Here is an 81911-nt window from a genome sequence, read left to right as displayed (position 1 = left end):
ACCTAAAAAAGATGACCCCTGTTCAATACAGAGATCATCTTTTAAAAATTGCTTAGGCTTTTTTAAAATGTCCTTTACACAGGGTACACTTTATCGCGCTTCAGCTTGTTTTTTTGCTTTTTCATGAATGAGGGGTAGCGAAATCAATAGCTAAAGGTAATTCGAAAAAATTTCTTAATAACGGCAGAGAGTAGGTTGTAGGGCTGATCGTCATGTTTGGTATTTGTAAAAGGAGCATATTCTGTAAATGTTAACGTATATGATTTCATTCTTGATGGGTTTGTATGGGAATGTAACAGGGACGCTAAAGAGGGTGACACCAGGCCTGAATTTAAGGTCCGGCAAAAATGCCCTCAGTCTATACTTATTGTATTGCCTTGCCATACTACGGAGGAGGGGACCATGTTCTATCATTTATTAATTCGTCAATAGATTCCTAATCTATCAATTGGTGGAATTGAAAAATCCAGTTTCCGTCTAAGGACAGAAACTGGATTTTTCTCAGCGTCTACTTATTTACAAATGATTAAGTTCAGTGTTGAACTTAATAGACCAAATTGTAAAGCGCTTTGATATGAGTAAGATAACGGATGTTACTAGCTTCCTTCATTAAAGTGGCAGGTAAGCCTTTAAGTTCAGTGTTGTTAGCCCCAACTGTTGCTACACCATCTTTACGACCTAAGCTGGCAAGTGTTCCAGAATTGATAGGTGCGAATTTTTCTAGTGTTTTACCTTCAAATGCTGCATATAGGTTGTAACCGACTAGTTCGCCCATTTGCCAAGCGTTTTGTGCGGTTGGTGCGTATGGACGTCCACCTTCTGGAGGGAAGGCAACGGCACTATCGCCAACAACGAATACGTCATTATGAGACTTGGATTGAAGATATTCATTGACAGTTGCTTTACCACGGTCCACTTCAAGACCTGATTCCCCAACGATAGGAAGAGCAGCGACCCCACCAGTCCAAACAAGTGTATTAGCCGTGATGGTTTGTCCATCTTTCAATTCGATAACATTGCCTTTGACACCTGTTACAGGAAGGCTAGTTAAGAATTCGACCCCACGTTTTTGTAGACTTGTCATTGCGCGTTCAATTAATGAATCCGGTAATACAGGAAGAATCTTTGGACCAGCCTCGATAAGCTTGATTTTCAAGTCTTTGTAGTCTACGCCAAATTGTTTTGCAATTTTAGGGAAATGATCTACGATTTCACCGATTAATTCAACGCCAGTTAATCCACCGCCGCCGATTACAATCGTTGCGTCCGCTTCATTTTTCGTAATGGAATATTCACGAATGCGATCTTCGATATGTTTGTAAACTTTGTTTGCATCATGTACAGATTTTAATACCATGCTGTTTTCTTCAAGTCCTGGAATGCCGAAGAATCCTGTTTGGCTTCCTAAAGCAACAACTAAAGCATCATAAGTTAGAGTAGAACCATTAGCAAGTTTAACTTGTTTTTTATCCACTGAGAAAGATTCAGCTTTGGAAATGACAAGGTCGATGTCTTTTCCTTTGAAAAGTTTTTCTAACGGAATGGCAACAGCTTGTTCAGAAACTGATCCTCCTGCTAGACGATGAAGTTCTGTGATAATTTGGTGTGTTGGGTATTGGTTAACCACTGTAACTTGTGCTTCATCTTTATTTAAGTATTTTCGAACAGTTAATGCAGATAGTAATCCGCCGTATCCTGCACCTAAGATGACGATATGTTTTGACATTTGTTAATCCCCCGTCCTAACTGGTTGAATGATAATAATAGAATTAGTTTTGGTTCTTACGTTCTGCAGAGATTTCAAGGAACGCACTTGCGAAACGGAAAAGTTTTTGCGCTTGTGGATCTTTCATCATACGTAGTAAACCGAAAAGACCAATGACTTCCGTACTTTCTTCAGCGCGGTCCTTTGCTTCGATTGCATTGGCAGCTAGGCCCTTTACAGAAGATACAACCGGTGTTGCCATTTCTGAAATAGCACTGACTGTATCATTTTTCAATACTTCATCAGTTGCAACAGATTGAGCAAAATCATATGACTTTGTCAAAATATTAACCAATTCCGTTAATTTTGGTAATTGTTCTACTAAATTATTCAGTGATTGTTGAACCTCAGGGTTTAAAAGTTGATCTAGGATATCTCTTTGTTCCTGGCTTGCAGAGATATTAAGTGTTTCGTTTTCAGGTTTTGATTTTGAGACTACATCTGCCATATCTATTTCCCCTTTGCGTTGAACTTAATTTGCTAATTAGGATGCAAAGTCACATTACTATCGAAGTCAGAAACTATAACTTTGAAAATCTCTTTAAAAAGTTATCGCTACTAGAGGCCCATACTGATATGTAGTTCCTTTGATAGAACCTATTAACTTACTGAACTCACGTGTCTCTATCCTAACACTCCTAATCATACGTCTACCGACTGTTAATTTCAAATAGTTTTTTACAATATGAATATAACTTAAAGTTATTATTTATGTTCGTGTAAGCCAGGGGACATTTTTCGTGGTATCATCGGGAAACTTGAATATCTTCTATATTCTCCATTTTTATGGTTTTTTTGAGAATTCACCTTAGAAATAGGCTTCATTCCTATAAAATACCTATAATTTTCTTACTTTTTTGTATTTCTTGTAGTTTTTACGAATAAACTCTCTAAAATCAGGGTATAAGATATTACTTGTATTGGAGATGATGCCTTTGATCAAACGTCGATTATTAAAAGTTCATGGAGAAATGATTCAGATTTCCTCCAGATATTCTAAAAAGCATAACAAATGGAATTGTACGGCCAAACTTCCCAATAGTTCGCTTATCGCATATTGTCGAGATAAAAACAGGATACGTGCAGAAACTGTGTCCATGAGTAGGTTAATAATTACTTATGATGATTATAAAATCATATAATCAGGATGAACGTACTTTATAAATAGTAAAAGGGCACTCAATCATTTTTGATTGGGTGCCCTGGCCTGCCCTTTTTAATTAACGCTTTATCTTGTAATTCCTTAAATGTTCATTTCCATCATGAAATGATGTTGTTTTTCCATACATAATACAAGCGGGGATCACTGGATAAAAAATACATGGCTATCTTTCGTATATCCTCAATATTAATTATTTCATGCATTATCAGTATCCTTTTTTTAAAAAATATTTTGTATGTTGCTATAGTGATATACGTAATAGAAAGATGATGAGAAATCCATACAAGTATAAAAGCTATCTGTTAATGCTCAGATGGCTTTTTTGATAGAACTAACTATAAAAAAAATAAAATTCAATACATTTGTTTAAAAGAAAGGAGATTAGTGTAAAAAATAATAGGATAAATTAACGCAAGTAATAAAAACGAGAGGGTTGAAGGATTTTGGAGCATTCTAAGAATACAGTTGCCGAGTTAATCATTCAACAATTACAACTCATGAATGTGAAAAGAATTTATGGAGTGGTGGGAGATACGATAATTGGACTGATTGATGCACTGTCGAATCAAGAAAATATTAAATTCATTGCTGTTAAGCATGAATCGGTAGCCGCTTTAATGGCTTCGGCGGAGGCCAAGTTAACAGGGGGATTGGGTGTGTGTACCGCGACCATGGGACCTGGGGTCACTAATTTGCTTAATGGACTTGGTGATGCCTATTCCGATAAAGCACCGGTGTTGGCCATAACAGGGCAGGCTCCGAGTGATAAAATAGGAACGGATTTTCAACAATATGTGAATCAACAGGAACTTGTGAAGCCGTTTGCTTCTTATAGTGTGAATTTGACCAGCCCGGATGCCATTATTGAAGTGATGCACAAAGCGGCCCAAAAATCGCTTGGCCAGAGAGGGGTTACTCACCTTTCCATACCCAAGGATTTTTTCGATAAAAAAACGGAAGTGCGACCAAGGCGTTTACCTTTACTTGTTAAAAGTACTTCCTCGCTGGAAGAAGAAAGCAAGAATCGGATTCTTGAGGTAATGAAAACAGCGAGACAACCTATGATACTGGCTGGAGCCGGTGCCCGTGGTGCTTCAGAAGCGATTGAGATGCTTGCGGATACGTGGGGTGCTGCCATTCTTACTAGCCTTGGGGGTAAGGGCGCTTTCGAGGCAAACTCTCCAAATCTTTTACAAGGCATCGGGGAAGGCGGCAATCCATATGCGAAGAGCGCCTTCCTGGAGGCTGACGTCGTATTGCTTGCCGGTGTTACTTGGTGGCCCGAAGGATATGTGCCAACCGATGCGAAGATTATACAGATAGACAGTAATTTTGACAAGATCGAAAAAAGCATACCCGTAGAAATCGGTATTAAAGGTAATACTGAAGAGGTTATTCCTCAATTGAATCTTGGATTAAAAGGGCACAACAAGAATGATGAGTGGGTCGGTCGTTGCCGGGAAGTGAAAGAATTATGGTCAGCGCAATTGGAACAGGAAGGCAATAGCGAAGGTTCTCCTATACACCCAGCAAGGATTATTCGAGCGATTGAAAGGACGATAGATCCAGATGCGATCCTGGCAATCGATACTGGGGATGTAACTGTTTGGACGAATAGAATCTTGCGCCAACAAAACCAAAGGGTTCTATTTTCAGGATATTGGAGAACGATGGGGTTTGGTCTTCCAGCTGCAATGGCTGCCAAATTAGCCGAACCGGAAAAACAAGTAGTAGCCGTTGTCGGTGACGGAGGCCTTCAGATGACACTTGCTGACTTACTGACAGCCAAACGATACGGCATTAAGATTACCATCTTCGTACTCAATAATGAATCACTACAAATGGAACGGGATAAAATTAAAGCTGAGGGAGGGGATGAAGTGGGCGTGGGTCTGACAAATCCTGATTTCGTAAAGGTAGCAGAAGCCTGTGGATGGAAGGGTGTGCATGTCGAAGAGGATAACTCCTTGGAAGCATCCATCACAGAAGCTTTGCAGTCAGAGTTACCCGCTTTAGTCGATATCCGTACAGCTCAAATCTTTTTCCCTGAAACAGAATGAAAGGACAATTACGTACAGGGAAAATATATAGTGGAAGGAAGTTAGTAAAAAGAGGCATTTGACCAATGGGTTAAGTGCTTCTTTTTTTGCCAAATATATATAGAAAGGACCCATTAAAAGGTACTGTATCAAAAATAAATGATTCACGCTTCCTACTGAATTACCCCCTTCTTTAAAATGACCTTTGACAAAAAGAAGAGAAAGGGTTAAATTCTAATAATCGTATATTCAAATAATCAGATATACAAAAATAAAAAAAGGAAGTGCTTTTTTATGAAGCGAAATTGGCTTATTGATGGAAGATACAAAGATTATTCTTTTCAATCTTTACAAAAAGATTTTATAGCTGGACTCGTAGTCGGTGTAATTGCCATTCCATTAGGCATGGCATTTGCTATAGCTTCAGGTGTAAAACCTGAATATGGGATATACACGACAATCATTGCCGGAGTATTGATTTCCCTATTAGGGGGTTCGAAATTTCAAATAGGTGGGCCAACAGGTGCGTTTATCCCGATTTTATTTGGGATTGTAATGACATATGGGTTTGAAAACTTATTAATTGCTGGATTTTTAGCAGGAATCATCCTAACCTTAATGGGGATTTTTAAATTAGGCTCATTAATTAAGTTTATTCCCAAACCTGTAACGATTGGGTTTACCGCTGGGATTGCTGTCATCATATTTGTGGGCCAGGTTCCGAACTTTCTGGGATTGTCTGGTGTGGAGAAACACGAAGAATTCATTAATAATGTAAAGGAAATATTCATGCATATTCAAAGCATGAACATGTACAGCGTATTAACCGCAGGTATTTGTTTAATGGCTGTTTTAGGCACACCTAGGTTCTTTCCAAAGATTCCAGGGCCACTAATCGGCATTATCTGTTCGACATTGGTTGCCACTTTCTTATTTCCGGGTCAAGTAGCAACGATTGGTTCAACATATGGGGAAATTCCAAATAATTTGCCACAGTTCAAATTTCCTGAGATTACTTTAGATCGCATTCAACTTTTAATTCGACCCGCGCTTGTCATAGCCATGCTAGGAGCAATAGAATCATTATTATCAGCAGTCGTGGCAGACGGGATGTCCGGTAGTAAGCATAATAGTAATAAGGAATTGATTGGTCAAGGCGTTGCTAATATAATTACGCCTCTATTCGGTGGAATCCCAGCGACAGGTGCAATCGCAAGAACGGCTACCAATATTAAAAACGGGGCTGTTTCCCCGGTATCCGGTGTGGTTCATGGCATAGTCGTCCTCTTGGTTTTAGTGCTGTTTGCACCGTACGCCTCAAAGGTGCCGTTGGCAAGTATGGCTCCGATATTGATGGTGGTTGCTTGGAATATGAGTGAGAGGCATCTTTTCTTTAATATGGTCAAAATCAAAACGACAGATTCACTCATTCTAGTTATAACATTCTTATTGACGGTATTTGAAAATTTAACCAGCGCCGTAGAAGTGGGGCTTATTTTAGCCGTCCTTTTATTTATAAAACGAATGAGTGATACAATAGTAACTGAAAAAGTATTGCCTAATCCCAATAATAAACATCAACAGGTTGATAGCCGAGTAGTTACATCTACGCATGATTGTCCACAGATTAGTATATATAATGTGGAAGGGCCACTCTTTTTCGGTGCAGCCCAAACTTTTGAACAGTCTATTATTGGGACAACCCATTCCAAACCAAAGGTACTGCTTTTAAGAATGGGACAAGTCCCATTGTTGGATACCACTGGTGAGTCTTATCTTTCTAACATCGTTCATCATTTTTCTAAACACGGTCTCGTTTTGATTTCTGGAATCAAACCACAACCTAAAACGCTTCTGATCAAAACTGGCTTATATGAAGTAATTGGGAAAGATCATTTTTTTGATCATACAGGAGTAGCGATTGATTACGCTCTTGAACAGTTAAATAGGAATAAGTGTCTTGGCTGCAAGCACTTTGCCTTTAGAGAATGTTCGGCTTTATCAGGGGATCTCACCAAAGGTATTGAGGAAAGAAGACGGGCCTTTTCCAGTTAATTAAATTGAAGAGGAGAATTATCATTGAATCTTGAGATGCAACAATTTAAAGCGGAGTTTTTTAAGGCACTTGCACATCCCTTGAGAATAAAAATTCTCGAGTTATTGTCAGAAGGAGATAAAAACGTAAATGAAATCCAAAATCTCATTGGTAGTGAAGGATCCGCAGTTTCCCAGCAGCTAACCGTTTTACGAGCGAAAAATATTGTCGTAGGAACGAAAGATGGAAATCGCGTGGTCTATTCACTAAGAGACCCCATGATTGTGGAACTTCTTTCAATAGCACGTCAAATATTTAATAATCACTTGGTAGATACGATTTCAATGCTAGATAAAATAAGTGAAAATGAGGAAAAGAATAGAAATAAGTTGTAACTGAGGCTGGGGGATGTTGACATAGCAACGTAAAGATGAACTATGTCAACACCTTTATTTTTCCTTTTTATTTGCAGAAAATACTAAAAAAAACAAACGAAATTATGTTAATATATTTTAAGAAAGTGGTATAGGATAAATATGGGGAATAATAGTTATAGTGAAGTTTTCTTTTACAAGCAACGAGTGGGAAATTTGATGAAAACGTACTATTTCCCCAAGAATTATGAAAATCTACATGGTATAGTACAATTATAATTAGAAATTGTTATTTATTGTAAAAAGAGATATTAAAGGGGCTATTGAAAGACAACTGCAATCAACATATATCTTCGGAGTTATCCCCTGGTTACATTTAAGTTTAGGCATATAGGTGGCTAATGTAGTTTTTTATTAAAACGAACTGGAGTTGATAGGATGAGGAAAATCACTGGATACGGCAAAGCAACACAGGAAGCGGTCAATAACTTTGAGAGGTATGTCGGTTTCGAGATTCCGGCTGATTATAAACATTTCCTCCTTGAATATAACGGAGGGACCACTACCGTTCAAAATGGTAAGTTTTATGTAGAGGCATTGGACACACTTGTATCGTTAGACGTGTTATATGGGTTGGATATCGATAGTGAACAGCTTGATTTACAAAAGTTGCATGAAAATAATAAAGATGGTTTACATACAAATTGCATTATAATCGGCAACGATACCTGTGCAGGAAAAATCCTGTTGATAAACAATGATGAAGAACAAGGAATCTTCTTTTGGGATCAGGGGTGGTACGCAGATCCCTCCAGTCAGGATGAAAATATTTATAAAGTGGCAGAAAGTTTCAAATCCTTTATCGAGGGACTAAAAATCCCTGAGGAAATTTAAATGAAATCAATTAATAAAGGATGATAGCCGAAAAAAGGACCCTGGACCATTAAAGATTAATGGTCCAGGGTCCTTTCACACTTGTTGAAGTCCAGAAAAAGGAATATTTAGAACGTTGTGTCATTATCTTATTTATTCATTTTGTGATTAAATATACCTATGATAATCGATATAAAATAAGTTTACTATATTTCTTTCTCTGTAATTATAGTAAAATTATAGTATAATATCCGATTTTCAACTTCAAGAGATGGGGTATATAGAATTTTATGAAAAATAAAAAGGTAAAAGCATTCATTATAATGATATTCCTATTGTTACTTGGATTTGTCCTACTTAATATGTTTACTTCTTATTTAAATATCAAAAATACTGTTCAAAGGTCTGTGGCCAATCAAAATCTCTTGGTTGCTAAGTCTGTTGCTAGTACGTTGGATATAGAAGCCTATAAACGCTTTCTTAAAAACCCAGTAAAGAGCCAAGAATATGAGGATATTAAAGCCTATTTAGAGAATGTCCGTGAAAATGTTGGCGTTGTACACATCTATACTTTAAAAGTGGAAAACCCCCAAGAGTCAAGGACCATGATTGCAGGTCTCCCAGAAAACGTTAAAAGAGAACCTGAAATTGGGGAACTATGCACGGTCCCCGAACGCCAGGTCAGACAGGCCTATAAGGGAGAAAACTTCATCACGGATATTCTGGATGACCCCATATATGGGAAGTATATGACTGTAGGAGTTCCCATAAAGGATAAGGAAGGCTCCGTAATAGGTTTTTTAGGAGTGGATGCGAGTGCTGAAGATATTCACGCAATAAGCGATGAGGTTATCAATAGCAGCATTTTTAATCTGATTTATTCGGGCGCTTTTGTCATTATCCTGGCCATTGCTTTTACAATCATGCAAAGATGGTATCGAAAAGAGTTGATACGAGAAGTAGGGGATACTGAGGATACGTACAGGGCGGAGTTTCAATCTCTTATGGCATCTGTTCGTTCCCTAAGGCATGACTTCTCCAATCACATTCAGGTCGTACACGGTCTTTTAAAACTTGGAGAAAAAGATAAAGCATTAGAATACTTAACAGGTCTCTCTAAGGAGATCCATACCATAGAATCCATGGAAATGAACGTTACACACCCTGGGTTATCGGTGCTGTTGGAAACGAAAAGGCTGTCTGCCCAAAACTATAATATTGATATAAGCCTTGATATTTCTCCAGATTCTTTCGATACGATTAAGACGATAGATTTAATTAAATTGTTATCAAATATAATAGATAATGCCATAGAAGCTACGATTGAAATACCTGAGCAAGAGCGGCGTATGAATATCATTTGTAAAAAGGATAAAGGAAAATATACATTCACCGTTACGAATTCAGGACAGATGATTAGTAGGGGGGACCTGAAAAAGATTTATATAAGTGGATTTTCCACTAAAAAGAAAGAAAAAGGAAAAGAGCGTGGTCAAGGTCTGTTTATCGTTAAGGATCTAGTAAGGAGATATAACGGTGAGATATCAGTAGATTCGAATGAAGTAGAAACGACTGTAACGGTCTTGATACCTGTGGAATGAAGTTTTTACAAATAGACCGCCCAAAAAGTGAGATGCTTTATTTTGTTAGGGATGTTTAGGGGCATGAACCCGTTTATGGGATCATGCCTTTAGTCATGTGGATTTACAGACAGTACTCCAAGCGTTGAACCAGAACCTTCGCTAACTTGTTAAGGAGATATATTCGCCGATGTGAATAAATGAGTGAGGAATGGATATAATGGTTAGATGTTTAACTGCTTTTGTGGCGTTTTGTGATAAGATAAAAAAAAATCATATAAGGCAGTGAATAAAGTTGACACAACAAAAAGGAAAACTTCTAGTCATTATTGGACCGACGGCAGTAGGCAAGACGAAACTGAGCATTGAGTTGGCCAAGCGATTTAATGGAGAAATAATCAGTGGGGATTCCATGCAGGTTTATAAGGGAATGGATATTGGAACTGCAAAGATCACAAGAGAAGAGATGGAAGGCATTCCCCATTATCTACTTGATATAAAGGGGCCGGATGAACCATTCAGTGCAGCTGAGTTTCAGAAGCGGGCAAATGCTTGCATTGAGGATATTCAGGGCAGGGGCAAACTCCCTATCATAGTAGGAGGCACGGGTTTATATATTCAATCGGTAATCTATGATTATCATTTCTCTGAAGCGCCATCCGATCCTCTATATAGGGAACAGCTCGAAAAACAAGTCAACGAAGCAGGAATCGATCCTGTTTTTGACCAATTGCGGAGTGTGGACCCAGAAAGTGCTAAAAGAATACACCCTAATAATGTAAGAAGGGTGATTCGTGCACTTGAGATTTACCACTGTACAGGAAAAACAATGAGTGAGCAGATGAATCAACAACCCACGGAAATGAAATATGATACATGCATAATAGGACTGACAATGGATCGGGACAAGTTATATGAACGTATTGACCAACGAGTTGATGGAATGGTGGAAGCCGGATTGATTGAAGAGGTACAATCTTTTTATGATCAAGGATTGAGGGATTGCCAATCGATACAGGCAATTGGTTACAAAGAGATATACGACTACTTTGAAGACCGGGCTTCGGTGGAAGAAGCGATCGATTCTTTGAAGCAAAACTCACGCCGATATGCAAAACGTCAATTGACCTGGTTCCGAAATAAAATGGATGTAATCTGGTTTAATATGACGGACATCGAAGGGTTTACAAAAAAAATAAATGAAATATCTGGATTTGTAGCAGGAAAGCTTTTCAAAGAAGGCGAATACATAAATTTAGAGAGAAAAGAGGAGGACTAAATCATGAAGCAATCCGTAAATATTCAAGACCAATTTCTTAATCAATTACGAAAAGATGGGACGTATGTGACGGTTTTCTTATTAAATGGTTTCCAAATCAGGGGCCAGGTTAAAGGGTTTGATAATTTCACTGTGTTATTCGAATCCGAAGGTAAGCAGCAATTGGTATACAAACATGCTATATCCACATTCGCTCCACAGCGTAATGTTCAAATTGATTACGAAGTGAAGGAATAACCATATACATGATAGCAAAATGACAGGCGGCCCACAGGGCGGCCTGTTTTTTTGTGCTAAGAGCTTGTATCTTTTTCAAGGATTCGATTATTTTACTTGTTCGTTTTGAATATATATATGGAAGGAAGAATCATTTCTCGGGAAAGCGCAGGAAATGACATGAATGAAAGAAATGATGAATAGGAGATAAATTGTCGAAAGCCCCTTTATAGATAAGAAAGCTAACTGAAAAACCCAATATTTACAAAAGTAAATTAGACGGAGATATTGGCGAAGGGAAAACATAAAATGACCCGAAAGGTCCGTGTGTGTTTCATGTTAAATGAATGGTTTAAAAGTTTAGGGTCCAAGATGGAGAGGTGAAGACATTGGAACAACCGATCCGTATGAAAAATAACGGGCAAATCAATATCGTTTTTAATGCGGAAAATAGAAAATCACTACAGAAAGATTTGCCGGTCAAAGAAGTGTTGGTCCAAGAAATTCCCCAACAACATGTGGCTTTGAAGGAAATAGAAGACGAACTGAAGGCACTGGTTGGAATGGATGAGATGAAACGCATGATAAAGGAAATATACGCTTGGATTTACATAAACAAACAACGTGAGACCAGAGGGCTGAAGACTGGTCAGCAAGCACTTCACATGATGTTTAAAGGGAATCCAGGAACAGGTAAGACTACCGTTGCCCGATTGATTGGTAAGTTGTTTCAAAAGATGAATGTCCTTTCTAAAGGGCATTTGATTGAAGCGGAACGCGCCGATTTGGTCGGTGAATATATTGGTCATACAGCCCAAAAAACACGTGATCTGATTAAAAAGGCAATAGGTGGCATATTATTTATCGATGAGGCCTACTCTTTGGGAAGAGGTGGAGAGAAGGATTTTGGCAAAGAAGCGATAGATACGCTTGTCAAGCATATGGAAGATCGCCAACACGAATTCATCTTAATCTTAGCAGGTTATTCTCGTGAAATGGACTATTTCCTAAGTCTCAATCCAGGGCTTTATTCGAGGTTTCCACTAGTCGTCGATTTTCCGGACTATACAATCGATCAGTTAATGGAGATAGCTGGCCTCATGTTGCAAGAGCGTGAATATATTATGAGCCGGGATGCCGAAAGGAAGTTAAAGGAACATTTGATTGTATTACGTTCCGATCGTGGAGTGGTATCGTTTTCTAATGGACGTTATATTCGGAATGTACTTGAAAAATCGATAAGGGCGCAGGCCATGCGCCTATTAATAGAAGATACGTTTGAAAAGGTCGACCTGCTTACCCTGACAAGTCAAGACCTCGTTTTCGAGGATGATGAGAAGGAGTGACAACAGAAAGGCCCGCCATTAAACGTGGCTGGCCTTTCGCATTTATATTTTCGGGACCCATTTTTTATTAGGAAGGTGCCAATTATAGGTGTAAGATAGCACGCGGAATAAAGTGACAAAAATAAAGAGTGTGTATAAATGCCATGCTTGCGAGAAAAGTCCACTGCCTAGAGCCAAACCTGCGATGATTGCCCAAACGGCATAGATTTCTTTTCTAAAGACTAACGGTTTTCTCCCGGCAAGTACATCCCTGATTATTCCCCCACCACAACCGGTTAGTGCCGCGGACACGATAATGGCGCTAATTGGATGATTCAGTTCCACTGCATACATGGCACCTTGGATAGCAAACGCAGAGAGCCCAATGGCATCACTGAAGTTTCCCCATCTGTCCCAATGCCTTGATAGATTGGTAGGGAAAAGAAAAACGATGGTGATTGAGACCAGGGCGACGGTGAAATAGAGGCTTTGATCCCAAAGCGCAGATACAGGCACGCCGATTAAAAGGTTTCGAATCGCTCCGCCCCCGAACGCCGTAACAATTCCTAAAATATATACTCCTAAAATATCATACTCTTCTTCCATTGCAATGATGGTTCCACTTATGGCAAATGCAATTGTACCAATGAAGGTTAATACTTCCCACGTCATATCCTTTTCCCTCTATGTCATTTCAGATTTATGGTAAAGCCAAACTTGATTTTAGCATGTTACGGGTGATATTAATATGGTTACTGGCCTTGTTTTCAGGAAATTTTTATAAGTGACCATTTATTTGGTATGATGGATGAAAATTGTTTAGGTGGTGTATGAATTGGAACAGGCAATAAGAGAAACCGCTATATTGATTGGTTGTCAAACGACAGAGGATGAGGAACATTTCCGCTATTCACTGGAGGAGCTGGCTTCGTTAGCTAAGACAGCAAATGGCGAGGTATTGATGACCATTACACAAAAAAGAGAACGGATTCATCCGTCGACATATATAGGTAAAGGGAAAATAGAAGAACTACAAAACCTAGAAGCAGAATTGGAGCCTGATTTATTCATTTTCAATGATGAATTATCACCGAGTCAAATCCGGAACCTTTCTAAATTCCTGGAGGCTAGGGTGATTGACAGGACTCAGCTTATACTGGACATTTTTGCTCAGCGAGCCAGGTCGAGGGAAGGTAAGCTCCAGGTGGAACTTGCCCAGCTCCAATATTTAATGCCCCGTTTAGCCGGGCAGGGTACAGCCATGTCCAGATTAGGAGGCGGAATCGGTACGCGGGGACCGGGAGAGACGAAGCTCGAAAGTGACCGCCGTCACATTCGTGGGAAAATTGACGAAATCAAGCAACAACTAAGGGGAATCGTGAAGCATCGTGAGAGATATCGTGAAAGGAGAAACCGAAATAAGGCGTTTCAGGTTGCTCTTGTTGGTTACACGAACGCTGGTAAATCAACCTTGTTCAACCGTTTGACAGAAGCAGATTCCTTTGAAGAAAATCTGTTGTTCGCCACTCTCGATCCAATGACACGAAAAGCGATTCTTCCTAGCGGCTTTACTGTACTAATGACCGATACGGTCGGTTTCATTCAGGATTTGCCGACTTCCCTGATTGCAGCCTTTCGCTCGACATTAGAGGAAGTGAAGGAAGCGGACTTGTTGCTCCACGTTGTCGATTCGTCTAGCTCGGATTATTTTAATCATGAGAAAACGGTTCACAACCTATTAAATGACTTAGATGTCTCTTCCATTCCCCAGCTAACGTTGTATAATAAGAAGGATAGGGTTCACGTCGACTTTTTAAGATCTTCCAGTAATGATTCGTTATTAATCAGTGCCTATGACCAAAAAGACCTGGAAACAATCATGGAAGAAATTGAAAAGTACGTCATTGAGAAAATGATACCGTATAATGTTTTCTTACCTTCCAGTGAGGGTAAACTACTATCACAGCTAAAAAATGAAACCATTTTGCGCACTCTCTCCTTTAATGAAGAATCGGAAAGATATGAATGCAAAGGTTTTTGTCTAGCTGATCATTCAATAATTGGACAGCTAGAGAAATATTCATTATAAAAGGGGAATTTGGATGTATCAGCAGTTAAAGCATGGAGAAGTCTTAAAAACAATCGCCCAAGAAGTCGAAGCGATGATTTTTCCATTACATAAGCAAGTAGATGAAAGAATCGAGACCAATCAATTTCGCGTATTGCAAAGCTATCAGAAGCACCGTGTGAGTGATTCGCATTTTAACCCAACAACAGGATATGGATATGATGATATCGGACGTGATACGCTCGAATTAATATATGCCGATGTTTTTGGTGCGGAAGCAGGACTGGTTCGTGCTCAAATCATTTCCGGTACACACGCCATATCCACTGCCTTATTTGGGATTTTACGTCCAGGCGATGAATTGCTATACATAACTGGAAAACCATACGATACATTAGAAGAAATTGTTGGGATCAGGGGTTCTGGAATTGGGTCCTTACGCGATTTTCAAATAGGTTATGATGCGGTACCGTTAATGGAATCGGGAAGTGTGGATTTTGAAGCCGTCAGACAAGCGATCAATCCGAAAACGAAAATGATAGGCATCCAACGCTCAAAGGGCTATGCGACTCGTCCTTCCTTTACAATCGATGAAATAAAGGAAATGATTTCTTTCGTCAAGGAAATCAATCCAGAAATCGTTGTTTTCGTGGATAATTGCTACGGCGAATTTGTGGAAACGGAAGAGCCTTGTCATGTCGGGGCAGATCTTATGGCGGGTTCTCTCATTAAAAATCCAGGTGGCGGAATTGTGAAGACTGGCGGATACATTGTCGGTAAAAAAGATTTAGTTGAAGCGTGTTCCTATCGTTTGACGTCCCCAGGTATTGGAGCGGAGGCAGGGGCTTCACTATATAGCCTACAGGAAATGTACCAAGGATTCTTCCTTGCGCCACATGTCGTCGGGCAAGCGATAAAAGGTGCGATGTTCACAGCAGCCTTTTTAGAAAAAATCGGGATGAATACATACCCTCGTTGGGATGCAAAACGTACCGATTTAATTCAGTCTGTCCAATTCGATGATAAAGATAAAATGGTGGCTTTTTGCCAGGCAATTCAATATGCATCCCCAATTAATTCACATGTTACTCCATACCCTGCTTATATGCCAGGGTATGAAGATGATGTAATCATGGCTGCAGGAACATTCATCCAAGGAGCTAGCATTGAACTGACGGCAGATGGACCGACAAGGCCTCCTTATGTTGCCTATGTTCAAGGTGGCTTAACATATGCCCATGTCAAAATGGCTGTATTGACCGCGGTGAACTCGTTAATGGAGAAAGAATTGATACATTTGTAACATGAGATGGTAGCCGTTAGTTAACAGATACACTTCGTGAGAACCCAGCATGTCTGGATTCTCATGAAGAAAAATAGTCATAATATTCAATGGGTTACAAATCATTCAATTCTTTTGAATAATTTATGTCATAAAAGGTAACATCACCTTGACATATTAAATACCATATACTATGATTATATCAAGATAAACAAAGGAGGATGCAAAGAATGAGCGGCAACAACATTCGGCGTTCTATGCCTCTTTTTTCCATCGGAATTGTGATGCAGCTGACTGATTTGTCTGCACGTCAAATTCGATATTACGAAGAGCATCAATTAATTACTCCTATGAGAACAGACGGAAACCGGCGCGTTTTTTCTTTAAACGATATTGATAGACTCCTTGAGATTAAAGACTTGATCGAACAAGGCGTCAATCTCGCTGGCATTAAGAAGATATTTACTGTAAAAGAACAAAATTTACCGAAATCACAAGATCTTGAACAGGCGGAGAAAATAAGACGTGACTTAAGTGATGACGAACTGCGTAAGCTTTTACGAGCAGAGCTTCTCCAAGGCACTAGAAATCGCACATCTCTCCGACAAGGTGATATGTCGCGTTTTTTCAAATGAAATATCAATATGAACTATTATTTAGGGGGAATTGAAAATGGCAAAGTTTACACGTGAAGATATTACTCGTTTAGCAAAAGAAGAAAATGTAAAGTACATTCGTTTACAATTCACTGATATCCTAGGAACAATCAAAAATGTAGAAATTCCAGTTAGTCAATTGGAAAAAGCACTTGATAATAAAATGATGTTTGACGGATCTTCCATTGAAGGTTTCGTACGCATCGAAGAATCAGATATGTATTTGTACCCTGATTTAGATACATGGGTGGTTTTCCCTTGGACATCAGAAAAAGGTAAAGTTGCTCGTCTGATTTGCGATATCTACAATACAGATGGAACACCTTTTGATGGGGACCCTCGTGCTAACCTAAAACGAATTCTCGCTGAAGCAAGAGAAATGGGCTTCACGAACTTTAACTTAGGACCTGAACCTGAATTCTTCTTATTCAAACTAGATGCTCAAGGCGAACCAACTCTAGAATTAAATGATAAAGGTGGATACTTTGACCTTGCACCTACTGACTTAGGGGAAAACTGCCGTCGCGATATCGTTCTTGAACTGGAAGAAATGGGCTTTGAAATTGAAGCATCGCATCACGAAGTTGCCCCAGGACAACACGAAATCGATTGGAAATATGCAGACGCTGTATCAGCTTGTGATAACATCCAAACATTCAAATTGGTCGTTAAAACGATTGCCCGTAAACATGGTTTACATGCAACGTTCATGCCAAAACCACTATTCGGTGTGAATGGTTCAGGTATGCACTGTAACGTATCTCTATTTAAGGGAAGCGAAAATGCTTTCTACGATAAAGAAGGTAAATTAGAATTAAGCAAAACAGCTGAACAATTTATCGCGGGTATTATCAAACATGCACCAAACTTTACAGCGGTAACTAACCCAACTGTTAACTCATACAAACGTTTAGTACCTGGTTATGAAGCACCTTGCTATGTTGCTTGGTCCGCTAAAAACCGTAGCCCATTAATCCGTATCCCGGCTTCACGTGGAGTAAGTACTCGTGTTGAGGTACGTAGTGTCGATCCAGCAGCAAACCCATACCTTGCACTTGCGGTCATCCTAAAAGCGGGTCTAGACGGAATCGCAAATAACCTGACTCCTCCAGCTCCAGTGGACCGTAACATCTATGTCATGAACAAAGAAGAACGTGAAGCGGAAGGCATCATCGATCTTCCATCTACTTTATATGCGGCTTTAGAAACATTAAAAGCGGATAAAGTCATCAAGGATGCTCTAGGTGACCATTTACTTGAACACTTCATCGAAGCAAAAGAAATCGAGTGGGATATGTTCCGTACACAAGTTCACCCTTGGGAACGCGAACAATATATGTCTACTTATTAATAACACAAACCCTTGGCGCCTCTGGTGTCAGGGGTTTTTATTTTATGGGCATTTTATTGAAATATTTTGATTGATAATTACTGCCCTTGAAATGCCCATAAATAATTTTATAATTATTTGAGGACATTCTTCATGCGCTCTTCGAATTTGTTCATTCCATCCTTTTCAAGCTTTTTACTTATGTGCGAATATACATCAGAAGTGACCTGCATACTACCGTGACCTAGTCGTTCTTGTACATATTTCATACTCGCTCCTGCTTCCAATTGTAAAACAGCATGTGTGCGTCGCAATGAATGTATGGGTAACGATGGAAGGTTAGCTTGTTTTAATATGCGGGCAAAAGAATTAAAGAGGCTTGATTTCGGTAAATAACTTCCGTCGTTTCTAGAAAAGACCAAATTAAGATCATGCTGATACATTTGGTTTAATTTAATTTCATTTTTATTTTTTGTATTTTTTGTGGAAACTTAAATCAATAGCGAATCCATGACTTATAGTGATGATGTGCTTCGAACTGAAATTTTTTGTATCTCCAAATATCTTACTTTTATCTTTACTTGCTTCTTTGAAACCAAGTGATTTATTAATGTTTATTGTTTTCTCTTTCAAGTTTATATCTGTCCACTGGAGCGCAGCTGCTTCACCTTTTCTTAAACCCGTTTCAATTAGTGCTTTATAAAATAGCCAATAAGTATAATCATACTTATAAGCAATCTGTAAAAATTCAGCTATATGTTCTGATTCGATAAATTGTATTTCCCTCTTTTTTTTCTCTCCTCTTATTTCAACCCCAGCACATGGATTTTTTTTAACTTTTTCTAGAACAATAGCTTTTTCAAAAGAATTAAACATAGTCTGGTGTATAATCTCAATTGTCCGTCTGCTATAATCTTTTTCTGCAAGTTGATTGATGAACTTCTGATACAAAATAGGTCTAACGTCTTTTAAAAGTACGTTTTTGAAATAAGGAATGATATGATTTTTAATGTTTTGCTCATGCAATTCAAGTGTGTTTTTAGCTACCAAACCTTTTTTATATTCTTCTAACCATGTGTGTAAGTATAACTTCAAAGATTCATCTGTTTGATTATAACCCTCACGAATCAATCTTTCTGCTTCTTCTGCAGCTAATTTTGCCTCAGACTTACCAGTAAATCCTTTCTTTGACTTTTCTTTGAACTTTTGAGTTATCGAATCTTTATATACGATTCGATATTCCCAAAAATTTTTATTAGAACCTTTCTTTTTATATTTATGAAAACTAGCCAATATAAAACCTCCTTTTATAAAGAGGCGGGCCGTCGCCCACCTTTGTGTGTTTAAAGAATAGATACACTTCTTGGTCACAACAAGAACACTTTTGGGTATTTACATTGGAAACAAAGTCGTAATCTCCTGCTTCATCTAGCGTCGAATTAAAATAATCCATAAAATCCTCCCAAATTTATGGTTCGAAGAAGACGGACATTACCTGGTATGACTTAGGTGGAGGTAAATGGTGCAGCGCTAACAGCAAGGGATACAAAAGAGGATGTTCTTTATTCATACGGCAATGCGAAGACAAACGCTGAATATATCCCTGCAGGCGGAGGCTCCGATATTGTTGAGAAAACTATTGATATTATGACCCTGATTGGAAATACCTCTAATATCTCTGCAACCATCAATCAGAGTTTAATATTTGAAACTCCTGAAGGGGCCCAGGAAAAGGTCGATGCTGCAAAAGAGGCGGCCATGGTAACCATTAACGATTTGAAAACAAATTTGGAGAAATCCCTTGCTACACATCAGGCGGATACTATGCCACATCAATTCGTTACATCTGATAAAAAGAAATATAGGTATGGATTTAAGACCAATACTGCTAAAGATGGTCTTACTTTTGTTTATGAGGAGGTCTTATAATGCCAGAGATTAGTTTACCTACAAAAGCTATTCAGGATACTATCAAGCTCCAAACAGATAAAATAACAGATATTAAAACCAAGACAGATTTGATAGGTGTGCCTAATCCCACTACGGCAGACTCTAGCAATGTCATGAATTTTTTGAAGAAAGTTTATGATAAACCTACTCCTCCTGGTGGTACCAATTTTAAAGATTTTAGTATTTTATCACAACAATGGTCGGGTTACGGAAGATCAAATCTAAATTATGGAGAGTCGCTTACATTATTCTCTATAAGTGGTGGTGGGTTGATAGCTGGATTAATGATTGCGGGTGGAAATCAATTTACAGAGTTTGTTGTTACTATTTACTATCGACGGTGTGAAACTTACACTAGGGTCTATAGTTAATTACGCTTCACCTACTTACGCATGGCATAGTCCACATACACCTACACTTAACTTAAATGGTTTATTTCTCAGATATAATTCAAGTATAGTTGTTGAAATAAAAAACTTAAGAGGATCGAACACCTCTCCATCTTATTTCTCTACATCGGGTGCTAGAGCAAGTATTATTTGTTTAATTTAAGGGAGGGATAAATTTTATGTTGAGTATACTACGTGAAACAATCAGAGGGGACATGAAGGTGATTGAATATACTAAAGACGGAGAAACGGTAATTCAGACCGTCAAAGTACCTACAGATGTAGAGGGTATTCAAAATCCAGAATTAGGAGTATTTGAGTCATTAGAACAAAAAGTTGACCGTCTTGAAAAACAAGTTACGGAAGACAATCTCGTCCAATTCGAAGTATTAGCAACAATTTACGAAGAATTACTTTCGAAGGAAGTGTGTAAGGATGGTTGATATGTATGTACGATTGGTACAAGCAAATAGGAGGACGATTGAGTCAGTTCCAGATGAATTTCGTACAGAAGTTAAAACTATTATTGAAGGAGGAAATACAAATGGTTGATATGTATGTAGCATTAATAATTGCGGAGCGAAGAACTTTATCACAGGTTCCAGTGACATTTAGAAATGCTGTCGGTAAGGATTTAGAAGCATTAGGGCTAGACGGAATTGGTAAACCAATATTATCAGTATAAGCATCATGTTATAACAAGACTCTTAATCTTTAGAAAATTTATTTTTGTTTTATAATAAAGAAAATAAGGGGGATTGCAAATGCAAATACAAATCACAAAAGTAAATGTAAAAAAGGGGAATAGAACGCTTCTTTTAGAAGGATATATTGGACAAAATAGATTTAATGCGGAGCTTTTAAGTGTGAATTTAGAGATTACTTCTCCTCATAGGTTAGGTGAGAAGGATGAGAAAAGGATGGAAGAAATATTAACAGAAGAAATTTTCCCACTACCTTATAACGGACTGTTTGATCAAGAAGAAATTGATAGGATTATGGAAGATTCACCTTTAGTATTTAAGATTTGAAAATAAAAGTACGGAGCATCTCACGATTTGAGATGCTTTTTTTTAGTTAGTCTTAAACTGACTTTTTTGTTATCACCAGCATTATTTTGCCGATATATATATATATACCAAAGAAAATGAGGGGATGTAGAATGATAAATAAAGATTTAATTAGTGATTTTAAATCGGAGCTTGAGGCTATATCAGAAACAATATATTGGGCCAGGGAAAATATAGATTTATCTGTTGTTAAAAAGAGGTTGTCTCGAGTAATGGATGAAATAACAACATTAAAGAATGAATTAATTGATTTAGAGCAAACAGAACATGATATGCTTAGCAAAAAAGCTATAATTAACTATCAAATTTCACCAAAACCGAATTCAAAAGCACCAGTAGATGAGCAAAATAGAGGTCGAAATGCATATAGAAAAGGGAAGTTATTTACAAGCTCAGGGAAGTTCTTACCACCAGGTGATATATAAGATTGAAAAAAGCCTATTGAGACTTTTTTTTGCGTATTGGGAAGATAACACTCAACAAAGCAAACACCTATAGAGGTGTATTTTTAATAGTTTAAAATAAATAAATACTTTTTAGGTATTATTTGCTAGTATAGAGTAGTTAATTATACCTAAAAAGGGGAGAGAAAATTGAAAAACATATTTAAGATTATCATTGCATTTGCTCTTATTTTGAGCATAATAACACCTTTTTTAACATCATTTGCAGAGGCAGCAACTAAGACTTATTCTGCAACTGTAAAGGCAGATAAACTATATGTTAGAGAAAAAGCCTCAACTAAGTCAAAAAAATTAGGGACTTTGAATAAAGGTAAAAAAGTAACTGTATATGTAAAAAACAATAATGGTTGGTCCACAATAAAATACAAATACAAAAATAAAGATAGAAAAGCCTATGTTTCAGCAAAGTATTTGAAATACCCAACTACTCAAGCAGAATATTATGAAATTGCTAAGGTTAAAGGAGAGAATCTTAAAAAGAGTACTAATACATTTATCGCTTCATTAGATGCAGGAGATTTCGAAACCATTGCAGATAAATCTTATGAAAAGTTAGAAAAAGATATGACAAGAGTCTCTACTGAAAATATTAAAAAGGTGAAAAATAAAAAAAAGCGTGAGGGATTAATGAAATCTTATATAAGTCCAGCACAAGTACAACTGGATCGTGTGTATTATGAACGAGAAATTTTTTTTGCATTACGAGACACAGAAAGTTTGATAAATAATTTGAATTTTGAACAAGCTAGCATAAGATTTGAGGATGTAGCAGAATATAAATGGAGAGGTGAGGCACAACGTAATACTAAAAAAATAGATCATCTTCCAGCTAAGACTGTTTCATACCTTGAGGAAGAAACAAATGAAGTAGAAAAGCGTTTTTCATTTTCCTATATTGAGCAAATGCCAGAAGGAGAAAATTGGTTAATTGAAGATAATCCCAGTTTATTGCCAGCTTTAAAATTTAAAAGTAATCGAAATGAGTTGTATAATCACGGAATTTATATGAAAAACAAGGGTTCTCTTGCTAGCCCAAATTTTCACTTGACTAATGGTAATTACAATCGTTTTACAGCTTTTTTTGCACTTAATGAATACTGGAAAACGCATAAAGTAGGAAGTAGTAAACAAATCTCGACTTTGACGATTTACTGCAAAGACCGTTATTCTTGGAAAGAAAGTAAGTATTATCTTCAAGATGGAGAGGCTCCTATTCCAATAGATATAGATATTTCAGACAAAGATATATTTGGTATTAATATTACAGGGGAAGGAATGGTTGGTTTGGTAGATGCAAAATTTTATCGTAAATGAAAGAAATAAAACAATTTGTTAATTTACCGAAAAAAGTCAATAATGGTTTGTTGGATTTTTTTTGTGTAACTTGGAAGATTATGCGCAACAAAGCAAACACCCAAAGAAGTGTATATTTTATCTCTTTTATAAATAAATAAATACTTTTTAGGTATTATTTGCTAATATAAGATAGTAAATAATACCTAAGGGGAGATAGAATTGAAAAACATATTTAAGATAATCATTGCAATTGCTCTTATTTTGAGCATAATAACACCTTTTTTAACATCAACTGCAGAGGCAGCAACTAATAGCCCGAAGTCAAATTATAAAGTCCTAATTGATGGAGATTCTATAGCTCTTTATAAGAAGCCTAATGGTAAGAAAATCGCTACAATTAAAAGTGGTTATGAAGACAATGAAGGAATGTATACACCAAATGAGTTGAAAGTGAAGAAATTTTTAGTGAAGAAAAAAGAGAATTGGGTACAAGTGACCCATAAAAAACCGAATGGTAAGATTATTAAAGGATATGTTAAAACAAAATATATAAATGCAAATTTTAATGCAGCAGATTATGCAATCATCAATAGCTCGAATGGTTTGAACCTACGGAAGTCACCTAGCATAAAGTCAAAAATTATTACTGCTATTCCTTATGGTATTAGAGTTGATATTAAAGATGTATCTAAAGATTTTAAATGGTATAAGGTTAGATATGTTTCTAATAATGAGTCTAAACAAGGATTTATTAAGTGCTCGAATACGAGATAATACAACTAAGAAGTTAAAGCCACGGTACTTTTTTAGATTTTATACAAGTAACAAACTATGCACCTCTTAGGGGGTGTATTTTTTATGGATAAATAGAGAGGGGTATAGGGAAATGAGGGAATTGGAGGGGATGGAATTGGAAAGTAAGGTTCAGGAACATGATGAAAAATTTAAAGCAGTAGATCAAGAACTCGAAAGTCACCGTGAACAACTTTTGCAGTTGAAGTAAAATGATGAAAAGTTTCAGCAAGATGTATCTCTACTTAAAACTGACCTTGCTAAATTACAATCAGGACAAAGCAGTTTAGAACTAACCGTCATGAAGGGGAATGAATCAACCAGGGACCTAGTCAACGAGAATAAAATGATAACAAATAAATTGCTTGATCATGTTATTGGGAAGGATACACAAGAGCAACAGCCAAATATTGAAACGAGAAAACAGAAGTGGGAAATCATGGGGAAGGGTTACTGTCGCTGTATTCGGCGGCAGTGGCGTTCTTTATTTAATTGTACAAGCTTTTTTACCATAAGGAGGAATGGTTGTGGAAAACGAAGTCATGCAGCAAGTAATAATCTTTACAACTATCTTAGCACCTATAGTCACGGCATTTGTTCAAGTTATTAAAAGGACAGTTAAATTACCAAACAATGCATTACCTATTGTAAGTTTGGTTGCAGGATTAGGAATAGGATCCGTGGCATTTCCATTTACAGATATGGATATCACTTTAAGATTGTGGGCCGAAGCTTATGCAGGGCTTGGAGGTACTGGTCTTTATGAAGTATTAAAGAATCGTATAGAAAGTACAAAATAAGCTGCCTTCGGGTGCTATTTACTTTTTTTAAAAACAAAAGGAGATGATTTAGATGAGTGCAAAAACTGAAAATTTTATTAGGAAAGTAAAAGATGAGGCTCTCTCACTATGGGAGGTTTATAAAGTATTACCGTCTGTCGCAATTGCACAAGCAGCACTTGAATCATCATGGGGTACATCTGGACTTTCCAAAAAGTATAACAACCTATTTGGCATTAAAGGTAACTACAGTGGTAATTCATCAGCCATGCGCACATGGGAAGTATACGGTGGAGTAACCTATAAAATTACAGCAAACTTTCGTTCCTATCCGAATTGGTCCACTTCGATTAAAGATTACGGGTCTTTCCTTAATGTAAACGGCCGTTATAAAAAAGCCCTTGGCTTTACCAATTATAAGGCTCAAATTAAGGCAATCCACGAAGCAGGATATGCGACTGATCCAGACTATCAAGCCAAGATTATTTCCATTATTGAAGCGAATAATCTTGTTAAATATGATAATGAGGTACTTGATAGAAAAAGTACTTCCGTAAAGAATACAGCTGGGAGTGTAAAATCCATCTCTTATATAGTTTAATCAGGCGATACTCTTACTGCTATTTCTAATAGATATAATACAACTGTTAAAGCGATACAAAGCCTGAATGGGGTAATGAATCCTGATAAAATCGCTGTAGGTCAAAAACTTAAAGTGCCATACACAGCTGAATTTACCTATCACAAAGTTACAAAAGGCGATACTGTATCTGATCTTGCGAAGAAATATGGTAGCACAATTAAACAGATTAAAGTTTGGAATGACCTTGATAGAAAATACAACATTATCATTGGTCAAAAAATACGAGTGAAATAATCAAAAGCGTGACTTTTATATTTAAATCTATTAATGACTTCTAGATTAGCTTTTAAATATCCAATAAAGCAGGGGTGAAATAGACACAAAAAAAACACCCCCCCACAGGGGGAGCATGGTATGAGGTTGGTTGGGGGGGGGGGGGTAAAAATATAGCTAATGAAAAATACTCGCATTGTAATTTATTTTCACCCGCTGAAAATCGTATAAACAGTCCCCACTATTGTAACTATTGTACCTATAGCAGCCCAAATTAGTCCCCAGTCTTTTTTATCTTTAGTAGTAAATTTAAGCTTTACTGGTGGGAAAATTTTTCTCTTATAGATCAGATAGAATAACACCAACATCAAGCAAAATAAGAGACCAGATAAAAAAGAAGAAAGTATCTGTTCTTCTTTTATTGAACTAACAATAGAAATCGCACAGAGTGTTAATATTCCCCCTGCTACAAAAGAGGTATAACTTGCTATCTGTAAAACAATAGATTTTTTTCTTTAAAAAATGTATTAATAACCTGAGCCATGCCATTTACCCATACCTCATCTACACCTTCTATTGATACAATAATTCCAAAATTATAGATAGAAACGCTAAGATACTTTACTGAAGAAAAACCTTGTGCTTGTGCAGATTCTGTGTATTTCATTCTAATGGAATCTAGATTTTTGGGTACTTGTTCATCAAAAAATCCATACATAGACATAGGCTCTAAAGACCTGTTTGGAGTTTCTACATTAAAATTTTTTCTAGTATTACCTATGGCAAAATTATCTTCCAATATACTTTCTAACTCTAAAATATCCTCTTTGGTTAAATTAATTGAATGATAGTTTTTTTGTGATTTATACATAAAAACCCCTCTTTAATTTCCATTTTATTCTTTATTAGAAATTATAGCATTGTGATTTATAGAAACATACATCTTTCTTATTGAGAGGGGTTTTTAACGTTGTTCTAAATAAAACTTCAACAATTCTGCACATCTATTCTTAATCTAGGATTAAAATAATTATGAAATACCTCGTAACCGTTGTAAATGAATGAATACATCGTAAAATCACTATCCCGTTTAACCTCACTAACCTAGTTATTTTTAGGTCCTTTTGAACGGATCTGATTGCATTTTCAACTAACTCCAAGTAAGGTCTATTTAATTTAAGTGGAGCCTTTTCAATAATCAGCCGATCCCGTTCAAGCAATTTTATTAACATAGGTAAATAGATTTCTTACTCGATTATATCCCTATCGTGGGTGGGTATTCTGGTCATAACTAAACCCTCTCCACTGATACGAGGGAATCAAGGGTAACGGTAATCATATCATCTTGTAGTTCCAGTTTCAGTTGCCGGGATACCAGATTTACTTTGGCGACAATACATGAGAATATAGTGTATAGACCGTTTTCCCATATAGTTAAATGAATAGGGAGGGTGTAGTTTAAAGAATCCATGACGACAATTTCTATCTGTTCAAATGCTTGTTCATCTAGTTCAGGCTTCTTTTCTAGCTTATCTTCTACTGCCCAATCCCTCAGAGCCTTTACATGCTCAGGAAGCATTAAAGATGTCCACTTAATTGTGCCTCTATCCTTTATCATAAACCCATCTCCTTTTTTTATTATTATATACAAACGTTTGTTCGTAAACAACTCGAATAAGAGTAATGGTTCGTATGAAATTTAGGATATAAAAGGGAGCTTGTATGAATGGTTAATTCCAATGAAGAAATTTCTTGTTAGATATATTGCATAAAGAAAGAGCCCTTCTCTTACCGAGAGGGACTTATATCTAATTTAAAAAGTAAGTACATAGGACTGAACTTATGGCTAAAATTATCAATAATTTTTACATTGAATCATCCAAAGTGTATCCAGTGATTTCTTTAAATTTCATTCGTATATAGCTAGAATTATCCCAATCTTCGTCAGTCCTTTCATTAGCTATACTTCAATTTTATAGAAAATACATTCCATAATTTAGAGGGATTTTGTTATTTGGTTTTCAATATACTTAATTAACTCTTCACAAAATCTAGTGATTTTGATATTATGCTCAATTTTGTAGTTAAAATTACCTATATGATACTCAGGTATATTATCAGTTATGGATAAGATTATAAATGGAAGTTTCGAATTTTTTCTCTGAAATATCAAATTTATATATTTTAGCTTTATCAATATGTAATCGTTTCTGTACATAGTTATCCAGCAAAAAATTCTTCATCAAAATAAAGCTTTGTCATCAATTTGTTCACAATTCCGTTGAAGTAAGCGAACTGGCCCTTAATCATTTTAGTTCCTGCTTTAACTTTCATCATAAATTCTTTAAATGCTTTTACGCCAATACTTAATTCTTCCGCTGTGCTCTTTTGTTTTTATTATTAATATGTGCCCATAAAATTGCCCATAAAAGTTAGATGGATTTTGATTTATTATGATTATATTCATTTGGGAAATCACGATAATTAAGCATATTTAATATGTTTTTATCCGTTTTACTTCTATAGAATATATTCCGCACGCAAGTTCACCCTTGGGAACGCGAACAATATATGAGCACGTATTAATTCAAAAACGTTGATATAACAAGGTTTTATGGATGAAAAATGGTGGTCAATATAAAAGTGAGTCAGAAGAATTAACGTTTGACCACTTTTTGACCACCAAATAATCCTAAAAAATTAGCTTAATAAGTTTTTCATGTAACTATCATAATCATCCACTGATCTGTTTTCTATCTTGTCCGAGATATGAAAATAAACATCAGATGTGATGGTTATGTTTTTATGTCCAAGTCTTTCTTGAACAAACTTCATACTAGCTCCAGACTCTAATAATAATACTGCATGAGTATGGCGCAATGCATGGACTGGTAATTTTTCTATTCCTGCTTTTTGAATTACTCTGTTGAATGCGTTGAATAGGTAGGCTTAGGTAGAAAGTTGCCATCTTCTCTGCAGAATACCAAGTCCAACTCATGATGGTATATGTCGTTATAAACTATTCTCTGAGTGTTTAAATAATCCATATGCTTGGACAATTCCTTCGATAAAGAATCACTCATTTTCACTTTGCGATTTGATCCATACGTTTGAGCTTCCCCAAATCTACTTTCTCCAGCACGAGTTTGAAAATCCAACGTTTTATTAACAGTAATATATCCTTCTTTGAAATCAAAATCCTTACTTTGCAATGCAGCAGTTTCACCTTTTCTCAGGCCAGTTTCTAATAGAGTTTTAAAGAACATGTAATATACATAGCTATCTCTTCTAGCTACCCGTAAGAATGCAGGGATATCATCAGACTTAATATATTGAAGCTCTGTTTTCTTTTTCTCATTCTTCTTAGGGATAACAACATCTTTACAAGGATTTTCATCAAGCTTACGCAATGGGCGAACAGCTATTTGTAAAGCACTATACATAGTAGTATGAATTATTTCTATTGTTCGGTTACTGTAACCTTGGTCACTAAGATGATTTAAAAATTTTTGATACCTTAAAGGAGTTAAATCTTTCAAATAGATATCCTTGAAGTAGGGAATTATCTTAGTCTCTATATTGCGTTCATGCAATATATACGTATTTTTTCGAACGTTATCCTTCTTATATTCAAGAAGCCATTCTCTTAAATACAATTTCAACTGAACATTGTCCCTATCTAATTCTAAACCATTTGATAATTTAACTTCTTCAGCAGATGCTGCAATTGAAGCTTCTTTCTTAGTTTTAAATCCACCTTTGGAAATCTCCTTTGATTCACGAGTAGTAGGATCAATATATTTGATTCTGTACTGCCAGGTAGATCCACGTTTTCTAAAGCTTTCCAATAAAAATCACCTCTTTCGCTAAAAAACAAATTAAAGGAGTATGTAAGGAAAAGGGGAATGAGACAGAAGGATCAGGGGCTACAAATAAATATCGATGAGTCTAATCTTGTCCAAGACATTATCAGAAGCATTCTCTAAGTTTTCTTCCCATTCAGGTTTTTGACCTGGAGTTACTACTGTATCTTTCATGTGCCCATAAATTGCAGTTAGTTTTCCTCCATTAGATAGTTGAACACCTTCATGCAATTTACCTTGTTGACGCAATTTATCAAGTTGCTTGCTAACATAACGTGCTTTTTTTCCCAGTTCGTCCATGAGTTTCTTTTTCGAGTCTAGTTCTTGAAACACTACAGAAGGTATAATGAAACTAGCCAGCAGTACAAATGCATATGTACCTATAGGTTTAATCTTATCTAGGGAAGCAATCAATCTATCAAGATCAAAACCATTCCTGGACCTAGGCTTAACTGTCATTGAATCAGCGAATTGCATTTACATAGGAAAAAGTATTTATTGGTTTGAGTCATGGTGACAAAGGTGCTAATAGAATTCTTGGTACCAATCCGAAACTCTATCCTGATGTTCATTGAAAATTTCTTGAGTAATTGATGTAAGTTAAATGCTATTTATTATATTTGATTAAAATAAATTTGGAGGTGTTGAATATGGATTTCCTATTAGGCATAGAAGATGAATTAGTAAAGCAATTTGCATTCCCAGCATTAGAAACAACATCAGAAGCTTTAGGAATTAATAAGGAGAGATTATAGAGAAAGTTAAAAGTTTGAATGTTGTTAACGTAGAAGAAGTGGTAGAAGAATTTACTTGGCAGCGGATTGACAACTATAAGAAGACTGTTAACATTACTCCTAAGAAATAGAATAAGCATAATCCCCAAAGGAGGTCTCTCATGAAATCACGCCTCAAAACTGAACTACAAAAGGAATTATCCTACTTAGAAGGTTATAGAAAACGTACAGCACAGTTAGCCATGCAAGTATTAGATAATATTGAAGATGTAAATGTTTTTCTTGAAATGGAATCATCGCTAACAGTAGTAAAGGATCTCCTAAATGAGGATGAATATAGGCTTCAAGATGTTGCAAAGATGCTTAATGTGCTATTGGGGCATCTAATAAAGGATGACAACATATCAGATGAAATGAAGCAAAAACTTGCAGAGAGGAAACTTAGAAAGAAAGGTTATCGTTTAGAATTAGAGTGAATAGCTAACTTAAGTCACCTTTACCTGGTGGCTTTTCTTTTTATCTAAAAAACTATATTACTTTAATTATAATATCCTTTTGATTTACAATTAGCTTATATTATTCCTATATTTCCATATGACTATTGTTTTAATGATATAATAAATTGCTGTAATTTATTAAATATTTTAGGAGGATTTAAATGTTACACTTAAAAAAACTCTTAGTGTTACCTATGGTTGCAATTGCTTTGTCAGGTTGCAATTCAGGAGAGACTTCAGTAGGGTCTAATGATCCAGAAATGATAGTTAGCGACGAACAAGCTAATGCAGCTAGAGAAGATGTTTTAGAAAGACTTGAAATTGTATCAAATGAGCGTAAAGAAGGACAAGAAGAAGTAGGGTATGTTACAGAAGAATCATTTGCACCCATAAGAAATGGCTTTAATATTATAGCAAATGCTATTGGTAGCAAAGCTTTAATTGCGATGAATGATGATGATCATATGAATGAACAATTCAACACGCTTGAAAAAGATATAGATTCCCTATCATCTGAAGAAATCTATGTAGCGATGAAAGATATAGATACATTTAAGAATGTCTATGAGGCTGCGTTTATGAAGGATATACATACAGATATGAAAATACTTGACCCAAATGGTCCCGATGGGGAAATATATGGCTTTAATTTAGTTAATGACAGTTCTACGCCTATTGAGGAAATAAACGAGTCAGCTGATCTTTCAATTGATAGGTTGGCATGGGTTAAAGATGATTTAGAATTGATAAAATTAGAAACTGAAAAGTATGGTACAGATTTTACTGAAGAGGAAGTAGAAAAACTTAATAAAATTGTTTCAAGTTTAAAAGATTCCGCAAATAGTCAAATTGGAGTGTTTTCAAATTTCACTAAGATAAAAGTTGATATCGGTATCACATTTGAGGAATATATAGATGAAGCTAAAGAAGAATATGCTACTGGTGAAGAAGCTGTTACCGATTTAGAAAATGAACTTAATGTAACGTACATCGAAGAAGAATAGTAACAAAGGCCACTTAAAACAGTGGCTTTTTTATATATTGATTTAATAAAACCCATAGTGTTATGATAATATAGTTCAAAAGTTTTATGTAAATACTATTTTTTCTATTGAAAATATATTATTATAGTATAATAGGTAACCGTATTGATAATTAGGAGTAAAGCATTAAGCCGAGTAATTATATAATAGAAAAGGTGAGATTTTAATGAAAGTTAATTTAAAACATCCACAAACGCACATGACTAAAACAGTGAAAGTAGGGTTTAGCTGGACAGTCTTTTTCTTTAGTTTTTTCCCAGCTCTTTTTAGAGGAGATTGGAAATGGGGAATTATTATATTTTTAGCCTCAGTTGTTACATTTGGCTTTTCTGGTCTGATATTTATGTTTATTTATAATAAAATTTATCTGAATGAGCTATTAAAAGAAGGATACCTTCCTGCGGATGATCATTCTGCAACTACCTTGCAAGATAAAGGGTATATCGCAATTTAGGTAGTATTATTTTTAATGAAAGATTAAGTCACCTAATAGGTGGCTTTTATTTATCTCTAAATGTGCTGAAATAGTTAATTTGAATGAAGTATAACTTGATATAAACAGATTATATTATTTTTCTAGGTAAAAATAATTAGGAAATATTGAGTTGCTTTTCTTATTGTGGTAAAATTAACCGTTGAAATTAAGGGGGAACTGTGAAAGATGACACTTTTAGAAACATTGCGACTGTATGAACCTGAAGTAAGAATCCAAAGAAATGAGCGATTAGCTATCTCTGATATCGTGAGTAAAAATGGAATGGGAAGACGTATCCTTTGGTCATTTATTGTCACTCCGTTATTCGCTTATGCTGTTATCGGTTCCTTTCTACAGACTGCTCTCGATACAGATAAAAATCCTACTATTGCTATCTTGCCTTTTGTTGTCTTTATTTGGATGACAATATCTGCAGGGAAACGTAAAATCAAAATGAAAAGTGCTATAAAAAGGATTAAAGACAGTCAAGAGAGAATGGCGACATTAAGTGGTATTCCAGAGGATTATCAGAATTTCGAAGCTATTTCGGAATTTATAAAATACATAAAATCCTCACGGGCAGATACGATAAAGGAATGTATTAATTTGTATCATACTAACTTGCGACATAAAGAAAGAATGAGAAAATTAGAGGACATTGAAGATGAATTAAGTTCTATCGATTCAGAAATGGATGAACTTCAAAGAAGATCAAGGTATTAAATGGAAGGTCACTCGTAATAACGAGTCGTATATTTTAGATTAGGATTTGAGTAAATCAATATTTAAGGTGAGAATACTATTTGTAGTATTCTCACCTTTTTTATATTCACTAAGTATCACCCAATAAAAGACATCTTTTAACCGTGTTATAGGCTTGAAAAAGGGATAATATGGTAGCATAAGGGAGTATGAGAGAGGTTAATTTTCTCCTTATTTCTTAACGCAGCATTTGGCAAATATTTCAGCTATAATGTGAATATGATGAGTTAAAGGGGGCGTAAAATGTATAACCAACAAGCCAAACAGCAATTCTTAGCCACTACTCATTCTCCAGAAGCATACAGACCTTTTTTTCTCATGTCTGAATCCATTGAATATCGTTTCAACAAAGATGTATATGATTTTACTGTAAGTGAGCTTGAAGACTCTATATGGGCGTATTAAGCCGACGACTGAACAACATGCAGAGGCAATCTTCAAGCTACTGGATCAGTACACTAACTGGAGTATAAAAGAAGGATTACGTAATTCCAGCGTATCACCGTTTATGGCCTTTATGGAAGATTGGAGTCATCAGTTTATAGTTAAATGAGACCTCTCAGCGATGGAAGGTTTTATTATGTTTAAAAATGTATAGGTATAAAGTTTTATAAAAATTGGATAAAAAAAGAAATACTGATACAATATACCTGGACTTTATATTAATGTATACTTACATTCATCCAGGAGGTATTTATGAAGAAGCTACTCTTAGCAGTTATTTTAATCTTTTCTTTAGTTACACCTACATTTACACATGCAGCATCAACATCATTAGTTTTAAAGGTAAACAATAAGCAATAATTGGGGTCTTTTTTTGTGCGCTACTGAGCTGTAAAAGCAGTTAAAAATTTGACCACCGATTGACCACTTTGATCACAATCTATAAACACTTATAAACTAATCAAATGAGTAAAACGCTTGTTATAACTGTTATTAACACGGATAAATATGTAAAAAAGTAATAAAAACCTGTTCCGCACGCAAGTTCACCCTTGGGAACGCGAACAATATATGAGCACGTATTAATTCTTTGAACCCTTGACGCTCTAAGCGTTGAGGGTTTTTATTTTGTGGGTGAATACTTTATATTTATGTTTACTTTTTAAATACACAAAACACCCACACTCACGACAAAACTTTGTTTATATATGCACCGAAATTGTTCACTTAACCTTTAGCCCTACTACATCAGTATTCACTATCAATTTTATGTCGCAGTTCAAGGGGCTGTCTAATAAGTCCTTATTCCAGGGAATTTCACAAAAATAAAGAGGCAGAAATGTTGTTAAAGCAACGTTTCTGCCTTTTACCATTTATACAATTTCGGTATAATTACCCCTTTTGGGACAGCCCCTTGAACTTTAATCTTAGTGAAAGATGTTATTCGTTTTTTCTTCGGTGATGCCGATAATAGGGGTTTATTTTAACTATATTATTTTTCCCTCTATTCAACTAACCGAGCAGGATAGGTAAATAAGAATAGGAGGAAAAAAGGATAATAAATAGAATATCAATATCAATCATATAAGCAAGAAAGGTAGATTAGGCTCAATATTTCAACTCTATTTTTAAGATTGCCCCTCATTTTTATAACATTAAAGAAAATATAAAATGTGCAATTGATGAACATGTAATCTTAACAAATGGGGATTAAGTAAATATTTACTCAAACAAACCTTGGAATTGCTTTGTTATTCTGTTAAAGGGCGCTTATCTGTAATATGATAAACACCTTTGTTGAAAAAAATGATTAAGTCCTTAACAGTAATTTTAAATAATTGGTATTAAGTTTAAAGAGGCTCTAGAGTGCTTTACTTAGAGATTAGAAGGCCAAGAACTGAGGATATAAAAGAGTTAAATCAATTTTTTAGAACGATACATTTATTAAAGAAGGTATAGGGGATAAGCTAGAGGACATAGAAAACGAAATTGAAGCTAAGAAAATCTACTTAGAAAGTGACTTGTCAAGTAATGGTGAAAAACGTTTTTTTCTGATTGCTTTAGATGGAGATAAAATAATTGGTACAATTGAATACGGTGCACCAGGCGATCTTATAAGTAAAGATAGAGATAATGCTTTAAAAGATCTAAATGAGGTGGGTACAGTCAACCGGTGTTCCATCAGGCATGTAAGGCATATCTTCTTCAGGAAGGATCCTTGAGATTACACCTTTGTTACCATGACGTCCGGCCATTTTATCGCCTTCATGTATGCATGTTCGCTCCCATTAGGGCACGGTTGGAGTCATCATTTTCCAAGAAAGGAATACATGCTGTCGCTGCAGATACGGAGCTACTGAGGAAGACGTTTGGAGTACGATTGAAGAAGCTGGCATGTCACGTGATGCAAAAACGGTACTTTACTCGTATGGAGCGTGTCGTGCGTGAAAGAATGTCTATTCAAGACACGAATACGATCACTCCACAGCTGTAATTTACTATTAAATAAAATATATTTGACACTGCATAATAAGGGTATAGAAGAATTTTGTTTAGATAGTGGATATACAAGTGCACAAAAAATCTGGAAAATGAAATATGGAGATCCTGATTATTTCTTAGAGAATTATTGGGCGAAGGCTATCATCACATGATTTGGAGACTAATAGTCGATGATTTATTAAAATAACCTATCTCCTTTTATTGTTTTCTTTTCAGTATTTTATGGAACTTTTATTAGACTAAATAAGCTATAAGAAGCTGTTTGGTTATTCCATAAAAGGGCGCTTTAATGGCACAACTGAATTTCTACTTTATCTGACGGGCTTTATTTTATTTATATTAACTTTGATACTTTCTAAGTATGTTTCAAACGACTTCTTATAAAGTAAAGTTAAAATTAAGTGTCATCGTGAATTAAAAAGGTCAAGTAAGTTTAGGATGAAAGGGATTGTATGAATAAATCACATTTCACTTTACTTTTATTGTTATAATTACCTATATAGATAATAAAAAGGAAGTGAGCTCAAATGGATAATGCTAAGTACATAGAAGTGGTTTTTGAGAATTGTGAATCAATTATCATTCCAACAGAGCGTGTTTTAGGTCTAACATATGCTGAACTAACACCTAAAGGATGATCATGCATTAGAAAATTCTTATCATAGCAGCCGTATAGATTTAGAAATTTCATATACGCACCAAACAGAACTTGAATACTCCCCAACGGATAATGATGATCTTCTTGGTGCATATATTAATAATCCTACAAGTAATAAGGTGGAAGACAGACCTAATATTCTAGGGCGATTATTTAATTACCATGACATTATGTATATCCAACTATTAGATACAAATGAAAAGCCCCTAAAAAATATTTATGTACCTTGGTACAAAGAGGATCAAGATGATAATCGCTATATGAAGATACTTAAAGAAGAAGGCTCATTTACAATTGAAATTAAACCTGAATAGATATGTAAGCAATTTGTTCTAGATGCTATACAATAAGTAATGATTTACGTGCATATATTACTTATTGTATACATCATAATGAATAAATTACATATTATATCCGAAAAAACCGTTTTTTTAACGGGAGGTGCAAAGGGTGAACAAGCATCAGCTCAGAGAGACCAGGACTGTATACAGTTCGGCAATATTCTACTGGTCATCATCTGAAAGCCGGTGTTAATTTCAATGATATTAAATTTAACTTTCTTCCATATAAGAATCCCCAAAACAAGCCTATGTTCTTTCAACTATGATAATCAATATTCGTTGAATTACCCACAGACTGCAGCTAATAATTTTTGAATATCATAAACACTTTTATCTTTTTTGAATTGTTTTGATACAGCTGGTGTTTGTGCACCTGAAATCCATATTTTTAATTCTGCGTCTAAATCAAAGTGTCCAGCAGTTTCTACGCTGAAATGGGAAATGCTTTTAAAAGGTATGGAATGGTATTCTACCTTTTTGCCAGTAATTCCTTGCTTATCCACTAATATAAGGCGTTTGTCTGTAAATACAATCAAATCTCTTATTAATTTAAACGCAGCATCTACATCCTCACCATTCGCTAGAATCTGTTCTAGTTCTTTTATTGCTTCATCTTTACTTATCGTTGAAGCATTACCGATTAATCCATCTAAGAATCCCATGCTATTTCCTCCTTAAAACTTGGTTTTACTCTAAAATTCCGTGTTTAATTTTTGACTTATATTTAAAATAGGTAAAAAAACCTAAATAAATAGTAGCACTATTGAATTAGTATTGTAAGCGGGTAATTTTGGTCATTTTATCTTTAATTGGCAGTGCTGTTGAGGGGAACCGTATAACTTCCTTTATTCTTGTATTACTTTGATTATAAATACAAATGATCTATTTTTGACTAGTAATGACTCATTCAGTGGTTTCATTTATATTATCCTGACCAATATAAAAATTAGTGTATTCGTTTAGTACAAGTTACCACCTTACATCATAAGCTACACTGTAAGTACTAAAACTAACTAAAGGTGGGATTTTATAATGAGTTGTAATTGTAGGAAGTGCCGTGAACAAAGGGAAGAAGTGATTACTAGCCCAACTGAAACGGTTGTTAATACCAGAGTGAATCGACGGGTAGTGAAGCATATACACCCTACTGAAGTTATCAATGTAAATAGAACCATTGTTAGAAATGAACATTATTATCCTGTAAGGGAACGGGAAGTATATGAAACAGTGGAAGAAAACTTAGACTGCGGAAGCAATGTTAATAACTCTAATCGTTGCAGACCGTTTTGGAATAGATAATTAACATGTAGGGCACTCATCAGACATGAGTGCCTTTTCTTTTTAAGAAGTAGTCAGTTTCAAAGAGTAGAACATACTTTTATGTAATAATCATTTGAATTTAAAAGAATATATGCTGTACTGTCATTCTAATAAGGGCCATCCCTGTATTATGCAGTTCTTTAGTCGTGTATCACTGCTTTGAGGGTAATCAAATGACATATGTACAAGCATTTATAGGGGACATACATAGAATTAATAGGAGGTGATAATTATGGTGAAAATATATATTGATCCAGGTCATGGGGGGGAAGATTCAGGCACTATATGAAATGGATTGAAAGAAAAAAATCTTACATTAAAAATTGCTAAAAAAATCAGGGAGTTTCTTGCACGGTATAAGAATGTATCGACAAAGATGAGTCGTACAGGAGATACGTATCCGTCCTTATCGGCACGGACAAACGAAGCAAATGCTTGGGAAGCTGATTTCTTTTTGTCCGTCCATATTAATGCCGGTGGTGGACAAGGATATGAAGATTATATTTATACATCCACTAATCAGGTTACTAAAAAGTACCAGGATAATATCCACGCTGAAATTCTGAAACTTGTGGATTTGAAAGATCGTGGGCAAAGAACGGGAAATTTACATGTGCTTCGGGAATCCACTATGCCTGCTTTATTGACTGAAAATGGCTTCATCGATAATGTTTCTGATGCCTCTAAGTTGAAAAAGAGTGCTTGTATTGAAAATTTGGCTCAAGGACATGTCAATGGAATCGTTAAATCATTCAATTTGAAAAGGAAAGAGGAGGTACCAAGTAACACTCACACGATTGTAAAGGGTGATACCCTTTATAGCATTGCCATAAAATATGGAACAAGTGTGTCTAAACTTTTAGCTCTGAACCCTAAGGTTAAACCCAATTACCTTGAAATCGGTCAAAAACTGCGAGTGAAATGATAGCTCTGGATGGTGAATGAAACATTATCAAGTACTTCGAGATACCACACTACACACCATATCTAATCCCTTCTCTTATTGAGATTAAAGAAGTTGATTAAGTGAATTGTAGAAATGGCTGTCATATATGTAGATAATCTGAAAATATCGTTGGTGAAATCAAAAAGGTGCCAAAATGTTTTATCATGGGCAATCCCATTTATTGAGAATGGTTGTTTTATGCTTATTATTCGCTTTTTATTCCAATAAATATAATGGTCACTCCTATAAAGATGCATGAAACTTTAAAGAGGGAAAGCTTTTCGGTCATCCCGAATAAACCAACAGCTGTTGTACTAATAAGTATTATAGGTCCAACGAGTGCGAGGGAACTATTCACAACCAACGCTTTTTCGATATCATTAAGTCTTAACATGAGTATAGCTGCGAATATTTCTATACTTCCCGAAAGCAAACGAAGTAAACCCATTATAAGAACGGCTTTTTCAAAAACTATAAACATGATTTTCCCCTCCGAACTTTTGTGCACGTTTATCTTATGAATCTATTTTAAAAAATAGGACAACTTTATCCTATCCCGGTGGTCGTTCCATTTGAAAATACCCATCGTTATGGACTTTATGAAGGGGGTCAGGTGGAAGTCAGGTGACACGGTATCTTTCTTGGCTAAACAGTACGATAGCCGATAGATACCAATATATATATATATAATAAAAGTCGGTCAGAAATTACGTGTTAAGGAGTATGTCAACGGAGAGAAAAAGTAGGAAATCTTATGAGTGTTGTACCAAGCGCTATATCTTTCATATTGACGGTATGTCCTCAATAGCCTAGGATGTAATGGTATTCGTTAGAAGGAGGGCCCCATATGACTTATAAAACGCTATTGCTTACGCTTCTGTTCTCACAGGGGTTATTCTTCGGTGGTCTACCTATTTTTCTTCAACTCCTATTCTATTTGAACCCTTGGGTGATCATGGTTGCATGGGTTTGTATTGTAGTCTCTGTGTTGATGATCGTCTTATTGGTCAGGGGGGAAACAATAAAACTACCCCGATTGTATTGGCAGGTAGCGATAAGTGGTTATAGTTTCTCTTTGCTAGTTTTACTTTTCTTCCGACCTGAGGGGCAGGAATATTCATATAACATTATCCCGTTTTCTACAATCAGCACTTATTTAACTGGTGATTCGAATTGGCTTGTTTCTTTTTATAATCTAGGTGCAAATGTAGGATTATTCATTCCATTTGGACTTTACCTGCTATCCAGAAAAGGAAAAAAGATGACCGGTATTCCAAAGTTTTTTATTCCCTTTTTCTCAATCTCAATCATAGAAATATGCCAGTATGTTTTTCAAAGAGGAAGTTTGGATATAGATGATCTTATTTTGAACCTTATTGGGGTATATTTGGGATATTTGTTGTATCGTTGGTTCGTGAAAGTGATAGATATTATCCCCGCAAAGCGGAGTACATAATGAAAATCCGTTAGGGTTCAGTAACATACAGTGTTGACGAAAAACAAAAAAAGCCAGCTTGTCCATGATAGGAGAAGCTGGCTTTACATTTGTTAACGTAAGCCTTTCATAAAGCCTTGAATCTTTGGTGATATTGCCAATAGGATAAATCCTAAAATCAATGAAGTGATTCCGATAGCCCCGAAATAGACCATTTCCGTGTCCGCAGAGTAAAATCTTACAATTTGAGCATTTAATGCTTGTGCTGCTGCATTGGCTAAGAACCATAAACTCATCATTTGTGCTGAGAACGCAGATGGAGCAAGTTTAGTGGTTGCTGACATACCAACAGGTGACAAGCAAAGCTCTCCAATTACTACAAGGAAATAACTAAGTACAAGCCATAATGGGCTAACTAATGAACCGGCTCCTCCAAAATAAGAGGGAACCAAAATTACTAGGAATGATAAACCAGCAAAGAATAGGCCAATCGAAAACTTTTGGGGTATAGTTGGCTGACGTTTCCCTAATTTAACCCATAACCATGCGAATAAAGGTGCTAAAGTAATGATGAACAATGGATTTAAAGATTGGAACCATGCTGGTGAAATGTGAAAACCGGCAAATTCTAACTGTGTCCGTTTATCAGCATAATTTGCTAAAATAGTTGAGCCTTGTTCTTGAATGGCCCAAAACATAACAGCTGCTATAAATAAAGGGATATAGGCTAGTAAACGTGAACGCTCAACAGATGTTGTTTTCGGACTACGGTACATCACAATAAAATACATAGTAGGAATTAGAATTCCAAGGATACCAACAAGCCCGATGAAGCTATTAAGTGTTAAGAGACCATTTGAGATAGCGATTGCACAAATGATGACAATAATTAAAATAGCTAGCCCGATCTTAGTATAAACAGATTTCTTTTCATTTGATGCCAAAGGATTGACAGGAGCTATTCCAGCAAGTCCAAGATTTTTTTTCTTTGTAGCCATGAAGACGATTAATCCAATAAACATACCAACGGCTGCAATGCCGAATCCAAGGTGGAAATTGTACTTCATTCCAACTGTTCCGACAATAAGCGGAGCAATGAATGCACCCGTGTTTATTCCCATGTAGAATATGCTGAAACCAGAATCTCGACGGTTATCGTCTTCTGCATATAGCTCCCCAACAATACTAGATACATTAGGTTTTAAAAGACCTGTACCTATAACGATTAGTATCATGGAAACGAAGAACATGGAAATGCTGCCCGGTATCGCAAGTGCAATATGACCAAGCATAATCAATATACCGCCGTAAAAAACGGCTTTCGATGTTCCGAAAATCCTATCGGCAAACCAGCCACCAATAATTCCGGACATATATACTAAGGATCCATAGATGGATACAATGGCTAGAGATGTTTTTTCATCAAGACCTAATCCACCTTTAGATACCTCATAATACATATAGTATACAAGAATGGCCTTCATACCATAATAGGAGAAGCGCTCCCAAAACTCCGTGAAGAAAAGAGTGAATAGTCCTTTAGGGTTTCCGAAAAAACCTTTTTGAGGAATGCTATCCAAAATTTTCTGTTTATTTATTGATGACATACATTCTCCTCCTTTTATTATTGTATAATAACTTTTCTTAGAGCTCTTGTAAAGAATATTTAGTGTATTTTAATAATAGTTCTTAATAACCTGTGTTTATTTTCCATTTTAGTAAAATGCAGGACTATCGAAATAGTATAATTAGGTAAGAAGGTATATATTAGAGCCCTTTAATCACTTTGGATTGAAAACGCACCGTTCATTTGATATATAATCCATTAAGTAAATGATTTGGGGTTTCGAATTGCAAGAACCTTCAACAAGTTATGAAAATCCAATTTTAAATGGTTGTGTAGAAAAAATGATGATGAATAAAGGTTGAAATATTAAAAAAGTATGGTAGGAAATAGTGTAAATAATTGAAAATAGGAATATTGTCATATCGACAAAGGAAGCCAAAATACTTATTCTAGTATAGAAAGCAATTTAATTGTTTTCTTTTTTACCATGTGGTGCCGCCAGATAATTGCAGTTATCTGGCGGCATTTATTATTATAACCAAATAATAATTTTCAACCATTCTTACTGGATGGTTTTCTTTGTGGTAGGGAGAACGGAAGATCAAACACTAAAGGCCACCCTTTTTAGGGCGGCCTTTTATAGTACCTATATAGGTAGAAGTATATAAGCAGCCGATAAGTTTATTGCCTGAGGAGCTTAAAGTGATTTTCATTAGTCACAAGTCTGTTCTATTAATAAAAAAATTTCATAAATTTTAGAGAAAGGAGGTGGTTATTTTTGGAGCTAATTTGGATGTTAATTGTTGGTGGAATAATTGGATGGCTGGGAAGCCTGATTTTAGGAAGGGATATGCCGGGTGGAATTATTGGAAATATCATTGCTGGATTTGTTGGAGCATGGCTTGGTACTGCAATTTTAGGGCCAATCGGACCTGAAACAGAAGGGTTTTACATTGTGCCTGCGTTACTGGGTGCCATAATTGTAGTGTTCATTGTATCCATTATCATGAGAAATACAAGATGGAGGTAGAAAGCAGAGGGTACACGATTGAATAAATTTTCCAGAATCACGTGTAGATGGTTTAGAGAAAGCTGATCTATATGTGTCCATTATTGCTTGAAAATGCTGTTCAACAATACTGGACAGTTTTTTTGCGTAAAAAAATAGAGGTTTTCGATCGAAGGATCCATCAGTGTTTACTCAATCCGAATGATTATCAGAGTTCCTAAAGGATACGAAAGCTGTTTTAAGTGCGGCGTAATTACCGATACTGGCGTATCCGTAAAACCATCCCATAAAAATCCCGGTAGTCAAGTGATGCCGATGGCTTATGAATATAGAAATGATTAAACCAAGACATAAAGCAATAGTGGGTACGTAACTTCGGGGGATAGGAAAGAGAAACTTTATAATTTGGGTCAAAATCATGATAGTTGGGATAGCCATTACAGCATCCCAAAAATTCGTATGTATCGTCGGAAAATCCATAGTAACACCACTTTCAAAAAGAAATGTCTATTGAACTAATTTCACCGGATATAAAAGAATTATACCTTGTTTATTTGACTTGGTTTGTTATTCAATGCTCTCTAGTAAAATATTATAATATTGCTTCTGTCATATACATAGGATGAAATACATAGACTTAAAACAAATAAAAAAAGCGCAATTTGTGCGCTTTTAGTGAATTTGCCTATATAGCCCGATCACTCTTCCAAGAATGGTTACATCTCTTAGAATGATAGGTTCCATATTGGAGTTTTCTGGCTGAAGCCGTATGTAATCCGGTTCCTTAAAGAATCGTTTAACGGTGGCTTCATCATCTTCCGTCATGGCCACGACGATATCTCCGTTATTGGCATTGCTTTGTTGTTTTACAATGACATAATCTCCATCATGAATTCCCGCTTCAATCATACTTTCACCCATAATTTCAAGCATGAACACATGATCATCATGTGGAACCATACTTTCAGGAAGAGGGAAGTATTCCTCTATGTTCTCGATGGCAGTTATCGGCATACCTGCGGTTACTTTTCCGAGAAGTGGTACGTTAACTACGTTTGTTTTTGGAATGTTATTAGATTCTTCTATATTTAAAATCTCAATGGCCCTTGGTTTAGTCGGGTCGCGTCTGATTAAGCCTTTGCTTTCCAAACGAGATAAATGTCCATGTACAGTCGAACTTGATGCAAGTCCCACAGCTTCGCCAATCTCTCTAACGGAAGGTGGATAACCTTTTTGACGAACTTCATCTTTTATGAAATCAAGAATATCCTGCTGCCGTTTTGATAGTTTAGTCATATACGCACCTCTTCTCTATAATTCTTTGCTATATTATAGCATGGCTCCACATGCTATACAAACATAAGTTCGAATTTGGTTGTTGACTGAAACAAACGTTCGTATTATAATTCAATCATCAACCAAAAACGAACGTACATTCGCTATGGAGGGATATTAATGAAGACATTTTGCAAAAATAATATTTATACGATTCTATTAGCAGGATTTGTATTTATCTTGTCTATTTTATTCTCTTTCACATTAGATAGTAATCAAAATAAGGATTTCCTTTCGATTGAAATTAACGAAGGTGATACTATATGGGAGATTTCAGAAGAATATGGTCAAACCGAATTGACAAAAAAAGAATTCATTGGTTGGATAGAAGAGTATAACGGTGTAAGGGCGGATACTATTAAGGCAGGTCAAATCATTGTCATACCAGTTGAAAGTGAAAAAGTAGTCCAAAGTTTGGCTAGTAAGCAGTAAAGGTAGGTTCATATGAAAGCAGTCATCTATTGTCGGGTAAGTACAGAAAAAGAAACACAGGAAACCTCGCTAGCTAGGCAGGAAGAGGAATTAGTGAAGTTAGCAGAACATAATGACATGGAAGTCGTTTCAATAATAAGAGAGCAGGCAAGTGGTTACGAACTGAACCGTGACGGGATATTTGACATGCTTGATCTTTTTAAGACAAAAGAAGCGGATGTTCTCTTGATTCAAGATGAAACTAGGTTGGGAAGAGGAAATGCTAAAATTGCCTTGTTTCATGTTGTACTTAAAGAAGGAGTGAAGATTTTCACACTTTCTCATGATGGTGAATTAGAGTTATCGGACTCTGATGCCATGGTTATCCAAATTGTTGGTATTGTAGAAGAATATCAACGTAAACTACATAACCTGAAAATTAAACGTGGTATGCTTAGGGCCGTTGAAAATGGCTACCGGCCCCAGAAAAACCTGAAGAACCAAAGAAACTCCACTGGCAGGGATCGTAAAGAAGTACCCATAGAAGAAATTGTGAAACTGCGTTCGAATGGATTAACTTTTGCGGAGATTGCGGCAACACTGAGAGGCTTTGGCTATGAAGTGTCAAAAGCAACGGTACACCGCAGATTCTTGGAATACCAGCAAGGTACACCGAAGAATCAATCATAGAACTTGTAATTTCACTTTTTTTTTAATACCATGTCAATATCCGTATATATAAAGGAGAAAAATTATGCTATCAAAAGAAAAAATGGCCCGTATCAATGAACTTTCTAAAAAAGCTAAGGGAGAGGGCTTAACTGTAGAAGAGGCAAAAGAGCAAACTTCCTTACGAAGTGAGTATTTGGAGACATTTAGACGTTCAATGGCTGATACGCTAGAAAATGTTAAAGTTATCGATCCGGAAGGTAATGATGTCACACCTCAAAAAATAAAAAATATTAAAGAAAAAAAAGGTTTACATTAACCAATAAGGACTGATGATGGCCCCATCATTAGGATTACTCATGAGGAATGTAAAGTGAAAAAAGAGAATGCATCGATGTATGTATTCTCTTTTTTGGTTTAACCTAACCTTGGTGAATCCTTAATTAGTAGAAAATTGAATTAGCTGTGCAAGAAAAGGTTATTTTAGTTGTGATATTAAGTTAGTCAATATAATATAAAGAGGTACACTACAGGAAGGGATGTTTTACACATGTTAGATAAATTAGATGCACTTTCTATTAATACAATTCGTACATTATCGATCGATGCAATTGAAAAGGCTAATTCAGGTCATCCAGGCATGCCTATGGGTGCAGCTCCCATGGCATATAAGCTGTGGACTGATTATATGAATCATAACCCGAAAAATCCTGATTGGTTTAATAGAGACCGTTTTGTTTTATCGGCAGGACATGGTTCCATGCTATTATACAGTCTCCTGCATTTATCAGGTTACGGCTTGACAATGGATGACTTAAAGGGTTTCCGTCAATGGGGAAGTAAAACTCCTGGGCATCCTGAATACGGACATACTGCTGGAGTAGATGCCACTACTGGACCACTTGGCCAAGGGATTGCAATGGCTGTAGGTATGGCAATGGCAGAACGTCACTTGGCTGAAAGCTACAATCGTGATTCTTATAATGTGGTTGATCATTATACATATAGTATTTGTGGGGATGGAGACTTAATGGAAGGCGTTTCAGCTGAAGCTGCTTCTTTAGCAGGCCATCTTCAACTAGGAAGACTTGTCGTTTTATATGATTCAAACGATATTTCTCTTGACGGAGATCTTAGCCAATCATTCAGTGAAAGTGTAGCAGACCGTTTTAAATCATACGGCTGGCAGTATCTGAGAGTGGAGGACGGCAACGATTTACAACAAATCGCAAAAGCCATTGAAGAAGCAAAGACTGATGAAGCTCGTCCAACTTTAATCGAAGTGAAGACAGTGATTGGTTATGGTTCTCCTAACCGCTCTGGTAAGTCTGCAGCTCACGGTGCTCCCCTTGGTGCTGATGAAATGAAGTTGACAAAAGAAGCTTACAAATGGACATTCGAAGAAGACTTTTATGTTCCGGATGAAGTATATGCACACTTTAATGAAGCTTGTGTAGAAGCTGGAAATAAAAAAGAACAAGAATGGAATGAACTATTTAATAAATATAAAGAAGCGTACCCTGAGCTCGCAGAACAGCTGGAGCTTTCTATAAAAGGTGAACTACCTGCAGACTGGGATCAAGAAATTCCAGTTTATGAAGAAGGCAAGACATTGGCTTCGCGTGCTTCCAGTGGAGAAGTATTGAATGCATTAGCGAAAAAACTACCTAGCCTTATTGGAGGTTCAGCCGATTTAGCAGGTTCAAATAATACATCCATCAAAGGTGCTACAGATCTATTGCCTGGAAATTATAGTGGACGTAATATATGGTTTGGTGTACGTGAATTCGCTATGGGAGCAGCATTGAACGGGATGACGCTACATGGTGGCATCAAGGTTTACGGTGGAACATTCTTCGTATTCTCTGATTATCTACGTCCATCCATCCGAATGGCTGCCTTAATGGGACTTCCTGTAACATATGTATTCACTCACGACAGTATCGCTGTTGGTGAAGACGGACCGACACATGAGCCTATCGAACAATTAGCCTCATTACGTGCCATGCCTAATCTTGGTGTGATTCGTCCAGCTGATGGTAATGAAGTTGCAGCAGCTTGGAAGGTCGCTATTGAGTCTAAGGATAAACCAACGGCTCTTGTGTTAACACGCCAAGGTTTACCAACAATCAAAAACACATCAGAAACTGCTTATGAAGGTGTGGTAAAAGGTGCTTATGTGATATCAGACGCTAAAAAAGAAGTAGCGGATGCATTGCTACTGGCTACTGGTTCTGAAGTTCATCTAGCTGTCGAAGCACAGCAAGCATTGTCGGAGGAAGGAATTGAAGTTTCCGTTATCAGCATGCCATCGTGGGATCGTTTTGAAACTCAATCCAAGGATTACAAACAAAGTGTAATCAACCCGGCTGTCAAAAAACGTCTGGCTATCGAAATGGCTTCACCTTTTGGCTGGGACCGTTATACAGGGGATGAAGGTGAAATTTTAGCCATTAATCATTTTGGCGCTTCAGCTCCAGGCGGTAAAATTATGAAAGAATTCGGCTTTACCGTTGAAAATGTAGTAGCTCGTGTGAAAGAGATGCTTGTTAAATAATTGAGTAAGACATGACTGACACCTATTTATGAGGTGTCAGTTTTTCTTATATATCAGTAAATGAGGACTTATTTAAAAAAATCCCATTCGACAAAAAAAGATGAAAATTTCTCCAGCAAACAACATATCTTGTTGTTTTGTCAAGATATAATAAGAATAATTAATTATCGATTAAATGTGTCAAATGGGTAAAGGTTTATAAAGGTTCATGGCAAAAGCCATTACGTTTTAATATCTGTTCATAAATTGAGATCCTAGGGAGGTATAGGCTAATGAGAACCTATCAGATTTTTTTGATTGAAGATGAATTCGCCCATCATTATTATGGTAGGGAAAAGCTTTTCTTCAATTTGTTTTTGGAGTATATTCAAGCAAAGGGTGGACTAAGGAGTATTTTGCAAAAACAAATCGAATATGTCACCAAGACAGTTCCCGTAATCCAATTGCAGGTTGTTATTGAACAGCGGTTAAAGAAAAAGATGAATTTTTGGTCGCAAAACGGTAAATACTATTTAGAAAAAACAAGTGGAACAAGCAAGGCGGCCTTAACTATTGAGGGTGAATCCATAATACTTAAATCTGAGGGTGACGTTGAAGCGGAGACTGCTTTCTTTGAATGTATTCGCAAATGCGAACCAGGTTTTCTAGCCATTGATTTTGAACATGAAAAGTATGGTTGGTTAAAACCGATTAAAGAAAGAAAATTTGTCTAAATGGGGGACTTTTCGCTAGCGGGTATTGTATAATAATATTTGGTCTAGTACACTGATGTTAGACAACATGAAGGAGGAAATAGTATGTGGGTTTACATTCTAGTTGGCGTACTAGCATTGATTTTGGGAATAGTGCTAGGATTTTTCATCGCTCGTAAATACATGATGGATTACTTAAAGAAAAATCCGCCAATTAACGAACAAATGTTGAAAATGATGATGATGCAAATGGGTATGAAACCGTCCCAAAAGAAAATTAATCAAATGATGAGTGCTATGAATAAACAACAAACCAAATAAATAGCATGAAAATCGCTATGCACTAATTTTTAATCGATTGATTATGGCTATTATAGGATGAGCAAATCATAAAATGCATTACAGAGTAATCTTTCATCATAAATTTTTGTTTGCTTTATCTTTCATCACGATCCGAAACCTCTTTCTCTGACGAAATCTACCAGAGAAGGGGGTTTTTGCGTGAGGGGACCAGGCCCATATAAAAATTGATTATTAAGTGTACAGAAAGGAAAGACGTGATAGATAGGAATCCCATTCATAATGGGCGTTAAATGTAAAAACAGGTTGCCCCAAGATAAAAGGGGCAACCTGTGTGTATGTGTCATTTTATATTATTGTGCAGTTAATCCGCCGTCAATTACGAATTCAGCTCCTGTAGAATAGCTGGATTCTTCGGAAGCTAGGAAAAGAACGAGATTGGAGACTTCTTCTGGCTGTGCCACGCGTTTAAGAGGAATATGTTTGGCAAATTCTTTGATGACTTCGACAGCATCGCCTTGGGTTACCATCGGTGTTTCAATCACACCTGGGTGTACTGAATTCACTCGGATTCCATAACGTGAAAAATCAATGGCGGCTGCTTTTGTCATTCCGCGAACGGCAAATTTTGTATCCGTATAACCAATCGCACCAGCCACTAACCCGTTCATTGAAGAAATATTGACGATTGATCCGTTTTCAGTTTTCTTCATGGATGAAACAACGGTTTTCATTCCTAAAAATACAGATACTTGGTTAATTTTGACGATTTTAAGGTACTGATCCAAGGTAGTATCTTCAATGGAGTTATTAAGGCTTATTCCTGCATTGTTTACTAGAATGTTTACTGGGCCAAATGTGTTTTCAGTCTCGCTAACTACAGTCTGCCAATCGGATTCGCTAGAAACGTCTTGTTTAATAAATATGGCGTTTTCGCCTAGTTCTTTCGCAAGAGCTGCTCCGGCTTCTTCATTTAAGTCGGTTAAAACAACTTTTGCGCCTTCTTCAATAAATTTACGCGCATGAGTCGCACCCATGCCGGCTGCTGCGCCAGTGATAATTGCTACTTTATTTAATAATCTTTCCATAAATAACACCTCATTATTATTTTTTTGATAGTCGAACTATCATTTTATGCATTTTTATTTTATACTATTTAACAGAATATATCAAGCAATAGGAGAAAGGACCGATGAATCGTGAGTTCAAATACTAGAGAAAAAAATAAAAAGCATCGGACAGAACAAATAATCCTTGCAGCGGAGGAATTATTTTCAGAAAAAGGATTATATGATGTACAAATGCAAGATGTCGCTACAAAGGCAAATGTCGGTATAGCCACCTTATTTCGTTACTTTCCTAAAAAAGAAAATTTAATCGTTGAGGTTGCTGTATTCATTTTAAGTAATTTCCAAGACGACCTAAAAAAGATTGCCGATTCAGAAAAGAACGCATACGAAAAATTTGAAGAGTTATTCGAATATTTTTTAGAGATCGCGAATGGACCAGCTAGAAAAGTCACCTTATTTCGTGAGGCTTTTGAAAGCTATTCCTCATATAAAAACGAGCCTCTAGAAAATATTGATTCCTATATCGACATACAAAAAGAGTTATCGCGTGAAATTTTCAAAATCATAAAGCAAGGGGTTGAAGATGACTCTCTCCGTTCTGATATAAATATGGAGCTAGCCCTTCAAACAATAACTAATTGTTTTAGCATATTTTCAACGAGAATCACTTTGCATGAAAAGGTAGCTATACCATCTTCGGGTATTACCCCCATTGACCAACAACAGTTTTTAAAAGAGATGTTCCTCCACTATATAAGGGCTTAAATTGGTTGAAACACCCTAACTGATACTGGGATGACATATCGATTTGATTGAGTGGCCTATTACTAGTGTTGACCGAATAAATAAAACGTATTATATTTCCTATTTCAATGGGAAAACCCTGAAAAATTCAGGTAAGGTAAGGTTTGAACGATACAATAATTCGGATACGGTTACACATTCATAACCATTTTTATAAAGATAAGCTAGTGTTGTTTCTAAAGCACGAACTGTTTGGGGGCGGTCACTCCAATCATGGAGTAAAATGATATCTCCGGGTCGCAAGGATTTAATGATGTGGTTTGATATTTTATTGGCTGGAGGCCTAGCCCAGTCTTTTGGGTCCTGATGCCAAGACCAGAGTACCACTTTAAATCCTTTATTAACCGCAGTATTGATGATTGTATCATTATGGAAACCACCTACAGGACGATAAAGAGAGGGTTTATATCGTGCAAGGTCCCATATAATCTTATCCGTATCATCTAATTCCGATGATAGTTTATGAGCAGTTATATTCCTATCATATGGATGAGTATAAGTATGGTTGGCAATTTCATGACCTTCCTTAATCTCTCTTTTTAAAACATCTGGGTAGCTCTTCACTTTATTACCCGCTACGAAAAAAGTAGCTTTTGCATTATATTTTGCTAAAAGATCCAGGATCTGAGGAGTATAGTCTGGATGGGGCCCATCATCAAATGTAATGGCAACGATTTTTTCTTGAGTATTCACTTCCCAAATAACATTTCCTGTTTTTTCGTAAACTGCTCTGCTGTCTGTTGCTGCCTGGGACTCGTTATACGAGGCAGGAAACAAAATACTGAGGGATAGGGCAATAAATAAAGTTTTCACAATAGTTTCCTCCAGGAAATACGGTTATACATTTTATTATGTGGAGTTTGTCTTTATTTATTAATGATTAGAAATGAGAAGATGAGAGGTAAGCAATAAGTGTACGTCATTGAGGAATGAGGATGAATATACGTCATATAATGAAACCAATATCACTTTAGTCAAGTACCCGTTTTATAATGTTTTTCATGATAGATGTTTAGTAATTGGTCAAGCTGTTGACTAAGTTCGATGGCAAGATGTGAACTTAGCCCATTTCGTTCCACTATAGTAATAAGTTCACTTCGTTTTAATTCTATTTGTTCAAGACATTCATTACTTTTTAACATAGCTATTCCTTTCTTAATCCGAATGCATTGGCGTTTTTTTAGATTTGTTGTAAAATATGTATGAATATAACAATTATAAAGCCTTGATGAATTGATATCAAATAAGTTTTGATTTAAGGGTAGAGGATCATTTTAATTAGCTTTTTCAGGTTGTCACGAAAAATTATCAATTCCAAAAATGTATTTTTTTATCTAATTTGATACAATGTTTATAGGTTGTCTTACATAGGAGTGGAAGTCTTGGATGAAATTAATATTTTCTTAGCATTTGGAGCTGGATTTTTGAGCTTTATTTCTCCATGCTGCTTGCCGTTATATCCTGCTTTTTTATCATACATCACAGGTATGAGCGTGGGAGAAATCAAGTCGGATAATACTATGCTGCAAAAAAGAAGCATGTTGCATACGTTGTTCTTTTTGCTAGGTTTCTCGTTGGTATTTATAGCGCTAGGATTCGGTACTACATATTTAGGTTCTTTCTTTTCGGATTATAAAGAGTTAATTCGTCAAATTGGTGCCATCTTAATAGTCCTTTTTGGGTTATTCATAGTGGGAATCTTCCAACCGAAGTCCTTAATGAAGGATAGCCGGTTTGAATTTAAGAACAGGCCTGGTGGTTACTTGGGATCGATTCTTATTGGTCTTGCTTTTGCAGCTGGGTGGACGCCATGTGCCGGTCCCCTTTTAGGAACTGTCATGACGCTAGGGGTAACAAATCCTAGTGCCGCTATGAACTATATGATTGCTTATGTATTAGGATTTGCCATCCCATTTTTTGTTTTATCCTTTTTTGTAGGGAAATTAAAATGGATAAAAACCTACAGTCAGTACATTATGAAAATTGGTGGTTATTTAATGATTGTTATGGGGATTATCTTATTTTTTGATTGGATGACTAAAATCATTGCCGTTTTAACTACACTATTCGGTGGGTTTATTGGATTTTAGTACATTTTCATGTAAAAAAATATATTTTTTGAATTGTATAGGCTTTTTATTGAGTCTTTGATCCCCTTTTTTTATGCCTTTAGTTATAAAATTCGTTGATTTTAGGACTTAAGTTAGATATTCTAGGAATATATAACTTTGAATATCTTTTATTTGTTCTGCTTGTTGTTTGAAATGAGGAGGAGCGGCTATGGCCCAATTATTAGTAGTTGATGATGCTAAATTTATGAGAATGACACTTTCAAATATATTGACTAAAGCAGGCCATGAAGTGGTTGGTGAAGGTGAAAATGGAAAAGAGGCGATTGAACTATATCGAAGACTGAATCCCGATTTAGTCATAATGGATATAACAATGCCGATAATGAGCGGGCTTGATGCAGTTAAGGAAATAAAAAAGGAGTTTTCCTCTGCAATGGTTATTATGTGCTCAGCTATGGGGCAGCAAAAAATGGTTGTGGAAGCCATTGAGGCTGGAGCAAAGGACTTTATTGTAAAGCCTTTTGATGAGAATCGAGTCTTGGATGCCGTTAATAGGGTATTGGATTAAATACTCGCCTTGTTAATCTGATTTAGGTACTATATACTTTGTTTAAGGTTATAATTATTATATAGTTTTCTTAGTGTGTACCTACTTACTATTAGCTAAAAAGGATGAGTTAAATGATATATATAACAACAGGAATGGCTATTTTGATGGCTTTAGTTGTTTTTAAGTTGCGTATGAAGGAAACGGAAAGACCGGTGAATGCGAAAAAGATTATTCTACCGCCTCTTTTCATGAGCACAGGAGCTTTGATGTTTCTTTTTCCGATGTTTCAAGTAACACGTTCTGAACTTTTAGAAGCTCTTATAGCTGGTATGTTATTTTCTATCTTATTAATCAAGACTTCGAAATTCGAAGTGCGTGATGAACAAATATATATCCAGCGTTCCAAAGCATTTATTTTTATTTTAATCGGTATTATGGTAATACGTTTGGTAGCTAAATTGATTTTGGGAAGCACGATTGAAATTGGAGTGCTTGGTGGGATGTTTTTCCTTCTTGCTTTCGGTATGATTGTTCCTTGGCGAGTTGTGATGCTTTACCAATATAAAAAAGTCAAAGCAGCTTCTTTTAGTGAAGGTAAGATGATTTGACTTTTACCCAGTGAAAACCGCATGTTGACACATGTGGTTTTTTTTGTTTGGTAAAAACACTTAGTTGTTCTATTCAAAATTAGGTTAGAGGAGAAATTCATTAAAAATCATAGTAATTTCATGCGAATTATATTATATTAATATTATTGTTGTTTACTTAAGGGGGAAACGGTTTATGTTACAAATGATTGTGTTAGGGATTATTTGTGGTTTACTACTAGGATTTGTGCTTCAAAGAGGCCGTTTCTGTGTTGTTGGTGCATATCGTGATTTGCTTATAGCGAAAGACGGGCGAATGTTTTTAGCTACGTTCATTGTCATTGCGATACAAAGCGTTGGTGTGTATGCACTACGGGATACAGGAGTCATTCAATTTGGTAATGATGGTTTTCCTTGGTTAGGAACCATCCTCGGAGGCTTTATATTCGGTATCGGGATGGTTCTTGCAGGAGGCTGTGCGACAGGAACATGGTACCGGGCAGGAGAGGGTATGATTGGTAGTTGGGTCGCGCTCTTCGGTTATATGCTTGGAGCTGCGATGACGAAGTACGGCGTGTGGAAAGCTACAGGGGATCATCTGGTTTCTTATCGTACGAGTGATACGTATATTCATGAAACGTTGAATGTGTCACCTTGGTTATTGGTCATTGTTTTGATAATCATAGTTGGTATCTTGGTCATCAGGGAATTTAAAAAGCCTAAACTTCCTATGTTCAAGATGAAACCGAAAAAAACTGGATTGGCTCATATTTTATTTGAAAAACGCTGGCATCCCTTTGTCACTGCCTTATTGGTAGGACTTATTGCCATCGTGGCTTGGCCTTTAAGTGCGATGACCGGGCGAATGTTCGGTTTAGGGATTACTACACCTTCTGCGAATATTTTAACGTTCCTTATCACAGGAGATGACGCGCTCATCGATTGGGGTACATTTTTAGTATTGGGCATTTTCTTGGGTGCTTTCATTGCAGCGAAAGGCAGCGGGGAATTCCGTTGGAGACTGCCTGATATGAAAACATTGCGTAATAATGCTTTTGGTGGAGTGATTATGGGATTTGGCGCGAGTATCGCCGGCGGGTGTACCATAGGTAATGGACTGGTTAACTCAGCATTATTTGCGTGGCAAGGCTGGGTCGCGATTGTCTTTTTCTTATTAGGAACATGGGTAGCGGCTTATTTCACTATCATCCGTAAGCAAAAGAGTTCAAGCGCATCAAAGGCTGCCTGAGTTTTATCACATTAATTAGAGGAGTGGAGTTAAATGGTAAAGGTATTAGAGACATCAGGAATGGTTTGTCCATTTCCATTAGTAGAAGCAAAAGAAGCAATTGCAGGTATGACAAAAGGGGAAGAATTGATCATCAATTTCGATTGCACTCAAGCAACGGAAAGTATCCCTCGCTGGGCTGCAACGGAAGGTCATGAAATTACGGAATTTGAACAAGTCGATGACGCTCAATGGCGTATAATCGTTAAAAAAGGAAATTAATAAAAAATGTGCCAGGGTTTCCCTGAGCACGTTTTTTTCTATTTTGAAGCTAAATCGTTGGCGTTAAGCAGTTGGAGTGGTAACATAACTTTAATCTAATATACTAAGGAGTTGTTAATGAGATGGTTGATGAAGTTGTATTGAATGATGTTTCGCTGCAGGTCACAAATTTTCATGCCGATTCTATAAAGAACCCTGAAAGCGGAGAACTTAGAAAGGTTAGTTTTGATTTTAAAGTAACGAGCGAGGAGTATCATGATATCACAACGCTGCTCTATCAAATGATTTTTGATTTAAAGATTCCTGAGACAAGAGAAGAATACCGGGCAGAAATCTTCAACTATTCAACATCGCTTACGAATTTATATGAAGAAAATGCTGTGGGAGACTTTTCCCTTACGTTAATCGAAGTAGATTCTCAAGATTGATTCCATTACCAGCCTTGTAAAGAAATGGGTTACTGTCTATAATAATGGTAACGATAAATTAATTTATACATATGAGGTGGTTCTTTGCTAGGAGGCTGGTTTTTATGGTTTATCCTTTTTTGGGTAGTCCTTTTAGTAACGTTGATGAGCATTGGTGGCTTTTTCATGTTTCGGAAGTTCTTAAAGAGATTCCCGAAAGAAGACGGGAAATCAGATATGGATTGGGAAGAGTATTACTTGGAACAAACGAACCACTTATGGTCACAACAGCAAAAGGATTTACTTGAAGATTTAGTAAGCCCTGTACCTGAACTTTTTCGTGATGTGGCCCGTCATAAAATCGCTGGTAAAATCGGTGAATTGGCTTTGAAGGAAAAGGCGCCGAATATAACAGAAGATTTGGTGATTCGTGGGTATATCATTGCCACACCCAAACGAGATCATAAGTTTTTACAAAAAAAGTTGACGGAACGACAAGTGAATATGGATCCCTATCAGCATTTATTTAGCTGAAGGCAGGGTGGGCATACTCTTTAGAGTGTGCCTTTTTTATTATGGATTGTGGTAATAATTAGAACGTTTGTACTCTATCAAGGCTTTCTTTTTAATATTTGATATAATAGTAGTAAGAAAAACGAGGACGGAGTGAAACGATGAAATTTATCCATACGGCCGATTGGCATTTAGGGAAAATTGTTCACGGGGTCCATATGACGGATGACCAACGTCATGCCCTGCTACAATTTATTGAGATAATCGAAGAGGAAAAACCCGATGCGGTGGTCATTGCCGGTGATCTTTATGACCGTTCCGTACCACCGACTGAGGCGGTTGAGCTACTTGATGAGATTCTTTATACGATCAATGTAAAAATGAAAATCCCCATTGTGGCCATATCAGGGAACCACGATTCGGCTGAAAGGTTATCATTTGGCTCATCATGGTACCGCCATAGCCAGTTATACATTCACGGGAAACTGACAAAAACATGTGAACCAGTCCATATCAAGGGTGTTAATTTTTACTGTGTTCCTTATGCAGAACCAGGGACGGTTCGTCACGTTTTCGAGGATGAAAGCATCCATTCCCATCAAGAGGCGATGAGAAGGATAACAGGGGCTATAGAGGAAACGCTTAATCCAAACGAGCCGAATGTATTGGTGGGACACGCTTTTGTAGTGGGTGGTAAAACGAGCGATTCAGAACGGGTTCTGTCAGTGGGTGGATCTGGTTGTGTGACAGCCGATTTATTTGATGCGTTCGATTATACGGCACTTGGGCATTTACATAGCCCGGATGCAATTCGACATCCAAAGGTTTATTACTCCGGATCGCTTTTAAAGTATTCATTTTCTGAGGCTAAACAAAATAAGTCGCTATCCATCGTTGAAATGAGAGAAGATGGTAACTTTGATATTCGCTATCGGTCCCTGACCCCTAAGTATGATATGAGGGAGATTTCAGGCACGATGGAAGAATTACTTGACGTTACTTTTTATCAAAATCAAAAAGTAGACGATTATTTGAAGATTACCTTGAATGACGAGGGATCGCTCATCGATCCCATTAACCGATTGCGTCAAGTTTACCCGAATGTGCTTCACCTGGAACGGAAATGGGATCTGACCGATTTGAGACGAAAAAAATCATATTCCTCCGTAAAAGATGAAAGGAAGTCTGAAATAGACTTGTTTGAGACGTTTTATCAGGAGATGACAGATAGAGAGTTCGATTCTCAAAAGCAGGAACTGATGGTTTCTGTCATTGAAGCTGTCAAGAAAGAGGAGGCTTTGAAATGAGACCTCATATTTTGACGATGCAAGCATTCGGTCCATATGCGGGTAAGGAAATCATTGATTTTAATACACTGGGAGAACGGACCATGTTTGTCATTTCAGGAAAGACCGGTGCCGGGAAAACGACCATTTTTGATGGGATTAGCTTTGCTATATATGGGAAAGCGAGCGGTGAAGACCGTAGTGGACAAGATTTACGAAGTCAATTTGCCGAGGACGACGTCTTGACGGAGGTTTCATTGCAATTCACTCTCCGTGGAAAAACATATTTGGTTACCCGATCTCCACAGCAGGAACGAAAGAAGAAATCAGGAGAGGGTACCACAACCGTTAGCGCGAAAGCGGAACTATATGAATTGGTACAAGGCGAGGGGAGAAAGTTACTGGGAGCCAATGTACGCGAGGTTGAAGAGAAAATCAAAGTACTCATTGGGTTGGATGCGAACCAGTTTAGGCAAATCCTGATGATTCCGCAAAATGAATTCCGTAAACTATTAACATCTGATAGTAAAGATAAGGAACAGATTTTGCAAAAGTTATTCCATACCGAATTATATAAGAGAATAGAAGAAAGATTAAAAGAGGAAGCATCACTTCTTAAGAAACAAAGTGAAAAAAGCGCACAGCGTCGCATTGAATTAATGAAGGGCATCAAACCGGGTGATCATGTGGAGCTTCAATCTTTATTGGAAGCAGCTGAACCAAATGAACAACAAATTCTTCCTTTGCTTCATTCGGTGATATCAACGGCTACAGAAAAGCATCAACATTTAGGTGAGCTTCTAAAGGAAAAGCAGAATGCCCGTGATCAGGTCAACCAAGAGCTATCCAAAGCGGCCGATTTATTGAATAGATTTGCTGAGAAAGACAGATTACAAAATGAAAAAGCAGACTTAGAAAACAGGCGCCCGGAAATTATGGAGTTAAAAGAACAAATGAAAATGGCTCATAAAGCGGCCTCGCTAGAAAAACAAGAGCAATATTACTTGCGAATCGGTAAACAGGTAAAAGAGGTGACGTCTGAACTTCAAAATTTAACCAAGCAGGCCGAACTATTGTTAGAGGAGCGCCTGAAGAAACAGGAAGTTTATGAGCAAGAGCTGGCAAAGGAAGAGAATCGAGAACAGGCGTTACGGAATGTACATCAGCTTGAACAGGTGAAAGAAGCCGTTTTGAATTATTCAAGTCTTAGAGAACAGGTTACTTTAGATGAAACAGAGTGGAAGAAAAGTAAGCAACTCCGTGAACATAATGTTTCAGAGCTTGCTAGAATCGAAACGGACATGGAGAAAATCAGCCTTGAAAAGGCGGAAGCCGAAAAAGTGGCGATCTTTTATGGAGAGAAAGAAAGGGAGTTTGAAAAAAATCAACAGCTTCTTTCAAAACTTAGAAAGCTACAAGCTGTTTATTCAGAATGTGAAAGCATGATGGATGTCTTGGAAAATAAAAAGTCTACATTTCAAATGATGCTCGATCATCATCTCCAGGAAAAAGAAAAACTAGAGGTAATCAATCAAAACTGGCGTGCCGGTCAGGCTGGTATGCTAGCATCCATGCTTCATGATGGTGAAAACTGTCCCGTCTGTGGTTCGATTGATCACCCTGAGCCTGCACACTTGCATAAGAATATGCCATCGGATGTAGAATTGAAACAGCAGGAAAATATAGTGAAAATGGCCGATAAACAAAAAAGTCAGGCTGAAAGTGAATTTTACCAGGCAGAATCGAAATTACAGGCACTCACAGACACCAAGAATGAAAGATTCACAGATTTACAAAATGACGTTCCGGAGTTCGCTTCCGAGCTTATCGACGAATACTTGAAGTCATATGAGGAAAAAGGAAGAGAGTTACAAAAGCATTTACAATCATTAATGGATAAGAAGGATGCAGGAAGCGAATTGGAGAAACGATTGATTGCCTTAAAAGAGAAGGGTACTCAATTGAAAGAGAACTTGGCATCTTTAGAGAAAATGGAAGATACTACAAAGACCAGGTTTATTGAGAATTCAACAAAGCTTACAGGCCTAACGAATTCCCTACCAGAAGGAATTCGTACTGAAGTAGAATATGCAAGGGCATTTGAATTGGCAGTCAGAAGGCAGAAGCAGTTACAAAAATCATTGGAAGAGGCACAAAAAGCCCTTCAATTGGTCAAAGAAAAAGAATCGGGCATCCATGCGAAAAAGGAATCGTTCGCAGGAAATATAGATGCATTGAAGCTTGAATTAAATCAAGAGCGTGAAAAGCTGGTTGTGGAAATGTCCAACCAAGGATTTGCTACTTATAAGGAATATACTGCAGCCAAAAGGACTGAAGAAGTGCTTGAATCTATGGAAAAACAAGTACAATTATACGAACAAAATTGGCAAAGTGTGATTAGCTTGTTTCATGATCTGGAAATGAAGTTAAAAGATGTACCAAAACCGGACTTGGAGGGGTTAAGAAAGACCTTTGCATTCATTGACGGTGAATTGGAAAAGTTGCGACACACACAGAATGAACTACAGGCTGAACAAAGGAATAACCAGGAAATCGAGCGGAAATTGGCATATATTAGAGAAGAGCAGAAAAGCCTGGATGAAAAATATAGCATCGTTGGGCATCTTTCAGAGATTTCAAAAGGCCAAAATTCATTCCGAATTACGTTTGAACGGTATGTTTTGGCTGCCTTTTTAGATGATATTCTAAAAGAAGCCAATCTGAGACTGTTAAAGATGACAAGCGGTCGTTATCAGCTATTGCGAAAGCTTGACCCAACTCGCAGGAATATTCAAAGTGGGTTGGAGCTGTCAGTATATGACCAATATACCGGACAGGAAAGGCATGTCAAAACGCTTTCTGGCGGAGAGAGTTTTAAAGCCTCGCTTGCCCTTGCTCTTGGGCTTGCAGATATTGTCCAGCAGAATGCAGGAGGAATTTCCCTGGAAACGATGTTCATAGATGAAGGTTTCGGTACTCTCGATCCTGAATCACTGGATCATGCCATTGAAGCATTAATGGATATCCAGAGTAGTGGACGGTTAGTCGGCATCATTTCCCATGTTCCTGAATTGAAGGAACGAATCGATGCACAGCTTCAAGTCACATCCACTCAAAATGGAAGCACCACAACATTTAATTTTGCTGGCTAATAAAAAAGAATGGCTCTGGAAGCAAGTAGCTTCTGGAGCCATTCTTTTTTATTTAAAGCTATTCGATCTGAATACTATCTTGGTCTTTACCGGGGGAATACTTATGAATACGAATCACTAATGATGGGTGGGTAAACTCGGCAGTGATCCTTCGTGAACAGATGGAAAAAGGGAAAGAAATTTTTCGTTGTGTAGGTGATGTAATCGCTTTATCTTTATGAAATAGCTTTTGAAAAGGTTTGTGAGGCTTTTCAACGGTAATCAAAATTTCGTTATCTTTTAAACGCACTTTAATATCCTTTGCTTCATGGTTTTCCAATATTGCTTCCACCATATACTCGTCATCACTTTCGTAAATGTCAATTGTAAATAATTGATGGTCCAATTTACTTGTCTCCGGATTAAGAAAAAACTTTTTCACCCATTCATCAAAAACCTTTACCTCATTCATCTGTACATCATGTAGTTTATCTTGCATGTGGATACCCCCGGTTTTGCCTTTGTTTGTATTATATGTTGGAAGTATCGAAAATGGTGATAATTAGGAAAACTTTCTAACTTAACTAAAATATATGTGGATTAGATACAAACACAACGGTGATTTTCTTTCAGTGCAATGATTATTATCTTTGCGCCATACGAAGTGAAGACCGATAAAATTGGTGCTGGCAAAACCATTAATCGATACAAGCAAAATTAATGCACGAAACTAAAGAGGATTTAGACTCGTTCATGAAGAAGATAACAGTATAAACAGAAAAATCGAGGAGAGCAGATTGACCTGCTTTCCTTTTTTTCTTTAAGAAGCTAGGAGGAACTGGAATGGAACATGAATTTGTCATTGTAAGTGCGAACCGTACGGCTATAGGTAAAATGGGAGGACAACTAAAAGATGTACAAGCGGGTCATCTAGCGGCAACGGTCATTAAGGATGCAATCGAGAGAGCAGGTCTGGCACCCGAGCAGATAAATGAAGTGATTTTTGGTGAAGTGCGCCAGTCGACCGAATCTTCAAATCTAGCACGTGTTGCCGCGTTAAGAGCGGGTATCCCTCCTGAAGCTTCGGCTTATACAGTAAACCGCCTATGTGCTTCAGGCATACAGGCAGTGATTTCCGGTGTTCAGCATCTAGCTTTTAATCCGGATGATATTGTCGTGGCAGGTGGAGCGGAAAATATGAGTAGAGCCCCCATTTACCTCAGAAATTCACGATTTGGAGAAGGAAAACCTCATCTAGTTGATTCTAATCTTGAAAATGGACAGCAGCCAACCGAAGTGTATGGAAAAGATTTGGGAATGGGGATAACAGCAGAAAACGTAGCGGAAGCCTACCAAATTTCCCGGGAAGACCAGGACACCTTTGCTGTAGAAAGCCAAAGAAGGGCAAGAAAGGCGATTGATTCTGGTTCCTTCGAATCTCAAATCGTTCCGGTTGAAATAAAGACTAGGAAAAGCACAACAGTATTTCAAGTGGACGAGCACCCAAGAGAAACATCGATAGAAAAACTGTCCCATTTGAAGCCCGTCTTCAAAAGTGATGGAACAGTCACGGCTGGTAATGCCTGTGGCCGTAATGATGGTGCAAGTGCTTTAGTTTTGATGACCCGCGAAAAGGCTTCTAATCTTGATATCAAACCGATTGCCAAGATTGTAAACTGGTCTACAGCTGGTGTCGATCCACGTTATATGGGAATCGGTCCCGTTCCCGCGATCGAGAACCTATTGAAAAAGACTGGACTGGCAGTTGAAGATATCGGACTGTTCGAGTTGAATGAGGCATTCGCATCACAATCATTGGCTGTTATACGGGAAGCCAAGCTAGACCCTGCTAATGTCAATGTCAACGGTGGAGCCATTGCATTAGGCCATCCACTAGGGGCAACGGGGGCGATTATCATGACGAAATTAATTCACGAGATGCAACGGCGCCAAGAGAAATACGGAATGGCAACCCTATGTATTGGCGGTGGACAAGGGATGGCCATTTTATTGGAATTGGCTTAATAGGGATTTGAAAAACTCTTCACTAAGCTTAACTCATTAAAACACAAAACTTAGCCACCGATTATACCTGCATTCTCTCTTAATATGCTAGTAAACCCATCCTTATTGTAGAAGGTTGGGTTTTTTGATTTTCTGGTAAATGAGAAAAATTCAAAAATGAATTATCAGTTTATGGATGAATCCTTTAAAACAAAGGCTTTATAACGAGTAAGATTCAAAAATGAATTTGATCACTCAAAAAAATTAGCTGTTTCCCCAGTGTGTGATTTGGCATGAAACTTGCATTGTTATATGTGTAAACCATATGTAGAAGAATCGGATTTGAGAAAAATGGAGGGGTTAAAGGTGCGAAAAACAGTAAAACAACCATGGGAGCAATGGTATGCAGAAGGAATGTCGTCATTACTTCTACCGGAAATTTCCGTCTATACACTACTGGACCAATCAGCAAAGAAATTCCCTGATCATACAGCCATTATTTTTGAAGACCATCTCATGGATTATAAAAGCCTGAAATCACAGGTAGATAAACTTGCAGGTAAGTGGAAAGAAATGGGGTTCGTGAAAGGTGAAAGAATTGGCCTTATGATGGCCAACCATCCTTATTTCATCATCAGTTATTACGCTGCACAAGCGCTGGGACTCATTGTTGTTCAACTGAACCCTATGTATAAGCCTAGGGAACTGCTCCAAATATTAGTGGATTCTAATGCTCTATATATTGTGTATGACCAATTGGCCGCTACTACCATTGAAGAAACAAAAGCGATATATGATTTTTCAATCTGCATGAAGACGGACGATGACCAATTAGACGGCCTATCCCTACGTTCTTTGATAGAAAATGGAGAAAAAATCAAGGAAGTTGAAACGATAAATCCTCTTGAAGATATTGCGGTCATCCAGTATACGGGAGGGACGACGGGGAAAATGAAGGGAGCGATGCTTACCCATTACAATCTGACTTCCAATGTTATACAGAGCTCTGAAATGTATGGGGATTTGATGGTGCCCGGAAAGGAAGTCGTGCTGGCAGCGACACCGCTTTATCATGTTTACGCGATGACAAGTGCCATGAATCTCGGAATTTATATTGGAGCTGCCATTCTATTATTTCCTAAATTCGAGATTCAAAATGTACTAATGAATATTCAAAAGTACCGTCCGACTTTTTTTCCAGGCGTTCCAAAGATGTACAATGCGTTCGTCAATCATCCTGAAATCGAAAAATATGGACTGGATTGTCTGAAAAATTGTTCTTGTGGCTCAGCACCCATGCCAGTTGAAGTCATTAATCGATTCGAGAAGCTGACAGGTGCTTCTATAGGAGAAGGTTTTGGGTTATCAGAAGCCTCTCCTTCCACACATCGTAATCCGCCCTTAGGTAAAAGGAAAATCGGGAGTGTCGGCATTCCTTTTCCTAGAACCGATTGTATGATCGTAGACGCGGACAATAATGAAGTGCCATCCAAAGGGGTGGGAGAGCTGCTTATAAAAGGCCCACAAATTATGAAGGGATATTGGAATAACGAGGTGGAAACGAGAAAAGCTCTCCAAAATGGCTGGTTGTATACAGGCGATCTTGCTTCAGTGGATGAAGAGGGGTATTTCTACATTGTCGGCAGAAAAAAAGAAATGATCATTATTAGCGGGTTTAATATATATCCGCAAGAGGTGGAAGGTGTCCTTTATCAGCACCCGGATATTCAGGAGGCGGCTGTGGTGGGGATACCGCATAAAGAATTAGGAGAGGTCGTAAAGGCATTCATTGTTCCAATGAAGGATGCCAACATTGACCTTGAGGAAATTGAAGGATATTGCTATACCCAGCTGACACCCTATAAGGTTCCGAAGCAATTTGAAGTAAGGGAGGAACTGCCGCGAAACACCGTTGGCAAACTATTAAAAAGGTTGCTTATAAAAGAGGAACTGGAAAAGAGGACAAAGAAGGATTGAAGCGGATCCAGCTTTTTAATGGAGGTAGTGGAAGCAAGAATCAATAGCATTCCAGTGGAGGAAATCGGGAAGTCGGAAGATATGCTTTTTTCGAAGATGAATGTTCTTCATTCCTCAGTGGCCAGGTACTACTGCTATATGTGACTGGAGGTTCTAATGAGATTCCTAGTTTCGTAATGGAATTCAACCAAGAAAGGCATTAATTCGACCACACAGCCAGATAATTCAACCATGGTAGCAAGTAATTCGACCATCAGAAGCGATAATTCAACCACCAAGACTATAAGACTATCTATTCACAAAGAAACGAGGGGATTCACATGCGTTGGTTTGTTCTTTCTCTATTATTCCTCGGAGCGGTCATTAACTTTGCTGATAAATCAATAATCGGACTGGCCGCTGTGCCAATCATGAAGGAATTCGATCTTTCCTATGCCGAATGGGGACTTGTAGGAAGCAGTTATTATTGGCTCTATCCTGTAACGGGCATTTTTGGAGCCGCATGGGCTGATAAGCTCGGGGCCAAGAAAGTACTGGGGTTCATCATGCTGACATGGACTGTTTTACAATTTGGTGTTTTGGCCATTGCTGCTTTGCCACTATTAATTATTTATAGAATCTTACTTGGGGCATTCGAAGGGCCATATAGCCCTATTGCTTATAGCCATGCGGATAAGTGGTTCCCCCCGAAACAACGGGGATTAGCCAACTCGGTTGTAGTGGGAGGGGGAACGGTTGGTGCGATGATTGTTGCACCGCTTCTTGTTTCCATGATTACCATTTTTGGATGGAAAGTGGCCTTTGCTAGTCTTGGAGTAGCAAGCCTTGTCTGGTTCTTCTTATTTCAATTTTTAACGAAGGAAAATCCCGTTCAAGTATATGAGAAGGTCCAGAAGAAAAAGAAAGAAAAGATGGAGAAATTCAAACTGAAAGACTTTCTCGTGCTTTTAGCGTCTCCAACCGCTTTATTTACGACACTCGCATATTTCTCAACGTATATTCTGGTCGTCTGGTTTTCCGTTTGGTTACCGATTTATTTAGTGGAAGTCGTAAATATGACACCCGGACAGATGGGCACGAGCATAGCAATCATTGGAGTCATTTCCGTATGTATTTATATGGGTGTTTCCATGTTATCGGATTACTTATTCAAGAAAAATCAGAATTGGCGTTCATCCAGGGTCTTGGTTGTAGCTGGAGCAATGATCATGGGTTCACTATTCCTATCTTCCATCATGGTCTTTCAAAATCCAATTTGGGTGATTTTTGCAATGTGCTTGGCTAAAGGTCTCACCTATTCCATATTACCGATTGGACCAACGATCATGATCAATGAAATGCGTGAACGCGGCGGACTGATGACAAGTATCTTAACGTCTTCAGGCAATCTTGCAGGCATTGTAGCTCCTCTACTAACGGGTTATATCATTAGTTTAGCGGCGGGGAATAAAATACTAGGCTATAACTTGTCCATTTTGTTCATGGCTGCCCTTGTTCTGGTATTCGGCTTATTGTTTGCCATGTTCGTTAAGCCAACTAAGTCAAAAGATGGGCAGGAAATCAGACCAACAGAAGATTATGATTTGAAATCTTCATAAGAGTTACCCAGCATAAAAAATATAATAGAGGAGCGGATGAGGAAATGAATAGAGATGTGAATAGAGAGGCTGTCATTGTTTCAGCAGTAAGAACGGCGATTGGGAAGCGAGGGGGCGCACTAGCGACAGTACCCGCACACGTATTTGGGGCAGAAGTGGTAAAAGAGGCATTGAAACGCGCAAATGTAGCTCCTGAAATGGTGGACGATGTCATCATGGGGAATGTTTTAAGCGGAGGAGGCAATATCGCTCGATTAACCGCCCTTCAGACAGGTCTTTCCATGCAATTACCGGGTTTAACGGTCGATCGCCAATGTGGGTCCGGAATCAATGCGGTCAATTTGGCTGCACAAGCAATCTGGGCGGGTGATGGGGACGTATATATCGCTGGAGGAGTTGAGAGCATGAGCCGGGCTCCTTATTTGATGGATCGTCCGGATAAACCATATAGCTCTTCTCCACCAAATTTCAGGAAATCTCAGTTATCTCCAAAAGAGGTAGGCAATCCACCGATGGGAATTACCGCCGAAAATTTAGTTGCAAAATATGAGATCAGCCGGGAAGAACAAGATGAGTTCGCCATTGAGAGCCAGAAAAAGATGGCGAGAGCGATGGAAGAGGGACGCTTTACTGAACAAATTGTTTCAGTGAACATCCCGGTTCGAAATGGAGAGCCGGTAGGATTCAAAGTAGATGAACATCCACGTCCGCAAGTAACCAAAGAAGCGCTAGCGAAACTTCCTCCTGCATTCCTTGAAGGTGGCTCCGTAACGGCCGGAAACAGTTCGGGTTTAAATGATGCGGCGTCTGCTCTTGTCATTATGTCTAGGGAGAAAGCAGATGAATTGGGAATTAAACCTCTAGCGGTGATTAGAGCACACGCGGTTGCTGGTGTCGATCCCAACATCATGGGAATCGGACCGGTTCCAGCAGTAAGAAAGGTCATGGAAAAATCAGGGCTCTCGCTAAACGATATGGATATTATCGAAATTAATGAGGCTTTTGCGTCGCAAGTAATTGCCTGTAATCGGGAATTGGAAATGGATCCAGCCAAAGTGAATGTGAATGGAGGGGCGATTTCTCACGGACATCCACTTGGTGCCACAGGTGCAATTCTGATCACGAAAGCGGCCCATGAATTGAAACGATCTGAAGGAAGATATGCTCTCATTACGGCGTGCATTGGTGGTGGGCAAGGAATTGCCACAATCTTAGAACGGGAAGGTTGATTTTTCTTAAATTCGGAAGGAAATTCACTAGCATTTTTTTAATAGAATTGTTCCATTTGCGAATCAGACGAATTAAAAAAATCCACTATTAGGAGGCATTTGAATTATGACCATTACTTTAACGAAAGAAATGGAACAAATGAAAGCAATGATTCGGAATTTTGTTGAAAAGGAAGTAGAGCCTCTAGCCCAACAAATTGAAGAAGAGGATCTCATCCCACAACATCTTGTTGAAATGTCCAAAGAACTCGGATTATTCGGGATTAGCATCCCGGAACAATACGGTGGAATTGGCTTGAATACAGTAGAAAAGGCGACTGTATTAGAGCAGTTAGGCAGAACGCACAATGGGTTTGTTTCGTTAATAAGTGCTCATACCGGTATTGGAAGCACAGGCCTGGTAAGGCTTGCATCTGAACAGTTGAAAAATAAATATTTGCCTGAAATGGCGGCGGGTAATAAAATAGCCGCTTTCGCTTTATCCGAACCTGGTGCAGGTTCGGATGCGACCAATTTGGAGACGACGGCAGAGAAAAAGGGCGATTATTGGGTGATGAATGGTACAAAGCATTTCATCACCAATGGACCGATTGCTGATGTTTACACAGTTTTTGCGTTAACGGATAAAGATAAGGGGGCCAAAGGCGGGATAACTGCCTTTTTGGTGGAAAGAAATTTCCCTGGGGTCACTGTCGGTAAAAAGGACAAGAAAATGGGATTAAGAGGTTCGTATACATCTCAGGTCATTTTTGAAAATTGTATCATTCCTGAAGAAAATGTCATTGGTGAAGTGGGTATGGGATATATATCAGCTCTTAGAATATTAGGGGAAGGCCGTGTCGGACTTGCCGCAAGGGCGGTAGGATCATGCGGCAAATTAATCGAGCTATCTACCAAATATGCAAAAGAGCGGATTCAATTCGGTAAACCAATTGCAGATAATCAAGCCATACAATGGATGCTAGCGGACATGGCAACAGAAACAGAAGCCGCAAAGGCCTTGACAATGATGGCAGCACAAAAGATTGATGAGGGGAAAAAGGTGATCAAAGAAGCCTCCATGGCTAAACTGTTCGCTTCCGATGTTTTTAATAGAGTAGCGGATAAAGCGGTTCAAATTCACGGGGGTATGGGGTATATGGCAGAATATCCAGTGGAACGCTTTTATCGCGATGCTCGCATTACAAAGATCTATGAAGGAACAAACGAAGTTCAACGGCTCATCATTGCTAGAAATGTTTTGAATGAGTACTGAATGATGTACTTTAGTATCAAGTGAAGGAGTTGTGCATATAAAGTTGCTTGGTAAGGAAGCGAACTGGACAGCTATATGAGAACTGTTCAGTTCCAGACGTTGAAGGTATGATATGAGCCTTTTTAGGACCTATATGAAGCAAGTGTGATTTTTATATAAGAGGGGGAAAGAATAATTTGACAACTAATGTGGAGGATATTCGCAACCAATTCGAGAGCAGTCCATTCTTTGCATATATTGGATTTGAAATTATTCGATTTGAAGAAGGAAATGTCCTTTTGAAATTAAATATCGAGAAACATATGCTTAATGTAAATGGAACGCTGCACGGGGGTATTCATGCGACCATGCTTGACACCATTCTTGGGATAGTAATACGTTCTCTGACTAAAGCACGTGTTGTGACGACGAGCTTGACTGTTCATTATCTCGGCAGCCTGTCATCAGGAGAAATATATGCGGAAGCCAAGATTCTTCAGGAGGGGTACAAAACCGCTTTTGCAGAAGGAGAAATTAAAGATTCCGCTGGAAATCTCATTGCAAAAGGTACGGGGGTATTCAAATTGATTCGAGATGAATGAAAATAGTGATTGGCGGTGGAAAAAGAAGAAGGAGTGAAGCCGATGAATAGAGTGTGGCAGAAATCTTATCCGGAAGATACCCCCTTTGAGGTAGAAATTCCTTTAATGTCTATATACGAAATATTGGACCATTCGGCACGACAATACCCATCCACCAAAGCTGTTATTGATGGAGAAAGGGAACTTTCTTATTTGGAATTGAAGAGAAAAATTGATTGTTTTGCAGGTTCATTAAACAAGTGGGGATTTAAAAAAGAGGATAGAATCGCATTGATGTTACCCAATTGTATAGAATACATCATTGCCTATTATGCTATCCACCGTTTGGGAGGCGTGGTGGTACAAGTGAACCCGATGTATAAGGCAAATGAACTAGCCTATATATTACGGGATTCCAATGCCACATGGTTAATTGGAAATGATGAACAAAAGAAAAAGATAGTACAAACTGGTTTGGCAGATAGGCTCACGATTATTTCAGCAAATAAAATGCAGGAAGACAGTTACTATTCATGGAAAGAAGGCGATAATGAACTCCCTGAACTGGATATTAATCCAAAAGAAGATATTGCGTTATTCCAATATACAGGGGGAACTACAGGAAGAGCCAAAGGGGTCATGCTCACTCATTTCAACCTGATTGCCAATGTCATACAAGATTTTGCATATACAGCCAACGCCCTTCAACTGCAAAAACCGGGTGAGCGTATGCTTGGATTGACGCCACTGTTTCATGTATTCGGTAATGGCAGGATGAACAGTGCTTTTTATGCGGGAGCAACGTACATCACTCTAGAGAGATTTGAAATAAACAAGGTCGTCGATTTGATTAGAAAACATAGACCGACCATTTTTCCAGGCGTTCCTACCATGTATATCGCTTTACTAAATCATCCGGATTTGACAGCGCAAGATCTCAGCAGTTTTAAATACTGCAGCTGTGGCTCGGCGCCCCTTCCAGTGGAAGTTATCCATCAATTTGAGCGTAAATTCGGTGTGTCAATATCAGAAGGCTTTGGCATGTCGGAAACTTCACCTACCACCCATCGAAACCCAGTAAAAGGTCAAAGAAAGATAGGAAGCATTGGTATTCCCTATCCTAACACTGATGCCAAAATCGTCGATATCGAAACGGGGAAAGCGGAGCTGCCGTACAATCAGGCAGGGGAACTAATCATTAAGGGTCCACAGGTGATGAAGGGGTATTGGGGAAATCTAGAGGAAACTTCAATGGCATTAAGGGAGGGTTGGTTATATACCGGAGACATAGCCACAATGGATGAAGAAGGGTATTTCTTTATTGTGGGCAGGAAAAAAGAGCTAATCATTGCAAGCGGCTATAATATTTATCCGATTGAAGTAGAGGAAGTCATTTATCAGCATCCCGGAGTGGAAGAAGCTTGCGTATTTGGCATTCCGGATACCTATCGCGGGGAAACCGTCAAAGCTATAATCGTGCTAAAGAAAGGGGTAATTGCAACAGAACAGGATATCATAAAGTTCTGCAATGAACGTTTGGCTAATTATAAGGTTCCACGAGTGATAGAGTTTAGGGAACTTATTCCGAAGTCAGCGGTTGGAAAAATTTTACGACGGGTTTTGGTTGAGGAAGAAAGCAAGCGGACTAAAGCTTAAGAACTTACCGTTGATAGGTTTAATAATTCCGCACAATTAATGATCCTGAAAAATCTTGGTCAGTTCTACATACTCTATATTAAGGACAAGACGATGTTCATCATTGTTTATGTCCTATTTTTTATTGCTAAGAATATATTTAAAAATAGTGCTCGAAATCCTATAATTGGAAATAGAGGGACTTGTAAATATAATCTTAGCCATAATACTGGTATGAAGTTATAATTAGAGGAGAACAAGTTAAGCTTTTTCAAATCAATGTAAAAGCAAAGGAAAGTTTAATTTAGGAATTAAGGAAGTGTAGGATGAAAAAACATATACCTAATATGCTGACTTTGGGAAATCTATTATGTGGGTTCTTAGCGATAGGATGTATTATTACTGGTGATTTAAGAAATGCGACGATATTGATTTTTATCGCGTTAATGCTGGATGCATTGGATGGCAGGGTGGCAAGGATCCTTGGGGTATCTAATGAGATGGGGAAAGAATTGGATTCACTTGCCGATATCGTATCTTTTGGAGTAGCCCCCGCCTTTTTAGCCATACATACATATTTCAACGACTTTGGACAAGTTGGGATGCTAATCGCCGGTTTGTTCCCTCTATTCGGTGCATACCGATTAGCTCGTTTCAACATTACCGACCAAGCGGAATCCGTAAAATACTTTAAAGGGGTTCCCATCACATTAGCAGGCGGAATTGTGGCTTTCTTCGTCTTGTTTTCCGGGTCCGTACCATTATGGATATTTATTATCCTTTATTATGGACTGTGTATATTGATGGTAAGTACAATGAAAATCCCAAGCTTTAAAAAAGTTGGCAGACCGAAGAATAGTGTTCTTATTACCTTGTTTTTATTCTATTCATTTTATTTAGTGGCTAAATCTAAATTTGAATCTGTGCCGATATCTTTCTATATTGCTTTAGGAACCTATATATTGTTAATTGTGGTGAGATATATTAAAGAAAAAGAACCCAAATTCCCAAACAAAAAGAAAGTTAAAAAGCAGAAAATCAAAGTGATTCGTAAGAAAAGAATGAAACAATAAAAAGATGCTGTCCCAAAAGGCATGGATAATGACTTCTGGGGTGGCCCTTTTTTCGATTAATAGAAACCGTCTTGTCCTTAGTTTTTGTTCGAAATAAAAGTGGATTAACTTGGCTTGACAATATACCCCTATAGGTATATTATTGGGATATAAATTGTTCCACAGGTTCTTTGTTTGTCTATATAGATAGGTGGGTGGGTATAGATCATGGAATACGATAAAAGCGTCATCAATCGGTTAAGACGAATTGAAGGTCAAATTAAAGGTGTGCTAGGCATGATGGAACAAGGTAAGGACTGTAGAGATATCGTCACTCAGTTATCAGCAGCTCGAAATGCCATTGATAGGACGATGGGAGTCATTGTTAGCGCAAATCTTGAACAATGTGTGAGGGAGAATGTCATGAAAGGCGAAGATACAGATAGCCTTGTCAAAGAAGCTGTTGAATTACTAATTAAAAGTAGATAATATTGTCCAATAAATAACACAATTATATAGACTGGCCAGCTCTCCAATTGGGTTGACTACTATTATTTTTTAGCTTATTATATACCCCTGGGTGTATAATGGAATAAAGGTAACTTTTAAAAAATACCCAATAGGGTAATTTAAATTCAGGGGGAAATACTAATGACAGAACAGAAAAAAACGACGATCATTTTATTTAGTGGAGACTACGATAAGGCAATGGCTGCTTACATTATTGCGAATGGAGCGGCGGCTTACGATCATGAAGTGACCATTTTCCATACATTCTGGGGGTTGAATGCATTACGAAAAGATGAGCCTTTGACACTGAAAAAAGGCTTCCTTGAAAAGATGTTTGGCAAAATGATGCCGCGTGGTGCAGATAAAATGGGATTATCCAACATGAACTTTGCAGGCGTGGGTCCTAAAATGATCAAGCATGTCATGAAAAAGCATAATGCCATGTCCCTCCCTAGTTTAATTGAAATGGCCCAAGAACAAGAAGTGAAACTAATCGCTTGTACAATGACCATGGATTTACTGGGCTTGCAGCAAGAGGAATTACTAGAAGGCATTGAATATGCGGGTGTGGCTGCTTATTTAGCTGACGCAGAAGATGGTAACGTCAACTTATTTATCTAAGGTAAGGGAGGAATCAAGCTATATTGGGTACACTATTAAATATCCTCATGATTGCTGTAATTGTCTGGTTCTTGTATCAACGATTTATTCCGGCAAAAGGGATTAAACAGATTACTACGATCGAATTAAGAACACAATTGAATAATAAAAGTAAGCAATATATTGATGTCCGGACGCCTAATGAGTTTAGGGGAAACCATATCAAGGGATTTAAAAACATTCCCTTATACGAACTGCAAAATAGAGTGAAAGAACTCTCTAAAGACCAAGAAGTTTTCGTAATCTGCCAAAGTGGTATGAGAAGCAGCAAGGCAAGTAAGTTATTGAAAAAAATGGGATTCAAAGAAATCACGAATGTTAAAGGCGGAATGAGTGCTTGGCACTAATAAAAGGAGGAAGTCTGCTATGAAGGAAATTTCAACACAGGAAGTCGAAACTCTTTTAAATCAAAAGGCACCAGTGAATATTATCGATGTACGTGAAGTGGATGAAGTGAAAACGGGTAAAATCCCATCTGCCATGCATATACCTTTAGGACTAATAGAATTCAAGATGCAAGATCTGGACAAGTCAAAAGAATATATCATGGTCTGCCGCTCTGGTGGAAGAAGTTCAAAGGCCGTAAAACTACTTGAGGATCATGGGTATCAGGTAATCAATATGACAGGCGGAATGCTTGCCTGGAACGGACCAACCGCGTAATTTTTTTTGAATAGTTAAATACCCCATGCAGTATAAAATGAGGAGGAAGAAACATGATTAAAACAAATTCTGTATTAGATGCAAGAGGATTAGCATGTCCGATGCCCATTGTCAAAACCAAAAAGGCTTTAAACGCCTTGGAGTCCGGTGAAGTATTGGAAGTCCAAGCAACGGATAAAGGTTCAACGGCCGACATGAAAGCTTGGGCAGAGAGTACAGGTCATCAATATTTAGGTACAGTCGAAGAAGGAACTGTTCTAAAACATTACCTTCGTAAATCAAGCGGAGAAGAAAGTATCGAAAAGAAACACCCGAACGTTGTTTCGAATGAGGAGCTTCAACAAAAAATAGAGGCAAATCCAAATATTGTTGTGTTGGATGTAAGAGAATCGGCAGAATATGCTTTTGAACACATTCCAACGGCGAAATCCCTTCCCCTGGGTGATTTGGATGGCAGTCTAAGTGAACTGGATAAAGAATCCGAGATATACGTGATTTGCCGTACTGGGAGCAGGAGTGACCTAGCTGCACAAAAACTTACAGAATCAGGATTTAAGCAAGTAATCAATGTCATGCCTGGCATGAGCCAGTGGAATGGTCCGACAGAAAAATCAGTGAAGTAATAAAAACTACAACTAATATGGAGGAACGAAGTATGACTAAAAAAGTAGCAATCATCGCTAGTAATGGTGGATTATTTGATGCATATAAAGTATTTAATATTGCAACAGCAGCGGCAGCAACAGATCAAGAGGTAACCATTTTCTTTACGTTCGAGGGCTTGAACTTGATTCACAAAGAAGGCAATAAACAACTTCCAATGCCAGAAGGCAAAGAATATTTTGCGGAAGGATTTGCAAAGGCCAATGTACCGGCCATTCCAGAATTGCTTGCTATGGCTCAAGAATTGGGCGTTACATTCATAGGATGCCAAATGACAATGGATTTTATGGGACTAGTAAAAGAAGATTTCGTCGATGGAATTGAAGTGGGCGGCGCTGTAACATTCTTGGAATTCGCTAAAGATGCGGATGTTACTTTAACATTTTAATAGCTTAAAAAAAGAAAAAAATTTGAAATGAAATATACTATAGGGGGTATATAGAATGCCATACAATGAAATGACAGCTAAAGAAGTGGCAAAGAAAGTAATCAATAATGATGAGCTATTTATCTTTGACGTTCGTAATGAAAATGATTTTAACGATTGGAAAATTGAAGGAGCGGGTTTCGACTACTTTAATATGCCGTACTTCGAATTGCTAGATGGTGTGGAAGAAATCATGGATAAAATTCCTACCAATAAGGAAGTTCTGGTTGTATGTGCAAAAGAAGGCTCATCCGTTATGGTAGCAGAAATGCTATCTGATGCAGGGCTAACGGTTTCTTACTTAAAGGGCGGAATGAAAGCGTGGAGTGAACACTTAGAGCCATTGAAAATTGGCGATTTGAAGGATGGTGGGGAGATCTATCAATTTATCCGTCTTGGAAAAGGATGCCTGTCCTACATGGTCGTTTCCAATGGAGAAGCAGCCATTATTGACTCTACCAGGATGATTGATACCTACCTTGATTTTGCAGAAAGTATCGGTGCAAAGATCACACAAGTATTTGATACACACTTACATGCCGATCATATTTCAGGTGGTCGACAAATTGCAGAAAGCACGAATGCAACGTATTGGTTGCCACCAAAAGATGCTACGGAAGTGGTCTTTGAATATGAGCCTTTAGAGAATGGTAAAGTGGTCAATATCGGTCACACGGCTATTGAAATTCAAGCATTATATTCTCCAGGACATACAATTGGTTCTACTTCATTTGTTGTCGATGAAAAATACCTTTTGACTGGGGACATTCTATTCATCGATTCCATCGGTAGACCGGATCTAGCTGGATTGGCTGAAGATTGGGTTGGCGACTTGAGAGAAACCCTTTATACACGTTACAAAGCACTGTCAGACGAGTTAATCGTCCTGCCATCTCATTTCATGATCATTGAAGAATTGAACGAAGACGGCAGTGTCGCTAAGAAATTAGGATCGTTATTTGAAGAAAATCATGGCCTGAATATTGCTGACGAAACGGAATTCAGAGAGATGGTAACGGGAAACCTACCCCCACAACCGAATGCATACCAAGAAATCCGTCAAACGAACATGGGGAAAATCACGCCTGATGAAGAAAAACAACGTGAAATGGAAATTGGACCGAATCGTTGTGCGGTACGCTAAAATATCATAAAAAAACTACGAATAGAGGAGATTTATCATGATGAAATCAGAAAAGGTATTAGATGCTAAGGGCTTGGCTTGTCCAATGCCGATCGTAAGAACAAAGAAAGCGATGAATGAATTGGAATCCGGTCAAGTACTGGAAATACACGTAACAGATAAAGGCGCGAAAGCAGATTTAGCCGCTTGGTCAAAATCAGGTGGACATGAGCTAATTGAAATGACAGAAGATAATGGCGTGTTGAAATTCTGGATTAGAAAAGGCTGATAAAGATAAGGGGACCAATTAGGTTCCCTTCTTCTAAAGGAGAGACTGACATGGACATTACTTTCATCATCACCATATTTTTAATTGGTTTCATTGGCTCGTATATTTCAGGAATGCTGGGCATAGGCGGGTCGATCATCAAGTACCCGATGCTTTTATACATCCCGCCAATCTTCGGTTTAGCGGCATTCAGTGCCCACGAAGTTTCAGGGATTAGCGCCGTACAGGTATTATTTGCCTCCATCGGCGGTGTATGGGCTTACCGAAAAGGCGGATATTTAAACAAGCCGCTGATCCTTTACATGGGTATCAGCGTATTGATAGGAAGTGTAATCGGAAGTTTCGGATCGGAATCGATGTCGGAAGACGGTATCAATATCGTCTATGGCCTGCTTGCTTTAATAGCGGCGGTGATGATGTTCATACCGAAAAAAGGAATCGATGATATCCCGTTGGACCAGGTCAAATTTAATAAATGGTTAGCTGCATTACTTGCCTTAATTGTTGGTCTAGGTTCTGGTGTTGTCGGGGCAGCCGGAGGCTTCTTACTTGTTCCGATTATGCTGGTTGTCTTGAAAATACCGACGAGGGTAACAATCGCCTCTTCACTAGCCATTACCTTCATTTCCTCCATTGGGGCAACGGTCGGCAAGGTCTCTACAGGCCAAGTTGACTATTACCCGGCAATCATAATGATAGTTGCAAGTATTATCGCAGCCCCACTTGGTGCAATGGCAGGGAAGAAAATGAACACAAAAATCCTTCAAGTCATATTGGCACTATTAATATTAGCAACAGCGGTGAAAATTTGGTTGGGGATTTTGGCGTAGGGTTGATTAGACCTCTACCTTGACAGGGTTGGGGTCGTGGGTTCAAGTTCCTCACAGGTCATCATCTTATATGTATCAAGGGTTTAAGCGACTTCTAACATTTTTAAAATGTAGTGGTCGCAAGCAAAATCGTTACAATACCCAAGAACCACTTCACTAATTACAGTGAGGTGGTTTTTTTATGCTTCTAAAATTCGCAATACAAGAGTTCCACGATGACAGACAATTTAAAAATGTTTCCAATCGTACTCTAGAAACTTACAAACATATTCTCGACGAATTCCTAGAGTATTGCAATGAAAATGAAATTGTTAATGTGGAAGATATAACCCCAAATACCGTTAAAAAATATATTCTCATTCAACAAAAAAAGGGTAATAAAGCAACCACTACAAATACGAAATTGCAACGGATTAAAGCATTTTTGAATTACATGGTTGAAATTGAAGTCATTACAAAGAACCCTGCTGATAAAATTTCAAGGGCAAAAGAGGACATTAAGATTGATGTTTTTACAGATTACCATATCAAACAAATGCTGACCTATTATAGAAGGATAAGAAGAAGGGAAAATACCTTTTGGACATATAGGGATTACAACTTAATTTTAACAATGCTAGGTACTGGAATTAGATTAACTGAATCAACCAATCTAAAATGGTCTGATGTAGATTTTCAAAATCAAACTCTAACTATATTCGGCAAAAATCGAAAACTTGAATCTGTTCCAGTAACAGAAAAGTTAATAAAGGAATTAGCTTCCTACAAAGTCTATTGTGAACAATTATTTGGAGAGAACACCACTTATGTTTTTACAGATAAAGATGGTAAACAATTAACCGCTAATGCTATTAAATGTATTAATTTTTCATAAGGGATTTTTTTATTTAGTAAAGGGAATTAGATCGCTATAAATGTCCTCAGGGGAATTAGAAAAAGAAAATAGAAAAATAAGTCCATCGCCAACAGAAAAGAACAGCATGGGGGATATATACCTCTATAGAAGGGGATAAACGGGCGATGGCTAATAGATCACCACCACCGGATACCCTAACAAACAGTCTACTGACAAATACCAACAGATTTGTCATGGGTAGTAAAGAGGCAGTAATAACTTAGCTTGGAACGCTGTCATATTTCACTGACACACACTACAGCGTCCACACCAACAGCAAAGCAAGGAAAAGAGGCAAAGCTGATCAACAGCACCGCATCGGATAACTATATATCTTTAATTAAGCATTGCTTTGAAGCGGTAAAGGGGAATATAGGGGGAGTAGGGGGCCCTCAGGGTCAGGTCTTGCCTCTACTATATATACGCACCGGTTAAAAAACCTCGACTAGTACTAATTTGTTCTTATATAAATATAGAGATAATTCACAGTTAGGAACAAAAGCATCTTATATATTTCCCATTTCTATGGATAAATCTTGTATATTAAGTTCAAAAGCAGATATAAGTACTATTAACGTCAAAATCTTTTGTACAGACAATTTACGTTTATAAAAAACTTTTTACGTCTAAATATTGACGTAAAATGTTGATTGTTATATTATTTACCTATCAACCAAAGGAGAGTGTTTAATAATGACAAATCGATTAGAAGGCATTCAAACAGTTCAAGCGAATCTTCCCACTTTAGCAGCGGCTACTGCCTCTATTACAGTGCCGACCATTGCATATATTAGTGGAGGTCGTTTATGGTATGCACTTACGATTCCATATAAAACTCTTGGTAAATTCGTACAGACATCAGCGGTAAAGAAAAAGAATCAGGTTATTATCAAAGCTGATATTAAAAACCGTTTCTTAGACAAGAAACATAAGGATGAAATCAAAGAATACATCAAAGAGGAAGAACACTTTACAATTCCTCCAGTTACTCTAGTATCGTATGATAAATTAACATTTAAACCTTTTACCTTTGATAGTGAAGAACAGCCCCGGAATCATGAAGAACTTATGGGAAGATTAGAGGGTAGTGGTTCACTTGCAGGCATTATGTTAATTCCTATTGATTATGAATTTGAATGCTTGGATGGAAACCATCGAACTGTTGCGATTAGGGAATTAGCCGAGGAAAGCCCAGAATATATTGCTGGAAGTAGCATGTTATTAAACATTGTATATGAGGAAGACAAAAGAAAAATCCGCCAAGATTTTGTGGATGTTAATAAAAATGCAAAGAAGACTTCTCCTTCAATAAACACATTGTTCAACACCAGGGATCCACTTGCAGGTCTAGTAAATGATCTCTTTGATAACGTTAATTATTTAATGGATATAACAGAGTTGCTTGCAACAAGCGTTTCAAAGAACAGCAAGGATATTTACACTTTAAACAATGTAAAAAATGTAGTGATTGAACTTGCAGGGCGTGATTCTCAATCAGGTCAATCGAGTGAAAAAGCAGTTTCATCGCAGATCAAAGATAATGAAGACATTAAACATTCACTTGAAATGCATGCAACGCTATTCTTTGAAAAACTAAAAAATAATCATCACATTGCTACCTGCCTTGCAAACCGTGATAAAACTTCTGAGGTTCGAAACGATTCAATCATAACAAGTGGGATGGGAATTGTTATTGCTGCAAGGATTTCAGGTTATATCTTAAACACATTAGATATAATTGAAAGAGGCGATGAACTTGATAGACTAATGAATTTTGATTGGTCTAGAAATAACCCTCTTTTCCTTGGAAAGATAGTAACAGACGATGGAAAGCTTCTTGTTTCTCGTGAAGCAATTAACGTTGCTGTAAAGACAATCAAAAAAGAGTTAGGTTACACAGCCGATCAAGAGTAAGAAATTCAAGATATTAGGGGTATTTCTTTTCATTTAAGTGATACCTTTAATAAAATAAATAGTTGTAAAATTTCAAAAAAACAGAGGAGGAAAAATATTATGAATTTAGGTGAATTAAGGAATAAATTTTCTACCATTGCACTAGAACAAATTAGAGAAAATGTGAAAAGAACAATTATGAGTTATCGATCCTCATGGGATATATACACGGAGTTGGTACAAAACGCTGTAGACGCACTAATTGATAAATTTGGCTATGAAAATATTAGCAATGGAAATATTAAGTTATCATTTAATACAGAAAATAGAGAAATATATATTGAGGATAACGGTATCGGAATAAAACCCTCAGATATTTCTAGTATTTTAGTAATGGGTGAATCATTAAAAAGAAAGGAAGGAAGAGGTAAATATGGTTTTATGGGCTATGGATTTACCTTTGTAGCTTTCCAAACAGACTTTTTAAGAATTGAAAGTGTTTATGAAGGAGAAAAAGCTTCAAGGACTTATAAGGATTTATACAAGGTTGTCTTTGGTAACAGTGAACTCCCATTGTCTGAAGAGGAAAAGAATGGACAAACGGAGGAGGTTACTCAGGAAGAAAGCGGTACTAAGATCACATTTTCTTTCCCAAGTCAGTTTCCGGATGAAACTTTGGAAAAAAATATAAAATCAGCTTTCTACCATGTTTCACAACCTGTAATGTTGGAGTACATCCTACGGACAAAATCAGCAGTAGGTATTGTAGATAAAATTTTCAATGAAAACATCAATTTCTTTAATATTGATGTTGAGGTTAATGGTGAACAAGTACCAATGAAAACAGGCCATTTAACTATTAGAGAAATTATTAGCAAAATGTACCCTTCTGGAAATTTTTACGATATCGGTGCATATAACACGTTTGTTGCAGCGACCGAACATCTGGATCAATCAGCAAAAAAGGTTGCTAGAAAGGCTATGCTTGTTGATGGTAAATATTCTAATATTAGTGTAGGTACTGTTAATCCACTTAATGTAAACATCTATATAGCAATGACAAGTAAAAGCCATTTAGGTACGTACAATGACAAATTCCCAAATGATGATCAGCACGAGAAGGTATTTGTCGAGAACGGTATTTGGTTGTCTATTGACGGATTACCAACAGGTATTTGTCTAGATCAATTAAGTCATGGTAGTTATCTTCCATTTACAGTTATTGTTGATGTAAATAAAGAGGTTAGGAATGAGTTAGATAGTGGAAGAAAAGGTATTACTGCTTATCGGGCGGAACAGATTGTGAAAATGGTCAAAAAGTTATTAAAGGAAAATAAGTTTATTGATCATAGAGAGTATGTTCTTGGAGTGGATACACGGGTCAACTCAGATGGGTATGACGCTAAAAGAGAACTTAGAAATAAGCTTGCCAACAAACAAAAAGTAGACATTGATTTGGTCCACAAGTATTACCCTGTAGATAATGAACAGGAAGTTATTACCTTATTTACTGAATTGATTAGTAAGGGACTTCTACCAGGGTACTATCCAAAAGTGATTTCTGGATATGATGTCTATGACGGTTTATACGATTACAAAACTCAATTCTCTGATGACATCTTACTTTCCAATGATCCGCTGGGAATATCAGAAAGTGTAAAAAACAGATATGCTGATATAGATAAGGAAATTGTTATCGAATATAAAACTTATTTAAGAGGCATATTTAGAGATTTAAAAGAAGTAAAGAAACGCTTGCAGGATATTGATATTTTGGTTTGCTGGAGTGTGGAATACGAGAAAGTCAATGAATTTGTTGAGTCCGAGGGGATTGTTCTAAAAGAAGTAGACCAATCAGAAAATTATTTTTACGGAGTTACTCATGAAGTTGCGGGGCTAGGTAGGAATACTAATTTCTTACCAATCATTGAATTAAAGACTGTAATAAATAAAAAGTTTAAGATCAATCTATAATATTACTTTTAAGGGGCTGTCTAATAAGTCCCTAAAATAAAACAGGTGGAGAAAAACGAGTTGTTTTTCTCCACCTGTTTTTCTATTTCTATAATAATTTACTGA

At 37.3% G+C, this 81911-nt stretch carries 83 protein-coding genes and 10 pseudogenes; 72 read left to right on the top strand and 21 right to left on the bottom strand.

Annotated elements, in window-relative coordinates:
• Positions 1-544: 544 nt before the first annotated feature.
• Both ACIQXR_RS18610 and ACIQXR_RS18605 read right to left on the bottom strand, forming a co-directional pair.
• Positions 545-1726: an NAD(P)/FAD-dependent oxidoreductase gene (locus ACIQXR_RS18610; protein WP_402875257.1), complete on the bottom strand. Its 1182-nt coding sequence runs from the start codon at positions 1724-1726 to the stop codon at positions 545-547.
• Between the two features lie 43 nt (positions 1727-1769).
• Entirely contained in the window at positions 1770-2213 is a 444-nt protein-coding gene (locus tag ACIQXR_RS18605; RefSeq protein ID WP_402875259.1) for a DUF1641 domain-containing protein, read from the bottom strand.
• A 1157-nt stretch (positions 2214-3370) separates the two neighbouring features.
• Between ACIQXR_RS18605 and ACIQXR_RS18600 the strand changes: the two genes are divergently transcribed.
• The 8 genes from ACIQXR_RS18600 (at position 3371) to spoVK (ending at position 12669) form a co-directional block, all read left to right on the top strand.
• Positions 3371-4987 (top strand): thiamine pyrophosphate-binding protein, encoded by a 1617-nt coding sequence (locus tag ACIQXR_RS18600; RefSeq protein WP_402875262.1) that lies wholly within the window; start codon positions 3371-3373, stop codon positions 4985-4987.
• A gap of 273 nt (positions 4988-5260) precedes the next feature.
• Positions 5261-7021: a SulP family inorganic anion transporter gene (locus ACIQXR_RS18595; RefSeq protein WP_402875265.1), complete on the top strand. Its 1761-nt coding sequence runs from the start codon at positions 5261-5263 to the stop codon at positions 7019-7021.
• Between the two features lie 24 nt (positions 7022-7045).
• On the top strand, positions 7046-7396 hold the full coding sequence (locus tag ACIQXR_RS18590) for an ArsR/SmtB family transcription factor (RefSeq protein ID WP_402875268.1): 351 nt from the start codon (positions 7046-7048) through the stop codon (positions 7394-7396).
• Positions 7397-7813: 417 nt separating this feature from the next.
• The gene (locus ACIQXR_RS18585; RefSeq protein WP_402875271.1) at positions 7814-8269 is read left to right on the top strand and encodes an SMI1/KNR4 family protein; all 456 of its coding nucleotides are present in this window, start codon (positions 7814-7816) and stop codon (positions 8267-8269) included.
• Positions 8270-8538: 269 nt separating this feature from the next.
• On the top strand, positions 8539-9849 hold the full coding sequence (locus tag ACIQXR_RS18580) for a sensor histidine kinase (protein ID WP_402875274.1): 1311 nt from the start codon (positions 8539-8541) through the stop codon (positions 9847-9849).
• A gap of 274 nt (positions 9850-10123) precedes the next feature.
• Positions 10124-11107, top strand: coding sequence for a tRNA (adenosine(37)-N6)-dimethylallyltransferase MiaA (gene miaA / locus ACIQXR_RS18575; RefSeq protein ID WP_402875277.1), 984 nt, complete (start codon positions 10124-10126; stop codon positions 11105-11107).
• A gap of 3 nt (positions 11108-11110) precedes the next feature.
• On the top strand, positions 11111-11344 hold the full coding sequence (hfq, locus tag ACIQXR_RS18570; protein WP_034313436.1) for an RNA chaperone Hfq: 234 nt from the start codon (positions 11111-11113) through the stop codon (positions 11342-11344).
• A 368-nt stretch (positions 11345-11712) separates the two neighbouring features.
• Positions 11713-12669 carry a stage V sporulation protein K gene (spoVK, locus tag ACIQXR_RS18565; RefSeq protein ID WP_402875280.1) on the top strand — a complete coding sequence of 319 codons (957 nt, stop codon included), beginning with the start codon at positions 11713-11715 and terminating at the stop codon, positions 12667-12669.
• 42 nt (positions 12670-12711) lie between these two features.
• Here the strand turns inward: spoVK and ACIQXR_RS18560 are convergent, their stop codons facing one another.
• Complete coding sequence (locus ACIQXR_RS18560) at positions 12712-13320, bottom strand: trimeric intracellular cation channel family protein (RefSeq protein WP_402875283.1); 609 nt, start codon at positions 13318-13320, stop codon at positions 12712-12714.
• A 163-nt stretch (positions 13321-13483) separates the two neighbouring features.
• On the opposite strand from ACIQXR_RS18560, the gene hflX reads away from it, so the two are divergent.
• The 4 genes from hflX to glnA all read left to right on the top strand — a co-directional run bounded on the left by hflX (position 13484) and on the right by glnA (position 18005).
• Positions 13484-14737: a GTPase HflX gene (gene hflX / locus ACIQXR_RS18555; RefSeq protein WP_402875285.1), complete on the top strand. Its 1254-nt coding sequence runs from the start codon at positions 13484-13486 to the stop codon at positions 14735-14737.
• Positions 14738-14750: 13 nt separating this feature from the next.
• Positions 14751-16019, top strand: coding sequence for a methionine gamma-lyase family protein (locus tag ACIQXR_RS18550; protein ID WP_402875288.1), 1269 nt, complete (start codon positions 14751-14753; stop codon positions 16017-16019).
• A 209-nt stretch (positions 16020-16228) separates the two neighbouring features.
• Positions 16229-16633: a MerR family transcriptional regulator gene (locus ACIQXR_RS18545; RefSeq protein WP_402875291.1), complete on the top strand. Its 405-nt coding sequence runs from the start codon at positions 16229-16231 to the stop codon at positions 16631-16633.
• Between the two features lie 37 nt (positions 16634-16670).
• Positions 16671-18005, top strand: a complete 1335-nt coding sequence (gene glnA, locus ACIQXR_RS18540; RefSeq protein ID WP_402875294.1) for a type I glutamate--ammonia ligase — start codon at positions 16671-16673, stop codon at positions 18003-18005.
• 113 nt (positions 18006-18118) lie between these two features.
• Here the strand turns inward: glnA and ACIQXR_RS18530 are convergent.
• Positions 18119-19277, bottom strand: a pseudogene (locus tag ACIQXR_RS18530) (tyrosine-type recombinase/integrase).
• 216 nt (positions 19278-19493) lie between these two features.
• Between ACIQXR_RS18530 and ACIQXR_RS18525 the strand changes: the two are divergent.
• The 12 genes from ACIQXR_RS18525 to ACIQXR_RS18465 all read left to right on the top strand — a co-directional run bounded on the left by ACIQXR_RS18525 (position 19494) and on the right by ACIQXR_RS18465 (position 25601).
• Complete coding sequence (locus ACIQXR_RS18525) at positions 19494-19913, top strand: hypothetical protein (protein WP_402875301.1); 420 nt, start codon at positions 19494-19496, stop codon at positions 19911-19913.
• Positions 19913-20305, top strand: coding sequence for a hypothetical protein (locus tag ACIQXR_RS18520; RefSeq protein WP_402875303.1), 393 nt, complete (start codon positions 19913-19915; stop codon positions 20303-20305). Before ACIQXR_RS18525 ends, ACIQXR_RS18520 begins: the two co-directional genes overlap by 1 nt.
• A gap of 197 nt (positions 20306-20502) precedes the next feature.
• Entirely contained in the window at positions 20503-20766 is a 264-nt protein-coding gene (locus tag ACIQXR_RS18515) for a hypothetical protein (RefSeq protein ID WP_402875305.1), read from the top strand.
• Complete coding sequence (locus tag ACIQXR_RS18510; RefSeq protein ID WP_403080544.1) at positions 20759-20875, top strand: CD1375 family protein; 117 nt, start codon at positions 20759-20761, stop codon at positions 20873-20875. Before ACIQXR_RS18515 ends, ACIQXR_RS18510 begins: the two co-directional genes overlap by 8 nt.
• The gene (locus ACIQXR_RS18505; RefSeq protein ID WP_403080549.1) at positions 20820-21008 is read left to right on the top strand and encodes a CD1375 family protein; all 189 of its coding nucleotides are present in this window, start codon (positions 20820-20822) and stop codon (positions 21006-21008) included. Before ACIQXR_RS18510 ends, ACIQXR_RS18505 begins: the two co-directional genes overlap by 56 nt.
• Before the next feature lie 79 nt (positions 21009-21087).
• The gene (locus ACIQXR_RS18500; RefSeq protein ID WP_402875307.1) at positions 21088-21354 is read left to right on the top strand and encodes a hypothetical protein; all 267 of its coding nucleotides are present in this window, start codon (positions 21088-21090) and stop codon (positions 21352-21354) included.
• Between the two features lie 131 nt (positions 21355-21485).
• Entirely contained in the window at positions 21486-21818 is a 333-nt protein-coding gene (locus tag ACIQXR_RS18495; RefSeq protein WP_402875310.1) for a hypothetical protein, read from the top strand.
• A gap of 168 nt (positions 21819-21986) precedes the next feature.
• A complete protein-coding gene (locus ACIQXR_RS18490) occupies positions 21987-23171 on the top strand; it encodes an SH3 domain-containing protein (protein ID WP_402875313.1) in 1185 nt (394 codons plus the stop codon).
• A 201-nt stretch (positions 23172-23372) separates the two neighbouring features.
• Complete coding sequence (locus tag ACIQXR_RS18485) at positions 23373-23927, top strand: SH3 domain-containing protein (protein WP_402875316.1); 555 nt, start codon at positions 23373-23375, stop codon at positions 23925-23927.
• Positions 23928-24472: 545 nt separating this feature from the next.
• Positions 24473-24745 carry a holin gene (locus ACIQXR_RS18480; protein ID WP_403080540.1) on the top strand — a complete coding sequence of 91 codons (273 nt, stop codon included), beginning with the start codon at positions 24473-24475 and terminating at the stop codon, positions 24743-24745.
• Between the two features lie 52 nt (positions 24746-24797).
• Complete coding sequence (locus ACIQXR_RS18475; protein ID WP_402875321.1) at positions 24798-25325, top strand: glycoside hydrolase family 73 protein; 528 nt, start codon at positions 24798-24800, stop codon at positions 25323-25325.
• A gap of 75 nt (positions 25326-25400) precedes the next feature.
• Positions 25401-25601, top strand: a complete 201-nt coding sequence (locus ACIQXR_RS18465) for a LysM peptidoglycan-binding domain-containing protein (protein ID WP_483878328.1) — start codon at positions 25401-25403, stop codon at positions 25599-25601.
• A 466-nt stretch (positions 25602-26067) separates the two neighbouring features.
• Here ACIQXR_RS18465 and ACIQXR_RS18460 read toward each other — a convergent pair whose 3' ends face one another.
• The 6 genes and pseudogenes from ACIQXR_RS18460 to ACIQXR_RS18440 form a co-directional block, all read right to left on the bottom strand.
• The gene (locus tag ACIQXR_RS18460; RefSeq protein ID WP_402875324.1) at positions 26068-26451 is read right to left on the bottom strand and encodes a hypothetical protein; all 384 of its coding nucleotides are present in this window, start codon (positions 26449-26451) and stop codon (positions 26068-26070) included.
• A 116-nt stretch (positions 26452-26567) separates the two neighbouring features.
• Positions 26568-26812 (bottom strand): annotated as a pseudogene (locus tag ACIQXR_RS20560) (YhjD family protein).
• A 59-nt stretch (positions 26813-26871) separates the two neighbouring features.
• A complete protein-coding gene (locus ACIQXR_RS18455) occupies positions 26872-27198 on the bottom strand; it encodes a YolD-like family protein (protein ID WP_402875326.1) in 327 nt (108 codons plus the stop codon).
• A 602-nt stretch (positions 27199-27800) separates the two neighbouring features.
• Positions 27801-27956, bottom strand: a pseudogene (locus ACIQXR_RS18450) (helix-turn-helix domain-containing protein); the annotation flags it as partial.
• Between the two features lie 324 nt (positions 27957-28280).
• A pseudogene (locus ACIQXR_RS18445) lies at positions 28281-29428 on the bottom strand (site-specific integrase).
• Positions 29429-29506: 78 nt separating this feature from the next.
• Positions 29507-29902 carry a PIN domain-containing protein gene (locus ACIQXR_RS18440; RefSeq protein WP_402875328.1) on the bottom strand — a complete coding sequence of 132 codons (396 nt, stop codon included), beginning with the start codon at positions 29900-29902 and terminating at the stop codon, positions 29507-29509.
• Between the two features lie 436 nt (positions 29903-30338).
• Here ACIQXR_RS18440 and ACIQXR_RS18435 point away from each other — a divergent pair, with 436 nt between their 5' ends.
• From ACIQXR_RS18435 to ACIQXR_RS18410, 6 genes and pseudogenes are all read left to right on the top strand, one after another.
• On the top strand, positions 30339-30653 hold the full coding sequence (locus tag ACIQXR_RS18435) for a hypothetical protein (protein ID WP_402875330.1): 315 nt from the start codon (positions 30339-30341) through the stop codon (positions 30651-30653).
• Between the two features lie 182 nt (positions 30654-30835).
• Complete coding sequence (locus tag ACIQXR_RS18430; RefSeq protein ID WP_402875331.1) at positions 30836-31678, top strand: hypothetical protein; 843 nt, start codon at positions 30836-30838, stop codon at positions 31676-31678.
• 205 nt (positions 31679-31883) lie between these two features.
• Positions 31884-32171 (top strand): hypothetical protein, encoded by a 288-nt coding sequence (locus ACIQXR_RS18425; protein ID WP_402875333.1) that lies wholly within the window; start codon positions 31884-31886, stop codon positions 32169-32171.
• Between the two features lie 207 nt (positions 32172-32378).
• Positions 32379-32915, top strand: coding sequence for a hypothetical protein (locus ACIQXR_RS18420; protein WP_402875335.1), 537 nt, complete (start codon positions 32379-32381; stop codon positions 32913-32915).
• A gap of 282 nt (positions 32916-33197) precedes the next feature.
• Positions 33198-33359: a phage lytic cycle repressor MrpR family protein gene (locus tag ACIQXR_RS18415; protein WP_402875337.1), complete on the top strand. Its 162-nt coding sequence runs from the start codon at positions 33198-33200 to the stop codon at positions 33357-33359.
• A 1404-nt stretch (positions 33360-34763) separates the two neighbouring features.
• Positions 34764-35065: pseudogene (locus ACIQXR_RS18410) on the top strand (GNAT family N-acetyltransferase); the annotation flags it as partial.
• On the opposite strand, the pseudogene ACIQXR_RS18405 reads toward ACIQXR_RS18410, so the two are convergent.
• Both ACIQXR_RS18405 and ACIQXR_RS18400 read right to left on the bottom strand, forming a co-directional pair.
• Positions 35063-35170 (bottom strand): annotated as a pseudogene (locus ACIQXR_RS18405) (hypothetical protein); the annotation flags it as partial. The pseudogenes ACIQXR_RS18410 and ACIQXR_RS18405 overlap by 3 nt on opposite strands.
• Before the next feature lies 1 nt (position 35171).
• Positions 35172-35246 (bottom strand): annotated as a pseudogene (locus ACIQXR_RS18400) (hypothetical protein); the annotation flags it as partial.
• Here ACIQXR_RS18400 and ACIQXR_RS18395 point away from each other — a divergent pair.
• Both ACIQXR_RS18395 and ACIQXR_RS18390 read left to right on the top strand, forming a co-directional pair.
• Positions 35247-35321 (top strand): annotated as a pseudogene (locus ACIQXR_RS18395) (hypothetical protein); the annotation flags it as partial.
• Positions 35317-35385, top strand: a pseudogene (locus tag ACIQXR_RS18390) (hypothetical protein); the annotation flags it as partial. The pseudogenes ACIQXR_RS18395 and ACIQXR_RS18390, both read left to right, overlap by 5 nt.
• A 1297-nt stretch (positions 35386-36682) precedes the next feature.
• On the opposite strand, the gene ACIQXR_RS18385 reads toward ACIQXR_RS18390, so the two are convergent.
• Entirely contained in the window at positions 36683-37060 is a 378-nt protein-coding gene (locus ACIQXR_RS18385; RefSeq protein WP_402875340.1) for a PH domain-containing protein, read from the bottom strand.
• Positions 37061-37430: 370 nt separating this feature from the next.
• On the opposite strand from ACIQXR_RS18385, the gene ACIQXR_RS18380 reads away from it, so the two are divergent.
• Both ACIQXR_RS18380 and ACIQXR_RS18375 read left to right on the top strand, forming a co-directional pair.
• Positions 37431-37697, top strand: coding sequence for a CotD family spore coat protein (locus ACIQXR_RS18380; RefSeq protein ID WP_402875342.1), 267 nt, complete (start codon positions 37431-37433; stop codon positions 37695-37697).
• A 253-nt stretch (positions 37698-37950) separates the two neighbouring features.
• Positions 37951-38643, top strand: a pseudogene (locus tag ACIQXR_RS18375) (N-acetylmuramoyl-L-alanine amidase).
• A 226-nt stretch (positions 38644-38869) separates the two neighbouring features.
• On the opposite strand, the gene ACIQXR_RS18370 reads toward ACIQXR_RS18375, so the two are convergent.
• Positions 38870-39145: a YqhV family protein gene (locus tag ACIQXR_RS18370; RefSeq protein WP_402875344.1), complete on the bottom strand. Its 276-nt coding sequence runs from the start codon at positions 39143-39145 to the stop codon at positions 38870-38872.
• A gap of 366 nt (positions 39146-39511) precedes the next feature.
• Between ACIQXR_RS18370 and ACIQXR_RS18365 the strand changes: the two genes are divergently transcribed.
• Positions 39512-40120 (top strand): VanZ family protein, encoded by a 609-nt coding sequence (locus ACIQXR_RS18365; RefSeq protein WP_402875346.1) that lies wholly within the window; start codon positions 39512-39514, stop codon positions 40118-40120.
• Positions 40121-40212: 92 nt separating this feature from the next.
• Here ACIQXR_RS18365 and ACIQXR_RS18360 read toward each other — a convergent pair whose 3' ends face one another.
• Complete coding sequence (locus ACIQXR_RS18360) at positions 40213-41706, bottom strand: peptide MFS transporter (protein WP_402875348.1); 1494 nt, start codon at positions 41704-41706, stop codon at positions 40213-40215.
• Between the two features lie 753 nt (positions 41707-42459).
• On the opposite strand from ACIQXR_RS18360, the gene ACIQXR_RS18355 reads away from it, so the two are divergent.
• Positions 42460-42696, top strand: coding sequence for a GlsB/YeaQ/YmgE family stress response membrane protein (locus ACIQXR_RS18355; RefSeq protein WP_402875429.1), 237 nt, complete (start codon positions 42460-42462; stop codon positions 42694-42696).
• 171 nt (positions 42697-42867) lie between these two features.
• Here the strand turns inward: ACIQXR_RS18355 and ACIQXR_RS18350 are convergent, their stop codons facing one another.
• Together ACIQXR_RS18350 and lexA are read right to left on the bottom strand one after the other, a co-directional pair.
• Entirely contained in the window at positions 42868-43155 is a 288-nt protein-coding gene (locus ACIQXR_RS18350; RefSeq protein WP_402875350.1) for a hypothetical protein, read from the bottom strand.
• A 192-nt stretch (positions 43156-43347) separates the two neighbouring features.
• Complete coding sequence (gene lexA, locus ACIQXR_RS18345) at positions 43348-43971, bottom strand: transcriptional repressor LexA (protein ID WP_402875352.1); 624 nt, start codon at positions 43969-43971, stop codon at positions 43348-43350.
• A 159-nt stretch (positions 43972-44130) separates the two neighbouring features.
• Between lexA and yneA the strand changes: the two genes are divergently transcribed.
• The 6 genes from yneA to ACIQXR_RS18315 all read left to right on the top strand — a co-directional run bounded on the left by yneA (position 44131) and on the right by ACIQXR_RS18315 (position 48660).
• Entirely contained in the window at positions 44131-44442 is a 312-nt protein-coding gene (gene yneA / locus ACIQXR_RS18340; RefSeq protein WP_402875354.1) for a cell division suppressor protein YneA, read from the top strand.
• A 12-nt stretch (positions 44443-44454) separates the two neighbouring features.
• Positions 44455-45111 (top strand): YneB family resolvase-like protein, encoded by a 657-nt coding sequence (locus tag ACIQXR_RS18335; RefSeq protein ID WP_402875356.1) that lies wholly within the window; start codon positions 44455-44457, stop codon positions 45109-45111.
• 64 nt (positions 45112-45175) lie between these two features.
• Positions 45176-45409: a DUF896 domain-containing protein gene (locus ACIQXR_RS18330; protein ID WP_402875358.1), complete on the top strand. Its 234-nt coding sequence runs from the start codon at positions 45176-45178 to the stop codon at positions 45407-45409.
• A 231-nt stretch (positions 45410-45640) separates the two neighbouring features.
• A complete protein-coding gene (tkt, locus tag ACIQXR_RS18325; RefSeq protein WP_402875359.1) occupies positions 45641-47647 on the top strand; it encodes a transketolase in 2007 nt (668 codons plus the stop codon).
• 272 nt (positions 47648-47919) lie between these two features.
• Positions 47920-48360, top strand: coding sequence for a sporulation inhibitor of replication protein SirA (sirA, locus tag ACIQXR_RS18320; protein ID WP_403080539.1), 441 nt, complete (start codon positions 47920-47922; stop codon positions 48358-48360).
• Between the two features lie 84 nt (positions 48361-48444).
• Positions 48445-48660 carry a YneF family protein gene (locus tag ACIQXR_RS18315; protein WP_402875361.1) on the top strand — a complete coding sequence of 72 codons (216 nt, stop codon included), beginning with the start codon at positions 48445-48447 and terminating at the stop codon, positions 48658-48660.
• A 332-nt stretch (positions 48661-48992) separates the two neighbouring features.
• On the opposite strand, the gene ACIQXR_RS18310 is transcribed toward ACIQXR_RS18315, so the two are convergent.
• On the bottom strand, positions 48993-49727 hold the full coding sequence (locus ACIQXR_RS18310) for a glucose 1-dehydrogenase (RefSeq protein WP_402875363.1): 735 nt from the start codon (positions 49725-49727) through the stop codon (positions 48993-48995).
• A gap of 111 nt (positions 49728-49838) precedes the next feature.
• On the opposite strand from ACIQXR_RS18310, the gene ACIQXR_RS18305 reads away from it, so the two are divergent.
• Complete coding sequence (locus ACIQXR_RS18305; protein ID WP_402875365.1) at positions 49839-50474, top strand: TetR/AcrR family transcriptional regulator; 636 nt, start codon at positions 49839-49841, stop codon at positions 50472-50474.
• Positions 50475-50573: 99 nt separating this feature from the next.
• Here the strand turns inward: ACIQXR_RS18305 and ACIQXR_RS18300 are convergent, their stop codons facing one another.
• Both ACIQXR_RS18300 and ACIQXR_RS18295 read right to left on the bottom strand, forming a co-directional pair.
• The gene (locus ACIQXR_RS18300; protein WP_402875431.1) at positions 50574-51311 is read right to left on the bottom strand and encodes a polysaccharide deacetylase family protein; all 738 of its coding nucleotides are present in this window, start codon (positions 51309-51311) and stop codon (positions 50574-50576) included.
• Positions 51312-51487: 176 nt separating this feature from the next.
• Positions 51488-51655, bottom strand: a complete 168-nt coding sequence (locus ACIQXR_RS18295) for a Spo0E family sporulation regulatory protein-aspartic acid phosphatase (protein WP_402875367.1) — start codon at positions 51653-51655, stop codon at positions 51488-51490.
• Positions 51656-51895: 240 nt separating this feature from the next.
• Between ACIQXR_RS18295 and ACIQXR_RS18290 the strand changes: the two genes are divergently transcribed.
• The 9 genes from ACIQXR_RS18290 to ACIQXR_RS18250 all read left to right on the top strand — a co-directional run bounded on the left by ACIQXR_RS18290 (position 51896) and on the right by ACIQXR_RS18250 (position 60590).
• Positions 51896-52603, top strand: coding sequence for a cytochrome c biogenesis CcdA family protein (locus ACIQXR_RS18290; protein WP_402875369.1), 708 nt, complete (start codon positions 51896-51898; stop codon positions 52601-52603).
• Between the two features lie 190 nt (positions 52604-52793).
• Entirely contained in the window at positions 52794-53153 is a 360-nt protein-coding gene (locus ACIQXR_RS18285; protein ID WP_402875372.1) for a response regulator, read from the top strand.
• A 113-nt stretch (positions 53154-53266) separates the two neighbouring features.
• Positions 53267-53743 (top strand): CcdC family protein, encoded by a 477-nt coding sequence (locus tag ACIQXR_RS18280; RefSeq protein ID WP_402875374.1) that lies wholly within the window; start codon positions 53267-53269, stop codon positions 53741-53743.
• Positions 53744-53918: 175 nt separating this feature from the next.
• A complete protein-coding gene (locus ACIQXR_RS18275; RefSeq protein ID WP_402875376.1) occupies positions 53919-54971 on the top strand; it encodes a YeeE/YedE thiosulfate transporter family protein in 1053 nt (350 codons plus the stop codon).
• Positions 54972-55004: 33 nt separating this feature from the next.
• Positions 55005-55232: a sulfurtransferase TusA family protein gene (locus ACIQXR_RS18270; protein WP_402875378.1), complete on the top strand. Its 228-nt coding sequence runs from the start codon at positions 55005-55007 to the stop codon at positions 55230-55232.
• Positions 55233-55354: 122 nt separating this feature from the next.
• Positions 55355-55660 carry a DUF3219 family protein gene (locus ACIQXR_RS18265; RefSeq protein ID WP_402875380.1) on the top strand — a complete coding sequence of 102 codons (306 nt, stop codon included), beginning with the start codon at positions 55355-55357 and terminating at the stop codon, positions 55658-55660.
• 84 nt (positions 55661-55744) lie between these two features.
• A complete protein-coding gene (locus ACIQXR_RS18260; RefSeq protein WP_402875382.1) occupies positions 55745-56173 on the top strand; it encodes a DUF2621 domain-containing protein in 429 nt (142 codons plus the stop codon).
• Between the two features lie 140 nt (positions 56174-56313).
• On the top strand, positions 56314-57459 hold the full coding sequence (locus ACIQXR_RS18255; RefSeq protein ID WP_403080537.1) for an exonuclease SbcCD subunit D: 1146 nt from the start codon (positions 56314-56316) through the stop codon (positions 57457-57459).
• The gene (locus ACIQXR_RS18250) at positions 57456-60590 is read left to right on the top strand and encodes an AAA family ATPase (protein ID WP_402875386.1); all 3135 of its coding nucleotides are present in this window, start codon (positions 57456-57458) and stop codon (positions 60588-60590) included. Before ACIQXR_RS18255 ends, ACIQXR_RS18250 begins: the two co-directional genes overlap by 4 nt.
• A 58-nt stretch (positions 60591-60648) precedes the next feature.
• Here the strand turns inward: ACIQXR_RS18250 and ACIQXR_RS18245 are convergent, their stop codons facing one another.
• On the bottom strand, positions 60649-61068 hold the full coding sequence (locus ACIQXR_RS18245) for an Hsp20/alpha crystallin family protein (protein ID WP_402875388.1): 420 nt from the start codon (positions 61066-61068) through the stop codon (positions 60649-60651).
• A gap of 344 nt (positions 61069-61412) precedes the next feature.
• Between ACIQXR_RS18245 and ACIQXR_RS18240 the strand changes: the two genes are divergently transcribed.
• From ACIQXR_RS18240 to ACIQXR_RS18145, 20 genes are all read left to right on the top strand, one after another.
• Positions 61413-62594 carry a thiolase family protein gene (locus ACIQXR_RS18240; protein WP_402875390.1) on the top strand — a complete coding sequence of 394 codons (1182 nt, stop codon included), beginning with the start codon at positions 61413-61415 and terminating at the stop codon, positions 62592-62594.
• A 345-nt stretch (positions 62595-62939) separates the two neighbouring features.
• Positions 62940-64550, top strand: a complete 1611-nt coding sequence (locus tag ACIQXR_RS18235; RefSeq protein ID WP_402875392.1) for a long-chain-fatty-acid--CoA ligase — start codon at positions 62940-62942, stop codon at positions 64548-64550.
• 320 nt (positions 64551-64870) lie between these two features.
• Positions 64871-66148 carry an MFS transporter gene (locus ACIQXR_RS18230; protein ID WP_402875396.1) on the top strand — a complete coding sequence of 426 codons (1278 nt, stop codon included), beginning with the start codon at positions 64871-64873 and terminating at the stop codon, positions 66146-66148.
• Positions 66149-66204: 56 nt separating this feature from the next.
• Positions 66205-67377, top strand: coding sequence for a thiolase family protein (locus ACIQXR_RS18225; protein ID WP_402875433.1), 1173 nt, complete (start codon positions 66205-66207; stop codon positions 67375-67377).
• Positions 67378-67483: 106 nt separating this feature from the next.
• Positions 67484-68632 (top strand): acyl-CoA dehydrogenase family protein, encoded by a 1149-nt coding sequence (locus ACIQXR_RS18220; protein ID WP_402875397.1) that lies wholly within the window; start codon positions 67484-67486, stop codon positions 68630-68632.
• A 176-nt stretch (positions 68633-68808) separates the two neighbouring features.
• The gene (locus tag ACIQXR_RS18215) at positions 68809-69213 is read left to right on the top strand and encodes a PaaI family thioesterase (protein WP_402875399.1); all 405 of its coding nucleotides are present in this window, start codon (positions 68809-68811) and stop codon (positions 69211-69213) included.
• Between the two features lie 42 nt (positions 69214-69255).
• Positions 69256-70848, top strand: coding sequence for a long-chain-fatty-acid--CoA ligase (locus tag ACIQXR_RS18210; RefSeq protein WP_402875401.1), 1593 nt, complete (start codon positions 69256-69258; stop codon positions 70846-70848).
• Positions 70849-71153: 305 nt separating this feature from the next.
• Positions 71154-71900, top strand: a complete 747-nt coding sequence (gene pssA / locus ACIQXR_RS18205; RefSeq protein WP_402875403.1) for a CDP-diacylglycerol--serine O-phosphatidyltransferase — start codon at positions 71154-71156, stop codon at positions 71898-71900.
• 207 nt (positions 71901-72107) lie between these two features.
• The gene (locus ACIQXR_RS18200) at positions 72108-72368 is read left to right on the top strand and encodes a metal-sensitive transcriptional regulator (protein ID WP_402875404.1); all 261 of its coding nucleotides are present in this window, start codon (positions 72108-72110) and stop codon (positions 72366-72368) included.
• 162 nt (positions 72369-72530) lie between these two features.
• Complete coding sequence (locus tag ACIQXR_RS18195) at positions 72531-73010, top strand: DsrE/DsrF/DrsH-like family protein (RefSeq protein WP_402875406.1); 480 nt, start codon at positions 72531-72533, stop codon at positions 73008-73010.
• 20 nt (positions 73011-73030) lie between these two features.
• Positions 73031-73396 (top strand): rhodanese-like domain-containing protein, encoded by a 366-nt coding sequence (locus tag ACIQXR_RS18190; protein WP_402875435.1) that lies wholly within the window; start codon positions 73031-73033, stop codon positions 73394-73396.
• Between the two features lie 19 nt (positions 73397-73415).
• A complete protein-coding gene (locus tag ACIQXR_RS18185; RefSeq protein WP_402875408.1) occupies positions 73416-73712 on the top strand; it encodes a rhodanese-like domain-containing protein in 297 nt (98 codons plus the stop codon).
• Between the two features lie 53 nt (positions 73713-73765).
• Entirely contained in the window at positions 73766-74335 is a 570-nt protein-coding gene (locus tag ACIQXR_RS18180) for a sulfurtransferase TusA family protein (RefSeq protein ID WP_402875410.1), read from the top strand.
• Positions 74336-74367: 32 nt separating this feature from the next.
• Complete coding sequence (locus ACIQXR_RS18175; RefSeq protein ID WP_402875412.1) at positions 74368-74763, top strand: DsrE/DsrF/DrsH-like family protein; 396 nt, start codon at positions 74368-74370, stop codon at positions 74761-74763.
• A gap of 55 nt (positions 74764-74818) precedes the next feature.
• Positions 74819-75946: an MBL fold metallo-hydrolase gene (locus tag ACIQXR_RS18170; protein ID WP_402875414.1), complete on the top strand. Its 1128-nt coding sequence runs from the start codon at positions 74819-74821 to the stop codon at positions 75944-75946.
• Positions 75947-75986: 40 nt separating this feature from the next.
• Entirely contained in the window at positions 75987-76214 is a 228-nt protein-coding gene (locus ACIQXR_RS18165) for a sulfurtransferase TusA family protein (protein WP_402875437.1), read from the top strand.
• A gap of 50 nt (positions 76215-76264) precedes the next feature.
• A complete protein-coding gene (locus ACIQXR_RS18160; protein ID WP_402875416.1) occupies positions 76265-77044 on the top strand; it encodes a sulfite exporter TauE/SafE family protein in 780 nt (259 codons plus the stop codon).
• A gap of 181 nt (positions 77045-77225) precedes the next feature.
• On the top strand, positions 77226-77918 hold the full coding sequence (locus ACIQXR_RS18155) for a tyrosine-type recombinase/integrase (RefSeq protein WP_402875418.1): 693 nt from the start codon (positions 77226-77228) through the stop codon (positions 77916-77918).
• 714 nt (positions 77919-78632) lie between these two features.
• Positions 78633-79853, top strand: a complete 1221-nt coding sequence (locus ACIQXR_RS18150) for a DNA sulfur modification protein DndB (protein WP_402875420.1) — start codon at positions 78633-78635, stop codon at positions 79851-79853.
• A gap of 99 nt (positions 79854-79952) precedes the next feature.
• Complete coding sequence (locus ACIQXR_RS18145) at positions 79953-81806, top strand: ATP-binding protein (protein WP_402875421.1); 1854 nt, start codon at positions 79953-79955, stop codon at positions 81804-81806.
• The last annotated feature ends 105 nt before the right edge of the window (positions 81807-81911 follow it).

The organism is Peribacillus sp. NPDC097224, assembly GCF_044761985.1.
In the GTDB taxonomy this organism is placed as follows: domain Bacteria; phylum Bacillota; class Bacilli; order Bacillales; family DSM-1321; genus Peribacillus.
The sequence above is the reverse complement of the archived record's forward strand: the minus strand, read 5'-3'. Positions and strand labels throughout refer to the sequence as shown.

Coding starts and splice junctions, on each gene's coding strand:
- ACIQXR_RS18610 (WP_402875257.1), bottom strand. CDS start 1,726: ATGTCAAAACATATCGTCATCTTAGGTGCAGGATACGGCGGATTACTA.
- ACIQXR_RS18605 (WP_402875259.1), bottom strand. CDS start 2,213: ATGGCAGATGTAGTCTCAAAATCAAAACCTGAAAACGAAACACTTAAT.
- ACIQXR_RS18595 (WP_402875265.1), top strand. CDS start 5,261: ATGAAGCGAAATTGGCTTATTGATGGAAGATACAAAGATTATTCTTTT.
- ACIQXR_RS18585 (WP_402875271.1), top strand. CDS start 7,814: ATGAGGAAAATCACTGGATACGGCAAAGCAACACAGGAAGCGGTCAAT.
- ACIQXR_RS18580 (WP_402875274.1), top strand. CDS start 8,539: ATGAAAAATAAAAAGGTAAAAGCATTCATTATAATGATATTCCTATTG.
- hfq (WP_034313436.1), top strand. CDS start 11,111: ATGAAGCAATCCGTAAATATTCAAGACCAATTTCTTAATCAATTACGA.
- ACIQXR_RS18560 (WP_402875283.1), bottom strand. CDS start 13,320: ATGACGTGGGAAGTATTAACCTTCATTGGTACAATTGCATTTGCCATA.
- ACIQXR_RS18550 (WP_402875288.1), top strand. CDS start 14,751: ATGTATCAGCAGTTAAAGCATGGAGAAGTCTTAAAAACAATCGCCCAA.
- ACIQXR_RS18545 (WP_402875291.1), top strand. CDS start 16,229: ATGAGCGGCAACAACATTCGGCGTTCTATGCCTCTTTTTTCCATCGGA.
- glnA (WP_402875294.1), top strand. CDS start 16,671: ATGGCAAAGTTTACACGTGAAGATATTACTCGTTTAGCAAAAGAAGAA.
- ACIQXR_RS18520 (WP_402875303.1), top strand. CDS start 19,913: ATGCCAGAGATTAGTTTACCTACAAAAGCTATTCAGGATACTATCAAG.
- ACIQXR_RS18515 (WP_402875305.1), top strand. CDS start 20,503: ATGTTGAGTATACTACGTGAAACAATCAGAGGGGACATGAAGGTGATT.
- ACIQXR_RS18510 (WP_403080544.1), top strand. CDS start 20,759: ATGGTTGATATGTATGTACGATTGGTACAAGCAAATAGGAGGACGATT.
- ACIQXR_RS18505 (WP_403080549.1), top strand. CDS start 20,820: ATGAATTTCGTACAGAAGTTAAAACTATTATTGAAGGAGGAAATACAA.
- ACIQXR_RS18500 (WP_402875307.1), top strand. CDS start 21,088: ATGCAAATACAAATCACAAAAGTAAATGTAAAAAAGGGGAATAGAACG.
- ACIQXR_RS18495 (WP_402875310.1), top strand. CDS start 21,486: ATGATAAATAAAGATTTAATTAGTGATTTTAAATCGGAGCTTGAGGCT.
- ACIQXR_RS18475 (WP_402875321.1), top strand. CDS start 24,798: ATGAGTGCAAAAACTGAAAATTTTATTAGGAAAGTAAAAGATGAGGCT.
- ACIQXR_RS18465 (WP_483878328.1), top strand. CDS start 25,401: ATGAATCCTGATAAAATCGCTGTAGGTCAAAAACTTAAAGTGCCATAC.
- ACIQXR_RS18460 (WP_402875324.1), bottom strand. CDS start 26,451: ATGTATAAATCACAAAAAAACTATCATTCAATTAATTTAACCAAAGAG.
- ACIQXR_RS18455 (WP_402875326.1), bottom strand. CDS start 27,198: ATGATAAAGGATAGAGGCACAATTAAGTGGACATCTTTAATGCTTCCT.
- ACIQXR_RS18440 (WP_402875328.1), bottom strand. CDS start 29,902: ATGACAGTTAAGCCTAGGTCCAGGAATGGTTTTGATCTTGATAGATTG.
- ACIQXR_RS18435 (WP_402875330.1), top strand. CDS start 30,339: ATGAAATCACGCCTCAAAACTGAACTACAAAAGGAATTATCCTACTTA.
- ACIQXR_RS18430 (WP_402875331.1), top strand. CDS start 30,836: ATGTTACACTTAAAAAAACTCTTAGTGTTACCTATGGTTGCAATTGCT.
- ACIQXR_RS18425 (WP_402875333.1), top strand. CDS start 31,884: ATGAAAGTTAATTTAAAACATCCACAAACGCACATGACTAAAACAGTG.
- ACIQXR_RS18420 (WP_402875335.1), top strand. CDS start 32,379: ATGACACTTTTAGAAACATTGCGACTGTATGAACCTGAAGTAAGAATC.
- ACIQXR_RS18415 (WP_402875337.1), top strand. CDS start 33,198: ATGTATAACCAACAAGCCAAACAGCAATTCTTAGCCACTACTCATTCT.
- ACIQXR_RS18385 (WP_402875340.1), bottom strand. CDS start 37,060: ATGGGATTCTTAGATGGATTAATCGGTAATGCTTCAACGATAAGTAAA.
- ACIQXR_RS18380 (WP_402875342.1), top strand. CDS start 37,431: ATGAGTTGTAATTGTAGGAAGTGCCGTGAACAAAGGGAAGAAGTGATT.
- ACIQXR_RS18370 (WP_402875344.1), bottom strand. CDS start 39,145: ATGTTTATAGTTTTTGAAAAAGCCGTTCTTATAATGGGTTTACTTCGT.
- ACIQXR_RS18365 (WP_402875346.1), top strand. CDS start 39,512: ATGACTTATAAAACGCTATTGCTTACGCTTCTGTTCTCACAGGGGTTA.
- ACIQXR_RS18360 (WP_402875348.1), bottom strand. CDS start 41,706: ATGTCATCAATAAATAAACAGAAAATTTTGGATAGCATTCCTCAAAAA.
- ACIQXR_RS18355 (WP_402875429.1), top strand. CDS start 42,460: ATGTTAATTGTTGGTGGAATAATTGGATGGCTGGGAAGCCTGATTTTA.
- ACIQXR_RS18350 (WP_402875350.1), bottom strand. CDS start 43,155: ATGGATTTTCCGACGATACATACGAATTTTTGGGATGCTGTAATGGCT.
- lexA (WP_402875352.1), bottom strand. CDS start 43,971: ATGACTAAACTATCAAAACGGCAGCAGGATATTCTTGATTTCATAAAA.
- yneA (WP_402875354.1), top strand. CDS start 44,131: ATGAAGACATTTTGCAAAAATAATATTTATACGATTCTATTAGCAGGA.
- ACIQXR_RS18335 (WP_402875356.1), top strand. CDS start 44,455: ATGAAAGCAGTCATCTATTGTCGGGTAAGTACAGAAAAAGAAACACAG.
- ACIQXR_RS18330 (WP_402875358.1), top strand. CDS start 45,176: ATGCTATCAAAAGAAAAAATGGCCCGTATCAATGAACTTTCTAAAAAA.
- tkt (WP_402875359.1), top strand. CDS start 45,641: ATGTTAGATAAATTAGATGCACTTTCTATTAATACAATTCGTACATTA.
- sirA (WP_403080539.1), top strand. CDS start 47,920: ATGAGAACCTATCAGATTTTTTTGATTGAAGATGAATTCGCCCATCAT.
- ACIQXR_RS18315 (WP_402875361.1), top strand. CDS start 48,445: ATGTGGGTTTACATTCTAGTTGGCGTACTAGCATTGATTTTGGGAATA.
- ACIQXR_RS18310 (WP_402875363.1), bottom strand. CDS start 49,727: ATGGAAAGATTATTAAATAAAGTAGCAATTATCACTGGCGCAGCAGCC.
- ACIQXR_RS18295 (WP_402875367.1), bottom strand. CDS start 51,655: ATGTTAAAAAGTAATGAATGTCTTGAACAAATAGAATTAAAACGAAGT.
- ACIQXR_RS18285 (WP_402875372.1), top strand. CDS start 52,794: ATGGCCCAATTATTAGTAGTTGATGATGCTAAATTTATGAGAATGACA.
- ACIQXR_RS18280 (WP_402875374.1), top strand. CDS start 53,267: ATGATATATATAACAACAGGAATGGCTATTTTGATGGCTTTAGTTGTT.
- ACIQXR_RS18275 (WP_402875376.1), top strand. CDS start 53,919: ATGTTACAAATGATTGTGTTAGGGATTATTTGTGGTTTACTACTAGGA.
- ACIQXR_RS18270 (WP_402875378.1), top strand. CDS start 55,005: ATGGTAAAGGTATTAGAGACATCAGGAATGGTTTGTCCATTTCCATTA.
- ACIQXR_RS18265 (WP_402875380.1), top strand. CDS start 55,355: ATGGTTGATGAAGTTGTATTGAATGATGTTTCGCTGCAGGTCACAAAT.
- ACIQXR_RS18255 (WP_403080537.1), top strand. CDS start 56,314: ATGAAATTTATCCATACGGCCGATTGGCATTTAGGGAAAATTGTTCAC.
- ACIQXR_RS18250 (WP_402875386.1), top strand. CDS start 57,456: ATGAGACCTCATATTTTGACGATGCAAGCATTCGGTCCATATGCGGGT.
- ACIQXR_RS18245 (WP_402875388.1), bottom strand. CDS start 61,068: ATGCAAGATAAACTACATGATGTACAGATGAATGAGGTAAAGGTTTTT.
- ACIQXR_RS18240 (WP_402875390.1), top strand. CDS start 61,413: ATGGAACATGAATTTGTCATTGTAAGTGCGAACCGTACGGCTATAGGT.
- ACIQXR_RS18230 (WP_402875396.1), top strand. CDS start 64,871: ATGCGTTGGTTTGTTCTTTCTCTATTATTCCTCGGAGCGGTCATTAAC.
- ACIQXR_RS18220 (WP_402875397.1), top strand. CDS start 67,484: ATGACCATTACTTTAACGAAAGAAATGGAACAAATGAAAGCAATGATT.
- ACIQXR_RS18210 (WP_402875401.1), top strand. CDS start 69,256: ATGAATAGAGTGTGGCAGAAATCTTATCCGGAAGATACCCCCTTTGAG.
- pssA (WP_402875403.1), top strand. CDS start 71,154: ATGAAAAAACATATACCTAATATGCTGACTTTGGGAAATCTATTATGT.
- ACIQXR_RS18200 (WP_402875404.1), top strand. CDS start 72,108: ATGGAATACGATAAAAGCGTCATCAATCGGTTAAGACGAATTGAAGGT.
- ACIQXR_RS18195 (WP_402875406.1), top strand. CDS start 72,531: ATGACAGAACAGAAAAAAACGACGATCATTTTATTTAGTGGAGACTAC.
- ACIQXR_RS18185 (WP_402875408.1), top strand. CDS start 73,416: ATGAAGGAAATTTCAACACAGGAAGTCGAAACTCTTTTAAATCAAAAG.
- ACIQXR_RS18180 (WP_402875410.1), top strand. CDS start 73,766: ATGATTAAAACAAATTCTGTATTAGATGCAAGAGGATTAGCATGTCCG.
- ACIQXR_RS18175 (WP_402875412.1), top strand. CDS start 74,368: ATGACTAAAAAAGTAGCAATCATCGCTAGTAATGGTGGATTATTTGAT.
- ACIQXR_RS18170 (WP_402875414.1), top strand. CDS start 74,819: ATGCCATACAATGAAATGACAGCTAAAGAAGTGGCAAAGAAAGTAATC.
- ACIQXR_RS18165 (WP_402875437.1), top strand. CDS start 75,987: ATGAAATCAGAAAAGGTATTAGATGCTAAGGGCTTGGCTTGTCCAATG.
- ACIQXR_RS18160 (WP_402875416.1), top strand. CDS start 76,265: ATGGACATTACTTTCATCATCACCATATTTTTAATTGGTTTCATTGGC.
- ACIQXR_RS18155 (WP_402875418.1), top strand. CDS start 77,226: ATGCTTCTAAAATTCGCAATACAAGAGTTCCACGATGACAGACAATTT.
- ACIQXR_RS18150 (WP_402875420.1), top strand. CDS start 78,633: ATGACAAATCGATTAGAAGGCATTCAAACAGTTCAAGCGAATCTTCCC.
- ACIQXR_RS18145 (WP_402875421.1), top strand. CDS start 79,953: ATGAATTTAGGTGAATTAAGGAATAAATTTTCTACCATTGCACTAGAA.